The organism is Arthrobacter sp. EpRS71, assembly GCF_001512285.1.
Classification (GTDB): Bacteria; Actinomycetota; Actinomycetes; order Actinomycetales; family Micrococcaceae; genus Arthrobacter.
The window spans coordinates 807,371-917,124 of record NZ_LNUV01000006.1 but is presented as its reverse complement, the minus strand read 5'-3'; the positions used below and the strand labels follow the sequence as shown (position 1 = coordinate 917,124).

115 protein-coding genes, 1 tRNA gene, 3 pseudogenes and 1 riboswitch (2 of these 120 running past the window's edge) are annotated in these 109,754 nt (G+C 63.1%); of the genes and pseudogenes, 52 read left to right on the top strand and 67 right to left on the bottom strand.

What is annotated here, in order from left to right; all coding sequences use genetic code 11:
- Window positions 1–636 carry the 3' portion of an NAD(P)/FAD-dependent oxidoreductase gene (locus AR689_RS14520; protein ID WP_062071259.1) on the top strand. Its footprint begins 57 nt before the window's first position, so the window shows 636 of its 693 coding nt (coding positions 58–693); its start codon lies beyond the left edge, outside the window; the stop codon is at window positions 634–636.
- A 173-nt stretch (window positions 637–809) separates the two neighbouring features.
- Here AR689_RS14520 and AR689_RS14515 read toward each other — a convergent pair whose 3' ends face one another.
- Window positions 810–1,601 (bottom strand): NlpC/P60 family protein, encoded by a 792-nt coding sequence (locus AR689_RS14515; RefSeq protein ID WP_062071257.1) that lies wholly within the window; start codon window positions 1,599–1,601, stop codon window positions 810–812.
- Between the two features lie 3 nt (window positions 1,602–1,604).
- Window positions 1,605–1,772, bottom strand: a riboswitch (cyclic di-AMP (ydaO/yuaA leader).
- A 174-nt stretch (window positions 1,773–1,946) separates the two neighbouring features.
- Window positions 1,947–2,582: a copper resistance CopC family protein gene (locus tag AR689_RS14510; protein WP_062071255.1), complete on the bottom strand. Its 636-nt coding sequence runs from the start codon at window positions 2,580–2,582 to the stop codon at window positions 1,947–1,949.
- Between the two features lie 114 nt (window positions 2,583–2,696).
- Between AR689_RS14510 and AR689_RS14505 the strand changes: the two genes are divergently transcribed.
- From AR689_RS14505 to AR689_RS14485, 5 genes are all read left to right on the top strand, one after another.
- On the top strand, window positions 2,697–4,139 hold the full coding sequence (locus tag AR689_RS14505; protein ID WP_062071253.1) for an NCS2 family permease: 1,443 nt from the start codon (window positions 2,697–2,699) through the stop codon (window positions 4,137–4,139).
- Window positions 4,140–4,213: 74 nt separating this feature from the next.
- Window positions 4,214–5,161, top strand: a complete 948-nt coding sequence (gene hutG / locus AR689_RS14500) for a formimidoylglutamase (RefSeq protein ID WP_062071251.1) — start codon at window positions 4,214–4,216, stop codon at window positions 5,159–5,161.
- 62 nt (window positions 5,162–5,223) lie between these two features.
- Entirely contained in the window at window positions 5,224–5,694 is a 471-nt protein-coding gene (locus tag AR689_RS14495) for a hypothetical protein (RefSeq protein ID WP_062071249.1), read from the top strand.
- Window positions 5,695–5,814: 120 nt separating this feature from the next.
- Window positions 5,815–5,885, top strand: a tRNA-Cys gene (locus AR689_RS14490).
- A 172-nt stretch (window positions 5,886–6,057) separates the two neighbouring features.
- Window positions 6,058–6,279 carry a hypothetical protein gene (locus AR689_RS14485; protein ID WP_017198995.1) on the top strand — a complete coding sequence of 74 codons (222 nt, stop codon included), beginning with the start codon at window positions 6,058–6,060 and terminating at the stop codon, window positions 6,277–6,279.
- A 123-nt stretch (window positions 6,280–6,402) separates the two neighbouring features.
- Here the strand turns inward: AR689_RS14485 and AR689_RS14480 are convergent, their stop codons facing one another.
- The 3 genes from AR689_RS14480 to hutU all read right to left on the bottom strand — a co-directional run bounded on the left by AR689_RS14480 (window position 6,403) and on the right by hutU (window position 10,176).
- On the bottom strand, window positions 6,403–6,651 hold the full coding sequence (locus AR689_RS14480; RefSeq protein WP_062071247.1) for a hypothetical protein: 249 nt from the start codon (window positions 6,649–6,651) through the stop codon (window positions 6,403–6,405).
- A gap of 199 nt (window positions 6,652–6,850) precedes the next feature.
- Window positions 6,851–8,443 (bottom strand): histidine ammonia-lyase, encoded by a 1,593-nt coding sequence (hutH, locus tag AR689_RS14475; protein ID WP_062071245.1) that lies wholly within the window; start codon window positions 8,441–8,443, stop codon window positions 6,851–6,853.
- 5 nt (window positions 8,444–8,448) lie between these two features.
- On the bottom strand, window positions 8,449–10,176 hold the full coding sequence (gene hutU / locus AR689_RS14470; RefSeq protein ID WP_062071244.1) for a urocanate hydratase: 1,728 nt from the start codon (window positions 10,174–10,176) through the stop codon (window positions 8,449–8,451).
- Window positions 10,177–10,338: 162 nt separating this feature from the next.
- Between hutU and AR689_RS14465 the strand changes: the two genes are divergently transcribed.
- Window positions 10,339–10,776 (top strand): SRPBCC family protein, encoded by a 438-nt coding sequence (locus AR689_RS14465; protein WP_062071242.1) that lies wholly within the window; start codon window positions 10,339–10,341, stop codon window positions 10,774–10,776.
- A gap of 8 nt (window positions 10,777–10,784) precedes the next feature.
- Here AR689_RS14465 and AR689_RS14460 read toward each other — a convergent pair whose 3' ends face one another.
- Together AR689_RS14460 and AR689_RS14455 are read right to left on the bottom strand one after the other, a co-directional pair.
- Window positions 10,785–11,591 (bottom strand): IclR family transcriptional regulator, encoded by an 807-nt coding sequence (locus tag AR689_RS14460; protein ID WP_062071240.1) that lies wholly within the window; start codon window positions 11,589–11,591, stop codon window positions 10,785–10,787.
- Between the two features lie 169 nt (window positions 11,592–11,760).
- Window positions 11,761–13,839, bottom strand: coding sequence for an ALF repeat-containing protein (locus AR689_RS14455; RefSeq protein ID WP_062071238.1), 2,079 nt, complete (start codon window positions 13,837–13,839; stop codon window positions 11,761–11,763).
- A 256-nt stretch (window positions 13,840–14,095) separates the two neighbouring features.
- On the opposite strand from AR689_RS14455, the gene AR689_RS14450 reads away from it, so the two are divergent.
- Window positions 14,096–15,556, top strand: a complete 1,461-nt coding sequence (locus AR689_RS14450) for an amino acid permease (protein ID WP_062071236.1) — start codon at window positions 14,096–14,098, stop codon at window positions 15,554–15,556.
- Here the strand turns inward: AR689_RS14450 and AR689_RS14445 are convergent.
- Both AR689_RS14445 and AR689_RS14440 read right to left on the bottom strand, forming a co-directional pair.
- Window positions 15,553–17,052: an HNH endonuclease gene (locus AR689_RS14445; RefSeq protein WP_062071234.1), complete on the bottom strand. Its 1,500-nt coding sequence runs from the start codon at window positions 17,050–17,052 to the stop codon at window positions 15,553–15,555. The two genes, AR689_RS14450 and AR689_RS14445, sit on opposite strands and share 4 nt — an antisense overlap.
- 142 nt (window positions 17,053–17,194) lie before the next feature.
- The gene (locus tag AR689_RS14440; protein ID WP_062071232.1) at window positions 17,195–18,058 is read right to left on the bottom strand and encodes an SDR family oxidoreductase; all 864 of its coding nucleotides are present in this window, start codon (window positions 18,056–18,058) and stop codon (window positions 17,195–17,197) included.
- Window positions 18,059–18,163: 105 nt separating this feature from the next.
- Between AR689_RS14440 and AR689_RS14435 the strand changes: the two genes are divergently transcribed.
- A complete protein-coding gene (locus AR689_RS14435) occupies window positions 18,164–18,541 on the top strand; it encodes a winged helix-turn-helix transcriptional regulator (RefSeq protein ID WP_024819232.1) in 378 nt (125 codons plus the stop codon).
- A 48-nt stretch (window positions 18,542–18,589) separates the two neighbouring features.
- Here the strand turns inward: AR689_RS14435 and AR689_RS14430 are convergent, their stop codons facing one another.
- Window positions 18,590–19,339: a 3-hydroxybutyrate dehydrogenase gene (locus AR689_RS14430; RefSeq protein ID WP_062071230.1), complete on the bottom strand. Its 750-nt coding sequence runs from the start codon at window positions 19,337–19,339 to the stop codon at window positions 18,590–18,592.
- Window positions 19,340–19,343: 4 nt separating this feature from the next.
- Entirely contained in the window at window positions 19,344–20,732 is a 1,389-nt protein-coding gene (locus AR689_RS14425; protein ID WP_062073812.1) for an MFS transporter, read from the bottom strand.
- Window positions 20,733–20,869: 137 nt separating this feature from the next.
- Here AR689_RS14425 and AR689_RS14420 point away from each other — a divergent pair, with 137 nt between their 5' ends.
- Complete coding sequence (locus tag AR689_RS14420; protein ID WP_062073811.1) at window positions 20,870–21,766, top strand: LysR family transcriptional regulator; 897 nt, start codon at window positions 20,870–20,872, stop codon at window positions 21,764–21,766.
- Window positions 21,767–21,772: 6 nt separating this feature from the next.
- Here the strand turns inward: AR689_RS14420 and AR689_RS14415 are convergent, their stop codons facing one another.
- From AR689_RS14415 to AR689_RS14390, 6 genes are all read right to left on the bottom strand, one after another.
- Window positions 21,773–22,636, bottom strand: a complete 864-nt coding sequence (locus tag AR689_RS14415) for an ABC transporter ATP-binding protein (RefSeq protein WP_197412888.1) — start codon at window positions 22,634–22,636, stop codon at window positions 21,773–21,775.
- Complete coding sequence (locus AR689_RS14410) at window positions 22,633–23,736, bottom strand: FecCD family ABC transporter permease (protein ID WP_062071228.1); 1,104 nt, start codon at window positions 23,734–23,736, stop codon at window positions 22,633–22,635. Before AR689_RS14410 ends, AR689_RS14415 begins: the two co-directional genes overlap by 4 nt.
- Window positions 23,736–24,842, bottom strand: a complete 1,107-nt coding sequence (locus AR689_RS14405) for a Fe(3+)-siderophore ABC transporter permease (RefSeq protein ID WP_062071226.1) — start codon at window positions 24,840–24,842, stop codon at window positions 23,736–23,738. Before AR689_RS14405 ends, AR689_RS14410 begins: the two co-directional genes overlap by 1 nt.
- Window positions 24,843–25,724, bottom strand: a complete 882-nt coding sequence (locus AR689_RS14400) for a siderophore-interacting protein (protein WP_062071224.1) — start codon at window positions 25,722–25,724, stop codon at window positions 24,843–24,845.
- Window positions 25,721–26,674 carry an ABC transporter substrate-binding protein gene (locus AR689_RS14395; RefSeq protein WP_231745532.1) on the bottom strand — a complete coding sequence of 318 codons (954 nt, stop codon included), beginning with the start codon at window positions 26,672–26,674 and terminating at the stop codon, window positions 25,721–25,723. Before AR689_RS14395 ends, AR689_RS14400 begins: the two co-directional genes overlap by 4 nt.
- A 135-nt stretch (window positions 26,675–26,809) precedes the next feature.
- Entirely contained in the window at window positions 26,810–27,652 is an 843-nt protein-coding gene (locus tag AR689_RS14390) for a helix-turn-helix domain-containing protein (RefSeq protein WP_231745531.1), read from the bottom strand.
- Window positions 27,653–27,692: 40 nt separating this feature from the next.
- On the opposite strand from AR689_RS14390, the gene AR689_RS14385 reads away from it, so the two are divergent.
- Window positions 27,693–29,516: an ABC transporter transmembrane domain-containing protein gene (locus tag AR689_RS14385; RefSeq protein WP_231745530.1), complete on the top strand. Its 1,824-nt coding sequence runs from the start codon at window positions 27,693–27,695 to the stop codon at window positions 29,514–29,516.
- Window positions 29,517–29,563: 47 nt separating this feature from the next.
- Complete coding sequence (locus AR689_RS14380) at window positions 29,564–31,309, top strand: ABC transporter ATP-binding protein (protein ID WP_197412960.1); 1,746 nt, start codon at window positions 29,564–29,566, stop codon at window positions 31,307–31,309.
- Here the strand turns inward: AR689_RS14380 and AR689_RS14375 are convergent.
- Window positions 31,292–32,158, bottom strand: a complete 867-nt coding sequence (locus tag AR689_RS14375) for a spermidine synthase (protein WP_231745529.1) — start codon at window positions 32,156–32,158, stop codon at window positions 31,292–31,294. The two genes, AR689_RS14380 and AR689_RS14375, sit on opposite strands and share 18 nt — an antisense overlap.
- 181 nt (window positions 32,159–32,339) lie before the next feature.
- Here AR689_RS14375 and AR689_RS23355 point away from each other — a divergent pair, with 181 nt between their 5' ends.
- Window positions 32,340–32,510 carry a hypothetical protein gene (locus tag AR689_RS23355; RefSeq protein WP_197412887.1) on the top strand — a complete coding sequence of 57 codons (171 nt, stop codon included), beginning with the start codon at window positions 32,340–32,342 and terminating at the stop codon, window positions 32,508–32,510.
- Between the two features lie 33 nt (window positions 32,511–32,543).
- Here AR689_RS23355 and AR689_RS14365 read toward each other — a convergent pair whose 3' ends face one another.
- From AR689_RS14365 to AR689_RS14340, 6 genes are all read right to left on the bottom strand, one after another.
- Window positions 32,544–33,404, bottom strand: a complete 861-nt coding sequence (locus AR689_RS14365) for a ferredoxin family protein (RefSeq protein ID WP_062073807.1) — start codon at window positions 33,402–33,404, stop codon at window positions 32,544–32,546.
- Between the two features lie 119 nt (window positions 33,405–33,523).
- Entirely contained in the window at window positions 33,524–34,729 is a 1,206-nt protein-coding gene (locus tag AR689_RS14360; RefSeq protein ID WP_231745528.1) for a cupin domain-containing protein, read from the bottom strand.
- Window positions 34,730–34,743: 14 nt separating this feature from the next.
- Window positions 34,744–34,968 (bottom strand): hypothetical protein, encoded by a 225-nt coding sequence (locus tag AR689_RS14355; RefSeq protein ID WP_062071214.1) that lies wholly within the window; start codon window positions 34,966–34,968, stop codon window positions 34,744–34,746.
- 144 nt (window positions 34,969–35,112) lie between these two features.
- Window positions 35,113–35,616, bottom strand: a complete 504-nt coding sequence (locus AR689_RS14350) for a GNAT family N-acetyltransferase (protein WP_062071212.1) — start codon at window positions 35,614–35,616, stop codon at window positions 35,113–35,115.
- Window positions 35,617–36,288 (bottom strand): O-methyltransferase, encoded by a 672-nt coding sequence (locus AR689_RS14345; protein ID WP_062071210.1) that lies wholly within the window; start codon window positions 36,286–36,288, stop codon window positions 35,617–35,619.
- A gap of 40 nt (window positions 36,289–36,328) precedes the next feature.
- Window positions 36,329–36,661 carry a thiamine-binding protein gene (locus tag AR689_RS14340; protein WP_062071208.1) on the bottom strand — a complete coding sequence of 111 codons (333 nt, stop codon included), beginning with the start codon at window positions 36,659–36,661 and terminating at the stop codon, window positions 36,329–36,331.
- Window positions 36,662–36,753: 92 nt separating this feature from the next.
- Here AR689_RS14340 and AR689_RS14335 point away from each other — a divergent pair, with 92 nt between their 5' ends.
- Complete coding sequence (locus tag AR689_RS14335) at window positions 36,754–37,383, top strand: TetR/AcrR family transcriptional regulator (RefSeq protein WP_062071206.1); 630 nt, start codon at window positions 36,754–36,756, stop codon at window positions 37,381–37,383.
- Between the two features lie 81 nt (window positions 37,384–37,464).
- A complete protein-coding gene (locus tag AR689_RS14330) occupies window positions 37,465–37,995 on the top strand; it encodes a DUF5684 domain-containing protein (protein ID WP_062071204.1) in 531 nt (176 codons plus the stop codon).
- A 14-nt stretch (window positions 37,996–38,009) separates the two neighbouring features.
- Here AR689_RS14330 and AR689_RS14325 read toward each other — a convergent pair whose 3' ends face one another.
- The 4 genes from AR689_RS14325 to AR689_RS14310 form a co-directional block, all read right to left on the bottom strand.
- A complete protein-coding gene (locus AR689_RS14325) occupies window positions 38,010–38,321 on the bottom strand; it encodes an AzlD domain-containing protein (RefSeq protein WP_062071203.1) in 312 nt (103 codons plus the stop codon).
- Window positions 38,318–39,076, bottom strand: coding sequence for an AzlC family ABC transporter permease (locus AR689_RS14320; RefSeq protein WP_062071201.1), 759 nt, complete (start codon window positions 39,074–39,076; stop codon window positions 38,318–38,320). Before AR689_RS14320 ends, AR689_RS14325 begins: the two co-directional genes overlap by 4 nt.
- On the bottom strand, window positions 39,073–39,507 hold the full coding sequence (locus AR689_RS14315; RefSeq protein ID WP_062071199.1) for a DoxX family protein: 435 nt from the start codon (window positions 39,505–39,507) through the stop codon (window positions 39,073–39,075). Before AR689_RS14315 ends, AR689_RS14320 begins: the two co-directional genes overlap by 4 nt.
- 98 nt (window positions 39,508–39,605) lie before the next feature.
- Complete coding sequence (locus AR689_RS14310) at window positions 39,606–40,493, bottom strand: glycerophosphodiester phosphodiesterase (RefSeq protein ID WP_062071197.1); 888 nt, start codon at window positions 40,491–40,493, stop codon at window positions 39,606–39,608.
- A 50-nt stretch (window positions 40,494–40,543) separates the two neighbouring features.
- Here AR689_RS14310 and AR689_RS14305 point away from each other — a divergent pair, with 50 nt between their 5' ends.
- Entirely contained in the window at window positions 40,544–41,890 is a 1,347-nt protein-coding gene (locus AR689_RS14305; RefSeq protein WP_062071195.1) for a DUF445 domain-containing protein, read from the top strand.
- A gap of 40 nt (window positions 41,891–41,930) precedes the next feature.
- Complete coding sequence (locus AR689_RS14300) at window positions 41,931–42,359, top strand: VOC family protein (protein ID WP_062071193.1); 429 nt, start codon at window positions 41,931–41,933, stop codon at window positions 42,357–42,359.
- A gap of 42 nt (window positions 42,360–42,401) precedes the next feature.
- On the opposite strand, the pseudogene AR689_RS14295 reads toward AR689_RS14300, so the two are convergent.
- The 3 genes and pseudogenes from AR689_RS14295 to AR689_RS14285 form a co-directional block, all read right to left on the bottom strand.
- Window positions 42,402–43,131, bottom strand: a pseudogene (locus AR689_RS14295) (5-oxoprolinase subunit C family protein).
- A gap of 110 nt (window positions 43,132–43,241) precedes the next feature.
- Window positions 43,242–43,991, bottom strand: a complete 750-nt coding sequence (locus tag AR689_RS14290; RefSeq protein WP_062071191.1) for a LamB/YcsF family protein — start codon at window positions 43,989–43,991, stop codon at window positions 43,242–43,244.
- Entirely contained in the window at window positions 43,975–44,790 is an 816-nt protein-coding gene (locus tag AR689_RS14285; protein ID WP_062071188.1) for a hypothetical protein, read from the bottom strand. Before AR689_RS14285 ends, AR689_RS14290 begins: the two co-directional genes overlap by 17 nt.
- 199 nt (window positions 44,791–44,989) lie before the next feature.
- Here AR689_RS14285 and AR689_RS23095 point away from each other — a divergent pair, with 199 nt between their 5' ends.
- On the top strand, window positions 44,990–45,154 hold the full coding sequence (locus AR689_RS23095; RefSeq protein WP_231745527.1) for a hypothetical protein: 165 nt from the start codon (window positions 44,990–44,992) through the stop codon (window positions 45,152–45,154).
- Window positions 45,155–45,229: 75 nt separating this feature from the next.
- Window positions 45,230–46,543 carry an MFS transporter gene (locus tag AR689_RS14280; RefSeq protein ID WP_062071186.1) on the top strand — a complete coding sequence of 438 codons (1,314 nt, stop codon included), beginning with the start codon at window positions 45,230–45,232 and terminating at the stop codon, window positions 46,541–46,543.
- 14 nt (window positions 46,544–46,557) lie between these two features.
- Here AR689_RS14280 and glsA read toward each other — a convergent pair whose 3' ends face one another.
- A complete protein-coding gene (gene glsA / locus AR689_RS14275; protein ID WP_062073805.1) occupies window positions 46,558–47,586 on the bottom strand; it encodes a glutaminase A in 1,029 nt (342 codons plus the stop codon).
- Between the two features lie 46 nt (window positions 47,587–47,632).
- Window positions 47,633–48,013 (bottom strand): META domain-containing protein, encoded by a 381-nt coding sequence (locus AR689_RS14270; protein WP_062071184.1) that lies wholly within the window; start codon window positions 48,011–48,013, stop codon window positions 47,633–47,635.
- Window positions 48,014–48,446: 433 nt separating this feature from the next.
- Here AR689_RS14270 and AR689_RS14265 point away from each other — a divergent pair, with 433 nt between their 5' ends.
- Window positions 48,447–48,761, top strand: a complete 315-nt coding sequence (locus AR689_RS14265; RefSeq protein WP_062071182.1) for a hypothetical protein — start codon at window positions 48,447–48,449, stop codon at window positions 48,759–48,761.
- Window positions 48,762–48,781: 20 nt separating this feature from the next.
- Here the strand turns inward: AR689_RS14265 and AR689_RS14260 are convergent, their stop codons facing one another.
- The gene (locus AR689_RS14260) at window positions 48,782–49,519 is read right to left on the bottom strand and encodes a GAF and ANTAR domain-containing protein (protein ID WP_062071180.1); all 738 of its coding nucleotides are present in this window, start codon (window positions 49,517–49,519) and stop codon (window positions 48,782–48,784) included.
- A 135-nt stretch (window positions 49,520–49,654) separates the two neighbouring features.
- On the opposite strand from AR689_RS14260, the gene AR689_RS14255 reads away from it, so the two are divergent.
- On the top strand, window positions 49,655–49,864 hold the full coding sequence (locus tag AR689_RS14255; protein WP_062073804.1) for a hypothetical protein: 210 nt from the start codon (window positions 49,655–49,657) through the stop codon (window positions 49,862–49,864).
- 75 nt (window positions 49,865–49,939) lie between these two features.
- Here AR689_RS14255 and AR689_RS14250 read toward each other — a convergent pair whose 3' ends face one another.
- Window positions 49,940–50,161: a hypothetical protein gene (locus tag AR689_RS14250; RefSeq protein WP_062071178.1), complete on the bottom strand. Its 222-nt coding sequence runs from the start codon at window positions 50,159–50,161 to the stop codon at window positions 49,940–49,942.
- 196 nt (window positions 50,162–50,357) lie between these two features.
- Window positions 50,358–52,220 (bottom strand): dihydroxy-acid dehydratase, encoded by a 1,863-nt coding sequence (ilvD, locus tag AR689_RS14245; protein ID WP_062071176.1) that lies wholly within the window; start codon window positions 52,218–52,220, stop codon window positions 50,358–50,360.
- Window positions 52,221–52,306: 86 nt separating this feature from the next.
- Here ilvD and AR689_RS14240 point away from each other — a divergent pair, with 86 nt between their 5' ends.
- Window positions 52,307–53,146, top strand: a complete 840-nt coding sequence (locus AR689_RS14240) for a helix-turn-helix transcriptional regulator (RefSeq protein WP_062071173.1) — start codon at window positions 52,307–52,309, stop codon at window positions 53,144–53,146.
- 18 nt (window positions 53,147–53,164) lie between these two features.
- On the opposite strand, the gene AR689_RS14235 is transcribed toward AR689_RS14240, so the two are convergent.
- Both AR689_RS14235 and AR689_RS22775 read right to left on the bottom strand, forming a co-directional pair.
- Complete coding sequence (locus AR689_RS14235; protein ID WP_062071171.1) at window positions 53,165–53,527, bottom strand: cupin domain-containing protein; 363 nt, start codon at window positions 53,525–53,527, stop codon at window positions 53,165–53,167.
- Window positions 53,528–53,690: 163 nt separating this feature from the next.
- Window positions 53,691–53,873: pseudogene (locus tag AR689_RS22775) on the bottom strand (class II fructose-bisphosphate aldolase); the annotation flags it as partial.
- A gap of 137 nt (window positions 53,874–54,010) precedes the next feature.
- Between AR689_RS22775 and AR689_RS14225 the strand changes: the two are divergent.
- Window positions 54,011–54,904, top strand: coding sequence for a DUF5134 domain-containing protein (locus AR689_RS14225; protein ID WP_082697984.1), 894 nt, complete (start codon window positions 54,011–54,013; stop codon window positions 54,902–54,904).
- An 85-nt stretch (window positions 54,905–54,989) separates the two neighbouring features.
- On the opposite strand, the gene AR689_RS14220 is transcribed toward AR689_RS14225, so the two are convergent.
- Window positions 54,990–56,009 (bottom strand): HAD-IIA family hydrolase, encoded by a 1,020-nt coding sequence (locus AR689_RS14220; protein WP_062071166.1) that lies wholly within the window; start codon window positions 56,007–56,009, stop codon window positions 54,990–54,992.
- A gap of 181 nt (window positions 56,010–56,190) precedes the next feature.
- Window positions 56,191–56,814: a 3-hexulose-6-phosphate synthase gene (gene hxlA, locus AR689_RS14215; RefSeq protein WP_062073803.1), complete on the bottom strand. Its 624-nt coding sequence runs from the start codon at window positions 56,812–56,814 to the stop codon at window positions 56,191–56,193.
- A 290-nt stretch (window positions 56,815–57,104) separates the two neighbouring features.
- Between hxlA and AR689_RS14210 the strand changes: the two genes are divergently transcribed.
- From AR689_RS14210 to mptB, 4 genes are all read left to right on the top strand, one after another.
- Window positions 57,105–58,592 (top strand): glyceraldehyde-3-phosphate dehydrogenase, encoded by a 1,488-nt coding sequence (locus AR689_RS14210; protein WP_082697982.1) that lies wholly within the window; start codon window positions 57,105–57,107, stop codon window positions 58,590–58,592.
- Window positions 58,593–58,626: 34 nt separating this feature from the next.
- Window positions 58,627–59,652 (top strand): ATP-dependent 6-phosphofructokinase, encoded by a 1,026-nt coding sequence (locus tag AR689_RS14205; protein WP_062071164.1) that lies wholly within the window; start codon window positions 58,627–58,629, stop codon window positions 59,650–59,652.
- A gap of 67 nt (window positions 59,653–59,719) precedes the next feature.
- On the top strand, window positions 59,720–60,607 hold the full coding sequence (locus AR689_RS14200; protein WP_062073801.1) for an SGNH/GDSL hydrolase family protein: 888 nt from the start codon (window positions 59,720–59,722) through the stop codon (window positions 60,605–60,607).
- 186 nt (window positions 60,608–60,793) lie between these two features.
- Window positions 60,794–62,401 carry a polyprenol phosphomannose-dependent alpha 1,6 mannosyltransferase MptB gene (gene mptB / locus AR689_RS14195; RefSeq protein WP_062071162.1) on the top strand — a complete coding sequence of 536 codons (1,608 nt, stop codon included), beginning with the start codon at window positions 60,794–60,796 and terminating at the stop codon, window positions 62,399–62,401.
- Window positions 62,402–62,415: 14 nt separating this feature from the next.
- Here mptB and AR689_RS14190 read toward each other — a convergent pair whose 3' ends face one another.
- From AR689_RS14190 to AR689_RS14180, 3 genes are all read right to left on the bottom strand, one after another.
- The gene (locus AR689_RS14190; RefSeq protein ID WP_231745526.1) at window positions 62,416–63,603 is read right to left on the bottom strand and encodes a glycosyltransferase 87 family protein; all 1,188 of its coding nucleotides are present in this window, start codon (window positions 63,601–63,603) and stop codon (window positions 62,416–62,418) included.
- Window positions 63,604–63,712: 109 nt separating this feature from the next.
- Window positions 63,713–65,017 carry a glycosyltransferase family 87 protein gene (locus AR689_RS14185; RefSeq protein ID WP_062071158.1) on the bottom strand — a complete coding sequence of 435 codons (1,305 nt, stop codon included), beginning with the start codon at window positions 65,015–65,017 and terminating at the stop codon, window positions 63,713–63,715.
- Window positions 65,018–65,132: 115 nt separating this feature from the next.
- A complete protein-coding gene (locus AR689_RS14180) occupies window positions 65,133–66,173 on the bottom strand; it encodes an EAL domain-containing protein (RefSeq protein WP_231745525.1) in 1,041 nt (346 codons plus the stop codon).
- Window positions 66,174–66,405: 232 nt separating this feature from the next.
- Here AR689_RS14180 and AR689_RS14175 point away from each other — a divergent pair, with 232 nt between their 5' ends.
- Window positions 66,406–67,224: a CPBP family intramembrane glutamic endopeptidase gene (locus tag AR689_RS14175; protein WP_082697980.1), complete on the top strand. Its 819-nt coding sequence runs from the start codon at window positions 66,406–66,408 to the stop codon at window positions 67,222–67,224.
- A 43-nt stretch (window positions 67,225–67,267) separates the two neighbouring features.
- On the opposite strand, the gene AR689_RS14170 is transcribed toward AR689_RS14175, so the two are convergent.
- Entirely contained in the window at window positions 67,268–67,855 is a 588-nt protein-coding gene (locus tag AR689_RS14170) for a MarR family winged helix-turn-helix transcriptional regulator (RefSeq protein ID WP_062071152.1), read from the bottom strand.
- A gap of 117 nt (window positions 67,856–67,972) precedes the next feature.
- Between AR689_RS14170 and idi the strand changes: the two genes are divergently transcribed.
- From idi to AR689_RS14140, 6 genes are read left to right on the top strand one after another with little or no spacing between them, the layout of a single operon-like run.
- Window positions 67,973–68,527, top strand: a complete 555-nt coding sequence (gene idi / locus AR689_RS14165; RefSeq protein ID WP_062071151.1) for an isopentenyl-diphosphate Delta-isomerase — start codon at window positions 67,973–67,975, stop codon at window positions 68,525–68,527.
- Window positions 68,524–69,645: a polyprenyl synthetase family protein gene (locus AR689_RS14160; RefSeq protein WP_062071149.1), complete on the top strand. Its 1,122-nt coding sequence runs from the start codon at window positions 68,524–68,526 to the stop codon at window positions 69,643–69,645. Before idi ends, AR689_RS14160 begins: the two co-directional genes overlap by 4 nt.
- Window positions 69,642–70,547, top strand: a complete 906-nt coding sequence (locus AR689_RS14155; protein ID WP_062071147.1) for a phytoene/squalene synthase family protein — start codon at window positions 69,642–69,644, stop codon at window positions 70,545–70,547. Before AR689_RS14160 ends, AR689_RS14155 begins: the two co-directional genes overlap by 4 nt.
- Window positions 70,544–72,196, top strand: a complete 1,653-nt coding sequence (gene crtI / locus AR689_RS14150; protein ID WP_062071145.1) for a phytoene desaturase family protein — start codon at window positions 70,544–70,546, stop codon at window positions 72,194–72,196. Before AR689_RS14155 ends, crtI begins: the two co-directional genes overlap by 4 nt.
- A complete protein-coding gene (locus AR689_RS14145; protein ID WP_062071143.1) occupies window positions 72,196–72,546 on the top strand; it encodes a lycopene cyclase domain-containing protein in 351 nt (116 codons plus the stop codon). The genes crtI and AR689_RS14145 overlap by 1 nt, the downstream gene beginning before the upstream one ends.
- Window positions 72,543–73,754 (top strand): prenyltransferase, encoded by a 1,212-nt coding sequence (locus tag AR689_RS14140; protein ID WP_062071141.1) that lies wholly within the window; start codon window positions 72,543–72,545, stop codon window positions 73,752–73,754. Before AR689_RS14145 ends, AR689_RS14140 begins: the two co-directional genes overlap by 4 nt.
- On the opposite strand, the gene AR689_RS14135 is transcribed toward AR689_RS14140, so the two are convergent.
- The gene (locus tag AR689_RS14135) at window positions 73,749–74,306 is read right to left on the bottom strand and encodes a MarR family winged helix-turn-helix transcriptional regulator (RefSeq protein ID WP_197412885.1); all 558 of its coding nucleotides are present in this window, start codon (window positions 74,304–74,306) and stop codon (window positions 73,749–73,751) included. The genes AR689_RS14140 and AR689_RS14135 overlap by 6 nt on opposite strands.
- A gap of 111 nt (window positions 74,307–74,417) precedes the next feature.
- Between AR689_RS14135 and AR689_RS14130 the strand changes: the two genes are divergently transcribed.
- Together AR689_RS14130 and AR689_RS14125 are read left to right on the top strand one after the other, a co-directional pair.
- Window positions 74,418–75,239 carry a TspO-related membrane protein gene (locus tag AR689_RS14130; protein ID WP_062071138.1) on the top strand — a complete coding sequence of 274 codons (822 nt, stop codon included), beginning with the start codon at window positions 74,418–74,420 and terminating at the stop codon, window positions 75,237–75,239.
- Window positions 75,240–75,439: 200 nt separating this feature from the next.
- Window positions 75,440–76,981, top strand: a complete 1,542-nt coding sequence (locus tag AR689_RS14125) for an HNH endonuclease (RefSeq protein ID WP_082697978.1) — start codon at window positions 75,440–75,442, stop codon at window positions 76,979–76,981.
- 60 nt (window positions 76,982–77,041) lie between these two features.
- Here the strand turns inward: AR689_RS14125 and AR689_RS14120 are convergent, their stop codons facing one another.
- The gene (locus AR689_RS14120) at window positions 77,042–77,377 is read right to left on the bottom strand and encodes a hypothetical protein (RefSeq protein ID WP_062071136.1); all 336 of its coding nucleotides are present in this window, start codon (window positions 77,375–77,377) and stop codon (window positions 77,042–77,044) included.
- A gap of 75 nt (window positions 77,378–77,452) precedes the next feature.
- On the opposite strand from AR689_RS14120, the gene AR689_RS14115 reads away from it, so the two are divergent.
- Complete coding sequence (locus AR689_RS14115) at window positions 77,453–77,860, top strand: hypothetical protein (protein ID WP_062071134.1); 408 nt, start codon at window positions 77,453–77,455, stop codon at window positions 77,858–77,860.
- Window positions 77,861–77,933: 73 nt separating this feature from the next.
- Here the strand turns inward: AR689_RS14115 and srmL are convergent, their stop codons facing one another.
- The 4 genes from srmL to AR689_RS14095 form a co-directional block, all read right to left on the bottom strand.
- The gene (srmL, locus tag AR689_RS14110) at window positions 77,934–79,052 is read right to left on the bottom strand and encodes a PheS-related mystery ligase SrmL (RefSeq protein ID WP_062071132.1); all 1,119 of its coding nucleotides are present in this window, start codon (window positions 79,050–79,052) and stop codon (window positions 77,934–77,936) included.
- Between the two features lie 225 nt (window positions 79,053–79,277).
- Window positions 79,278–79,820, bottom strand: a complete 543-nt coding sequence (locus tag AR689_RS14105; protein ID WP_156424605.1) for a hypothetical protein — start codon at window positions 79,818–79,820, stop codon at window positions 79,278–79,280.
- 33 nt (window positions 79,821–79,853) lie between these two features.
- Entirely contained in the window at window positions 79,854–80,906 is a 1,053-nt protein-coding gene (locus tag AR689_RS14100; RefSeq protein WP_082697976.1) for a LysM peptidoglycan-binding domain-containing protein, read from the bottom strand.
- Between the two features lie 62 nt (window positions 80,907–80,968).
- Window positions 80,969–81,724, bottom strand: a complete 756-nt coding sequence (locus AR689_RS14095) for a class I SAM-dependent DNA methyltransferase (RefSeq protein WP_062071127.1) — start codon at window positions 81,722–81,724, stop codon at window positions 80,969–80,971.
- A 62-nt stretch (window positions 81,725–81,786) separates the two neighbouring features.
- On the opposite strand from AR689_RS14095, the gene AR689_RS14090 reads away from it, so the two are divergent.
- Window positions 81,787–82,257, top strand: coding sequence for a MarR family winged helix-turn-helix transcriptional regulator (locus AR689_RS14090; protein WP_062071125.1), 471 nt, complete (start codon window positions 81,787–81,789; stop codon window positions 82,255–82,257).
- 88 nt (window positions 82,258–82,345) lie between these two features.
- Window positions 82,346–83,821 carry an MFS transporter gene (locus AR689_RS14085; RefSeq protein ID WP_082697974.1) on the top strand — a complete coding sequence of 492 codons (1,476 nt, stop codon included), beginning with the start codon at window positions 82,346–82,348 and terminating at the stop codon, window positions 83,819–83,821.
- Window positions 83,822–83,939: 118 nt separating this feature from the next.
- Here the strand turns inward: AR689_RS14085 and AR689_RS14080 are convergent, their stop codons facing one another.
- The 5 genes from AR689_RS14080 to AR689_RS14060 are packed head-to-tail and all read right to left on the bottom strand — an operon-like array spanning window position 83,940 to window position 88,336.
- On the bottom strand, window positions 83,940–84,335 hold the full coding sequence (locus tag AR689_RS14080; protein WP_062071123.1) for a RidA family protein: 396 nt from the start codon (window positions 84,333–84,335) through the stop codon (window positions 83,940–83,942).
- A 32-nt stretch (window positions 84,336–84,367) separates the two neighbouring features.
- Window positions 84,368–85,132 carry an amino acid ABC transporter ATP-binding protein gene (locus AR689_RS14075; protein ID WP_062071121.1) on the bottom strand — a complete coding sequence of 255 codons (765 nt, stop codon included), beginning with the start codon at window positions 85,130–85,132 and terminating at the stop codon, window positions 84,368–84,370.
- A complete protein-coding gene (locus tag AR689_RS14070) occupies window positions 85,132–86,085 on the bottom strand; it encodes an amino acid ABC transporter permease (RefSeq protein ID WP_231745524.1) in 954 nt (317 codons plus the stop codon). Before AR689_RS14070 ends, AR689_RS14075 begins: the two co-directional genes overlap by 1 nt.
- Window positions 86,086–86,097: 12 nt before the next feature.
- Entirely contained in the window at window positions 86,098–87,039 is a 942-nt protein-coding gene (locus tag AR689_RS14065) for an ABC transporter substrate-binding protein (protein ID WP_062071119.1), read from the bottom strand.
- A gap of 10 nt (window positions 87,040–87,049) precedes the next feature.
- Window positions 87,050–88,336, bottom strand: a complete 1,287-nt coding sequence (locus tag AR689_RS14060) for an alpha-hydroxy acid oxidase (protein WP_197412884.1) — start codon at window positions 88,334–88,336, stop codon at window positions 87,050–87,052.
- Window positions 88,337–88,476: 140 nt separating this feature from the next.
- Between AR689_RS14060 and AR689_RS14055 the strand changes: the two genes are divergently transcribed.
- Complete coding sequence (locus AR689_RS14055) at window positions 88,477–90,144, top strand: PucR family transcriptional regulator (protein ID WP_231745523.1); 1,668 nt, start codon at window positions 88,477–88,479, stop codon at window positions 90,142–90,144.
- Window positions 90,145–90,161: 17 nt separating this feature from the next.
- On the opposite strand, the gene AR689_RS14050 is transcribed toward AR689_RS14055, so the two are convergent.
- The 3 genes from AR689_RS14050 to AR689_RS14040 all read right to left on the bottom strand — a co-directional run bounded on the left by AR689_RS14050 (window position 90,162) and on the right by AR689_RS14040 (window position 94,383).
- Window positions 90,162–92,516, bottom strand: a complete 2,355-nt coding sequence (locus tag AR689_RS14050) for a glycoside hydrolase family 65 protein (protein ID WP_062071118.1) — start codon at window positions 92,514–92,516, stop codon at window positions 90,162–90,164.
- Window positions 92,517–92,546: 30 nt separating this feature from the next.
- Entirely contained in the window at window positions 92,547–93,278 is a 732-nt protein-coding gene (locus tag AR689_RS14045; protein WP_062071116.1) for an HAD family hydrolase, read from the bottom strand.
- Between the two features lie 487 nt (window positions 93,279–93,765).
- The gene (locus tag AR689_RS14040; RefSeq protein WP_062073796.1) at window positions 93,766–94,383 is read right to left on the bottom strand and encodes an alpha/beta hydrolase; all 618 of its coding nucleotides are present in this window, start codon (window positions 94,381–94,383) and stop codon (window positions 93,766–93,768) included.
- Window positions 94,384–94,444: 61 nt separating this feature from the next.
- Between AR689_RS14040 and AR689_RS14035 the strand changes: the two genes are divergently transcribed.
- Window positions 94,445–94,894 (top strand): helix-turn-helix transcriptional regulator, encoded by a 450-nt coding sequence (locus AR689_RS14035; RefSeq protein ID WP_062071114.1) that lies wholly within the window; start codon window positions 94,445–94,447, stop codon window positions 94,892–94,894.
- Window positions 94,895–94,904: 10 nt separating this feature from the next.
- Complete coding sequence (locus tag AR689_RS14030; protein WP_062071112.1) at window positions 94,905–95,306, top strand: VOC family protein; 402 nt, start codon at window positions 94,905–94,907, stop codon at window positions 95,304–95,306.
- A gap of 46 nt (window positions 95,307–95,352) precedes the next feature.
- Here AR689_RS14030 and AR689_RS14025 read toward each other — a convergent pair whose 3' ends face one another.
- The 3 genes from AR689_RS14025 to AR689_RS14015 all read right to left on the bottom strand — a co-directional run bounded on the left by AR689_RS14025 (window position 95,353) and on the right by AR689_RS14015 (window position 97,982).
- Complete coding sequence (locus AR689_RS14025) at window positions 95,353–96,492, bottom strand: glutamate--cysteine ligase 2 (RefSeq protein ID WP_062071110.1); 1,140 nt, start codon at window positions 96,490–96,492, stop codon at window positions 95,353–95,355.
- A 39-nt stretch (window positions 96,493–96,531) separates the two neighbouring features.
- Window positions 96,532–96,990, bottom strand: a complete 459-nt coding sequence (locus AR689_RS14020) for a hypothetical protein (protein ID WP_062071107.1) — start codon at window positions 96,988–96,990, stop codon at window positions 96,532–96,534.
- 218 nt (window positions 96,991–97,208) lie between these two features.
- Window positions 97,209–97,982, bottom strand: a complete 774-nt coding sequence (locus AR689_RS14015) for a GAF and ANTAR domain-containing protein (protein WP_062071105.1) — start codon at window positions 97,980–97,982, stop codon at window positions 97,209–97,211.
- 180 nt (window positions 97,983–98,162) lie between these two features.
- Between AR689_RS14015 and AR689_RS14010 the strand changes: the two genes are divergently transcribed.
- The 5 genes from AR689_RS14010 to AR689_RS13990 all read left to right on the top strand — a co-directional run bounded on the left by AR689_RS14010 (window position 98,163) and on the right by AR689_RS13990 (window position 103,368).
- A complete protein-coding gene (locus AR689_RS14010; RefSeq protein WP_062071103.1) occupies window positions 98,163–98,594 on the top strand; it encodes a hypothetical protein in 432 nt (143 codons plus the stop codon).
- Between the two features lie 655 nt (window positions 98,595–99,249).
- Entirely contained in the window at window positions 99,250–100,041 is a 792-nt protein-coding gene (locus AR689_RS14005; protein WP_062071101.1) for a DeoR/GlpR family DNA-binding transcription regulator, read from the top strand.
- Complete coding sequence (locus AR689_RS14000; protein ID WP_062071099.1) at window positions 100,038–101,030, top strand: 1-phosphofructokinase family hexose kinase; 993 nt, start codon at window positions 100,038–100,040, stop codon at window positions 101,028–101,030. The genes AR689_RS14005 and AR689_RS14000 overlap by 4 nt, the downstream gene beginning before the upstream one ends.
- Window positions 101,027–103,036: a PTS fructose transporter subunit IIABC gene (locus tag AR689_RS13995; protein ID WP_062071096.1), complete on the top strand. Its 2,010-nt coding sequence runs from the start codon at window positions 101,027–101,029 to the stop codon at window positions 103,034–103,036. The genes AR689_RS14000 and AR689_RS13995 overlap by 4 nt, the downstream gene beginning before the upstream one ends.
- A 53-nt stretch (window positions 103,037–103,089) precedes the next feature.
- Window positions 103,090–103,368, top strand: coding sequence for an HPr family phosphocarrier protein (locus tag AR689_RS13990; RefSeq protein ID WP_024819123.1), 279 nt, complete (start codon window positions 103,090–103,092; stop codon window positions 103,366–103,368).
- Between the two features lie 75 nt (window positions 103,369–103,443).
- Here AR689_RS13990 and AR689_RS13985 read toward each other — a convergent pair whose 3' ends face one another.
- The 4 genes from AR689_RS13985 to AR689_RS13970 form a co-directional block, all read right to left on the bottom strand.
- The gene (locus AR689_RS13985; protein ID WP_062071094.1) at window positions 103,444–104,031 is read right to left on the bottom strand and encodes a TetR/AcrR family transcriptional regulator; all 588 of its coding nucleotides are present in this window, start codon (window positions 104,029–104,031) and stop codon (window positions 103,444–103,446) included.
- 4 nt (window positions 104,032–104,035) lie between these two features.
- The gene (locus AR689_RS13980; RefSeq protein WP_062071092.1) at window positions 104,036–104,593 is read right to left on the bottom strand and encodes a hypothetical protein; all 558 of its coding nucleotides are present in this window, start codon (window positions 104,591–104,593) and stop codon (window positions 104,036–104,038) included.
- 96 nt (window positions 104,594–104,689) lie between these two features.
- Window positions 104,690–105,649 (bottom strand): DNA topoisomerase IB, encoded by a 960-nt coding sequence (locus tag AR689_RS13975; RefSeq protein WP_062071091.1) that lies wholly within the window; start codon window positions 105,647–105,649, stop codon window positions 104,690–104,692.
- Window positions 105,650–105,692: 43 nt separating this feature from the next.
- Window positions 105,693–106,172 carry a Dps family protein gene (locus AR689_RS13970; protein WP_024819119.1) on the bottom strand — a complete coding sequence of 160 codons (480 nt, stop codon included), beginning with the start codon at window positions 106,170–106,172 and terminating at the stop codon, window positions 105,693–105,695.
- 311 nt (window positions 106,173–106,483) lie between these two features.
- On the opposite strand from AR689_RS13970, the gene AR689_RS23350 reads away from it, so the two are divergent.
- Window positions 106,484–106,654: a cytochrome c-type biogenesis protein gene (locus AR689_RS23350; protein ID WP_197412883.1), complete on the top strand. Its 171-nt coding sequence runs from the start codon at window positions 106,484–106,486 to the stop codon at window positions 106,652–106,654.
- A gap of 128 nt (window positions 106,655–106,782) precedes the next feature.
- Here AR689_RS23350 and AR689_RS13965 read toward each other — a convergent pair whose 3' ends face one another.
- Window positions 106,783–107,022, bottom strand: coding sequence for a hypothetical protein (locus AR689_RS13965; protein WP_062071089.1), 240 nt, complete (start codon window positions 107,020–107,022; stop codon window positions 106,783–106,785).
- 112 nt (window positions 107,023–107,134) lie between these two features.
- Here AR689_RS13965 and AR689_RS13960 point away from each other — a divergent pair, with 112 nt between their 5' ends.
- From AR689_RS13960 to AR689_RS13950, 3 genes and pseudogenes are all read left to right on the top strand, one after another.
- Entirely contained in the window at window positions 107,135–107,647 is a 513-nt protein-coding gene (locus AR689_RS13960) for a DUF6328 family protein (RefSeq protein ID WP_062071087.1), read from the top strand.
- Window positions 107,648–107,650: 3 nt separating this feature from the next.
- Complete coding sequence (locus AR689_RS13955) at window positions 107,651–108,361, top strand: DUF6766 family protein (protein WP_231745522.1); 711 nt, start codon at window positions 107,651–107,653, stop codon at window positions 108,359–108,361.
- A gap of 41 nt (window positions 108,362–108,402) precedes the next feature.
- A pseudogene (locus tag AR689_RS13950) lies at window positions 108,403–108,669 on the top strand (DUF7218 family protein).
- Window positions 108,670–108,733: 64 nt separating this feature from the next.
- Here AR689_RS13950 and ku read toward each other — a convergent pair.
- The gene (ku, locus tag AR689_RS13945) at window positions 108,734–109,600 is read right to left on the bottom strand and encodes a non-homologous end joining protein Ku (protein ID WP_062071085.1); all 867 of its coding nucleotides are present in this window, start codon (window positions 109,598–109,600) and stop codon (window positions 108,734–108,736) included.
- A gap of 38 nt (window positions 109,601–109,638) precedes the next feature.
- On the opposite strand from ku, the gene AR689_RS13940 reads away from it, so the two are divergent.
- Window positions 109,639–109,754, top strand: the 5' portion of a protein-coding gene (locus AR689_RS13940; RefSeq protein WP_062071083.1) for an ATP-dependent DNA ligase. 2,461 nt of this gene lie beyond the right edge of the window; only the first 116 of its 2,577 coding nucleotides appear in the window; its start codon is at window positions 109,639–109,641; its stop codon lies off the right edge, out of view.

Genomic DNA, 109,754 nt, shown 5'->3' with positions numbered 1-109,754 from the left:
GGCCTGTCCGGCTTGGCAGTTGCCAGCGAACTCAGCCGTTACGGCGTGGGTTCAATCGTTGTGGACGGGTTCGGGGCGTTGTCCGCTCCAGGACCGTCCGTCCACACAGGCATGCTTCAACGCACTGACTCCGCAGATCCCGCAGCAATGCAGGAACGCAATGAAATCCTCCGCCACCTGCGCAACTACGCCACCAACCACCACTTGGACGTTCGCAACACCACCCGTGCCGTCCGCCTTGATTTCCTGGGATCGGATCCTTCCCGGCAGATCGGATATGGCCTGGTGGCCAGTATGACCACGGCGGGCCTGAGGACCGGGCTCCATGCTTCCGGCCCCCTTGAATCAAACCCCCGCCAGTGGGCTGTCCACACAGCCCACGGCGTGCTCCTGGCGGACCACGTAGTAGTCACGCGCTGCGCCCAGAGCCAGTTGCGGCGCATGCTTGCCGAACTTGGCATAGCAGTGGGCCAGAATCTTGCCGCAGCCATGCGGGCCGTGGGCATGCACCTTGTGGGCGTCGGAGACCTCATTACGCCGTCTCCCAAGGAAGTGCTGCGGCAAGCCAAGGCAGTGGGCCAGGCGATCTCTTCAAAGGTTGCCCTGCCGCCGGGCCCCGGCATCGCCATCGCCTAGCAGCACCCCACTAGCCGAGCCGGCCAGGCCCGCAGCAGCCGAGCCAGCCATCCCCGCCGCTTAGGCGCGCCATCCGGCGTCGGACTTAACGCGGTGAACTTTTCCGAACAGAACTTAACGCCAAAGGCCGGTACCTCCGAAGAGGTACCGGCCTTTGAACTAAGCGTGAGGCTTTATGCGCCAGCGCGTACGTAGGTCAGGGGACCCGTTGCGGTCAACCAGCTGATGGGGTGGATGCCCGTCTGGTTGCCGTTGATGCCGCCACTGATGGCCTGTCCGTTGCCGATGTAGATGGCAACGTGGCCGGACTGAACAATCATGTCACCGGGCTGGGGCGCGCTAACGACCTTGCCGTAGTTCATGAATTGCATGGGACCGAGGTCGCCTACCGGGATGCCTGCGGAGCCAAGGGCCTTCTCAACCATGGCGGTGCAGTCCTGGAAGATGCCGATCTGTGCGTAAGCCGAAGCAACCATGGCTGCGTTGACTCCGCCAGCGGCGGGGGCAGCAGCTACGGGAGCAGCGGCGGCCGGTGCGGCAGCCACAGGAGCAGCCGCAGCCTGAGCGGCGACGGGAGCTTTTGCAGCGGCAGTGGCAACGGCGGCCTTCTTGGCCACGGGAGCCTGAACAACAGGAGCCGGCTTTTCGATGACCGGGGCTGCTACGGAAGCAACGGCGGGACGCTCGAAGTTGACGGTAGCCGTCGACAGGGCGGTAACAACCTTGGTGGGTGCCTCGGATACGGTCTCAGCGACCGTAGCGGGGCTGGAATCGCGCTGAACCGGGGTCTCAGCTGCGTGAGCAGCAATGGAGCCGGTCAAAACGAGGCCCGAGGCTGCTGCGATAACAGCTGCCTGACGACCAGCGCCGGAAGCGTTGCTGGCCACTGCCTTCGAAATGGAGATGAACGGATTAGGACGTACGCTGTCCGCCTTACGACGGCCGCGAAGAATGCGTGAAGACATGAAAGAGCCTCTCCCGATGCCTGCGAGGTTAGCTGTCGGATTCGGATGGGAGTCACCCGGCCACTATCCCCCGCTGTTCAGCGGAAGCTTCGTGACTTCACCCCAAGGCACGCTCGAAAGCGACCTAAATTGGGTTCCCCGTCTCTGCCGTAGGTTTGTCTGCGAACGGATTCCGGACTGCGGCAGAGCTAGGCAATCAGGCCGGAAGTGCCCGCTACGTGGAACAGGCACAGGTACTACCGTACGCGATGATTCCCCCGAAGTCACATTTAAGTAACGGGAAGTGGGCGTCCGGCGTGTCGCGGTAACCGATTCGAGATATTCGCAGCTACGTAGAAAACCGCGTTATTCCGCGGGAGTATTGGCGTCAGCGTCGTTTGAAGCCGCCAATTTCTTCCTTGCGGTAACGGCGAGATAAATAACGAGACCCACAGCGACAACAGCCAGCCCAACAATGCTCCACGGGAAGGGCTGGGAGGCGTCGGCTGCCGGCTCATTATTACCGGCCGTGCCGGGCGCGGCGGTGCCAGCGGTGGGAACCGCGGCCGACGACGCTGACGCCGCCGGTGAGGCACCTGCCGTACCACTCGCCGTCGTCGATCCTCCCGCGGCGGCCGTGAACGTGAAGGTGCCCTCAATGGGGTGCGAATCGGAGCTGACAACACGCCATACCACCGTGAACTCGCCTGCGGGGGCGCCCTCGCGAAGCTTCTGAACAGCCTGGTTGTCGATAATCTCGACCGGACCGTCCGCCCAGTTCTCGCCGCCAGCCGTCACGGTTACACCGGAACCGATGGCGAGGGGGCGGTTGTTGAACGTAATGGAAACCGACGCCGGGACTTCCGCCACGCTTGCACCGTTGGCTGGCGTGGTTGATTCAGCGACGTCGTGCGCGGACGCCGGCGCCGCGGAAAACAGCAGGGCGGAAGCAAAAGCAAAAGCGGCGACGACGGCGGCCAGAAGCGGACGGATGGTACGCATGGGGCGGTTTCTCCTAGTGTTGGCTTCCTTACAGACTAGGCGAATCGTTGGGAGGGCCCGCACCGGACAACATAGGATTTGAGAGCAAACTCCCCTCGATCCCCGGAGACCTTCATGCTGAAACAAGGTTCTGCAGTAGACCGCTACTTCAAGATCTCCGAACGCGGATCCACCTATTCGCGGGAAATCCGTGGCGGTTTCGCGACCTTCTTCGCCATGAGCTACATCGTGGTGTTGAACCCCCTGATCCTCTCCGGGCCCGACTCAAGTGGCGCATCGCTGGGCTTCACCGCCGTGGCAGCCACCACGGCGTTCGTGGCCGGCATCCTGACCATCCTCATGGGCGCCTGGGCCAAGCACCCCTTCGCGGTGGCTACGGGCCTGGGCGTCAACGCGTTCGTCGCTGTCACCGTTGCCTCGCACCCCGGCCTGACCTGGCCTGACATGATGGGCCTGGTGGTGCTGTCCGGTGTCACCATGCTCATCCTGGTGCTCACCGGTTTCCGTACTGCCGTGTTCAAGGCGGTCCCGGAAGCCCTCAAGACGGCGATCGTTGTGGGCATTGGCCTCTTCATTGCACTGATCGGCCTGGTCAACGCCGGATTCGTGCGCCGCATCCCCGACGCTGCCGGCACCACCGTCCCACTCGGTTTGGGCGTGGACGGCAAGCTCCTGGGCTGGCCCACCCTGGTGTTCGCAGTGGGCCTGATCCTGACCATCGCCTTGGTGGTCCGGAAGGTTCGTGGCGCCATCCTGATCGGCATCGTAGTTTCCACGGCCCTGGCCGCGATCCTCGAGTTCACGCTCCACATTGGCCCGAGCTTTGATGGCACCAACGTCAATCCCCGCGGCTGGTCCTTGGTGGCGCCCAAGCTCAGCGAATGGGGCGCACCGGACCTGTCCCTGATCGGCAAAGCCAATCCGTTCGGCGCCTTTGAGCACCTCGGTTTCATCGGTGCAGCTTTGTTGGCTTTCGTGATCCTCCTGAGCATTTTCTTCGACGCCATGGGCACCATGGTGGGCCTGGCCAACGAGGCCGGCACCGTGGACAAGGACGGGAACATCCCCAACGTGGACCGGGTCCTCCAAGTGGACGCCCTCGGCGCGATTGTGGGCGGCGGCGCTTCTGTTTCCTCCAACCAGATCTTTGTTGAATCCGGCGCCGGCATTGGCGAAGGCGCACGGACCGGGCTGGCTTCGATTGTCACCGGTGCGCTCTTCCTGGTGGCCATGTTCTTCACGCCGCTGATCAACCTGGTTCCCTTCGAGGCCGTCGCCCCCGCCCTGGTGGTTGTGGGCTTCATGATGGTCTCCCAGGTGGGCAAGATCGACTGGCAGGACTGGGGCGTTGGAATTCCTGCGTTCCTGACCATCGCCCTCATGCCGTTCACCTACTCGATTGCCAACGGCCTCGGCGCAGGCTTCATCTCCTTCGTCCTCATCCGCACTTTCCAGGGCCGCGCCCGCGAAGTCCACCCGCTCATGTGGGCTGTGGCTGCCGCCTTCCTGCTGTTCTTCGGCATCGGAACCGTGGAAGAGCTGCTGGGCGTCAAGTAGGCAAGTCCGGGGTTTCAGACACTCCCGGCGTTGGATCACTGGTTTTCGCCGGCATGTTCGGGTGTGCTTGAAGCATGGAAACCAGTGCCCCCACCGTAGACGTCATTCCCACCCCGTGGACCGGCCGCTTTGATGGGGACGGCGCCGAGCACCGCCGCTGGTGGCAGGCCATCACCCCGCACACGTCCGCAGCCGCCTCAGCAGCCGCGCGTCCCGCCGTCGTGCTGGGTTTCTGCAGCGATGCCGGCGTCCTCCGCAACAAGGGCCGTGTAGGCGCGGCCAAGGCTCCGGCCGCCATCCGATCGGCGCTGGGTCCGTTGGCGTTCCACCTTGACCGTGACGTGTTCGACGCCGGTGATGTGGTGGTGGAGGACGACTCACTCGAGGCGGGCCAAGAGCGCGCCGGACGCGCCATTTCGGGACTGCTCGACGCCGGAAATCTCACCGTGGTGCTGGGTGGAGGCCACGAGACCGCCTTCGCCAGCTACCTCGGTGTGGCCGGCTCAGAAGCGGTGCGCGGCAAGCGGCTGGGTGTGCTGAACCTGGACGCCCACTTTGACCTGCGCGATGAGCCGACGCCGAGCTCGGGTACGCCGTTCCTGCAGATGGCCAACGCGGAGGCTGCCGCCGGGCGCGAACTGCAGTACGCCGTCGTCGGAATTTCTGAGCCGAACAACACCCGAACGCTCTTCGACACCGCCAACCGGCTGGGCGTGAAATACCTGCTCGATGAACTGTGCTCGCCCGAGGCAGCAGAGGTATTCGTCGCTGATTTCCTGGCCGGAGTGGATGTGCTGTACCTGACCATCGACCTTGACGTGATGCCGGCCTCGGTGGCTCCCGGCGTGAGCGCGCCTGCCGCGTATGGCGTGCCTTTGCCGGTGATCAGCGCGATCTGCCGCCAGGTGGCTGCAAGCGGGAAACTCCTCCACGTGGACGTCGCCGAGCTGAACCCGGAGTTCGACGTTGATTCCAGGACCGCGAAGGTTGCGGCCCGCTTGGTCAACACCTTGCTCGCCTAGATTTCGCGACCCCTTTTCCAGCCGCCCTGTTCCGCTTAGCCTGTGGGGAGGGAAGGACGGCAATGAGCGCAACTCCTGTGCAGGACAAGTGGGCTTGGGTAGCCGGGCCGGTGGCTGTGACTCTGGGACTGGCAGCGCACATGCTGGCTGGTGGTAGCGCTCCGGCCGTCCCTGTCCTCGTGGCCTTCGCCGCCATGGGTGCTTTGGCTGCACAAGTCATGTCCCGTTGGATCCACGGGCCACTGCTCTTGCTGCTGGTGTCCGGGGTGGCCCAGCAGATGCTGCACTGGGGATTCGATGCTTTCGGAGGCTACTTCCCGGGAACAGGGTTCTTGGACCACCCGCACGGCGGCCAGGCGCTGACGGACATACCCGTTGGGGCTGCCGCCAGTGGAGGCAACGTTCACCTGCTGCTGTACACGCACATGGCTGCCGCCATCCTGACGCTGCTTCTTGCTGCGGGAGTTTCACAGCTGGCGGCACAGGGACGTGAAGGCTCTCGCCGAGGAGCGGACCACCCTGCTTCGTACTGAGTCGCATGAGGGCGTCTCCGAGGTCACAGGCAGCAACTTGCGGCAACGCTTCGTAGCCCTGCGCAAGCCGGGGAAATGAACGTTGATCGGGCCGCGAAGGGGCGTCTAGTGTCGTTGGCACGTGGTGTGCCCGAGAGGCCAGGGAGCTGCCTGCAAAGCAGCGCACGCGGGTTCGAATCCCGCCACCACGTCTCGGGGACCCGACGGCACACCCCTCGTGCGCTGGCGTTGAGCCTATGGATGGTGCCGCGCTTTCGATGAGACGTGGATCACTCGCCTGCCAGTCATCTTACAAATTTTCGGTTCCTACCGACTATGATTGATGGGTCGCCCTCGCATGCGACACGTAATAGGAGGCCCCCAATGACCCCTGCAATGATTGCAGAACGCGAGATTCGCCTGTCTTTTTCCAAGGCAGACGAAATCCACGACGGACTCGACCGCGCCGTGGACGCCCTGATCGAAAACGCAGCAGCAGACGCTAACTGCGGCATTCTGGTGACCCGGCACGAGCCCGGCACCTACACCGTGGCTCTGGACGAATCCGTTCCCTTCGGTCAGACCCGCGAAGTCCTCGCCGCCTGATACAGCCAACGTACTCTGAGGCAGCGACGCCAAAAACCGGGGCCCGTTCCTTTCCGCTTCTACTACCCGCGGAAGGGAACGAGCCCCGGTTTCTGTTAACACGTACCTCGGCGGTACCGCCGCCTACGCCCGGCGGAGAGTCACGCCGTCGGACTTCATGAACAGTTCTTTGCCCTCTTCGGTGACGCCGGGCCCCGAATGCTCAAGCCACACCACGTTTCCACTGCTGGAAATTTCCTCGACCCGACCAGCGGCGATCACGTGGGCGTACTTCACCACTTCCACCTGCTCCCCGACTTTCAGCATCTTCCAGTCGGTAACCGTAGCCGTGTGAGCGCTTCGCCTGGACAGGACTGCTCCGCGTGCCTTCATTGAACTTCTACCCCTTTGTGGATGTTCTCTGTTGTGTATTGAGTTATCTGAACGGTTGACCGTCAAGCCCACGACATCGTTGGCGTGGACGTGACGTACACCATAAGTTCTACTACATTTGCCACGCCCCGGTGATTGCGTTGCGAACAAAGACCGGGACGTGACAAATATGCCCATCAGATGAGCGCTTTATTCGACGTCAGGCCAAAATCCCGACGGCGGATTCGGCGGCCGCACGGACCGCGCCGGAGCCAACCAAACGGTCAGCCGCTTCCAGTTCCGGTGACAGGAACCTGTCGGTTCCCGGCCCCTGAACTACCTCGCGAAGCACCTCAAGCACGGCTGTGCCAGCGGGACCCGGGGTGAGTTCGCCGTCGGACATGTGCGTGCGCATGTCGATTGCGCGGGCGCTGGTGACGAGCTCGACGGCGAGCACCCGGCGGAGGTTCTCCACGGACTTGCGCAGCTTCCGGGCAGCGTGCCAGCCCATGGATACGTGGTCTTCCTGCATGGCGGAGCTCGGGATGGAGTCCACCGATGCCGGAACAGCCAGGCGCTTGTTGTCCGACACCAAACCGGCCTGCGTGTACTGGGCAATCATCAGGCCGGAATCGACTCCGGGATCGGCAGCGAGGAACGCCGGGAGACCGTGTGAACGGGCCGGGTCCAGCATGCGGTCCGTGCGGCGCTCGGCAATGGAGCTGAGATCCGCGACGGCGATGGCCAGGAAGTCCAGGACGTAAGCCACGGGGGCGCCGTGGAAGTTGCCGTTGGACGTGACGCGGCCATCCGGGAGGACCACCGGGTTGTCGATCGCTGCTGCGAGTTCGCGGGAAGCGACCAGCGCTGCATGGTCCACGGTGTCGCGGACAGCACCGGCAACCTGCGGGGCGCAACGCAGCGAATAGGCGTCCTGCACCTTGGTGTCGTTGATCCGGTGGGACGCCACGATGGGCGAGTTGGACAGCACACGGAGCATGTTGTCCGCGCTGGCTGCCTGGCCGGGGTGGGGCCGCAGTGCTGCGTGAAGCTCCGGCAGGAACACCTGGTCTGTACCCAGCAGGGCCTCAACACTGAGCGCCGCGGTGACGTCCGCCGTCGCAAGCAGCATGCGGATGTCAGCGATGGCCATGAGCAGCATGCCGAGCATGCCCTCGGTGCCGTTGACGAGGGCCAGGCCCTCCTTCTCGGCGAGGGTGACCGGCTCGATCCCATGCTGGGCGAGCAGCTCAGCAACCGGCGGCTTGCCAGCGGTTCCGTACAGTTCGCCGTCGGGACCTGTTGCTTCGCCTTCGCCCATGAGGACCAGGGCGCAGTGGGACAACGGCGCGAGGTCGCCGGAGCAGCCGAGCGAACCGAACTCGCGGACCAGCGGGGTGATGCCGGCGTTGAGGACGTCCACCATGGTCTGCAGGACCACGGGGCGGACACCTGTGCGGCCGGAGGCCAAGGTCTTGGCGCGGAGGAACATGATGCCGCGGACCACTTCGCGTTCAACAGCCGGGCCCATGCCTGCGGCGTGGCTGCGGATCAGCGACTTCTGCAGCTGCGTGCGGAGGTCGTTGGGGATGTGGCGGTTGGCCAGCGCGCCGAAGCCAGTGGAAATGCCGTAGGCGGGGACATCGCTGGTAGCCAGATCGTCAATGTGGGCGCGGACCTTGGCAACGTTGTCCAGGGCTTCCTGGGAGATGGTCACCTTGGCGTCGTGGCGTGCGACGGCGACGACGTCTTCCGGGGTCACCCCGCTGGAGCCGAGGGTGACGGTGAGCTGTTCGTTGGAGGTAATAGTCATTGTTCTTACTTCTCATTCATGGGGATGCGGACGCCGCGTTCGTTGGCGACCTCGACGGCGCGGTCGTAACCGGCGTCGACGTGGCGGATGACGCCCATGCCGGGGTCGTTGGTCAGGAGTCGTTCGAGTTTTTCCGCGGCGAGGTCGGTGCCGTCGGCGACGGAAACCTGTCCGGCGTGCAGCGACCGGCCAATGCCGACGCCGCCGCCGTGGTGGATGGACACCCAGGTGGCACCGGAGGACGTGTTGATCAGGGCGTTGAGCAACGGCCAGTCAGCAATCGCATCGGAACCGTCAGCCATGGACTCGGTTTCCCGGTACGGGGAGGCCACGGAACCGGAGTCCAGGTGGTCACGGCCGATCACGATCGGGGCCTTGACCTTGCCCTCCTTCACGAGCTGGTTGAACAGCAGGCCGGCCTTGGCGCGTTCGCCATATCCGAGCCAGCAAATACGTGCCGGCAGGCCCTCGAATTCCACACGGTCCGCAGCAGCGTCGAGCCACTTGTGGAGGTGCTTGTTCTCCGGGAAGAGCTCCTTGATGGCCTTGTCCGTGACGGCGATGTCCTCGGGGTCACCTGAGAGGGCAACCCAGCGGAACGGGCCAAGGCCCTCGCAGAACAGCGGACGGATGTACGCCGGGACGAAGCCGGGGAACTCGAACGCACGCTCGTAGCCGCCCTTGCGGGCCTCGTCACGGATGGAGTTGCCGTAATCGAAAACTTCGGCACCGGCGTCCTGGAATTCCACCATGGCCTGCACGTGCCGGGCCATGGAAGCCTGTGCCTTCTTGGTGAACCCTTCAGGATCGGCTTCGGCTTCGGTGTGCCACTCGTCCACCGAGATGCCCTCGGGCAGGTAGGAAAGGGGGTCATGAGCGGAGGTCTGGTCCGTCACCACATCGAAGGTGATCTCCCCGGCCTTGTGGCGGCGGAGGAGTTCCGGGAACACCTCTGCAGCGTTGCCGACGTAGCCAACAGACCAGCCCCGGCGCTCATCCTTGGCCTTCTGGACCTTGGCGATCGCGGTATCCAAGTCCGTTTCAACCTCGTCCAAGTAGCGCTTGCCGGCGCGGCGACGCAGGCGGGTTTCGTCTACGTCCACAATCAGGCAGGCACCGTCGTTCAGCGTGACGGCCAGCGGCTGCGCGCCGCCCATGCCGCCACAGCCACCGGTCAGGGTCAGTGTCCCCGCCAGCGGACCTTCATGTGAGCCTTCAGCGGCAGGCGCCGGGTGACGACCCTCGGCTGCGAGCTTGTTCCCGACGGCGGCAAAGGTTTCGTAGGTGCCCTGCAGGATGCCCTGGGTACCGATGTAGATCCAGGAACCAGCCGTCATCTGGCCGTACATCATCAGGCCCTCCGCTTCGAGGCGGCGGAACTCGGGCCACGTTGCCCAGTCCCCCACCAGGTTGGAGTTGGCCAGCAGCACCCGCGGAGCCCATTCGTGGGTGCGGAAAACACCCACCGGCTTGCCCGACTGCACCAGGAGGGTCTCGTCCTTCTCCATGGTCTCCAGCGTCCGGGTGATCGCATCGAAGGCGGCCCAGGACCGGACTGCGCGGCCGGTTCCGCCGTAAACCACCAGATCGTCCGGACGCTCTGCGACCTCGGGGTCCAGGTTGTTCATCAGCATTCGCAACGGGGCTTCGGTCTGCCACGACTTGGCAGTAAGTTCAGTACCCCGGGCGGCCTTGACCGGACGGGCACCAGTGGTGAAATCGGCGGGTGCCATGGTGACTCCTTCGTCTGTGGGAAGTAGTGGGTGGAAAGATCTTCTGCTTCTACTAAAGCCCCTTTATCGAGCGGTCGGAACGGCTTTTGGAAGGGTGCTGTCCGGTATTACAGACACGCTCCACCTCTCGCATTTTCTCGACAATGAGCGCATGCTGGACCTATGGCAACGTACCGGGTGTCAACACTCGTCGCGGCGCCGCCCCAGCGCGTCTTCGCGGTGTGGACGGACCTGGATCGGTTCTCCGAATGGATCGGAGGAGTCACCCGCGTCACCGATCGCGTCGGTCCGCCCAACCAGGCCGGCAGCCGCTACACAGTGTGGTTCGGGCGCATGGCAAGCCCCACCGAAATCCTCGCCGCAGATCCGCCACGTCACATCCGCACCCGTTTCGGCAATGCGATCCTGAAGGGCGACTCAGATGTGAGATTTACGGCAGAGGGCCAGGGCACACGCATCGACCAAGAGTTCGTCACCCGCGGATTCATCGCCGGGATTTTCGGCAGGCTTTTCTCCCTGGGTTCCTACAAAGGCAGCTTCCGAGGCGAGCTGGAGACCTTCAGGAAACTGGTCGAGAAGGAAGCCAGCGAGCGGGACTAAATGCCATATCAGGCCCCGGGCCGCCCGTGGATTCGCACCGACAGTTCGTCGGCCGCTTTGCGGATGCGCGCAGCCAGAACCGGCCATTGCTCAGCCGGCACTTTGTCCTCCAAGAACGTCACGGCCACTGCCGCCGTCGGCCATCCAACATGGTCCGTCACAGCGGCCGCGATAGAACAGAATCCCGGCGTGATTTCGCCGTTTTCCGTGGCGTAGCCACGCTGCCGTACTTGGTCCAAGTGCGACGACAACGCCGAATACTTCATGATGGGGAACTCCACCTCGTGCCGCGAGGTGAAGGCGGCAGCATTCGGATAGAGCGCGCGGACCTGCGACTTTGGCAGGGCGGCCAAGATCGCTCGGCCCGACGCCGTGAGGTGGCTGGGCAGGCGGACCCCGACGTCGGTCACCAGGCTGGGGCGGTTCTTGGCGCGTTCCTCCACGATGTAAAGAACATCCCGGCCATGGAGCACCGCCAAGTGGGCGCTCTCACCGATCACGTCCACGAGGGAAGCGAGCATGGGACGTCCCAGCCGGGACAGGGGTTCCTGACGCGAGTACGCCGAGCTGAGTTCGAACGCGCTGATGCCCAGGCCGTAGCGCTGCTCCTCGTGCAAATGCAGGACAAACCCGTTCGCCTCCATGACGCCAAGCAGGTGATACACACTGGATCGCGGCAGGCCCAGCGCGGTGGCGATGTTCGACGCCGCCATGGGACCGCGGCGCGAAGCCAACAGTTTCAAGATGCGCAGCGTGTTTTCCGCGGCCGGAACTTTGGACGTGGCTTTGCCTGATGCGGTTGGCGTCGTTGTCATGGTTCCTCGCTGCTCGGCTGCTTGCGGGATACCGGAGCTGTCCGGTATCCCGTACTCAAGCGTGCACCCTCGGCAGGCCAATCACCAGCGCGGAATCATTGATCGGTGTCTGGGATGCCGGACCCGTGGCTTGCGGGAGCCGCGCTACGTCGGGCCCCGGCAGCAACCCTTACGCGGAAGCTGCACCCTTACGCCGAAGCAGGAACGTGATGGCTCCGGCGGCAGCCAAGACCAGCGCCACAATCAGCCCGATAGTCCAGCCGCTCATGCCTGCAGACGAAACGGCCAACGGGGTGGCCGCCTCCTGCGATTGCGAATCAACGGACGCGGCATCCTTGTCAGCTGACGCGGCCGGCGGCACCGAGATACTGGGCATGGCCGACGGAGTGGCGGCAGATGTTGCGGCCGTTTCGGCTGGCGTACCCGTTTCGGCGAGCCCGACGGCGGGAGCATAGTCGCGCGGCCAAGGAACCACGATCGGGGCCACCCCGGCTCCGGAGTGTTGCGAAACGTCGACCTGGCCGGCTGCAGCCTGCCCGGCCTGCCCACCAGCAGTGGCCGCGGCAGCTTCGGCCTGGCGTGCAGCTTCGGCTTGGCGCGCTGCTTCTGCCTGGCGCGCCGCTTCCGCGGCCTTGGCAGCGTCAGCCGCTTGACCGGCGTCGACGGCTGCTTTATCCGCCAACCCCGCGAGCTCGGTGAGCATGGCATCAACCGAGGCGATATGTTCGGTGGTTGCGTTGTCCCGCTCCAGTGCGGCGAACTGGCCTGCCGTGGCGAATACCTGGGCGTCGGCGCGACTGCCATCCAGCGCAACGTTCGCTGCGGCGCGAAGCTCCAAACCGGCGTCGTCCATGGTTTGGTAGGCCAGAATCCGGTTGTCCAATTCCTGGGCGTCAGCGTAGCCGTACTCCAGGAAGTAGCGGACATCTGCGTGGCTGGTGGACCTTAAGGCCTCGGTGGCAGCCTTCTTTTCATACTCGCCACCCGTGGCTTGGTACTGGAAAGCACGCTGCCGATCCGCGACCATTGCGGCTTCATCCAGCTCAATCGCAGCATCGTGCCCTGCGGTGATGAAGTCCTTGATCGCGGCGTCGCCACCCAGCAGAGCCGCCTCCGCGGCCTTCTTGACCGCAGGAGTTCCCACCAATGCCAGATCCACGGTGGCTTGGCGGGCTTCGTTGATCAGCGCGTCAAGATCCGCCCCCGGATGGGACACGGAAGCAAGCAGCCCGGGCACTTCTTTGGCAGCCTTGGAGAATGCTTCCTTGAGCGGCTTCTCGTCGGCCAAGGCGTTGTTGTCTGCTGCCTGGCGCGGGACAGCCTGCGATGTCAGAAACTTCCAGTCGGCCAGCAGGCGCTTCTCGTCGGCCTCCCTGGCGCTAACAGCTGCGCCCCGGGCAGTAACGACGGCGGCTTGCGCGCGGTCTGCGACTCCGGCCGAACCCAAGGGGTTGGCTGTGATGTCGGCTTTGACCTGCTGCAGGAGGCCAGAGACCGTGGAGAATTCTGTGTAATGACCGGCTGCGACGAACTGGCCGTAGCGGAGGTAATCGGCAACCTTCGCAGCATCGGGGTCGGGCTCGGTGGTGGCAAGAGCAGCTTTCGCGCCGGCTGATACCGCGGGGTTGGACGAGGCGATCAGCGCGTACGTGGCCTGACGGTCCGACACCCTGGCCTCGGCTATCCATCCATTCAGGACGAAGTCCTCGACTGCTTGCCGGCCTGCGTCAAGGCTCTTCTGAGCCTCGCGCTGGACGAGGACGTTTTTGTACTCAGTGAAATACGTGGCAACCGTGCGAAGGTCAACGTTCCAAGTGCTCTCCCAACCGGAGGCGAGGAACCCGTCAATTAGCGCGGCATCATTCGCGGCCAGGATCCCTTTGGCCTTCGAGCGAACATGCGCACTCCCCCGCGTCGTCAGCTCGGTCACCAACTGCTTGCGGTCCGCCGCAAGCGGAGCGTCTTGTCCGGCGTCGAGAAATGCCTGAATGGTGTCCGCGCCGCCCGCCAGCGCAGCAGCAGCGGCGGCACGGGTTGCAGGGCCCCCTGTCGTCCACAGCTCAACAACGCCGGCAGTATCAGTGGCCCGCTCCACGAACGGGACCGGAGCCTGAGCGGCGTGCGGCACCTCAAAATCAGGAATGTCGTAGGCCTGGGCGGGAGCAGCGAAGAGCAGAGAAGCCCCAGCTACAACGGCAATCAGGGCAGCGATACCACGGAGCCGGGTGGCGCGGAATGCAGAAAACAAGGGTCCCCCAAATAACGGATGCGACGGCAGCACGGAGTTCAATGGGGGCGACGCAGATGCGAGGGATGCCTGACCGGTGACGAGCTGTCCGCGGTCATCCTATCCGACTCAGGACTATGACTTTGACCACGGCGAAAATCATCGCAACCGGACTGTCTGCGATCAAAGACACCAAACCGCCGTGAGTCCCATCACAAGGGCTTCAAAAGTGATCTGCTGGATAGCGATCCCCTCCCAAAGACGAGAAGGTTTTACTATGCAACAAACCAAGCTGGCTACGGAGAGCTCTGTCCTCCAAGCCGCGGGTACGGCGCTCAGCCGAGGCCTCAACGTCCGTCATATCCGTTTCATGGCGCTCGGATCCGCGATCGGCACCGGCCTTTTCTACGGCTCCGCCTCCGCCATCCAGAAAGCCGGCCCTGCCGTCCTGCTGGCCTACATCATTGGCGGCGCTGCCGTGTTCATGGTGATGCGTGCGCTCGGTGAGATGGCCGTCCGACACCCTGTGTCCGGGTCCTTCGGCCAGTACGCCTCCAAGTACCTGGGACCGTTCGCGGGCTTTGTGACTGGATGGACGTACGTGTTCGAGATGGCGATCGTGGCCATCGCGGACGTCACGGCCTTCAGTATCTATATGGGTTTCTGGTTCCCGCAGGTGGACCGGTGGATTTGGGTGCTTGCGATCATCCTGTTCCTTGGCGCCATGAATTTGCTGAGCGTGAGGGTGTTCGGGGAGCTCGAGTTTTGGTTCTCGCTCATCAAGGTGGTGGCGATTATCGCCATGATCGTCGGCGGAGCAGCGATCATCGTGTTCGGCTTCCAAACCGGCGACGGCGGTGGCGTGGCACCGGGGCTGGGGAACCTGGTGAATCACGGCGGCTTGTTCCCGAACGGTTTCGAAGGGCTTTTGGCCGCGTTCGCCGTCGTCATGTTTGCCTTCGGCGGCATCGAGACGATCGGCATCACGGCAGGCGAGGCCACGAACCCCAAGAAGGTCATCCCGCAGGCCGTTAATACTGTGCCGGTCCGCGTCTTGTTGTTTTACGTGCTCACCCTGGGCGTGCTGATGAGCATCTTCCCTTGGAACGAGATCGGCAGCAGCGGAAGTCCGTTTGTGCAGATTTTCGATGGTCTGGGGATTCCTGCCGCACCGCACATCCTCAACGCCGTGGTCATCACGGCTGCTCTTTCTGCGATCAACAGCGACATCTTTGGCGCTGGCCGCATCCTTTTCGGGCTGGCTCAGCAGGGACACGCTCCCAAGAGCTTCAGCAAAATCTCCCGCCACGGCGTTCCGTGGATGACCGTGGTGATGATGGGCGGCATTCTGCTGGTGGGCGTGGTCCTGAACGCGGTCATTCCGGAGGACGTGTTCGTGCTCATCGCATCCATCGCAACCTTTGCCACCGTGTGGGTTTGGGTGATGATCCTTGCTTCGCACGTTGCGATGAAGCGGGAGATCAAGCGCAAGGGTCTGCCAGCGTCGGAATTCGGTTCGCCGTTGTGGCCTTTTGCATCCATCCTCACTATGGCGTTCATGGCCATGGTGATCGTGATCCTGGGCGTCTTCGAGGACACCCGCATTGCTTTGTACGTTGGTGGCACCTGGCTGGTGCTGCTGTTCGTGGCGTACAAGCTGTGGGTCCGCGGCGGCGGATTGCGACGGGCCGAACTGGTGGACGAGACCGCGCAAATGCCAATGGTGAAGGCACGTTAGTTTGTGAGGCGTGTGGGCTTGCGCCCCGGCAACGGTGGCGCTTTGGATTTGTAGCTGTGCCCGGTGGGAGTGCTGACGCGGATCGTGTGCACATCACCGGGCATGCTCTTTGCGGTCCAGCCCGGAGTCTCCTTGGTGTGGTTGCAGGCTTCGCACAGCCCGGCCCCATTTTTGAGATGTGTGCTGCCTCCTGAATGCCAGGGAATGACATGGTCGATGTGCCGGATGGGCGCATCGCAGTAAGGGGTACGGCATGTGTTGTCCCGGATGTGGATGAAGCTCCGCAACCGCTGCGGGAAGAATCGTGCTTTTGAGTCCATGGCCAGGAGCTCGCCACTGCCGGGAGCGGTGTAGAGGCGGCGGATCAGCACTGCAAATTCGCTGCGTTCCGTGCGCTCTCTGCGTTCCCTGCCCGCTCTGCTTTCCCTGCCCTCTCTGCGTTCCCCGCCCTCGCGGCCCCGATGAACCTGATCCTCAAACCCGGATTGTTCATCAACCAGAAGTGCCCTTGCCCATTCCGCGGGGACGATTCCGTAGCCTTCGAGCCGCGCGGGCTCGGGGTCCCCCTGAAAGAGCGTGCGATCGGTCATGACGAGGTTGAGGTTGACACCTGCGACACCACCCGGGGTGCCGGTAACACGTTCGGTCAGGGTGTCTGCCATGACTTGGGCGCGGGTCCGCTCATCCCCACTGGAGCGGACAGAATCAGCCGTCCGGGTCAGCGCGGCATAAACGGCCACCCCTTGGGCGACCGGGAGCAGTGCGGTGAGGTACGTCATGGTGTCCGGAGCAGGACGCAGACTGACTGTCCGTTCCGTGGCGGCATGGCTTGCTCGTTGCGCCACTGACCTCGGGTCACGGCGATACGCGGCGGCTTTTGCAGCGGCGATGATGGCCTTGTCTCCGGCCCCGTCGAATGTTCCGGCGTCCGGGGCCAGTTCCTCGTCCACCGCGGCCCGGTCTTCAACGGACAGGCAGGCTGTTTCCTTCACGAGCAACGTAGCCCGCCACTCGTTCAACTGGCCCGACTCCAGCTCTGCCAGGGTTCGCGGCATCTCCTTGACCAGCGCTTTGGCAAGCCCCAAGAGTCTCGATCCCTTGTGAGGCGACTCGCGTCGCGCCATGGCCACCTGAGCAGCAACACCCGTCCCTCGCTCAGCCGCGGGAACCCCTGCACGGGCCTGCTCGCCCCGCTGCGCCAGGTCAAACGCCACTGCAACCCGGGCTTGCCGGGCTGAAATGGCAGACGTCAGGTCTTCAAGATCGCGTAACTCATCGATCAGCGCCGAGCTATCGGCGGTGATCGGACGTGACCCCAGCTCAAAGATGAGCTCCCGGACGCCCCGTCCGCTAACTGGCACTCCAGACGCAACCGTCCCGGTGGGTGTAGAAGCCAGGTCACGGGCAGGAACATGCGGCGGCGAAGCCACTGTTGCCCGCTGCGATCGCCGAATTCCGTCCATAAAGGTACTCTTCCAGCGACCTTGTCCGAACATCAGGCCCAAAGTTATCTATGTGGAAAACCCCATGGATACCTGTACGACAGGCCCGGCAAGCGACAGTTAACGCCAGTGTTCGCGCCGACCAGTGGCATTAGCCGAACATCGGCATTAACTGTCAGCTCGCCAGGGGGTCGGCTCAGATGGAAGAAGCGGCGGAGCGCACTGCCTCGGACAGCGGAGTCGACGGGCGACCGATCAGCTTCTGGAGATCACCGCTGGTGACCAACAGATCGCCGCGTGCGATTCCCAGATCAGAGTCGGCAAGGATTTCGGCGAAGGCTTCAGGCACGCCTGCGCCCACCAGGATCTGCTGGTATTCGTTGGCGGGAAGATCGTTGTAGGCAATCTCGCGGCCGGCGGCGGAGGAAATCTCCGAGGCCAGCTGGTCCAGGCTGAAGGCGTGGTCTCCGCCCAATTCGTAGACCTTTCCGGCCTGATCATCCGCCACCAGGACCGCAGCCGCAGCGTGCGCGTAGTCAGCACGTGTAGCAGCGCTGACCTTCCCCTCTCCGGCACTTCCAGCGATTGCGCCCTGGGCCAGGGTTCCCGGCAGCTGCTCGGTGTAGTTCTCCAGGTACCAGCTGTTGCGCAGCAGTGCGAACGGGATGCCGGATTCCTTGAGGAGCTCCTCCGTTGCCTGGTGCTCGGCGGCCAGCTTCATGCCCGTGGTGTCCGCGTTGGCGATGCTGGTGTAGGCCAGCAGTTCCACACCTTCCGCCTTGGCAGCCTCGATGACCGTGCGGTGCTGCTCCACGCGCTGGCCCACTGCGTTGCTGGAGATCAGCAGTACTTTGGTGGCGCCCTTCAGGGCCGCAGTGACTGATGCCGGGTTTTCGTAGTCCATCTCCTGGACCGTAACCCCACGTTCGGCGAAGTCAGCCAGCTTCTCCACCGAACGTCCGGTGGCCACAATGTCCGCCGCGGGAACGTTGCGCTCCAGGAGTGCCTCTACAACGTGGCGGCCAAGCTGTCCGGTTGCTCCAGTGATAACGATGCTCATGGGTGGTTCCTTTCAACGGAAGTTTTGCTCTGTCATGGTGGACAACGAGCCCTCCTTCCAGAAACTTCCCAAAAGTTAGTACGCACTTTGAGGTAAGGTACTGACATGAAAGTAAGTGACCTCCCGGCGCCTCTCCCCGCAACCATTGCCGACGGCGTGTTCCCGGCTGGTTGCCCCAGCCGGACGGTGTTGGACCACATCACCAGCAAATGGGGTGTGCTGATCCTGCTGTCACTCTCCGAAGGCGATCAGCGCTGGAGCGAATTGCGCCGCCGGGCCGAGGGCATCAGCGAGAAAATGCTCGCCCAAACCCTCAAGACGCTCGAGCGGGACGGACTGGTCCGCCGTGATGCACAACCAGTCATCCCGCCCCGCGTGGATTACAGCCTCACAGAACGCGGCCGCGAGCTCAGCACGCTGCTCATTCCCTTGGTGACCTGGGCCTTCGACAATGCCGACGCCATCATCGGCGGCCAGAACTAACCCGGCGGCCAGAACCAACCCGGCGGCCAGAACTAACCCAGCGGCACCTTACCTGGCCGACCACCCGCCGTCCATGGTGTAGCTCGCGCCGGTGACCATACCGGCGTCGTCGGAGGCCATCCAGGCGGCCAATGACGCCACTTCCGCTGGTTCCACAAGCCGCTTCACGGCGGATTCCGTGAGCATCACTTTGGCCAAAACCTCGGCTTCGGGGATGCCATGAAGCCGGGCCTGATCGGCGATCTGCTTCTCCACCAACGGGGTCCGGACATAGCCCGGGTTGATGCAGTTGGAGGTGACGCCGTGTTCGCCACCCTCCAAGGCCGTCACCTTGCTGAGCCCCTCCAGCCCGTGTTTGGCGGAGACATACGCGCTCTTGTAGGCGGACGCCCGGAGGCCGTGGACGGAAGAGATGTTAATGATCCGGCCAAACCCGTTGGCGTACATGTGCGGGAGTGCAGCCCTGATGAGGAGGAACGGCGCCTCCAGCATCAGGGACAGGATCCGCCGGAACTCCGCGGGGTCAAACTCCTCAATGGGGGCAACTTTCTGGATGCCCGCGTTGTTGACCAGGATGTCGCAGTCGAGGCTGAGTGCGGCCAAGGCGTCGACGTCCAGCAGATCCACCGTCCAGGCTGTGCCGCCCAACTCATCGGCGAGGGCCGCAGCTCCGGAGGCGTCGACGTCGGCCACTACTACTTTCGCCCCGCGGGCGGCGAGCGCCCGGGCGCAGGCGGCCCCGATACCGCTCGCGCCGCCGGTCACCAGTGCTTTGCGCCCGTTCAAGGAGTTGTCCATGGAGCTAGCCTTTCGAAGTAGAAGGAGTGGCGAGTCCGTGCCTGATGGCGTCGGCTTCGTCCACCTCTTGCAGCGCGATGCCCTTGGTTTCCTTCAGCGAAACGACGGCGACGACGGTAATGGCGCAGGCGACCACGAGGTAGATCGCGGTGGGGAGCCAGGATCCGGTGTCTTTGAGCCACTGGGTTGCCAGCAGCGGTGCGAGTGAGCCGGCGAAGATGGACGTGACCTGCGAGCCGAGCGAGACACCGGAGTAGCGCATGCGGGTGGGGAAGAGCTCGGACATGATGGCCGGCTGCCCTGCGTACATGAAGGCGTGGAGGCAGAGTCCGATGGTCACGGCCAGGACGATGATCACGGCGTTCTTGGTGTCGAACATGGGGAAGGCGAAGAACGGCCAGGTTGCGCCGGTGATGGCACCCACCAGGTACACGGGCTTGCGTCCCCACGAGTCCACCAGACGTCCCACCTGCGGGATGACCAGGAAGTGGATGACGTGGGCGATCAGGAGTGCCAGCAGGAGCGAGGACGTGTCGTATTTGTGGACGCTCTTGAGGTAGACGATCGCGAAGCTCACCACGAGGTAGTACATGATGTTCTCCGCGAAGCGCAGACCCATGGCCTGGAGGATGCCCTTGGGGTACTTGCGGATGACCTCGCCAACTCCGTAGCTGATGGCTTTGGACTCCTCCACCTGCGCCTTGGCTTCGAGGAAGATGGGCGCCTCGGTGACGTGGGTGCGGATGTAGTAGCCGACAAACACGATCACTGCGGAGAGCCAGAACGCGACGCGCCAGCCCCAGCCGAGGAAGGCTTCGCTGCTGAGGGTGGTGGACATGACAAACAGGACCAGCGTGGCCAGGAGATTACCCACCGGCACGGCTGCCTGCGGCCAGGAGGACCAGAAACCGCGGGACTTGTTGGGGCTGTGTTCCGCCACGAGGAGGACAGCACCGCCCCATTCACCGCCGAGTGCGAAGCCCTGGATGAAACGGAGGGCCACCAGCATGGCCGGTGCCCAGTAGCCGATGTCCATGAAGCCGGGGAGGCAGCCCATCAGGAAGGTGGAGACGCCCACGATCACGATGGTCAGCTGCAGCGTGGGCTTGCGGCCCAGTTTGTCGCCGATCTGGCCGAAGACAATTCCGCCCAGCGGCCGGGCAACGAAACCTACCGCGTAGGTGATGAAGGCCTGGATGATGCCGTCCAGTTCGTTGCCGGTGCTCGGGAAGAAGTACTTGCCGAAAACCAAGGTTGCGGCGGTGGCGTAGAGGAAGAACTCGTACCACTCCACCACCGTGCCCACCATGGAGGCCGCGACGATCTTCTTCAGGCCGGAGCCCTTGCCGGCGTCTTTACCGGCTCTTGATGCGGAGCGCTGCTCTACGCTCATATCCATCTCCTCAGTGTCCTCTTTGACCCTTGTGAACGTGATGTGATCCACAACACGACATGCTCCACTGAGTATTGCCGCAGATTCTCCGCGCCTCAATGACCAAAGCGGCACTGAGTATGTGCAAAATTGCAGATATGAAACCGAATCCGGACGACCTCCTCATCCTGCTCGCCGTCTCACGTTCAGGAAAATTCACGACGGCGGCACAAGCCTTGGGACTGAACCACACCACCGTTTCGCGCAGGATAGCGGCGCTGGAGAAATCCTTGGGCGGCCGCGTCCTCGCACGTGCGGCCGGTGGCTGGGAAGTCACGGAGTTGGGCGCGGAAGCCGTTCAGGTTGCAGAGCGGATCGAAGCTGCGGTGGGTGCGCTGGGTCCCAGCGACCGCGCGCCAGACCCGATTACCGGCGTCGTACGCATGACCGCAACTGATGGGTTCAGCGCCTATATCGCGGCACCGGCGGTGGCCCGGCTTCGACGGCAGCACCCCGGTCTCAGCGTGGAGATCGTGACGGTGACCAGGCGGGCCTTGCAACAGCGCTCCGGCTTGGACATCGAAGTGGTGGTGGGGGCGCCGCAAGTGCACCGCGCAGAAGCGATCCGCCTGGGCGAGTACCGGCTGGGAATGTACGCCTCGCGCGCCTACCTGGCGGACAACGGCACCCCTTCAAGCATTGAGGAGCTCACGCAACACCAACTGGTCTACTTTGTGGACTCCATGCTGCAAGTGGACGACCTGGACGCGCCCCGCAGGCTGGTCCCCACCATGCGCGACGGCCTCAGTTCAACCAACGTGTTTGTCCATGTTGAAGCCACCCGGGCCGGGGCCGGCATCGGTTTTCTCCCGTGCTTCATGGCCGACCGGCACACGGATTTGGTGCGCCTCCTCCCAGCCGACTTCGCGGAACTTCTCCCCTACTGGATGGTCCTCCGCCCGGACTCCATGCGCCGCCCCGCGGTAGCCGCCGTCGTGCAGGGCCTGCGGGAGGAGACGGAGCGGAGGCGGGAGGAGTTGTTGGGGGCGAAGTAGCGCGGTTCAGAGCGGGATCACCAGCGGCGTGTGGCTCACGGGGTCGTCGATCACGATGCACGGCAGGCCGAACACGTGCTCCACCAGCTCGGCCGTGACCACATCGGCAGGCCGGCCCTCCGCAACTACTGCCCCGTCCTTCATGGCAATCAGGTGTGTGGCGTAGCGGCAGGCATGGTTGAGATCGTGGAGCACGGCCACCAGGGTGTTGCCATCCCGATTGAGCCGCCGGAACAGTTCCAGGAGCTCGATCTGGTGCGCGATATCCAGGAACGTGGTGGGCTCGTCCAGGAGCAATAAAGGGGTTTGCTGTGCCAGCACCATGGCCACCCACACGCGTTGCCGCTGCCCACCGGAGAGTTCGTCCACCAAACGGCCGGACAACCCGTCAACATTCGTGGCTTCCAACGCCTTAACTACGGCGGCTTCGTCGGCCTCGGACCATTGACGCAACAGCTTCTGGTGCGGGTAGCGCCCCCGGGCCACGAGGTCCGCCACGGTAATTCCATCGGGCGCTATGGAGGTTTGCGGCAGCAAGCCAAGAGTGCGGGCGACCTCCTTGGCCCCGTAGGACGAGATGCTCTTGCCGTCCAAAAGCACAGACCCCGAGGTTGGCTCCAGCAGCCGGGACAGCGCCCGCAGCAGTGTCGACTTACCGCAGGCATTTGGCCCCACGATCACCGTGAACTCACCATCGGGAATGCGCACGTCGAGGGCCTGGGACACCGTGCGGCCCGCGTAGCCGAGGCTCACTTTCTCGGCGCGGAGGCGGGCGGAACCCGCGGGGCGTGCCGAACCCGGCACCGAGCCAACAGAAACAGGAACATCCACCACATCAGTCACAGCAATCTCCTTCAATTCTTCACTCATTGCCGCTTCACCTCACGGGCCAGGAGCCACACGAGATAACAGCCGCCGATGCTCACTGTCACTACGCCCACGGGCAGTTGGATGGGGGCGAAAAGGTTCTGCGCCACGATGTCGCTGGCCACCAGCAGGAACGCGCCCATGGCAGCGGACGGAACCATTCCCACCGACGCGGACCGGGTCAGTCGCCGCGCCAGTTGAGGGGCGGCCAAGGAAACGAACGCGATGGGGCCAGCCGCGGCGGTGACCATCGCGGTCAAAGCCACGCCCACCACTGCGAGGACCAGCCGCGAGCCTTCCAGCCGAACGCCCAAGGCCCGGGCGGCGTCGTCGCCCATTTCCAAAAGGCCCAATCGTCGGCCGTAAAAGGCCAGCACCACCAGCAGCACCACAAAGACGATCAGCACCGGCAGCACCTGCTCCCAGCCGATCTTGTTCAAGGATCCAGCACCCCAGACGGCAGCAGACATTGCCTGCTCCAAGGACGCCTTGAGGATCATGAAGGTATTCACCGACGCCAGCATGGCACTCACGGCGATGCCGGCGATGATGAGCCGGAAACCCTGGATGCCCTTCTTGTAGGCAAACAGGTAAACCAGAGCGGCCGTCACCAGCCCACCCACCATCGCACCGGCAGACACCGCAAAGTAGCCGCCGCCCATCAGGAGGATCACCACCAGCGCGCCCGTGTAGGCACCCGTGTTGAAGCCGATCACGTCCGGGCTTCCCAGCGCGTTGCGGGTCAGCGATTGGAAGATTGCCCCGCTGATCCCCATGGCCGCCCCCAATAACAGGGCCAGGAGGACGCGGGGCAATCTCCACTCCACCACCACCATGTGCACGGCGCCGCTGGAGTTTCCCAGCAGCGCAGAGACAACGTCCGGTACCGCAACGCTGAACTCGCCCAGGCCAAGGGCGACGACGGCGAGCGCCAGGGCGGCGGTGACGAGGACAGCGGTGACAATCAGGGTGCGGACGTCGAGGCGAAGGGAGATGCGTCCGCCATAGCGGCGGACGGCGAGGGTTCGCCGGCCGAAGTCGATGGGTGGGGCCTGTTTGATGGGCCGGGCCTGTTTTTGGAATGTCGCGGGATCGGTGCGCATCACAGCGTGCTCACTTTCCGGCGTCGAATGAGCCAGATGAGGACGGGCGCGCCAACGAATGCGGTGATGATTCCTACCTGCATTTCGCCGGGGCGGAGAACAATGCGCCCCACGATGTCGGACACCAGAAGCAGTACTGGCGAGAGCACCAGAGTGTAGGCCAGAATCCAGCGCTGGTCCGGGCCAACAATCCACCGGGCTACGTGCGGGACCATGAGGCCCACGAATCCGATGGGCCCAGCGGCTGCGGTCGCGGCACCGCAGAGCAGGGTCACTGACACGATGGTCCAGATGCGGGTGCGAACGATGTTGGCACCAAGGGACTTGGCGGTGTCGTCGCCCATGGCCACGGCGTTCAGGGGCCTGGCCATGGCCAAAGCGATGACCGTTCCAACAAGGATGAACGGCGCCACGGTGGTGAATATCTCCCACGTGCGGTTGCTGAGTGTTCCGGCGCTCCAACTGCGCATGCTGTCGAAAACAGCCGGGCGCAGGAGCGTGATGCCGGACGAAATACCTCCGAGGACTGCTCCGAGGGCAACCCCGGCGAGGGTGAGGCGGAGCGGGGTGGCCCCGCCCCTCCCCCGTGAGCCGATGAAGTACACAGCCACGGTGGCCACGACCGCTCCAAAGAAGGAAAACCAGATGTACTCCTGGATGCTGGTGACTCCGAAAATCGCAACGCCGAGGACCACGAAGAACCCGGCACCTGCGTTGACGCCCAGGATGCCAGGGTCCGCCAACGGGTTGCGTGTCAACGCTTGGATCAGCGCCCCGGACAGTCCCAGGGCAACGCCTACCACCACGCCGGTGACGGTTCGGGGCAGGCGGAGATCGTGGATGATCACGTGATCCGGCGAGGCATCGTACGCCGTGATGGCGGGCCAGAGAGCGGCCAGGTCAATGTCCTTTGAGCCAACCACCAGGCTCAACCAGAGAACCATGGCCAAAGTTCCACTTGCTGCGAGCAATCCCAGAAGGCGGTAGCGGTTCACTGAGGCGAGGCCCGCAGGGCGCGCGCCGGCAGGTGAAGCCGGCGCCGCGTCCTGCGCTTCAGCCGCTGAGGCTTCGGCTATGGAACGCGGCGCCATGGTTCCCGATGCCATTTAGAGGCCCAGCAATTCGAACTTGGCGTCCTGCAGGTCCACGATTTCCTCGCGATCGCGCTTCTCGTTGGACCAGAGGTCGTCGAACCAGCGGCGGGTTTCGGCGTCGAGGTTTTCCCAGCGCTCTTCCCAGGCCTCGCTCTTGTCCGTCCAGTAGCCGATCAGCTTGTAGGACTCGGGCGTGAGCTTCTTCTCATGCCGGAGGTACTTGCGGATTCCGCGCAGCACCTTGGTTTCGCCGGCCACCCAGATGTAGCCAACCCCGCCGGGGAACTCCATGGAGCGCAGGACCTCATCCAGTCGGGACTGGCTGTGGCCGTTCCCGCCGTAAATCCAGGCGACTTCGGTTCCGGCTCCGAGGGCGAGTTCCTGTTGGTGCGATGGATCCTCAACCTCGATCAGGACACGGGTGCGAACACCGGGCGGCGTTTGCTCCACGAGGCGCGCGACTGCCGGGAGGCCGGTGGCGTCGGCCAACAGGATCTGCCACTGCAGCCCGGTCGGCGGTTCATACAGTCCAGTGGGCGAGTTGAGCCCGACGGCGTCACCCACCTGGGCGCGCTGCGCCCAGGAAGCTGCCAGTCCGCCGTCGTGCACGACGAAGTCAATGTCCACGGTCCCGGCCGTGGCGTCCACACCGCGGACCGTGTACGTCCGCATGGCGGACGGCTCGACGCCTTCGGACCAGTCCCAGGAGTCGCCGGTGGAGATGGGGAGGCGGGCTTCATGCGTGCCCGGATCGGGCAGGAAGACGCGGAGGTATTCGTCGCCAACACCCGTGGTGTCAAAGCCGGCCAAGCCGGGTCCGCCGAACGTAATCCGGACCATTCCGGGGGTGAGCAGGCGGGTGGAAATGACCTCGGCCCGGTAGATGCTCATCATGACAAGAGCGCCTTTTCGAACTTCTCCAGGAGGGCGTACTGGCCGCTGGGCGAGCCGTAGATCATTTCGAGGTCATAGGTGTGGATCTGCTTGTTGGCCACGAAGGGCAGCGAGGTCCACAGCTTGTTGTTGGCCAGCGGAGCGAAGGCGTCCGGGTTGGCGCCGTCCTTCTCGGGGACCTCGGTGGTGATGATGGCATCGATGCCGTTGAGCTGTTCGAGCTGCTCGGCGCTGAGTTTAACGCCCTCGCCGTCGGCCAGTGGGGAAACCTTCAAGCCGAGGTCCTTGATGACCAGGCACGGCGTTCCGTAGCAGCTGACCGATACTTGGTCCTCGTAGTAGTCCACGGGGCCGATCACCAGGTTGCTTTTGCCTGCCTCGGCCAGACGCTTCTTCACGTCATCAACCTTGGCCTGGTACTTGTCCATCCAGGCCTGGTACTGCTCGGTCTTGCCGAAAGCCTCGGCTACCGTCTTGAACTTGGTGCGCCAGTCGCTGCCGTCGAAGCCGTTGAACGTGTAGGTGGGGGCGATGTCGGAGAGCTTGCCATCAAGCTCCTTCTCGTAGCCCAGGCCGTTCAGGATGACGTCCGGCTGTGCTTTGAGGATGGCCTCGAAGTTGAATTCCGGGTAGTTGGTGAACGGCGTGATGCCCTTGAGGGCGTCCTGGTCGAAGAAGTACGGGAAGCCCGAGTAGCCGCTGTCACGGATGGGCTGCTGGCTGGCGAGCGGGATGCCGAGCGTGATGAGCATGTCCAGGTCCGTGGTGTACATGCCCAGGGCTTTCTTCGGTTCCGCGGGGATGTTCACCTCTTTGACCTCGCTGGTTACCGTGCGGGTCTCCGATTTTGCGCTTGCACTGGCATCGGTGGTGGCGCAGCCGCTCAAAAGCAAAGCTGCGGATGCCAAGGCCGCAACGGCGGCAGACATGGTTCTAGTGCGTGAAATCAATGCGGTCCTCTTGATTCTCAGGGGAGACGGAGAGCTCCCGTTGGTAGCCGCGGCCCGATGTCGGGCTCATTCAGCGACTACCGAAGTTAGGTATACCTACCCTAACAACGCTGAGGGATTGAAAACCGATGGATTCTATTCGGAACCGGCCAAAGAGTGATGGTTTCCGGCCTTAAGCGAGGATACGTACCACCCCGGCGTGTGCCCCATGACCTTTCGGAACACTTGGACGAAGGCACTGGGATTGTTGTAGCCCACCCTCCTGCTGACCGAGGAAACCGGGTAACCGGCGGCCAGCAATCCCAAGGCAACGCGCACCCTGGCGTGGATGCGCCACTGGGCAAACGTCATGCCCGTTTCCTTATGGAACAGGCGGGACAAGTTACGGACACTAATGGACACTTCAACGCTCCAATCCTCCAACGAACGGTCCAAGGCCGGGTCATCCAGGAGGGCGCGGGCGATGAGTTCCAGCCGCGGATCGGTGGGCATGGGCAACAGCATCGGCCGGGCATCCACAACATCGAGCAGCCCCAACACCACCTGCTCAGAACCCTTCCTCAGGGAGTCATCCATGTCGAAAGTGCTCATATGGCGCAACAGTTCCTGCGCGGCAGTGGGCACAGTGACAGCCACGGTGCGGCTCGCCAAGTGCGGCGCCACCTGCGCATCAATGTGGGAGCAATAGAACCCCGTACCCTGCGTTGACTTCACGGCGTGAACCACGCCCGCAGGAATCCAGAGCCCCAACGTTGCCGGGACGGCAAAGAAACCACCATCGGCCTCCACCGTCAGCACACCCCGCGCACCCCACAGCAGCTCATGGGTTTCGTGGACGTGCTCAGTCCAGGTAGCTGGCGTGGCGCACTCGAAATATCCGGTGTACACGCCGTAGACCTGCGGCGACGTCTCCTCCTCGGGGAGGGCATCCGGAGGGAGGGCTGCCTGTCCGGATTGCGATACAGCTTGGCGGGTCATCTGGCCTTCTTGAAGTTAGGTGAGCCTTACTATGGTAAGCATGCCCTCCAGTTCTTCCCTTCCGTCCTGCCCACCGGGGCGTAACACGTCAACTCCCTGGACGGCTTCCCGTCTCTTCACCTTCACCCTTTTGGCCAACGGCCGCTGGAAGTTGCTACTGGTGGGCTGCGCGGGCTTCATTTTGCATCAGGTCAGCGAGGCACTGGTCCCGGCCACCATCGGCGCTGCCGTTGACAAAGCGATTTCACCGCACGACGCCGGCGCCCTCCTCTGGTGGCTTGGCGCCCTGGCTGTGGTCTTCGTGGTGCTCGCCCTTTCCTGGCGTATCGGCACCCTCGCCACCAACCGTTCCTTCCTGTACGGTTCGCACGATCTTCGGCAGTTGTCAGTGGAACGCACTCTGCACCCGCGAGGCATGGCGGCCAGGCGTGCCCCCGGCGAAATCGTTGCAATCGCCTCCTCCGACGCTGACAGGGTTGCCGGCTTGTCCTGGCTCATCGGCGGTGGCCTTGCAGCCGCAGCCGGCGTCGTCACCTCAGCCGTGACTCTGCTGCTGATTTCGGTCCCTCTGGGCATCGCAGTCCTGGTGGCCACGCCCGTCATGCTGGTGGTGATGCAGCGCCTCACCAAACCGTTGGAGGACCGCAGCGATGTTGAACAGTCCTCTGCGGCCCGCGCCGGCGCACTGGCTACGGACTTCGTCACAGGGTCACGTCCCCTCAAGGGCCTCGGTGCCGAGGAGGCAGCCGTGACCCGCTATACGGCCGCCAGCCGGACGTCCCTTCTGGCCGGCCTGCGGGCGGTCCGCTCCAGATCCGCCTACAACGGCGCGAGCACCGCCCTTTCCGCGGCGTTCCTGGCAGGTATTGCCTTCTTCGCAGCCTGGTTCGCCGTTCAAGGCAGCATTACGGTAGGGCAACTGGTGGCGGTTGTTGGCGTGGCCCAATTCGTCCAAGGGCCCATGGCCGCCCTTGGCTTCCTCAGCGTGGAACTCGCACGCAAACGCGCCTCGGCCGTACGCACAGCGGTGTTGCTCACGGAACCGGACGCGGTGCCGGCACCGGAGCCGGAAGAACGCACGACGACGACGGCCGGCTCGGCTTCCAGCGTCGCCGCATCTCGTGAACCCGCCCCACTGCCTGAAGCTGCCCCGTTGCGTGAACCCGCCCCACTGCCTGAGCCAGCCCCGCTGCTCGAGCTCCGCCCGGGCTCCGGCGGCGCTGCATTCCCGCCCTTCACGGCCGCTGCCGGGGAAATCGTGGGCGTGGTTCTTCCCGACGGAACACAAGCGAGGCTCTTGGTGGACACGCTCGGCTTCCGCACACCCGCACCCCGTGGCCTGGTGTCCATCGACGGCCAGGACGCGGCAGACCTGGATCCTGTCCATGTCCGTTCGAGGGTATTCGCCGACAGTCACGACGGCGTGCTGTTCCGCGGCAGTGTCCGCGACAACGTGGCAGTAGCCAATGCCCCGCTGGACGAGCGGGCCATGGCTGCGGCCGCCGTCGGGGACTTTGTCTCGCAACTGCCGGAAGGCACCGAAACTGTACTCACTGGAGGCGGCCAAAGCCTGTCAGGCGGCCAACGGCAGCGGCTGGTTCTAGGCCGTTCGCTGCACCAAAAACAACCGGTACTGGTCCTGCATGACCCCACTACCGCCGTCGACACCGCAACCGAAGCCGTGATCGCTGATGGCTTGCGGAACTTCCCTGACAAAGCCCTGGTACTGGTGACTACCAGTCCCACACTGCTGGCTGTCTGCCATCGGGTGGTGATGGGTGGGGGCGGCGCAGCACCTGAAAGCGGCACCCACCGTGAACTCCTGGCCACGTCCACCGGCTACCGCGAGGTGGTGGGCTCGTGAGCACCGACATCCTCCCCATTGCCACGCCCCGCGAGACCAGGAGGGCCATGTGGCGCCTCCTGGCTCAGCGCCCTGGCAGGCTCACCTTGACGGTGTTCGTCCTGCTGACGGCGGCCTGTTGCGGGCTGGCCGCACCGGCCATCCTGGGCATCATGGTCAACATCGCAGCCAGCGGCGGCGACGTCATGTCCCTCCTGTGGCTGGCCATCGCCTTGCTGGTTGCCGGTGGACTCGGCGCCCTGCTGGGCATCCTGGGACAGAACCTGCTGGCCAGGATCTGCGAGGAAGCCCTGGCCGGGCTGCGCGAGGAAGTCTTCGCCGCGGCCGTCCGAAAGCCGCTGAATCACCTGGAAAAAGCGGGCATCGGCGATGTGGTGGCCCGCGTGTCCGGTGACGTGGAGGCCGTCAGCGAAGCCATTTCCGGCGTGCTGCCTGCGTTCACCAGCGCAGCCTTCACCATTGCCGTGACGTTGCTGGGCCTGGGTGTCATCGACTGGCGCTTCGCCGTGGCTGTCCTGATCGCCGCACCCTTGCAGGTGTTCACCCTTCGCTGGTTCCTCAAACGAACCGCTCCCATCTACCGGACGGTCCGGATCACCGAAGCAAACCGGACCGAACAGATCATTGAGACCGTTCACGGCTCACCTTCCGTGCTGGCCCTGGGCCTCGGCTCCCGTCACGCTGACTTGGTGGCGGCCGCCTCCCGGGAGAACATCGGACATGCGCTCAAGGGCGTCAACTACCTGACCCGCTTCTACAACCGCCTCAACCTGGCCGAACTCATCGGCCTGTCCGCGGTGCTGGTGGTGGGGTTCTGGCTGCATGCCGAGGGAACCGTGACCATCGGCGCGGCCACTGCTGCCGCATTATACTTCTACCGGCTGTTCGATCCCATCGGCTTGGTCTTGGGACAGTTCGATGAACTGCAGAAAGCCGCAGCAGGATTGGGACGCATGTTCGGACTGACCATGTCCGCGAAGCCGGAGACTGTCGCGGCGTCAGCCCCGGCCGGCACTACCGGGGCCGGTACTTTCCGGGGAACCGACGCTGGAATCGACGCTGGAATCGTCCTGGAGGATGTCACCTTCGCCTACCCTGGCCAGCGCCCCGCGCTGAACGCCGTCTCCCTGACCGTCAAGCCGGGTGAGCGCGTAGCTATCGTGGGTACCTCCGGCGCCGGTAAGACCACTCTGGCCAAGGTCATCATGGGCTTGGAACACCCCCACAGCGGCACCGCCTGGGTGGGTGGACTGGACTCTGCCGCTGCCGCTCCCGCTGAGCTTCATGAACGGATTTCGATGGTCAGCCAGGAGGTACATGTCTTCTCCGGAACGCTCGCCGAGGACCTCCTGCTCGCCAAACCCGGTGCTTCCGCGGAGGAACTTTCGTGCGTCCTGAAGGCGGTTGGGGCTACGTGGGTTGTAGCGCTCGACGACGGACTGGAGACTTCCGTAGGGGCCGGCGGCCATCAACTCACACCGGAGCAGGCCCAACAACTTGCCTTGGCACGGCTCATGCTCAAGGACCCGCCCATTGCAGTCCTCGACGAAGCCACCGCAGAGGCGGGAACCGGTTCTGCCACCATGCTGGATCAAGCGGCGGAGGCTGCGTTGACGGGACGAACCTCAGTAGTGATCGCGCACCGGCTGTCTCAGGCAGCTTCGGCGGACACGGTGGTGGTCATGGAGCAGGGGCGGATTGTGGAATCGGGTTCGCATCAGGAACTGCTGGCAGCCGAGGGCCGCTACGCCCACTTGTGGGAAGCCTGGAACAGCTCACTCAGCCGAAGCTGAAGGGCCCTCCCCCAGCGTCTCCACCGGAGGGTCGTGCCGTACCGGGATTCCTTGGGCGAAGGCTCGTACTTTGGCGTCATCCCAGATGTGCGCAGGGACGCCTCCGCCCAGGAGCCTGCGGGCGAGGGTGGGGTCGTCACCGAACGGTGCGTGGCTGCCGGCCATGATCATGTTGCCGTACCGCCGGCCCTTGAGCATGGCGGGATCGGCAATGATCATGGTGTGCTCGAACGTGTCCGCGATGGTGGCGGCGTCGGCCCGAGCATTCTTGAGATCCGGCGCGTCCCCGGAGTTGACCACGTACAGGCCATCGGGGGCGAGGACCGAGTCCGCATGGGCCGTGAACTCGCGCGTGGTCAAGGCACGGGGCGTGAAGGCTCCGGCGAAAACATCCCGAATGATGAGGTCCCGGCTGTCCGGGGTGAGGGACTCCGTGACCTGCCGGGCTTCACCCACGCGGATCCGTAACAGGGGCGCTTTGGGAAGATCGAACCAGCCACGGACGTAGTCGGCCAGCTTGCCATCAAGCTCCACCACCACCTGCCGCGCTTCGGGGTAAGCGGCGTGGAAGTACCGTGCCATGGAGCAGGCCCCTCCGCCCAGGTGCAGGGCACGCAGTTTGGGCTTCTGTTCCCGGGGCCACCGGGATTCCACCAGTGCCGCGATCCAGCGCATGTATTCAAAGTCGAGGAACAGCGGATCGGCGAGGTCTATGTGTGAGCTCATGACGCCGTTGATCTTGAGCAGCCAGCCGTTGGAGTTGTCCTGGTCCTGGAGCAACTCGCAGTCGCCGGTATCGATGTAGTAGACGCCGGCCACCGGTCCGTCAATGCGGGTGCCGGCAGGCACCTCGACGACTCCCGGCGTCGATCTCTGGGACCTTGCCTTGCTGGATTTACGGGGTTTCGCCACTACTTCGGCCCTGCCTGAGTCATGCTTCAACCCTAGTGGAGCACTGCCTGACCTCGACTCACACCGCAAAGGTAAGGCTACTTACCGTTTAGTCGTCAAGAGCCATATGATTTCCTACATGGAACTGGGAGCATCCGTATGGATGGAGGTGTTGACGGTGGCAGTCGCCTGGCTGACCGTCGTCTGCCTCCTGCTGGCCCGAGTGCCCAAGCCGCCGAGCCTGCTTGACACGCCGCTGGACGGTTCGCCCCTGGATCCGGATCGACCCGAGGGCCCGGAATTGCGCTGACGCTTTGTAGCCCGTGTCCGCCGCCCGTTGGTTTCAGACACTCCGAATGGACATCGGCTGGTAGACCATCACCGAGCCCGCGGACGGCGCCAGGCACGTGAGCTGATACGCAGGTGAGCGGCGGACCTGCACTTCCACCTCGATATGCGCCGGATGGGGCGGCCTGCCGGTGACGTGAATGCGCCACCGCTCGCCCTCGCCCGTGTTTTCCCCGATCTGATGCCGGGTTTCAGTGACTTGGTAGTCGTGGCGGCCGGCAGGGCCAAAACGTCCGAGCACAGCGGCGATGGCGGCTTGTTGAGGTGGGGAGAGATCCGTGTATCCCCGCAAATACCCCGCGTCAATGCGCCCGGCAAGATGGCTCTTGATCGTGGCGACGGATGACTCGGCGTCGAGACCTCCGTAGTACACCCCGTCCGGAACCACCACTGCGTTGGCCGCGAACCTGTCCCCGCCAACATGGGAACACTCCCACACCAGCTCCGGCCACAGCTCGCTGAGCGCACGGCCCACGGGCCGGCCACGCACTGCGCAACAGGGGTCATGCCGGCCATGCACGCAAATCAGGATGACCGGCGGAAGACCGGGGTTTCCAGGGGACGCCAGTGCTGCAACAATCCCCGCAAGATCCCCGTCCTGCTCCCACGATCCCCACAGCTGCTGGTAGTCCCCGGAGCTGTGATATCGCAGTACCGCCCACCTCTGAAGACCATGCCTCGGGCGGGGACCCGGTTTCCGCACCAAGAGAACCCGCGCACCCGCCATCCGCGCCGCAGAGGATACGAGGGCTTTGGTCCCGGCTTCAAGATCAAGGCCCTCAAAACCGTTGGGAGGCCAGCCGCCCCGGTGCTCTATGAGGACCCAAACGAGGCCGGGCGATGCCGTGCCTGCCATCGAGTCGCCGCGCACGCGGGCGCTGTTGGCGCAGAAAAAACCTTGAGTTGCGGCCACCGGGGAGGTCACTGTTTTGTCAATCACTCCTCGACTCCGTCAATCACTGCTGGGTCTGCCAATCACTGCTGGGCGGGGACAAGAACTCCTGCGCGCAACAGCCTTTCCACCAGTTCAACCCCCAGATCTATTGCGAGGTGATCCCCTCCACCCAACAGGCGTTCCACGGCCGGTAAGTCTGCCTCAGAGAAGTCGAGCCAACCCACGCGGGTAGTCAAGCGTGATCCCTCGATCCGCGTTTCCAATGCGTCCCGGAGCCGCACCAATGTCTCAGGGCCGAGGCTCTGAACGGCCGCGAGTTGGGCCACCGGACCAAGCGGAGCCGGGCGTCCTTGTCCCCTCCGTGCGCGTTGGAAGAGGGAAGAGACATCAGCCTCAAGGACGGCCGACGCAAGGCGTTCACGGACTGCGGCGATTTCGCCCTCGGGTCCATCCACGCCCAACGGCAGGGACCCGCGCATCTCCGGATCGTCGCACAGCGCTGCAAGTGCCGCCTGTGCGAGGTGCTCAGCCAACGTGTGCCGAGTCCAGCTGTGGACTCCCAGGGTGAGATGGATCGAAACTTCGCCTTGCGCCTGGGCAGCATGCAGCCAACCACGGGGAAGGTAGAGGACATCGCCGGGTTCGAGGACGGTGTCGATGTAGGCGGGGCTTTGAGCAGCCTCGGCCACGGCGGAGCGGTGATCGGTCCACGGCTGGCTGCGCAACGGGTCCACGTGGACCGGCTCGTGGATGATCCAGCGCTTGGTTCCTTCGATCTGCAGAACGAAGACGTCGTGGACATCGTAGTGATCGTCAAAACCACGGTTCTGAGGAGGGGTGATGTACGCATTAGCCTGCACGGGATGCCCGAGCTCGGTGCTCAACTGACTGCTGAAGCTCAACACGGGGTCCCAGGTGCGATGCAGCGCCTGCAGGACGAGGGTTGCTCCGTCAGCGAATTTGCGCCACAGCGCGGTGTCGTCGAGCTGATCCGAGATGGTAGCGCCTACGCCTGCCGGGGAAGTGAACGAAGATTCCGGAAGGGTGGAACCGCCCTTCGCGACGCGAAGGAACGGTGTCCTCAGTCCGCGGCGCGATATCAGTTCGTCCACTGCATCGGCAGAAAACACATCGGAGAAATCGCTGACGCCACGGCTAAGCAGGGCGGTGCGCCCCCACACCTCGCTGGCGAACCTCTCAAGGCCCATGTCAATCAGGCGCGTTTCCAGGACCCCGGCGCCCTTCACTGCGCCCGGGTCCTGGAGGTCAGTGCTGGTAGTGCTCAAAGCTGGCCGCCCTGTTATCCAGCACCACCGTCGGCACCACCGTCAGCACCGCCGTCGGCACCACCGTCAGCACCGCCGTCATGAGTGCCAGGAACGCCGGCCGCGCCGCCGTCCGCGGGGCCCTCGGCCCCACCATCAGCGCCACCGTCGGCACCGCCGTCGTGAGTGCCGGGAACGCCGGACGCGCCGCCGTCCGCGGGGCCCTCCTGCTGGGTTGGATCCTGCTCTGGATCAGACATGCTTCCTCCCGAGAATCGAATGGCGTACTCGGGCTCCGATTTCGGCGCCCGATGTCAACCCGGGCGATCTTCAGCCGCACCGCCCGTGATCACCATATCCATACGGGTCAGCGGTGGGAACAGCTTGCGCGCATTTTGCGCCTGCTAAGGCCCGACGCCGGGACGCACCATGCGATGTTCCGGCAGCGAGTACCAGGATGGGTCGCAGTGCTGGCGTTTCCCGTCCGGCACAAATCCGTTGCGCCGGTAAAAGGCTTGAGCGCGCGGGTTGTCATCCAGCACCCATAAGTACGCCGGACCGTCGCCGATCAGCGTGTCCACCAATTTCTGCCCCACACCCCGGCCATGAACGCGTTCCAAGGTGTACAGCATGAAAAGTTCCCGTTCGCAGGGGCCGTCTTCATCTTGCCCGGGACCTGCCGCGCCAAGGCCCACCAAGTGTCCCTCGGGGTCATGGGCCAGCATCCGGGTGTGGCCCGCAGCGATGAACGCGCGGTACCGTTCGATGCGGTTGGGCAGCGCCGCTTCCTGTTTCTCGAAGAACTCAGGGGGCAGCAGGCGTCCGTAGCTCTCTTTCCAGGACTGGACGTGCATGAGTGCCATGGCCTCGGCGTCGTCAACCGTCGCCGGACGAATCGTGAAATCCACTTAGCGGACCAGCGCTATCGCGAAGCCGTCCCAGCCCTTGCTTCCAACGGTCTGGATGGCGGTGGCATCGAGGCGCGGATCCTGGCCCATCATTTCCAGTGCGGCCACAATGCCGGGCGCGTTCACTCGGTCCCGTCCAGGTTCCAGGATGGCACCGTCCCAGATGACGTTGTCCAGCACGATCACGGTTCCCGGACGCCCGAGCCTGATGGCCCAGTCGAGGTAGTTGGAGTCATTTTCCTTATCAGCGTCGATGAACACGAAGTCAAACGGTTCCTGCCCCGCCAGCGTGGGGAGGGTGTCCAGCGCAGCACCTACCCTGATATCCACTTTGTGGCCGACGCCGGCGGCATCCACGTTGGCCCGCGCAACGTCCGCGTGCTTCTGGAGGAATTCGCACGTAACTATCCGGCCGTCGTCGGGCAGTCCCTGCGCCATCCAGATGCTGCTGAACCCGGCCAGGGTTCCTATCTCAAGCGCCCGCCTGGCCCCGGACATCTGCACCAGCATCCGCAACAGCTTGCCCGCGTTGGGTGCCACTTCAATCGCCGGCATGCCGGCCTCGACGGCGGACGTCAGGGCGCGCTTATGGGCGGGGTCCGGAAGGACGACGACGTCAGTGAGGTAACGCTCAACGTCCACCCAACCAGGCTCGGTAACGTGTTCAATCATGGCCCCCAGTCTGGCACTCACCGTACCTTGGGGGAAGGATCTAGTCCGTTGCGGAAATGGCGTCTTCGAGCCGTTCAACCTTGCCGGTCAACTCGCCGCTGTACCCGGGGCGGATGTCCGCCTTGATCACCAGGGAGACGCGGCTTCCATAGCGGCCGACTGCCTCGGTGGCGCGCTTGACGACGTCGAACACCTCGTCCCATTCGCCCTCAATGGTGGTGAACATGGAGTCCGTGTGGTTGGGCAATCCGGACTCGCGGACGATCTTGACCGCGGCAGCCACGGCATCATGCACGGAGGCGTCGGGGGTGGGTCCGCCGTTGGCGGCGGAAGCGGGCTGGCCCGAAGGCGCGACTGAGAATGCAAGCAACATGAAATCCAGTGTTTCACGTGCCGGTTTGTCATATAACAACGTACTCCCGCGTAACAACGGACGCGCGGCGCTCCGTTGCTACCCTGACAAGCATGGAACAGCCCTCTGAACGCAAGCCCCTCAGGGCCGACGCCGCACGCAATGTGGACAAAATCATCACCGCCGCCCGGCAGTGCTTCCGCGAGCACGGCCCCGAAGTACCCCTTCAGACCATCGCCGCCACCGCTGGAGTTGGCCCCGCAACACTGTTCCGCAACTTCTCGGACAAAGAGCAATTGGTCCTCGCGGCACTCTCACGTCAACTCCGATTGCACGTGGACCCGGTAGCCCAGTCTGCCCTCGAGGGCATGGACGCTGCGGAGGGCCTGATTAACGTCATCGACGCCGTCATGAAGGTTGCCAGCGATGACGCCAACCTCCTGGACGCCGTCGCCGGCCGACGCGGGCTCCTCGTAGGCATCACCGGTGGACTGATCGGCTCCATGGCCGTCCTTCTTGAGCGAGGCCAAGGGCAGGGTTCCCTGCGACGCGATATCACCATCGAGGACATGGTCCGCTTGGTGGCCATGCTGATCGGTGCAGTGGACACCATGGAACCGGGGTCTGAAGCCTGGAAGCGTCCTGTGGCGCTGATCGAGGACGCCATCCGCACGGAGCGCCCGTCACGGCCGCTTCCGGAACAGTCGGGTATCCCTGGGATGACCTTTTCTGAGGCAGTCTAGGCACCAACGCCCTGCCCGATAGCTGCCGATGGTGACTCCTGCCCATGGCGGGACCGCCAAGGGGACCGTAGGGTCAGTTGCATGAATATTCCCCTGAGCTCATACTCTTCCAGCGGAGCCGATTCCGCACTAGCGGTCGGCCTTGGCCTGCTGTTCATGGTGATCTACTTTGCGGTGATTTTCGCAATCGTCGGCGTGCTCTACATGGGAATCTTCACCAAGTCCGGCCGGCCCGCGTGGGGTGCCTTTGTGCCGGTCTACAACGGAATAAAGCTCTTGGAAATCGCGGGCCGCCCCTGGTACTGGTACCTGCTCTTCTTCATCCCGTTCGCAGGCATCTACTTCAGCATCGTGTCCATGAACGACCTCGCAAAATCATTTGGAAAGGACGCAGGCTACACAGTTGGCCTGGTCCTGTTGCCGGTGGTTTTCGTGCCTATGCTTTCATACGGCTCCGCACGCTACCTCGGACCTGCTGCCGGGCAGCAATTCGTGGCTTACCCGCAGGGTTATGCCCACCCGTACCCGCAAGGCTACGCCCAGGCGCCGATGCAGCAGCCGCCTGTACAGCAACCGCCGGTGCAACAACCCAGTGGTCAGCAGTACCGCTAGCCCCAACCAGGTAACTAGCCCCAACCCAGCAGCCGCAGCAATGCTGCGGCTGCTGCGCCTGAAATCACGACGACGAGGAACGGCGCACGGAGCCAAAGGGCGACGCCGGCGGCCACCAAGGCACCTATGCGGGCATCAAGGACCAGGCCTTGTCCTGACGCCACGGCGTTCACCACGGTGAGGGATGCCAGCAGGCCAATGGTCATGGTGCCGGCAACGTGCATGATCCGCGGGCTTTCCAGCAGCTTGGCCGGGACGAAGTAGCCCACCAGCTTGGTCAGGTATGCCAGGGCGCAGGCAATGAGTATCCACAGCCAGAGGTTCATTTCCTGCCCCCGTGTTCGCGCCGGTGCTTCTCCGCGTACGGATCTACGTCCGGTTCCAGGCCTTCATCCATGCGTGCGTGGCTGAACCAGCCGATCACGCCGGCCACTACTGCCGCCACAAGGATGGGAACACCCGACGGAACGAATGGCACGGCCACGATGGTGGCAAGGGCACAGGCGGCGGCAATCGCCCAGGGTTCGCGACCCCTTAGTCGTGGCCACAGCAGGGCCAGGAACGCCGCAACCGCAGCACCATCCAAGCCCCATTGTTTGGGATCGCCCATGGCGTCACCGGCCAGCGCACCAATAGCCGTAAAGATATTCCACAAAATGAATATGCCGATTCCGGCTGTCCAGAACCCGCGTCGTTGCTCGTCGGGATCAGACTGGCCTGACGCCGTCGCCGTCGATTCATCGATGGTTACATGCGCGGAAACATAACGTTTCCACCCGCCGGGGCGGAGCATGGCGTTGATCTGCATTCCGTAGATGCCGTTGCGAAGCCCCAGCAGCGCACTGGCCGTCATGGCCGCCACCCCGGATCCACCGCCGGCAACGACGCCGATGAAGGCGAACTGCGAACCTCCGCTGAACAGCAGGAGGCTCAGCACCATCGTCTGCCAGAAGTCGAACCCCGATGCCACGGCCAAGGCTCCAAATGACACGCCGTATAGACCGGTTGCGATACTGAGGGACAGTGCCACCTTGAACGCCGGGGACTCCCGCAGTTTCAAGGGAGCCGGACCTCCGCTCATTTCCGCAGGCTCCACGACCACAGGATGAGTGGAATCTGCAAAGGCAAACGAACGGTGTGGATACGCCGCTCGGCAGCTGTCCCCTTCGGACCGTAGGCGCGCCGAAGTGCATCTATATGCCCGGCAAGGAATGCGGTGAACATCGCAGTGGTGGCGTCTGCGGCCACCCGGCGCGTGGCAGGGATCAAAAGTCCGACGGCGGCAGTCACCTCAAGCAGGCCCGAGGATGCGACCCATTCCTCGCGGGACATAACTGCCAAGGGACCGTTGGGACGGCTCCCCGGCTCATCCTTGCGGCACAGATAATCCGGCACCACCGGGTAATAGAACTTGGGCGTGCGGAAGTGCTTCGCGGCGCTGGCCAGGAGCAGTGCGCTTAGAGCTACTGCTGAGGTGGTTCGGGTTGCTTGGGCTGACCAGCGAAAAGACATGAGACCACTCAATCACAAGCAGGGTGGCGCCCAAAGCCGGACCCAAGTAAGTAGCAGATCAGGCCGTTCTGAGGCTCCAGAACGACCTGATCTGCGACCTAGTTGGACACCATCAGCTGTGCGAGCACCTGCGCCGGCTTGTTGGTGGTGATTTCATGGATGCCAAGGCCCTGGCACAGGGCCACGTCCTTCTCCGAGTCAACGGTCCACACCCGGAAGACCCGCCCCGCCTCCAACCAGCGCTGAACGTTGCGCGCGTGCTCCCGGATGTAGTCAATACCCGGACCGGCAAGATGAACTTCACCTGCATCCAGGACCCGTTCGGCCTCGAGCTGGGTTGCCCGCATGACGTTTGCCACCGCCCCGCCCGTCAGGAACCCGAGACCGAGCTCCTGCCGGATCTCTTTCACGGTGAAGTCATCCACCAACTGGCAGATGTATTCCTTGGGAACGCTCTGCAACAGGCGCTGAACGGAGTCAGTATCAAAGCTCATGAAGGAGATCCGGATGTTCTCCAGCCGGGACTCCCCAGGCGTCCAGCCTTCCTCCTCCAGCAGGGCAAGAACACGGTCCTCCAGTTTCAGCCCGTACGGGCTGGGGTGCTTGAGTTCAATAGCCAAACCAATGTCGCGCCCTGCAGCGCGGAGGATGTCCAGCAGCTCCGGCAACGTCAGGAATTGATCGGACACTCCCCCATACGCGTCCGGAATCCGCGCACCCTTCCACGACGAGAAATCCAACGCCCGGAGCTGCTCCAGGGTGTGTTCACCCACCGGGCCCGTGCCAGTGGAAGTCCGGTCCAGGTTCGCGTCGTGCAGCAGCACAACATGTTGGTCCCGGGTCAGGTGGACGTCGCACTCCACACCGTCGGCACCGTCGGCAATGGCCTTCAGATAGGCGGCCCTGGTGTGCTCGGCAAAGGCTGCACTGGCACCGCGGTGGGCGTAGACCTTGGGCCGGCTTGGGGCGAAGTCGTCGCTAGTCATGCAGACACGTTAGCCCACCCCGCTGCACTCCCGGGGGCTACGCTGGGCTAATGCAGGTGAACTCTGAACAAATCCCGGCCGAAGACCTCACCACCCCCACTCCTCTCGCTGGTGCCGTGCCCAAGCGAGGTGCCTCCACCGTCGTCGAACCTTCCGCTGGCGACATGGAAAAAGCGGCTGCGTTGCTCCGCATGAAACGGCTGGCCTTGGCTCTGCTGATCGCCATGGCGGTGATCTTCACGGTGGCGTTCGCGTTCCAGAAGCAGTACCCGTGGCTTGAATACGTCCGTGCGGCGGCCGAAGGCGGCATGGTGGGTGCACTGGCCGACTGGTTCGCCGTCACGGCACTGTTCAAGTACCCCATGGGCCTGAAAATCCCGCACACCGCCATCATTCCGCGTCGAAAGGACCAGATCGGCGAATCGCTCAGCGACTTCGTCGAGAGCAACTTCCTGTCCCAAGAGGTTGTGCAGGAAAAGTTGGCCAGCATCGACATTGCCCGCAAGGCAGGCACCTGGTTGTCAGCACCTGGCGGGGCAGAGCGCGTAGCCAAAGAAGGCGGCGCGGTGATACGGGGTGCGTTCACAGTTCTGAACGACGACGACGTCCAGTCGGTGATCGAAGGCATGGTCCGCAAGCACCTGCTCACCCCGCCCTGGGGACCGCCCGTGGGCCGGATGGCCGAGCGCATCTTCGCTGACGGCCACCACCACACCTTGGTTGACCTCCTGGTTGACCGCGCGGCCGACTGGGTGGACGCCAACCATGCAACGGTTAACAGGCTCGTCTCGGATCGCTCGCCCCTCTGGGTGCCCACGTTCGTTGACGGTTTGGTGGGTGACCGCGTGTACGTGGAACTGTCCAAATTCGTTCGTGCAGTGCAGGCAGACCAGAACCACCAGGTACGGCAGTCGATCGACGCCTACCTCGCAGATCTTGCCCAGGACCTGCAACACGATCCCGCCATGATCGAGCGCGCCGAATCCATCAAGGCCCAGATCCTCGGCGACCCCGAGGTCCGTGAACTGGCGTCCCGCACGTGGGGAACGGTGAAGACTGCGCTGCTCAACGCCGTCGACGATCCCGACAGCGAACTGAGCCAGCGCTTCAAGAGCGCCGTCCGCGACTTTGGCCACCGACTGGTCAACGACGACGAACTGGCCGGCAAGGTCAACACCTGGATTGGCGACGCTGCCGGGTACCTGGTGAACACGTACCGTTCGGACATCGCCGGCGTCATTTCCGATACCGTGGCCCGCTGGGATGCCGAGGAAACATCGCAAAAAATCGAACTTCAGGTGGGCAAGGACCTCCAGTACATCCGCATCAACGGAACCGTGGTGGGCGCCTTGGCCGGCTTGGCGATCTTCACGGTGGCGCACCTCCTGTTTGGGTAAGTCTCTGGAGCTATGAAGTCTGCCTTGGTAGCTTCAACTCATGCCTATCAAACTGGAGAACGTCGGTATTGCCGTTCGGGATCTTGAAGAAACCATCGCCTTCTTCACGGATCTGGGGCTCACAGTGTTGGGCCGGGACACGGTCAGCGGTGAGTGGGCGGACACCGCCGTGGGGTTGGACGGCAACCACGCAAAAATTGCGGTGCTCCAAACCCCGGACGGCCAAGGCCAACTTGAGCTCTTCGAATACCTCCACCCTGACGCGATAGAAACGGATCCCACCCTTCCCAACGAGATCGGCATGCATCGCGTGGCTTTCTCGGTTGACGACATCGACCACGCCCTTGAGATAGCCGCCAAGCACGGATGCCACCCGCTGCGCGGTGTCGCGAACTACCAGGACGTCTATAAGCTCACGTATCTTCGCGGCCCCAGCGGGATCCTGGTGATGCTGGCACAGAAACTCTAGAGGGAGCTGGCCAGGAGAGTGCAACGCTGACTTTCGCCCTTCTCAGCCCAACAGATGCACCATTTGCCCCGGCCTGGCTTGGCCGATCAGGTCCACGTCCTCGTCCCGGACTACTGCGATCACCGGCGACTCGGCAGTATCCGGGTGGCCGGCCAGGGCAACAACGGGAAGGCCCGACGGCGGCAGCAGGACAGAGCCCGATACCAGCGGTTGGCGCTGGCGTTCTTCAGCACCGGCATGCAGGGAAGCAGCGGCAACGTCAAGTGGACGACCCGTCAGCCGCGCACCCACCCGATCCGATTTCGGCGAGAGAATCCAAGGTTCACTGGTCAATCGAAGCCACGTGCCGGCGTCGAAATTCGATGCCTGAGGCCCGCGAGAAACCCGGACCACCACCGGGCGTTCCGGATCCACAGCACGCCGGGCGGGGTGGTTCACGTCGGGGAAACCATGGCCAAGCGGCCGCCCGAATGTCAGAGCCGCACCAGCGCGTAGGACCTTTTCTTGTGCCGCCTTGCGCCAAAATTCCGCCTTGGACCCCCAGGTAGTACCGGAGACCAAACAGGGCGGGGCCGAACTCAAGCACCGCTCCAGGAGAGACCCGAACCGCTATGTTCAGTGGAAGTTCCTTGCCGTTGAGGGTCACCATGCCCTCGGCGCCGGTGACCGCCACGGCCGAGCCCGTCACGAACCTCAGCTTCAGCCCGCCCAGCAACACCTCAAGTCCGGCGGCGGAGTCCGGGTTACCCAAGAGGGCATTGGCCAAGTGCATGGACGCGCGGTCCAATACGTGCTCCTGACCGAGGATCAGCGTGTTTGACCCCGGCTCCACCACTACGGCACCCATCGGACCTCCCCAGTCACTGGTTTACGGAGACGGATTTATGCGAACGCTTCAATCTCAACGCCGGCCTTCTCCAAGCCCTCCCGAACCGCAGCAGCCATGTTCACCGCACCGGGCGTATCGCCGTGAATGCACAGCGAATCGGCCTGCACTGGAACCAGGGTTCCGTCTACGGCCAGCACTTCCTTGCGCGTTGCGAGCCGCACGGCCTGGGCCACGACGGCGTCTGGGTCATGCAGCACGGCACCTTCCTGGGTGCGCGGTACCAGCGTCCCGTCCGGGAGATAGGCCCGGTCCACGAATGCTTCGCGGAACACCGGGTGCCCGGATTCCTCAGCGAGCGTCAGCCACGCTGACCCTGGCAAACCCAGGACCGGCAGCCCGGGATCGTAGGCGTGGACGGCCGCCACTACGGCTTCGGCCTGCTCAGCGTCACGGACGATCCTGTTGTAGAGCGCGCCGTGGGGCTTCACGTAATCCACTGAAGCTCCCACCGCGTGGGCCATGCCGTCCAAGGCGCCCAGCTGGTAGAGCACATCTCCGAACAACTCATCGAAGGTCATGTCCAGGGAACGCCGTCCGAAGCCAGCCAGGTCCCGGTACCCCACGTGGGCGCCGACGCGGACATCCAGTTCGAACGCCGCACGGCAGCTGTCCAGCATGGTGAGGGGATCCCCGGCGTGGAAGCCGCAGGCCACGTTTGCGCTGCTCACGATGCGGAACATCGAGGCGTCGTCTCCCATGGTCCAGGAGCCAAAAGACTCCCCCAGGTCAGCGTTCAGATCCACCGTTACCGCCTTCCAGCGTTGTGTTCAGGGCATTCTTTGGCGCGTTCGGGAGCAGCTCGCCGGGTACGGTATCCGGGAGCGGACCGAACGCTTCCTTGGCTGTGGACACCACGGCCCGGCCCATCATCAGGTTGCCTGCACCACCTACCACGGCGCCCACGCCGAACGGCAGGGCGCGTCCGAGGAACGCGGTACCTTGCCGTTTCAGGAGGTTTTTCAGGAACGCACGCTGGATGGAGTCGCGGATGACGCCAAATCCACTTCCAGGAATCTTCTTGGTGAGCGTCCGGCCCCACGCGTTGGTCACTCCTTTGCCACGACCCAGCGACTGGCCGCTCAGGGCACCCAGCATGGACGTGCCTTCTTCTCCCAGCATGATGGCCATGACCATGGTTTGAGCTCGAACGGGATCAGTCAGCCGGATACCGTGCAACTCCGCCAAGGATGACGCATAGAGCGCGGTGGTCTCCAGGAAGCCCACGGTTGCGAGCGCGGATAGTCCCAGCGACGCCGCGGTTCCAATGCCAGGCACGACGGCGGTAGCGCCTACCGCTGCGCCCCCGCCGGAGATGGCCAGCAGGTAGTGGCGTTCCAGTTTGGCTGCAAGCTGGGCCGGTGAATCGTTGGGGTGCCGGCGTTGGAGCCTGCGAAGGTTTGCCAGGACCAGGGGCCGCTGGACTTCCACAGCCTTCAGTAACGCACTGTGCACTCCGGGCTTGGCGTTGCCTTGCTGGTCAAACACAGCGTTATGGGCTGTTTCCTGGGCGATCTTCACCGCCGGGTTGGGGCGCTTGGGCATCTTCACCTCTCCTTGGCAGCTAGTCGTTTTACGGGGAACTGCTGGCTTCAGCCTATGCCACGGCCTCACCCTGCGAGTGCCGTTGAAGGCCGTATGTGGACAGTATTCCGCGGAGAGCGGACCCCGCTTCGGCCATCCTCCGGCGTAAACTGGGAGGCACTCACGGAAGCAGTCCATGCAAGGACAGGAAGTATCCGTTATGAATGGCTCGGACAAGAACGAACATGCCGACCGGCACCACGCCGACGCCCCGGCGGAGGGTGAAACTGAAGGCTGGGTTCCGCACGATACCGGTTTGCACAGCCAAGACCCCGCAGAAGGTGCGGACATCGACGACGACGCGCCGCCGTCGGGCGCTTCATAACCTGGTTCCTCCCGGACTTCGTTCCGGAGACCGGGTGCCAACCACCGCGCCAAGGCACAGGTTTAGGCTGAGGGAATGGCCTCGCTGAGAGCGTTGCGTCCCTTCGCGCACCGGGAATTCCGGGTGTTGATTTCTGCGCTGTCCATATCCATCTTCGGATCCGGGATGTGGGCGGTGGCGATGGTTTATGAGGTCATCCACCTTGGTGGCGGCCCGCTGGAACTGTCCTTGGTTGCCACCGCAGCCAGCATAGGTTTGGTGGGCTTTGTCCTGGCGGGCGGTATCGCGGCCGACCGGTTCCCGCAGCGGCTCCTCATCATTGCGGTGGAAGGCGCCAACCTGGCCGTCATTGCCACCATCACAGCACTTGCCATGTTCAATGTGATTCAGCTGTGGCACCTGGCCGTGGGGGCCTTCGTCCTGGGTGTGGGCCAGACGTTCTTCTTCCCCGCGTATTCGGCCATGCTTCCGCGCATCCTGCCGGCCGACGACCTTCTGGCTGCCAATGGACTGGAAGGAACAGTGCGGCCGGTTTTGCAGCAGGCAGCGGGCCCGGCCATCGCGGGGATCCTGGTGGCGGTGCTGTCCCCGGCCCATGCCGTGGCCGGTGTGGCAGTGTGCCACTTGCTGGCGTTTGGGATCGTGAACCTCCTGAGCCGTCAGGCTTCTGGCCCGGGTGAAACCGTTCCGGACACTACAGCCCCGGGAACCGGCAGATCCTCGCTGATCAAGGACCTCCGAGAGGGATTCAGCTACACCATCCGCACACCGTGGCTTCTGTGGACCCTGATCTGGGCCTGTTTGTCCGTGCTTTTCCTGATCGGTCCCATCGAGGTCCTGCTTCCGTTCGTGGTCCGCGATCAATTGGGCGGCGACTCAAGGACGTTCGGTTTCCTGCTGGCAGTCATGGGAGTTGGCAGCGCCGCCGCCGCGCTGGCCACGGCAACGTTCCGCCTTCCCCGGCGCTACCTCACCGTGATGGTGGTGACCTGGGGACTGGGAAGCCTGCCGGTTGCTGCGATCGGGTTCATGGACAATTTCTGGGTGCTCGGCGCCGCGATGCTCATCTTTGGTGCCACCGAGGGAGTTGGCATGGTCATCTGGGGGACGCTGCTGCAACGGCGAGTGCCCCGGCATTTGTTGGGTCGGATTTCCAGCCTGGACTTCTTCGTTTCACTGGCGTTGATGCCGGTTTCCATGGCCCTTGCCGGACCTCTGGCCGAGGTGGTTCCTCTCTGGCTCATCTTCTTCATCGCCGGCCTGGTGTGCCCCATCATGGCCTTCGTGGCACTCTTCGCAGCACGCATGATGACGGATGAGATTGAGAATCCCTTGGCCGCAAACGCCGCTGATCCGGAAGGTGCAGACACCCAGCCCGACTCTGTGTAGCGCGTACGCTCGCCTCAGTGCGAGCTGGCCTCCGCGGACCCTTCCGCCGGGGCATGCGCTTGGGATGCGAAGATGTTCAAACCCAGCACCCGGGAGAGATACGCGGTGGCCTGTTGCCCGCGGACGCTGTTCCCGGCGGAGTCCAGACGCGGCGAGAAGGTCCCGATTCCTGCCTTGCCGGGTGACACCGTGAGCAGTCCGCCGGAGACCCCGGATTTGCCCGGGAGCCCGATCTCGAAGAGCCATTCCCCCGATCTTTCGTAGAGCCCGTTGGCCGCAAGGATGGCTAGGGTATCCCGGCAAACTTCAGCGGAAACCACCCGCTTGCCACTCACGGGATTGACCCCGCCATCGGCCAGTGTGGCGCCCATGATGGCGAGGTCCCGGGCGCTGATGCGCAGCGAGCATTGCTTGGTGTAGACATCCACGACTTCCAACGGATCGCGGACCATCCTGCCGTAGCTTTCCAAGAGCCGGGCAATGGCGCGGTTCCGGGTATTGGTCGCGGATTCAGAACGGTAGACCTCTTCATCCAGCACCAACGTACGGCCTGCGAAAGCCGACAGTCCGCTGTGAATGCTGTCCCACTGATCGTCCGCCGTTGTGCCTGGTACCAGGGCGGTGGTGGCCAGCGCACCGGCGTTGACCATGGGATTCATGGGGTGTCCGTCATTGAGTTCTATTGCCATCACGGAGTTGAAGGCCAAGCCGGTGTTGTTCACGCCCACCAAGTCAGCCACGGCACTATGCCCGAGGTCCTCACACACCAGGGCGTAGACGAAGGCTTTGGAGATGGACTGGATGGAAAACTCCACCTCGGCATCGCCGGCCACATGCACTCCGCCATCCACCTCCACCACGCAGACGCCAAAGAGATCAGGGTCAGCGTGCGCAAGAACGGGGATGTAGTCTGCCGCCGAGCCATCACTGCACGCACGGTTCCGCTCGTATGATGCCGCTACCAGCGAATCGACCTGATCCCAGCCGGGCAATGTTCCGGTTGAGACTGCCTGTTCCACACCCTCACCACGTGAATCCTCCACGGTGTCCCCCACGATTCGTTGAAACTGATGCCTGGACGGGACCCGGTTACTTGCCGGGTACAAGCGTCCCGATCTGATCCCCGCCTTGGCCGAACACCGCCAGCTTCCCGTCTTCCTGGATTTTGGCCGTCGACGCATTTGAAAGCCAGGTATCCACGCCTTCGCAGGCCATCCGGGTGGAGGCGAAACCCCCGAACGAGATGGTCTTGCCGTCCTCTTTCCACGATCCCATGAGCCTGTTGCAACCGTCAGTTCCTGCGGCGTTGCCATCTGATGTGAGGTCCAGGGAAGGTTGCCTGGCGTCACTTGGATCACCCCACATGCCGACGAAAGGGCTGGTGCCGCTTCCCGCGCAGCCTGTCAGGACGACGGCTGCCATGAAGGCCAGGGAAACAGCGCGAATGATGCGGGGCTTGGTCTGCGCCATGCGGTCAGTCTAGGTTTACGCACTTCGGCCGTCTACCGGGTCGTGCGGTCGGTCGCGACTCAGACGACCGACCGCACTAGCCCGGTTTACTCAGTGATGGCGCCCCGGGCGGGCCCCAGAACCCGCCACACCCATCACTGCCAACTCCGTCGGTGAACCGCAACGCGGCCGAAAAGGGCGACGGCACGGACGCGGTTCAACGACTTGGGCACTGGATATGTGCTTTGACCTGCGGAAACGTGACGCGGACTTAAAAACAATTTCTTCCTGTTGTCTTTTGCCAAAGTAATGGGGTGGACTCCGGGTTCATGCTCCGCGCCCTCGAGCCAGCGAAGTTCCTCGAAAAATCACCCCGAATCGCCAACACTTTTCGACCTGTCAGAACACTCATAAGCAGTAGGAAAGAGCAACTGACGCCCCGCAGGAGCAGAATATGAAGTTATCCCAAGGCCCGGCCTTCGCAACCACTGTGTCGTTGACGAGCGCTCCGGACATCCACCTTCTCTACATGGTGGGCCTGGTTTTCGTTGCAGGCATGGCATGGTTGGGCACGGTTGGCCTTCTGCTCTTGCTCGGACCATTGGCCATGCTCTTCTTGGGACGCACCAAGCTCCGCAGGGTCGTGGCCACCGGCGTCACTGGCCCGGTCAGCGAGCCCGACGGCGGTGCGTCGCCCCCGCCCCCGCCGTCGCCACTGAGCGGCGGCGACCAAGCAGGGCAGTTGTATCAAACAGCCCGCTTGTACTAAGAGCGGTTCGTCAAAACTGGCTAGTCCTCAAAGCGCAGTTGGTTGTCACTACTGCCACTGAGGGTGGCGATGATTTCCGACGCAACGGCATGCAGTTTTTGGTTTCGGTGGCTTGATGCCTTGGTCAGCACGCTGAATGCTTCGTCTTGGCTGCAACGATTCTGAGCCATGATGACGCCGCAGGCGAGGTCAATGACCGTTCTGGAGGACATCGCCGTCTTCAGGTCTGCGTTGAGTTGCTCCACGGTTTCCACCCTGATGGCCAGGCGCAAGGTACTACCGGCAACGTCTGCGAAGGCGGCAGCTTCAGCAATGACAGCATCCGTGAAGGTCCCGGCTGTGGGTGCGAAGAAGTTGATGACCGCCTGCGAGGTCTCGCCCAAGTCCATAGGAACGCCCAGTGCACTGTGGACGCCCTCAGCTGCCAGGGCCTTGCTGTAGAGCGGCCAGTTGGTGTCGGTGCTGACGTCGGCCAAGAGCATCGGACGCCCGGCGTCCAACGCTGCCAGACAGGGGCCCTGCCGAAGTTCCTGTTCAATCTTGTCCAGATACACGGCCCTTTCGCTGCTGCCTGCAACAGTGGATGTCCGTTTGCGCCGGCGCAGCGTCAGGGCGCAGTCGATGTTTTCGCCGGCCACCTTGCTCATGGCATCACAGGCGAAGCCGGTCACCCCATTGAGGATTCCGTGGATGTCTGAACTGCCGACCACCAATTCGTGCAGGCTTCTGATGTGTTCGGCACTTCCGGTAGGTTCCATGAGCCTAATCGTAGGAACACTTAGGCCTCCCGTCACCCATTGTCCGCGAAACCCAGGAGAGGTACAGTCTTTATGGTAAGGTACCTGATCAAATCACTCCGAGAGCGACCCGCCGCTTGCAACGGGATACCTGCCATGGAAGATCCACGTAGAACAGCGCGAAACCTCATACGCAACCGGACGATCGATATTGACGACCTGTGGCTCAGGTATTGGGCCCAGGGAGGGAATGCTCCCGTCCTCGAGCTTGACGCCTACGTCTTTGAGATCCAGGAGCGGCACCCTTTCGAGCTGCGGATCCTGTCGTGGGCGCTCGAAGACCTCGGCATCGACGCGCCGCTTTGAACGGAAGCACCGTAACAGTCAGCGCACGACGGCGGGAACCTCCCGCCGTCGTACGCTTTCGCGATGCGAGGTGAATTATCCGGCTTTTCCGGCCAGCGCGACCAGCACGCCTGCGGCAGCGAAGTACTTGTTACTCCCCAGATCCCGGACGGTTTTGATACCCAGGTCAGCGAGCAGTTCGGCGTGTTTGTCGGTCAGTCCGGCAAGCGCCGACGGCGGGGCCGCCAGGATTTCATCGAGGGTGGAGTTTTCGTAGGCTTTATCGAGTGCTTTGCCCAATTCAACAGAAACAGCCAAGGCATTTCCTTTCATCGATACGGAACAATTGCAAACGTGCTGTAGACCATTAGCCCTGTCCGGGCCGCATAACGATCAAGATAGCCCACAATGGCGCACATTTGGCACCCCGCACCCCGACGAATTGAATAATCCACGGAATCATCCCTGACGTGGCGTGCTGCCAAAGTATGACCGCAGATTCCGGGTTTCACCGCTAGAGGTTTTCCACCAGTGAGACGTCCCGGACGGCACCCTTGTCTGCGGACAGCGCCATGGCGGCGTAGGCGCGCAGTGCGGGAGACACGTGGCGTTCGCGGTCCTTGGGCTTGTAGCCGCCGTTGACCAGGAGCTTTTCGCGGCGCTCGGCCAGGATCTCATCGGAGACCTGCAACTGGAGGGAGCGCTGGGTGATGTCGATGCTGATGATGTCGCCGTTCTCCACCAGGGCGATGGTGCCGCCGGAGGCAGCTTCCGGGGAGATGTGCCCGATCGACAGGCCGGAGGTGCCGCCGGAGAAGCGGCCGTCCGTGATGAGGGCGCACTTCTTGCCCAGGCCGCGGCCCTTGAGGAACGAGGTGGGGTAGAGCATCTCCTGCATACCCGGTCCACCTCGAGGGCCTTCGTAGCGGATCACCACTACGTCGCCTTCCTTGATGGTCTTGTTCAGGATCTTCTCCACGGCTTCGTCCTGTGACTCGCACACAACTGCGGGGCCTTCGAAGGTCCAGATGGACTCGTCCACGCCTGCGGTCTTCACCACGGCGCCGTCCACTGCCACGTTGCCGCGCAGCACAGCCAAGCCACCGTCCTTGGAGAACGCGTGTTCCACCGACCGGATGCAGCCATCTTCAGCGTCCGTGTCCAAGGAGGTCCAGACGTTTGACTGCGAGAAAGCTGTGGAGGAACGGACACCACCGGGAGCGGCGTGCCACAGCGCTTTGGCTTCTTCTGTTGCCTTGCCGCCGCGGACATCCCAATCATCCAGCCATCCGTCAAGGTCGGTGGAGTGCACCGAGTGGACGTTCTTGTGCAGGAGGCCACCACGATTCAGCTCACCCAGCAGCGCCGGGATGCCTCCGGCACGGTGCACGTCTTCCATGTAATAGGTCTTGTTGCCGGCAACGTTCGGAGCCACCTTGGCCAGGCAAGGAACCTGGCGGGACTTGGCGTCCATTTCGGCCAGGCCGTAGTCCACGCCTGCTTCCTGGGCCGCAGCCAGCAAGTGCAGGATGGTGTTGGTGGAGCCACCCATGGAAATGTCCAGGGCCATGGCGTTGTCGAACGCTTCAGCGGTGGCGATGTTGCGCGGCAGGACGGACTCGTCGTCGCCGTCGTAATAGCGCTTCACCAGCTCAACAATCGTGGAACCGGCCTTCTCGTACAGCGCCTTGCGGGCGGTGTGGGTGGCCAGCACGGAACCGTTGCCCGGCAGGGCCAGCCCGATCGCTTCGGCCAGGCAGTTCATGGAGTTGGCGGTAAACATGCCTGAGCAGGAGCCACAGGTGGGGCAGGCGTTCTCTTCGATGAGGTTGATGTCTTCATCTGAGATGGATTCGTCCACAGCGTCGGCAATCGCGTTCACCAGGTCAAGGGAGCGCACGGATCCGTCGGTCAGGGTCACGCGGCCGGCCTCCATGGGACCGCCGGAAACGAACACCACGGGGATGTTCAGGCGCAGGGCGGCCATGAGCATGCCCGGGGTGATCTTGTCGCAGTTGGAGATGCAGACCAGGGCATCAGCGCAGTGTGCGTTGACCATGTACTCAACGGAGTCGGCAATCAGATCACGGGATGGCAGCGAGTAGAGCATGCCGGAGTGGCCCATGGCGATGCCATCGTCCACGGCGATGGTGTTGAACTCGCGCGGCACAGCGCCTGCGGCGAGGATCGCGTCGGAGACGATCCGGCCCACGGGCGCCAGGTGGGTATGGCCGGGGACAAACTCGGTGAAGGAGTTGGCGACGGCGATGATCGGCTTGCCGATGTCCGTGTTGGCAACGCCGGAGGCACGCAACAGCGCGCGGGCTCCGGCCATGTTGCGGCCGTGGGTGACAGTTCTTGAGCGTAGTGCAGGCATGAATACCATCCTGCTGTCGTTCGTCACATGGCGGAAGACGGTGCTGCTACTAGTACTGAAAGTACCAGAGTAATAGTGTTGAGCTCGTGAAAGATGAGAGGCGCAAAGAACTGGGACTGTTCCTCAGGACGCGCCGGACCCAGGCCCTGCGTTCCGATTACGGGCTCCCCCCGGTGGGCAGGTCCCGGGAACGCGGCCTGCGCCGGGAAGAGATCGCCTTCCTGTCCGGCGTGAGTGTCACCTGGTACACCTGGTTGGAGCAAGGCCGGGATATCAGTCCCTCACGGCAGGTCCTTGAATCCATTGCGCGTGCCCTGCATCTTTCGGACACCGGGCTGAGCTACGTGCTGTCCTTGGGCGGCTATTCAGCAGCTCCGCCCAAGGGTCCCGTGGCGGCCGACGCTCCTGCACATGTGCAGCGACTCCTGGACGCTCTGGACCCCAATCCCTCCTACGCCTTGTCCCCGGATTGGGGCATCGCCGGCTGGAATCGGTCCTACGAGGCGCTGTACCCCAACATTGGAACGTTCGACGCCGCCGACCGGAACCTGCTGTGGCTGGTGTTCACCGACCCCTTCATCCGCAACCTTCTCCCGGATTGGGACGTCACCAGCAAGCGATTCCTGGCTGAATTCCGGGCTGAAACCGGGCAGCGCTTGGGCGACCCCGATGTTGAGTATCAGGTGGAGCGACTCAAGGATGCCAGCCCCGAATTCCAGGAAAGCTGGGACCGGTACGACATCCTGGGCTTCGAATCCCGCGAACGACAGTTTCACCACCCCGCAGTTGGCGTGCTGCACATGGAACATCACCAGGTCTCACCTTCGGACAGGCCGGACCTGCACATCGTGGTCTACACCCCGGCGCCGGGGAGCGACGCCGGGGAGCAGATGCAGCGCTTGATGGGCCTGGTTGAACGCGGTTAATAGGTCCGGGTAAATAGCTCAGGCGTTGAAGATCACGAAGAACTTGCGGATGCGCTCCTGGATTTCCCAGGTTCCTTGCCAGCCAATGGGAAAAATTGCAGCGTTTCCGGCCTCTACCGTGACGGGTTCGCCGCCATCCCGGGTGACAACCATGCGGCCCTCGAGGACGTGGATCGCTTCACCGCGTTCCAGGAATTCCCAACGCGACAGTCCCGGCTCGGCCTCCCAGACGCCCGAGAGGATGCGTTGATCGTCGCTGATAAAGGGAACAGCCATCCGCACGCGAATCTCGTCCCCGAGCACGTCGGCAAAGGGCTGGCCCAGGAGGGACTTGTCCAGGTCACGCTCGAAGAGTTCTTGGGGCTGGAAAGTCAAAGTCATGTGGAGCACCTTTCTGATGTTGCCGCCGGTAGAAGTCCCGGGGCGGCCCGGTAAGCGGAGGACCCGCGGCTTGTATCCATCGTCCTGTCATTCCCGCGAAGCCAATACCCCCAGTTTGGAGTGTTTTAAGCTATCTTTTTGGGTGGGAACGTCTGGGCGCCAGTTACGCCGATTTGCCGACCGATCCGAGCTGCTGGGCGGCCTCGACGATGCGCGCAGCCATGCCGGCTTCGGCCGAAGCACCCCACACGCGGGGATCGTAGGTCTTCTTGTTGCCCATTTCGCCGTCGATCTTCAGCACGCCGTCGTAGTTGGCGAGCATGTGCCCGGCCACCGGGCGGGTGACCAAAACATCGGCTTCATCCTCGAACCCCACGGCTTCTTCAACCAAAACCCCACCCTCAACCTCCCCACCGGAACCACACCAACCACCACCAACGACACCTGCTGCCACACCACCAACCCATAAGCACGAACAACTTCATGACAGAGCCGGGCCTATTAAGACCAGCCCGGCAACAGGTTCCCGGTGCGGCCTCCAGCGGCACCGGGAACCTGACCAGACTTCGGTCCCTGGTGCTGCTCAAAGCCGTACCGGGGACCGAATCCATCTGCCCCCAAACCGTGCACCCGGAGCACCCGTCCCGAGTATCCGGGCGCCTGGCCATCCATGCACCGTCTATCCTCACCAGTGAGAGCGTGATCCACGTGTTCAATACCCCAGCACTAACCTGGACCCTGACCTTGGTTCTCGTGGCCGGGGGTATCCATTACGCCCTGCAGGCCATCCGGTCCCGACGCATCACCGGGCGCATCAATAACAGTCTCCATGCCCTGATGCATACCCTCATGGCGGCCATGCTCTGGGATGCCGCCGTCTCATCCACCCTGCTTCAGATCGCCATCCTCGCGTCCGCCGCCCTCTGGTTCATCATTCAGGCCGTGGCCCGCCCCCAGTTCAGAACCTTCTGTGCTGGTACCGGGGAGCGTATTAAATGCCTCTATCACGGCCTCACCATGGCCGCGGCAGCTCTCATGATCGCTATGATGGCCATCCCCGCCGTAGCCCCTCTGGCACCATCCGACTCCGCCAAGGCAGGGTCTGGAATGAGCAGCCACGGGCACCACGCCAGCAGTGCAGCACTCGGCCCTGCCACAGCTTCCCAGCACACGATTGCCTTGGCCGTTGCCCTCACCGTGGCATTCGGAACCGCCGCAGTCATCTTCCTGGCCCTGCTCCTGCGTCGCCGCCAGCGGCCCGCCCATCAGGCCACAGAGCGCCTTCAAATCACAGGGCACAGTGCCCGCGTTAATCATGTGCTCGAAGCCGCAGGGGCCACCGTCATGGCCCTCATGTTCGCCACCTTCGTCGCTTAGACAGAGCAGGTCGAAACCTGCCCTTCCTCCGGGGAGGTGCTGTGATTTAGCGGGCCATGGTCCAGCGAGCCGCAGTGAGGGACGTCTACTCATCCACTGTGAAGGAAAGAGCCACGGTGAAGCTGACTTCGGGGGCGGCCGAGGGTGTGACCTTGGGGTGCATTGCCCACCAGGCGGCACACGCGGCCCGCCAGCTATCGAGATGGTCCTCACGTCCGCTGACCGTCACCATGGTGGCGGTGGCGGTGGCAACGGCCTCACCGCACGAGTAGGAGACGCCGTCGGGTTTTATCGTGGGGTACTCCTCGTACAGTTCCGCGAGGGAGCCAATCAAAAAGTCCGGCCTCTGATCGACGTGCGCCGCCAGGGCAGAATGCACCGAGTCCACGCCTGTCAGGACGAGTACTGTATCCATTTCTGCCCGGTTTCCGCCGAGAATGTCCGTGTCCAGCCGGTCACCCACCACAAGGGGCCGGGCAAGAGCCGAATGACGGGCCGCAGTTTCAAAAAGGGCGGCCCCGGGCTTGCCTGCAACTAAGGGCGTCTTCGAAGTCGCTGCCGCCACCGCGGCCACGAAAGTTCCGTTCCCGGGCGCGAAACCGCGCTCTTGGGGAAGTGACATGTCGGTGTTCGTGGCTACCCATACTGCGCCCGCGCCCACGGCGTAGGCGGCTTCTGCCAGATCTTTCCACCCCAGTTCGGGTGAGAACCCTTGGATGACGGCGTCTATGACGGCATCCGGTGGGTGGGCAGCAGAGTGGACCGCTACGAGCCCCTGTGCCCTCACGGCATTCGCGAGGGCCTCGCTCCCCACCACCAGTACTGTTGAGCCTTCCGCAACCTGCCCGGCCAGGAGTTCTGCACCAGCCAGCGCTGACCCGAACACCTGTTCCGCTATGGCTGGAGCGCCCAACTCACGAAGGTGGGCAGCAACCTGCTCGGATGAACGGGATGCATTGTTGGTCACGTACGCCAGGCGCTTGCCTTCCTTGGCCAGCCTCTCGAGAGCTTCGGTGGCCCCGTCGATAGCCCGTGGTCCGGTGTAAACCACACCGTCAAGGTCCGCGAGGACTCCGTCGTATCCGTCAATCAGCCGCTTAGTCATGCTCGGCGCCCCTCTTCGTTGTGGTCATAATTCGTCCTCCCGCAAAGTTCGTGGAGGGAGCCGCGGGTCTGCCCCGGACACAATGAACGGCTGCGGGCCCTGAGATTCCAGGGCCCGCAGCCGTAAGTGTGACGTCCCGCAACCCCTGTAGATGGCGGGACGCCACGGTCTGTGGAAAGAACTAGACGATGGCGTTGCGGAGGGCCTTGGCGGCCAGCGCAGGATCCTCGGCACCATAAATAGCGCCACCAGCAACAGCCACATCAGCACCAGCATTCTGAACATCACCAATCGTGGCAAGCTTCACGCCACCGGCAACCGAGAACGGAACACGGGCCTCAGCACCGGCACGAAGCAAACCATTAAGATCAAAGCCCGGCTTGGCCTGCTCATCCAAACCAGCATGCATCTCCACGAACTTCGCACCCAGAGCACGAACCTCCTTGGCCCGGGAAACCTTATCCGCAACACCAATCAGATCAACCACAACACCCTTGTTGTGAGCCTTCGCAGCCTTCACAGCACCAGCAATAGTGGAATCATCAGCAGCACCGAGCACCGTCACCAGATCAGCACCGGCCTTGAACGCAATATCAGCCTCAAGCTCACCAGCATCCATGGTCTTCAAATCAGCAAAAACAATCTTGTCCGGATGAGCATTCTTCACCGCCGTAATCACCGAAAGACCCTCAGCCTTGATCAACGGGGTACCGAGCTCAATGATGTCAACGTACTCCGCAACCTGACCAGCCAACTCAAGAGCAGCCTCGGTAGTGAGCAAATCAATAGCAACCTGAAGTTTCATGATGGTGTGGCCTTTCAGTAAGAAGTGAGGTTCCTCATCCATCGTCCCTAAGAGGAAGGGCAGGGGTAACGCTGTTTTTGGATGGTTGGAACTACCCTTTCGGACTGGGAAGCGCGCGGACGTGAAGGCCAGTTCCCTGGATGTCATCCCGCCCACCCGAAAGGGTGGTGATAACCATCCTGAATTAGCGTTTCGCATCCTTGGCCACGGAACGACGATGGATGGGTAGCCTCTGGATCGTCCCGGAAGGCCGCTGAACTGACCCGCCCCTCCACTGGAAAGGTAGCTCCATGCAAACCTCAGATCCGTATCTTGCTGAGTGGATGGGCCGGGAGGCCCTGGCAGAAGCCATGATTCCGGTGATCGGCCGGCTCTACCGCGAAAACAACGTGGTGACCACCATCCATGGACGCAGCCTGGTCAACAAGTCCACCATGAGCATCCTCAAGGCCCACCGCTTCGCCCGCCGGATCAGCAAGGAAGAGCTGCTCTTGGACGAGACGGCGCCGCTGCTGGAGACCTTGACAAAGCTCCAGCTCGGTTCGGCCACGATAGACATCGCCCGCCTGAACCAGAAGTACAAGGAAGAGGGCAACGGAACCGACCTTGAGGACTTCCTTCGTTCTGAACTGGCCGAAGTGGTGGGCAAGGGCATGAGCGGTTACGGCGGCAGCACCGACGTCGTGCTTTATGGTTTTGGCCGGATCGGCCGCCTGCTGACCCGTCTTCTCGTGGAACAAGCAGGTGGGGGCCACGGGCTGCGGCTTCGTGCGATCGTGGTCCGCAAGGGTGCGGACCACGATCTCACCAAGCGCGCCAGCCTGCTGCGGCGCGACTCAGTACACGGGCCCTTTGAAGGGTCCATCAAGGTGGACGACGCAACCAACACGATCACTGCGAATGGTGTACGGATCCAGGTCATCTATTCGGACAACCCCGCCACGATCGACTACACCGCATTCGGAATCAAGGATGCCCTGATTGTTGACAACACCGGCCGCTGGCGGGACGCCGAAGGCCTTTCTCAGCATCTCCTGAGCAAGGGTGCGGCCCGTGTTTTGCTGACTGCCCCCGGCAAGGGTGACTTGAAGAACATTGTTCATGGCATTAACCACAACAGCATCAGCGAGGCAGACAAGATAGTGACCGCGGCTTCCTGTACAACGAATGCGATCTCACCCGTCCTGCAAGCCATCAACGACAAGTTCGGCATTATTCACGGCCACGTGGAAACGGTGCACTCGTTCACTAACGACCAGAACCTGATCGACAACTTCCACAAGGGTGACCGCCGGGGCAGGTCCGCTGCCCTGAACATGGTGATCACGGAGACCGGCGCCGCCAAGGCTGTGGCCAAGGCACTGCCTGAGTTGGAGGGAAAGCTCACCGGCAGCTCCATCCGTGTGCCCACCCCGGATGTCTCGATGGCCATCTTGAACCTGAACTTGAAGAACGGCACCACCAAGGATGAGGTCAATACTTATCTGCGGGAGACGGCGCTGCACTCGGTGCTGCGGCAGCAGATCGATTACATGGATTCGCCGGAGGTGGTTTCCACCGATTTTGTGGGCTCCCGGCACACCGGAATCGTTGACGGCCTCGCCACCATTTCCAACGGCAAAAACCTCGTCCTGTACGTCTGGTACGACAACGAGTTTGGCTATAGCTGCCAGGTGGTCCGTGTGATGGAGGAGATGGCCGGTGTGAACCGTCCGTCGTTCCCGGCAGCAAATGTGGTTGAGGAAGCCATGTCGGTGCTTGCTGCCGTGGGTTCCTGACCTTCATTTCCAGGCCTAACAAAGCGAGCTGAGCATGAAAATTGGAATCCTTACCAGTGGCGGAGATTGCCCCGGCCTCAACGCCGTCATCCGCGGCGCGGTTCTGAAGGGCATCGCCATCAAAGGCCATGAATTCGTCGGATTCCGCGATGGTTGGCGCGGGGTTGTCCAAGGCGATGTCATGGATATACCGCGCACCATGGTGCGCGGTATTGCCAAGCAGGGCGGCACCATTCTGGGTACCTCGCGCACCAACCCTTTTGAGAATGGTGGCGGCCCGGACGTCATCAAGGACAACCTGGATCGTCTGGGGATTGATGCGATCATCGCCATCGGCGGCGAAGGCACCCTTGCGGCCGCTAAGCGCCTCACTGATGCCGGGCTCAAAATTGTGGGCGTGCCCAAGACAGTGGACAACGACCTCGACGCTACGGACTACAGTTTCGGCTTCGACACGGCCGTCCACATCGCGACCGAGGCGATCGACCGCCTCAGGACCACCGGCGAATCCCACCACCGCTGCATGATTGCAGAGGTGATGGGACGCCACGTCGGATGGATCGCCTTGCATGCCGGAATGGCAGCCGGTGCCCACGCCATCCTGATTCCCGAGCAGAAGGTCAGTATTGAGCAGGTCGCCCAATGGGTGAAGGAGGCTCACGCCCGCGGGCGCGCACCGCTTGTTGTTGTGGCTGAGGGCTTCGTTCCGGAGCACATGGACTCCCCGCACTCCGAGCGCGGTCTTGACACCTTCGGCCGACCCAGAATGGGTGGCATAGCAGACCAGTTGGCACCAGAGCTGGAGGCCCGGACCGGCATCGAAACCCGGACCACCATCCTTGGCCATGTGCAGCGCGGAGGTGTGCCCACTGCCTACGACCGGGTTCTTGCGACCCGTCTGGGCATGGCCGCTGTCCACTCGGTGGCGGAGGGCCGTTGGGGCACCATGGTGGGGCTGAAGGGAACGGATATTGAGCAGGTGGACTTCCAGGAGGCCCTCGGGAAACTCAAAGTGGTCCCCCAGCGCCGGTATGACGAAGCCGCCGTCCTGTTCGGCTGAGCTTGTCAGACGCGGATTCAGGGGGCCACCCATGGCGCAGAAGGTTCCCTCAGCGCACTATGGGGAGATGAACGCCTACTCTGCGGATGGCTCAGCGAGGGACGGTTCCGGTCGCTTCGGAGCCGGCCTGCACCCGTGGAGCCGTTATGTGGCTTTGGGCGATTCGTTCACGGAAGGTTTGGGGGATCCTGAACCGCGGAGCCCGGGAGGTCTCCGCGGTTGGGCGGACCGGGTAGCTGAAGAATTGAGCACTGCTCACGAAGATTTCGCGTACGCCAACCTGGCCATCAGTGGACGGCTGCTCCACCAAATACTCGACGAACAGGTGGGCCCGGCAATCGAACTGCGCCCTGATCTGATCACTCTTAACGCCGGCGGAAACGACATCCTCTTCCACAGGAGTGATCCGGACAAACTTGCCCTCGAACTGGACGCGGGTGTGGAACGGTTGGCCGCTACCGGTGCGACCGTCCTGCTCTTTGCAGGGCCGGACTTTGGCGCTACCCCGGTGCTGGGGCTGGCCCGCGGCAAGGTGGCCATCTTCAACGAAAACATGCGCGTCATTGCGGCCCGGCATGATGCCCTGATCGCCGATCTCTGGGCGTTGCGCCAACTCACGGACCACCGAATGTGGAGCGCGGACCGGCTTCATTTTTCCCCGCTTGGCCAGCACACCATTGCCATCATGGTGCTCGATGCACTCAACGTCCCACACTCGCTGGAACCGTTGACCCCGAAGGCCCTGCCCGAGCGGAACTGGCGGGAGGCACGTGCGGGCGACATGATCTGGGCCCGGGAACATCTTTTTCCGTGGGTGGTGCGCCGCTTGACGCAGCGAAACGCCGACGACGGACGGCACGCCAAGCGGCCGGAGCCCGGCCCCGTGTTCGGCGCTAGTATGCCCCCAGGGGCATATGTTGGCCGGGACCCTGGGGGCATCCCGAATCCGTCATGAACTGCGGGGAATATCCCGCGGCATAACGATGGATGGCTATGGAGTCCGTCACCCTTTGCCGCGCCTGTGGTGGTGTTGGCTGGATCGACGCTAAAATTTCACTTGCCGCAAGTACAAGCTCTTCGGCTTCAATCCGCGTTTCATTTCTTGGAAGCGCCATACCGTGAGTGGGGGAACCGACCAGTCATGACGGCAGGCAGTACCCCCAGTCCACTTCCAGAGACCTCAGCAGCAGCAAGCCCGTCTTCCTCCACTGCTACCAAGTCCCCGAAACCAACAACACCGGCAACAAAGCCCGTTGCCTATCCCGCTATTTTGCAGGGGTTCCTTGGCTCCTTGTTCATGTTTGCCGGGTCTATTGGCATCGGCTGGATCGCCAACGGATCCCCCATGATCCGCCATCCCATAGTCATTGCCCTGCGCACCGAGGGCTGGGGCGTCACGGTCTCCGCTGTCCTCTTGACCGTGGGTGCCATGTTGCTGGTGCGTTCCTGGCTGCGTTTGGGCCAACGGATGGGCAGCTGGGAGGGGAACTCCCTCAAACCGATTGTCGCTGCGATCGGAGCCTGGTCTCTTCCCCTGCTGTTCGCTGTGCCCGTCTATTCGCGTGACGTCTACGCCTATATAGGCCAGGGCCGGCTGATGATGGAAGGCCAGGACCCTTACGACGTCGGCATCTCGGCTTTGAACAACTGGTTCGCCTTGGGTGCAGACCCGGCGTGGGCGGAAGCCCGTACTCCGTACGGGCCCTACTTCTTGTGGATGGCCCACGCCGTGGTTGCCATCACGGGCGCCCAGCCGGACGTATCAGTCCTGCTGTTCCGGCTACTGGCCGCGGGCGGGGTGCTGTTGTGCGTTATTTACGTACCCAAGCTCGCGGAGCTGCACGGCATCAACGGTGCCCGCGCGCTCTGGATCGCGGTGGCCAATCCGCTCTTCCTCATCAGCTTCGTGGCCAGCGCCCACAACGACGCCATCATGGTGGGCTTCGCCGTAGCGGGAACCTACTTCGCGGCCACCAAGCGGCCGCTCCTGGGCATCCTGCTGGTGACACTGTCCATCGGGATCAAACCGGCCACCGTTTTGTTGCTGCCCTTCATTGGTCTGATGTGGGCAGGCGCCGGGGCCTCCTGGCCGCGTAAGTTCGGAATCTGGGCAGCAACGGCAAGCATCAGCTTCGCCATCCTGGTGGTCAGCGGTATCCCTTACGGTCTGGGACTGGGCTGGGCGTGGGCCATCACGGATCCCACCCCCGGTTTCACGGGCTACTCCCCGTCGGGCTTCATTGGCCAGCAGATTGAGTTCCTGGGCAACGCCTTGGGGCTGCCCGGCAATGCCATGGCGGACATCCTGCGGGCCGCCATGAAGTGGGGCGCCGTGGCCTTGGTCCTGGTGCTGATGTTCCGCGGAGACCACTCGCGGGTGGTGCGGCGAATGGCCCTTGCCTTCGCGGCGATCGTGCTGCTCTCCCCCATCATTCAGCCCTGGTACATCCTGTGGTTCGTCCCGTTCCTGGCCGTCACGGGGATCAGGGACGACTGGCAGATGCGGTGCCTCTACGTGGGCGTGACGTTCTTTGTGGTCTTCGGCGCGCAGGACCAACTATCAGTGTGGTCCTTCGTGGAGGTCTCTGTGGACCTGTCCTCGTTGGCTTTCGCCATTGCGCTGCTGTTCGCGTTCTACCTGGTGTTCCTGGACATTCATACCCGCAGGCTGCTGGTCCAGGGCAAGTTATCGCGCTGGGTGGGGCAGACTGACCGCCGCCTGCTCCACCGCCCTCCGACTATCCGTTAGAGCGACCTGGCCCGCTAGAGCGCTTTCGGAACCACCGGGGCATCGTCGGGGTTGACCCGGCGCCCCAGTTCGACGGTCCGCTGCACCGACCACCACAGCAGTACCACCAGCAGGACATTCCGGGTGGTCAGCACCGCAGCCATGACCGGGTGGGCGTGAATGAGCGGGGTGTAGAACAGCGGATAGATCACGAACGTGGTCATGGCAATGGCCATCAGCAAGGCGGCGGGCACCTTCCAACGGTTCCAATCGTGTGTCAGTCCGGCAATGATCACAGGGGCCAGCCAGATGATGAATTGCGGCGAGCCCACCTTGTTGAACACGATGAACGCGGTAGTCATCATCAGGGCGCCCTCGAGGAACAGTTCCTCGCGCTCCGCTCCGCGCCGCAGTGCACGGATCAGGAGGATGGCGGCCGCGATCGCGGCAACTATCAGCAATGGCTGCATCAGGAACGCGGCAACTTCGGCACCGGGCCCGTAGACCTCCGTGGAGTTGATGGCCGTATTGTCCGCCATTTTGGATCCGGCAATGTTGAAGACACTGAGCCACACCCAGGGCGTGGAGAAAGTGGCTTCCAGTTGCATGCCCCGCTCACCCTGGTTGATCAGGAAGTCCAGGATGTGGCTGAAGCCACCGGCGAGGTACGTTCCGAGGCCTACGACGGCGGTGACGCCCACCCCGGCAGCGAGCATCTGGAGCCGGTTCTTCGACGCGATGATCATGGGTGCCAGCACTGCGGCCGGCCACACTTTGATCCACGTGGCGATGCTCAGCAGAACGGAGGCAACAACAGGCCTTTGGGCTGCGCAGATCAACGCGATCAGCACGATGGGGGCCGTGATGCCCTCAACGCGGGCAAAGCTGAGATACCCCATGAACACGGTGAAGAACAGCCACCACCAAGCAGGTGCGATCCCGGTGACGCGCCGGGGCCCGCGCGTCAGGTACCAAAGACCCAACGCGTTGAGGGCGGTGATCCCCAAATACCACATCAACAAGTAAAGACCCGGACCGGCAATGCCTGCCAGGAAGATGGGAATCTGGGCCAGCACGGGGTAGACCCACGGACTGATTTTCCCGCTGAGGTTCTCCGGGTTGTAGCCATCCATCGCCCACTGGCGGTACTGCTCAGTGTCACTGAAGGTGTTGCCGTTGAGGAAGAAGGACGCCATCCAGCACAGGAAGTAAAAGTGGACCACGGCGAATCCCCACCACACGCTGGAGGGGCGGGCGAACCACGCCACGACGGCAGGGGGCAGGACCCGGCTGCGGATGTGGACCAGCCGGTCGAAGAACGTCGCTGAAATCTTAGTGCTCCTTGCCTGCAGGTGCCGTGACCACGGATGGCTTACGGCCCAGTGAATACAAGCGACGCGCTGACCAGAAGAAGAGGACCACCAGCAGGACGTTACGGATAGTGAGGACCAGTGCCATCCAAGGGTTGTTGTGGCTCAGCGCATCGTAGAAGAGCGGGTAGATAAAGTAGGTGGCAATCGCGATCACTATGAGCATGGTGGCCGGCACACGCCACTCTTTCCAGTTGTGCGCAAGCCCAACAGCCACGGCCGGAGCCAGCCACACCATGAACTGCGGTGAACCCACCTTGTTGAAAACGATGAAGGCGGTCACCAGGGTGAGGGCTCCTGCGAGGAGGAGTTCCGTGCGGTCCACGCCTCCACGGAGTTTTCCTTTGTGCAATGCCCAGAAGGTCAAACCGGCGACGGCGGCCGCGGCCAAGAGCAGCAGCGGCTGCATCAGCACAGACATGAAGGCCGTACCTGGTCCGTCAACCTGCATGGAGTTGATGTCGGTGTTCATGTACATGCGGGAATCCCCGACGCCAAGGACAGACAACCACAACCATGGCGTGGTGAAGGTCGCTTCGAGCTGCATGCCACGGTCTCCCTGTTGTGTCAGGAAGTTCAGCAACTTGGGCACGGCGCCAACTGCCGCGGCCAGCCCAACCACCACCGCCGTCGTCGCAATTCCTGCCGCCACAACGTGCAGGCGTTTCCTGACAACTGCGAACAGGGCCAGCATGACTGCTGCGGGCCAGACCTTCACCCAGGTGGCGACGCTCAGCAGGATCGACGCGACGAAGGGCCGTGTGGCGCCGTAAACAAGGGCCACCAGGACAATGGGGGCCGTCAACCCGTCAACGCGGGCGAACCCCAACCAGCCCATGAGGAAGACGAAGACCAGCCACCACCAGGCAGCGGGAATCGCTTCCTGCCGACGCCCGCGGTCGGTGAGTTTGAGGACTGCCCACCCGTTCAGCAGCGTGGTGAGCAGGACCCACAGGAAGAAGAAAGGGCCTGGGCCGGCAACTGCTGCCAAACCCATGGGAATCAGCGCAAGGATGGGGTACACCCAAGGGCTGGGTCCGCCGGTCAGGTTGGCATCGTTGAATCCCGCGAGCGCCCAGTCACGGTAGATAAAGGTGTCGCTGAAGGCCTCCCCGCGCAACGACAGCACGGCGGCGAAGACCAGGAACACCAGGTGAATCACCACGAAACCCCACAAAAGGCCCCGCGGAGAGTTCATGCGTGCCGCCAACCTCGCTGGGATTGTTTTATCGCGAAGATCCGCGAGCATACTGAAAAAACTGTCCATCAACGAAGAACTTCCTGGCTAGGTGGGTCCCTGCCTCAGCAGTCCCCGATTTTCTTGGGACCGAAAAACCCCCGCATGCCACTTTACGCGAGTCACCCAAAAGCCGGGCGGTTGGTTATCCTGCGGGCTGCGCTTCCGTCTGAGCACGGATGCTCCAGGCGGACCAATCCAGGGGGTGAACGGAGGGGCGGCCGAAGAGGTACCCCTGCGCTGCCGTGACCTTCAGCGCAGTGACTTCGTCGAGTTCGGCAGCTGTTTCGATGCCTTCGGCGATGATGTCCGCACCGATCTCCCGCGCGAGCTCCACGATGGCCCTGGCCCGGGTTTTCTGGCCGTCGCTGCTTTCAATACCTTCAATCAAGTGCCGATCCAGTTTGATGATGTCCGGGCGCAGTTGTTCAATCCGCTCCATGGACACCAAGGCGGCTCCGGATGCGCTGATGGCCAGGCGCAAACCCAAGGCGCGCAGAGGGCCCAGGCCGTCGGTGCCGGTTTGCGCTCCCACCGCATCCAAACTGCCCGTCAGCTCAACAATGATCCGGTCCGGGGCGAGAGCCGCAGCGGCCAACAGGTTCCGCACGCGGGGGTCGCTGGACGTCGCGGGGGTAAGGTTCAGCGCCACGGACATGTTTTCCGGGACATCGTGCGCAGCCGTCAGGGCGCAATGCAAGGCAGCAATTTCGAGTTCCGTGCCCAGCCCCGCTGCCGCGGCCTCGTTGAACCACACATCGGCTCCGGCCCCATCCTCACCGACGAATCTGGTCAGGGCCTCCACGCCCACCACGTCGCCGCCGGGCAGCGCATGGACCGGTTGGAAGGCTGTCAGCAAGAGCTTGTCCGCAAGGATCGCTTGGATGCTTTCGCGGACTTCGTGGCTGACGGGGACGGACACGGTGCGGGCTGCGTCCGATGACTCCAGGTGCAGGCTGGCCGCTTCACGCTGTACGGGGACCTTGGGTGCTGAGCCCGGCTCTTGGCGGGTCTCCAGCAGGTGTTCCAACAAAACCCGTTCGGGGTCATCGGGACGTGCATCAAGCCGTGCGCGAAGATTATTCCTGACGCCTTCGCTTCGGACATCGCTATCGGCAAGGATGGATTCGATGATGTCCAGCACTTGTTCGCGCATGGTCATTTCCTCGCCGGGTGGCGATGCCACAGCATCATCCTCCGGAGAGTTTCCGCTTTCCGGTATTGAAGAGCCCGCGTCTTGAGCCATAAATTATTCCTTTGTGTGTCCCCCCACTGGCAAAGCCAGCCATGACCTGCCCACGAAATCGTGTGGGCCCTGTCACGAATCTTACAGACGAATCTGCGCACCTGAGACACCGGGATGACTCCTGACAAGGGAAAACGTGTCGCAGGACGTGAAGCCCTGACATGCTGGAGGGGTGACATCCACGTCAATGGAATCAACCCGGACCGCACTGAGTTGGAAACTGCTGCCGGCGGCACTGCTTTCCTTCTCCGGCGTGCCCCTCTTTGCGTTCGGAAACGGGCTGCTGGGCTATGGCCTGCTGGTAGCAAGCGTGGTGACGGCAGCCTTCATCGACCACCAGTTGATGCGACACCTTGCGTTGATCGCAGCAGGCATGACCATCTTCAGCCTGGTGCCCCTCAATGCTGACCTCAGCACCGAGCACATGGCGCTCATGGGCGGCGCCTTGGCCTTGGCCGTGCTGGTGCCTTGGCTGGTGTCGCGGTTCCTCTACCGGGAAGACATCATCAGATTCCCGGTGAATACCGGCCGTAAGTGGCCGCTGGCCGCGAAGCTGTACCTCATAGGCGTGGTTGCCCTCGGATACTTCATCCTGCCGGTGTACCTGATCAGGACGGGCGTCTACCACAACTGGCCGGACGCTTCCGACCCCCAGATCTTCTGGCGGCTCTTCCTGGGCGTTAACGCTGTGGGGATCTGGGATGAACTGTTCTTCATCTGCACCACGTTCACCCTGCTGCGCCAACATTTTCCGGACTGGCTGGCCAACCTCCTGCAAGCCGTGGTGTTCTCGTCATTCCTGTGGGAGATCGGCTACCAGTCGTGGGGTCCGCTGCTGACGTTCCCGTTCGCACTCCTGCAGGGCTACACGTTCAAGCTGACCAAATCTTTCACGTACGTGGTGTCCGTGCACCTGCTCTTCGACCTGGTGCTGTTCCTCGCTCTGGTTCATGCGCACAACAGGGACTGGCTGCCGATCTTCCTGTACTAGGCCGTCTTGGTATAGGCCGCCTTCCTGTACCAGTGCCCAGTGGCTAAGCTCCGGAGCCCGCCCAGGCCTCACCGGAAACTTCGATCTCCCGCGCCATGTCGTCCAAAAAGCGCTTCACCGTTTCCCGTTCAGCGGGAGAGAGACGTGCTGCGGCCAGGAACCGTTTTGACTGCTGCCTGCCAACGGTCTCCATGGCGGCTTCGTGCGTTTCGGGGGTGATGGCGATTGCGAGCGCACGGCGGTCGGATGGGTGGGCATGTCGCGTGACGTGCCCCGCGCGTTCCAGCCGGTCCAGCAGCTTGGTGGTGGACGCCGTCGAGATGTGCAGCCGTGACGCTATGGCGCCGGGTGTGGCAATGACACCGTGGTTGGCGCAGACAATGAGATAGTGCAGTGCGCGCATGTCGGATTGGTTGAGCTTCATGTATCTGAGGGAAGCGTCCGAGAGGCGTTCTTCTGCCTCGCGCAGTCTTCCCAGCGCTGCCATGATGTCGCTTATTTGCTCGATGTCCGTTCCGGAAAGGCCAGAGCGATCCACCAGTTGCTGATGGGGATCGTTGGCGTCCAGATGGTAGATGCCGGCGGAAACCGGGGTGCCGGCTTCTTCGGGTATCTCTTCTAATCTGGACATAATGGGTATGTTACACCCAACTTCCTACATGGTAGCCTTTCTTCTAGCTTGTCTAGCAATATGGTGGTTCGGCCAGAAGCGGTTCAACCCCAAACAAGGTGTGGAGGAAGGCGCAACATGAACGCGACAGAGATGGTGGTCCTCCTTGACGACGCCGGAGCGCCCATAGGGCAGGCACCCAAAGCAGGAGTGCACACGCTGGACACTCCCCTCCATCTCGCCTTCTCCTGCTACCTGCTCAACGACGCCGGGGAAGTCCTCCTCACCCGCCGTTCACCCGAGAAGAAAACGTGGCCCGGCGTATGGACCAACAGCTTCTGCGGGCACCCGGGCCCCGGCGAAGAATTCGAGGACGCCGTCCAACGGCGGGCACAGTTCGAACTCGGCGTCGACGCCATCAGGATAGAACTGGCCCTCCCCCACTTCCGCTACAGGGCGGTGGACCCCACCGGGATCGTCGAAAATGAAGTCTGCCCGGTCTACGTAGCCCGCATCACCGGCGTCTTGAACCCCAATCCCGCTGAAGTTGCGGACTGGGCCTGGATCTCGCCGGCGCTGCTCGCTGACGCCCTGGACCACACGCCGTCCGCCTTCAGCCCCTGGCTCGGGCTGCAATTCCCACAGCTACTTGAGACCGGCGCTTTGCCGCTCCAAGCCGGTGCTGAAGCATGACCATCACCTCAAGCACCGTCCGGAGCCGGACCGATCTCTGCACCGCGATCGAAAACGAACTCAGCGGGCTGATCGGCAAGCGGGCCAGCGCAGCGACGGCCTACGGCCCGGACTTCGCCAGACTCTGGGCGCTCGCCGGCCAGAACGTCCTGGGCGGCAAATTCGTTCGTCCGCTCCTGCTCATGGAGACCTATGACGCCCTGCATCAGGGTCAGGAATCCCGCCACCGCGAAACCGCCATCAGCATCGCCGCTGCCATCGAACTCCTGCACTACGCCTTCCTCCTGCATGATGACGTGATCGATGGCGACCTCGTCCGCCGCGGGCATGCCAACCTGATCGGTTCCCTCCTGGCGGAAGCCGGCACTACCGCCGGCGAAACCGTCCGTAGTGAAACAGCCGGCGCTGACGGCACCCGCGCCGGGAGCGCCCTCCATTGGGCCCAGACCGGCGGAATCCTGATGGGCGACATGCTCCTCGCAGCCACGCACCAGTCCTTCGCCCGGGCAGATCTCCCCCACGAGCTTCGCCTGCGGCTCCTGGACCTCCTGGAACACACCATTAACGAGACCGTGGCGGGCGAGCAACTGGATGTGGGGCTTGGCGACGGCGTCATCGCCCCGGACCTCCAGACCATCCTGGTGATGTGCGGATACAAAACGGCGACGTACACCTTCGAACTCCCCCTGCGTGCCGCCGCTACGCTGGCAGGTGCCGACTTCGCCGTCGAGAATGCGCTCGCAACAGCCGGCCGGCACCTTGGACTCGCCTTCCAACTCCAGGACGATCTCCTGTCCACCTTCGGGGATCCTCGCCGCCACGGCAAGGATCCCTTTTCCGATCTCCGTGAGGGGAAGGAGACGGCCATCATCGCCCATGCCCGAACCACCACGGCCTGGCCGGACATTGAGGCCTTTTTTGGCAGGCCCGAGCTCAGCGTCGGAGACGGCGAGCATGTCCGCCGGCATCTCAGCCGCTGCGGGGCCGAGGCTTTTGTCCAGGGCCTCATCGAAGAACAAATGCAGGCATTCACCAATCAACTGACCAGCACCATCCCGGCAAGCGTGCGCACCGTGTTGCTCGACCTCGCAGGGCAGCTGGAGGGACGGCAATCATGAGCGTCGCAACGGATACCTCGTTCACCCATTTCACGCGAACGGCCGAGCGTGCCGCCAACCAAGTCATCTCCGCGTACTCCACCTCGTTCGGTTTGGCCTGCAGGTTGCTGGGATCCAGGCACCGCCAGCACGTCCGCAACATCTACGCCCTGGTGCGGGTGGCCGACGAACTCGTTGACGGCGTGACGGCCGAAGCGGGCCTGAGCTACCAGGAGCAGTGCGACGCCCTGACCCACTTCATTGACGAGACGCACAGGGCTGTCCAGCTCGGCTACAGCAGCGACCTCATCATCCACGCGTTCGCCCAGACAGCCCGCACCGCAAGGATTGATCACTCGCTCATTGATCCGTTCTTTGACTCCATGCGCATGGACCTTGGCGAGCAGAGCGCCGCGACGTCACCGCCGCTGCGTTTCGACGCCGACGCCCACGACGGTTACGTCCACGGTTCCGCCGAGGTGGTGGGGCTGATGTGCCTGCGGGTCTTCATGCGGGACGAGAAAATCGACGACGCCGACGCCGCGGCGTTGGAGTACGGCGCCAGCAGGTTGGGCGCTGCTTTCCAGAACATCAACTTCCTCAGGGACCTGGCCGACGACACCACGCGCCTGGGCCGCAGCTACCTCGGCACCTCGGACCATCTCGAGGACCACCAGCGCATGGAGTGGGTCAGCACCGTCCGGGCGCAGCTGGCCGATGCCAACGCCGTCATTCCCATGCTGCCCCGCGATGCCCGGGCTGCTGTTCGCAGTGCATCTGCCTTGTTCCAGGCGCTGACGGACAGAATTGAACAGACCACCGTGGACGAGCTCTACCGCTCCCGGGTCCGTGTACCGGATGCAGTGAAGGCCGGACTCGCCGCCCGCGCCGTTGCCTCAACGTGGATGGAGATGCACCGATGACCCGGACAGTAGTGATCGGCGGTGGCATCGCTGGCCTTGCCACCGCAGCGCTCCTCGCCCACGAAGGACATGAGGTCCAGCTCCTTGAGCAACGCGACCGGGTGGGCGGCCGTGCAGGCAGCCTCGAGAGGGAGGGCTTCCGCTGGGACACCGGCCCCTCCTGGTACCTCATGCCGGGCGTTTTTGATCATTTCTTCAACTTGCTCGGCACCAGCACCGCCGAACAGCTGGATCTGCGCACCCTCAGTCCTGCTTACCGCATCTTCAGCGAACCACACCACGACGGCGGGCGGCCGGACCCGCTGACAATCCCCCTCGGCAGCGAGCAGGTGTTGGACACCTTCGAAAGCGTTGAGCCCGGCAGCGCCAAAGTACTCCGGTCCTACCTCGCTTCGGCGCAGCACACCACGGAGATGGCCGAACGGTTCTTCCTCTACAACCCGTTCACCAAACTGCAGGCGCTGCTTCATCCGGAGGTTGTGAGAAGCCTGCCCAAGCTCGCCCAGCTACTCCTGACACCGCTGGACAAGTACGTTTCCCAGCGGTTCCAGCATCCGGTGCTCCGCCAAGTGCTGGGATATCCGGCGGTTTTTCTGGGTACCAGTCCTTCCGCCGCCCCGGCCATGTACCACCTGATGAGCGCCTTGGACCTGGGCGATGGCGTGCAGTACCCGATGGGCGGTTTCTGGGCCTTGGTTGAACGCTTGGAGGCCTTGGCCCTGGACGCCGGGGTCAGGATCCACACGGGAGCCGAAGCCCTCAAGATCACCACCCGCGAAGCGGCCCACCCCAAGAAACTGGGGCGCTTTGACGGCCTGGACCTTCCGGCATGGTTTACCGGCAAGGACAGCCGGGAAGTCACCGGCGTCAAGTGGCGCGACAACGCCGGGGTTGAGCATTACAGCGTTGCCGATCAAGTGGTCTCCGGGGCTGACCTGCATCACACCGAAACCCAGCTGCTCGGCGTCCGCGACAGGAGCTACAACAAGAAGTACTGGCAGAGCCGCACCAGCGGACCCGGCGCAGTGCTGGTGATGTTGGGCGTGAAGGGTCCCTTGCCGGACCTTCCCCACCACTCCTTGTTCTTCACCCGCGATTGGGAGGCCAACTTCGCCTCAATCTACGGTGACCATCCACGCATTCCGGACCCCGCCTCCATCTATGTCTGCAAACCCAGCGCCACTGACCCCGGCGTCGCACCGCAGGATCACGAGAATCTGTTTGTCCTGGTTCCCATCCCTGCCGATCCCTCCCTCGGAGCAGGTGGACCTGACGGCAGCGGGGATGAGCTGATCGAACGCACAGCCGACGCCGCCCTTGACCAGATCGCCCAGTGGGCCAACATCCCTGACCTCCGCGAGCGCGTGGTGGTCCGGCACACCATAGGACCGGCCGACTTCGCACGCGACTACAACTCGTGGCGCGGCGGCATGCTGGGACCGGCACACACCCTGCGGCAAAGCGCCATGTTCCGGGCCCAGAACGCCTCCAAACGTGTTCGCGGCCTGTACTACGCAGGGGCCACCACCGCACCGGGCGTTGGCGTGCCCATGTGCCTCATCAGCGCCGAACTTGTTCTGAAGCGGATCCGCGGCGATCACAGCACCGGCCCTACCACTGTGAGGCCTGTAGCTAGCAGGATTGGCTAATGGGAGTTCTCTACTTGGCCTCGTTGCTGCTGGGCATCACCTGCATGCTCCTGCTCGACCACCGTTTTCGCCTGTTCTTCTGGTGGGACGCAAAAGCGGCGGCAATCGTCACCGCCGTCGGGGTCTTGTTCCTCCTCGGCTGGGACCTGGCCGGAATCGGCCTGGGGATCTTCCTTCGTGGCGAAGGAACCATCGCCACGGGATTGCTGCTGGCACCGGAACTGCCCATCGAGGAACCCGTGTTCCTGCTTTTCCTGGTGCTCTGCACCATGGTCCTGTACACGGGCGCGCGTCGGCTGCTTGACCTGATCCCTGCTAAACGCCATGAGAAAGAGCGGGAGCACGTATGACCTACTTGTGGCTCGCGCTCGTCTTCATCGCAGCAGCAGTCGTGGCGGGCGTGATCTTTGCCCGCCAGGGTACGCGGTCAGGTGAAGCCCGCAAACACTGGAAAGCGGTTGGCCTCGCGTTCGCCGCCCTTGCTGTGCTCACGGCAGTGTTCGACTCCATCATGATCGGCATGGAACTCTTCCACTACGACGCCTCACACATTCTCGGCCTCACAATAGGCTTGGCACCCATCGAGGACTTTGCCTACCCATTGGCCGGTGCCGTGGCGCTGCCGGGCCTGTGGATGTGGCTGACGCGCAAACGCAACGGTTCCACTTCCCCCGGCGGCGAATCGAACCTCAAGGGCCTCGTCCCCCAGGCCCTCCTCGCATCACGCCCGGTCAGCTGGATCAACACCGCCTACCCCTTTGCCGCGGCCATGCTCCTCACCACCCGCGAAATCGACTGGGTGCTGATCGTGGGCACCTTCTACTTCCTGGTCCCCTACAACCTGGCCATGTACGGCATCAACGACGTCTTTGACTACGAGTCGGACCTCAAAAATCCGCGCAAGGGCGGCATCGAAGGTGCGCTCCTCCAGCCGCACCTTCACCGGCCCATGCTCTGGCTCGCGGCGATCACCAACATCCCGTTCCTGCTGGTGTTGGCATTGGCGGGCGGACCTGCGGCATGGATCAGCCTGGCCGTCAGCGCATTCGCCGTGGTGGCCTACTCCGTCGCGGGACTCCGCTTCAAAGAACGCCCTGTCTTGGACTCACTGACGTCCAGTACGCACTTCGTCAGTCCCGCCGTCGTGGGTTTGGCGCTGGCCGACGCCGATGTGACGTCCGGACTGCTGATCCTCCTTGCCGCGTTCTTCCTCTGGGGCATGGCCGCCCATGCTTTCGGCGCCGTCCAGGACATTCAACCCGACCGTCAGGCCGGCATCGGCTCCATAGCAACAGTCATCGGTGCCCGCCGGACGGTGCGGCTCGCCGTCGGACTCTGGCTTGTTGCGGGCCTGGCGATGCTGGCCACGCCGTGGCCCGGGCCGCTCGCGGCGATCATCGCCGTCCCGTACATCGTCAACTGCGCGCCGTATTGGAACGTGACGGATACGACGGCGGCGCGCACCAACGTGGCATGGCGGCGGTTCATCTGGCTCAACTACGGTTCGGGATTCCTGGTCACGCTCATTTTCATCCTGCAGTGGAGCCTGACGTCATGAGGCCGCGGGTTTCCCGGGGTTTTCAGGGTTCTCAGGTTTCTCAGGGTCCGCTGGCTCTTCGTCGATGGTGTCCAGGGCTTCGCTCATGTGCTGCAGGAAGTTCACCACGATCTGCGACTCATCCGGGTTCAAGGCACACGCCGCGTCCAGCATCCGGCGGTGCATTCCACCCAAGGTGTGACGCACTTCCTGGTCCGAACCCGGGGTTGCCTTCAGGATCAGCGCGCGACGATCGGTGGGATGCGGTTCGCGGCGGATGTGGCCGGACTCCACCAAACGGTCGATCAGCGTGGTCATGGACGCCGACGTTATCCCGAGCTTGTCGCCCAGATCCTTCGGCTTCATCACCCTTCCGTCGGCCTCTGCCTCGAACAGGTAGCGGAGGGCCAACAGGTCCTTCTCACCCATCCCCATGGACGACCGCGTCCGGCGCCGCATCGCTTGCTCGGAGGCACGGTAATCCCGCAAGGCGTTCAGCACGTCAATGGCTACGGCCCTCTGACCTGGGTCTTTCCCGTACCAATAGCCCTTTGCGTGGCCGTGCGTGTCCATCCGTTGTTCCTTCGATAAGCGTAAAGCTCGTTCCGCTAGCAATTTGATAGTAAGTCACGTACCCCCTGAATGCATGACCCCGCACATCCCATCAGGAAAGAGGCTCAGCACATGAAAACTCAAAGTCCGGATCTTATGCGGCAGATCGCAGTCACCGTGAGCCTGGTGGTCTGCATTGTTGGTTCCATGATCGGCGTCGGAGTCTTCGGCGGGACACCCATTGCGCAAGCAGCCGGCGGCGCCCTGGCCGCCGACTCAACACTGCTTGCCCCCGCCACGCCAGCCTTCTCCATATGGTCGGTGGTCTACGCCGGACTGGTGGCTTACACGGTATGGCAGTGGTTGCCTTCTCAGCGGACAAACCCCAGGCAACGCTCGCTCGGATGGATCGTTGCCGTGTCCATGATCCTCAACTCGGCGTGGATCCTGTCCGTCCAGGCAGGCTTGCTTCTTGTCAGCGTGCTGGTGATTCTGGCGTTGCTTGTGACCCTGGTTTTGGCCTTCCTCCGCTACAGCCAGAGCCGCGCCGGTTCCTGGGTTGAAGCCGTAGTTGTTGATGGGACATTGGGGTTGTACCTGGGCTGGACCAGCGTGGCCGTGTGCGCCAACATTGCAGCCGCGTTGAAGGCTGCCGGTTTTGGGGGCTTTGGGTTGAGGCCCGAAATCTGGTCCGTGGCTGTGCTGGTAGTGGTGGCCGTCGTCGGAATCGCCTTGGCCATCAAGGGTCACGGCCGGCTCGCCTTGGCGGCAGCTATCGCGTGGGGCCTCGTGTGGATCACCGTCGGCCGCAGCGCCGACGCACCTGAGTCATTCCCGACGGCGGTGGCCGCCGCAGTTGCTGCTGCCCTGGTTCTCGGTGCGGCCATCACTGTTCGAGCCCGGAGCATGATGGCGGGGGCTGGAGTTGGTGCAGGGGTTTCCGCTGGGCGGTGACGCGCTGAGGTTATGCCGCGGTTTCCGCCCCACCGGTGACGAGCCCGGGTTGACCGGCACACACACACCGCGGAAGGGCAGGAACTCCTCGCTAGGACGCGCTGCTTTGGGCGCTGCTTTAGGCGCCGGAACTGGGGCGCTTTTCCACATAGGCCAGTTGGGGCCTTACAGGCTCAACTGCCTGCTGGAAGAGTTAAGGCATGGAGAAGATTCGGGCCACGCAGACGCCGTCAGGCGATGTGCCCGATCGAGCCGCGAAACCTCTGCCGGGCGACTCCACTCCCCCAGCCTCAGTGCCTCTGACTGGTTATTCAGCGCCCCGGGTTTCTGACCTGATCGCACTCCTTGGGTCGGTCCATCTTGGTAGCTCCAGCGGCGAGCTGATCGAACAGATCCGCGGGCTGGAGAACATGAAGTCGGCCATCAGCGGGCTGCAGGCGCGAATAGCTGTGGCCTTTGATCTTGCCCAACGACAGGAACAGGCCGCTGCTGGCGTTCCGGCATCGGAGCAAGGTCAGGGTGTGGGTGCTCAGGTGGCGTTGGCGCGGCGGGAGTCCCCAAACCGGGGATCCCGGTTGTTGGGCTTCGCGAAGGCTGTGGTGACCGAGATGCCCCGAACACTGGCCGCCTTGGAATCAGGTCAGCTCAATGAATGGCGGGCCACGCTGCTGGTGAAGGAAACAGCATGTCTGTCGGTTGAGGACCGGTGTGCGGTGGATGAGGAACTCGCCCCCGATGCGGGGGCCTTCGAAGGGAAGGGCGACCGGGCAATCATCGCTGCTGCGAAGGCTGCCGCGTACCGTCGTGATCCCCGCTCGGTGGCTCGTCGTGCCAGTCACGCAGCCACCGAACGAACAGTGAGCCTGCGACCCGCTCCGGACACCATGACCTACCTCACGGCATTGCTTCCGGTGGCTCAGGGTGTGGCTGCGTACGCGGCGTTGACTCGAGCCGCGGACTCAGCCCGTTCCAACGGCGATTCCCGTTCCCGCGGCCAGGTCATGGCCGACACCTTGGTGGAGCGGCTCACCGGAACCCCGGACGGGTTCTCCGGGATCAATCTGGACCTGGTGATGACGGACCGCACCCTGTTCCAAGGCGACAGCGAGCCAGCCCGGCTCAAGGGGTACGGAATCGTCCCGGCGCAGTGGGCCAAAACCTTGCTCGAGGAACGTCCGGCCCGCGAGGAGGGGGAACAGGCGACCACGCAGGACGTCGCACCAGAGCCGAACAATGAGCTCACTGTTTGGCTGCGGCGGCTCTACACGGCACCCGGAACGGGGGAGCTCCTCAGCATGGACTCCACAGCAAGGATTTTCCCGCCACGACTACGGCGCTTCATTGAAGCCCGGGACCACACCTGCCGCACCCCGTACTGCGACGCGCCCATCCGGCACATCGACCATGTGGTTCCGTGGCGCTCCGGGGGCACCACCACGTCGCACAACGGCGCAGGACTCTGCGAAGCCTGCAACCACACCAAAGAAAACCCCGGCTGGACCACCAAGCCGCTCTCAGGAGAGATTCACACCATGGAGCTCAGCACACCAACCGGGCATACGTACCAATCCACTGCGCCACCTTTGCCGGGGTATGAGCGTGCCATAGGAGGCGAAAGTGACACCACATCACCGGGTGACCGATCATCATCGGACGAAGAAGCATCATCGGGTACCGAGAGGCCAACGCCTGCACCACAGGAACCGCCTCATGGTGCCCGCCGACAACTCGTCCGCACCTAGATGCGGATCTATGGGATGCCGGGCGCCTCGGGCAGCAGCCACCAATTCAGCCAGCAGCCGCTACGGTGCGCAGGCGTCCTTCAGTGCCTGGACTGACTCAGCCGGCACTTCGTCTCCTGCTTCCGCGATCTGGTTCAACGGCGTCGTAATCTCTGCGGGAACGCCGGCAGCGCCGGCGGCTGAGACCAAACCGGCGAGTACCTGCTTGTCCTGGACGCTGACCAAGCCGTCCTGGACTACGGCGCACACCTGCTTGGTCACTTCATCGGCGGCAGCCGTAGCCACCTTGGAGGCCGCCTCGCTGGCTGCGTTGCCAGCTGCTTCCTCCACGGCTCCGCAGCCTACGAGAAGCAGCAAAAGGGGGACGGCGGACAATGCTGCAAGTCGACGGGTCATGACTCCAGACTAGCAATCGCCAGCTGGCGGAATGGCACCCTGGCTGAGGGGTGACTGTGTTGATACGCTCACCGCATGCGGATCCGCCCGATCGACATCGTGGATATCTTCGTCTACCTCGTTGTGCTGGGGGTGTTCATTCAACTCTTCCCGGCGGTCATCTCCGAATCATTCCTGCTGGCGTTGCTCACAGCGATCCTGCTCAAGATCGTCCTTGAGGTTGTGCTGTGGTTCAAGAAGAAGATCGTGAGTCGTATTCGGGGCGGAAAGACGCCGGCGGTTCGTGTCATCAGTGTGGTCGCGTTGCTCTTGGTCATGCCGGGAAGCAAATTTGTGGTCCTTGAGCTGGTGGCTTTCGTCTTCGGTGACGCCGTCCAGCTCGGCGGATTTTTCGCAGTAACCGGCCTTATCATCGTGCTGATGCTGGCTCGTGGCGGCATGAGGCGCCTCTTCGTGAACACGGAAAGCCGGGCCGCCGGGTAGTCGCAAACCCTTGCTGCGAAGCACAGCTGTGCCGGCAGCGCATGGGGCAACCACCGGCACAGCAAGGGAGGATCTAGCCGGCAATGAGCTCCTTGACCGGGCCTTCGTGCAGAGCCAGGTAGACATGATCCCGGATCTGGTTGGCCTGCTGATCCGTCATGGTCCGCATGAGGGGACGCATCACCACCCGGAGCAGGGCATTGGACTGCCCTTCGCGGATGAGGAGCCGTTCCTGTGCTGCCGGGGGAAGCGACCCACAGGGAGTCAGGGCCAGCAGTTCCACGCTTTCAAGATCCTCGGCCAGGTCTCCCAGGGCAGTGCGCACCCTGTCACCAAGCACTTCGGCATCCAGGTCTTCCCCCACCACAATTGATAGATCCCGGCTGATCGAGGGCATGTGGGAGACGGGCTTCCAAGGTTCCAGGTCCATCATCTGCTGTTGAATTCGTGGCTCCGCGGACCTCAGCAACCTGATGTCAGGGATGCCCTTGCGGAGCATCAACGCGCGGTCCAGCCCCATCCCGAGTGCCAGCCCTGACCACTTTCCGGGATCCAAACCAGCGTCCAGGAAAAGTTGTGGCGACATCAGCCCACACTCCGCGAGTTCCAACCATTCGCCATCCATACGGACATCGATCTGCAGCCCGTGGAGCGTGTAGGGATGGACGGCCGGAACTGCCCTCCATTCCGCGCCCGGAAGTACAGCCGCCACAAGGGATTCGACCATGCCCTGCAAGTGGCGCGGGCTCAGCGCCGTGCGGGAGCTGACCCTCCACAGGTCCACTTGATGGGGCGTCCCCACGTGGGTGCGGTCAATGGAATCACGCCTGTAGACCAACCCCGGGATGGCCCAGAGCTCGTCGATGGAGTCGTCGGGATCCAGACCACGCAAGAGGGACGGGATGGATGCAGAGGTGTGGCTGCGCAGCATGACGGTGGGGCTGATGTACCGGGAGTACCTTTGATCGCGTGTAACGTCTGCCGGGCTGAACCCCAGACGATCGTAGTTGTCCGCAACGCTGACCAAGGGACTGTGGCGGATGGTCCGTTGCGTCACATCCCACTTGTCGCGCAGGGCACGCAATACGTCCCGCAACAGTATCTGCATGGCGTGTGGGTGGTGGTCAGGATGGGAGAGGTCCCTGACTTTCAGGGCGTTGTGAAGCTCGTCCGGGCTTAAATACGTAGGCATGGCTGGTCCTTACTGTGTGGAATGAGTGGGTTTCCTCCCCCGACTCACTCCGCGCCAGGACCTAGGCGCGCGCCAATAAGCCCTCGCGACCGGAGACCGGTCGGGGGCAAGTAAATCGGCGCATGGAGAGCATGGGCCGACTATACCCCTCTGCGGGGCTCCGGCACAGGGACCGGTACAGGCACGTGCGAACTTCGCGTTGCCTGCTAACTACGGGATACTTGGTCACGACGGATTGCTCGGAAGCCGGACAGTGTCCGCCCCGCATCGTAAAGCCAGGCCTGAAGAGTCGGAGGAGAGGGCACAGTCTCCCTCAATCGCCGCACCCAGGTCAGTGATCTCCGGTTGGCGTTGCCTCTCGTAAAAGGGGCCCTGATACGGCGTGAAGATGTCCGAACCATAGGTCTGGGTAGCCACCAGCACATGTTGTCCATCTGGAGCTGTGTATGCGGAATAAGTCCAGACCGAGGCTAAGAGAGACAACAAGAAAATGCCGACTAACCAGCACATGGTCGCACCGGCCAGCAACAGGCCGAGCAGTATTTTCAGGCCCCGCCTCACCCAAATCACCGCGATTTTGTTCACTGGTGGCGGCACCAAGCAAACGCCAGCAACAAACACCAAGAGACCACCGAGCCCGAACAGGAAGAGCGACCACCAGTCCTCGTCAACAAGCACGTAGAACAGGAGCGGCTCTCCCTGCGGCCCCTTGAAGGGGTGGGCCGCCAGCACGGCGTACGCAGCCAAACAAAGAACCGCAAGGATCAAGGCGGCCAGACCCCACTTCTTCCTCAACCCGGACTACCTGTTGATCGGCTTGTTCAGGGCGAGGCTGATGGTCTGGCCAGCCGCCAGCTCCCCGGTGGAAATGTCAGAGAATTCGTACCACGTCGCGCCAGTCCCGGTGAGCGGCCGGTTCGCCGAACGAATGTCAACAACGCTGAAACGGAAGGAGACCTGCCCCTCCGTGTCTCCCGCCGCCGTCGTGTAGGTCATGGGGATGCCATCAGCGTCGGAGGTGAAGGTGCCCCGGGCGCCGTCGATGGGGAGGTCCCCTGGAATCAGCCGCACGTTGGTGCCTGCAGGGATGGGCTTGTCGGCCAGCAGAGTGGGGTTGTACAACAGCAGCTGCTCAGTGGTGGACCTGAAGGTGTAGCCGAGGCTGTCGAAGGAATCACCGTCAACACTGGTGTAGAAGATGGTCTGGCCGAAGGAGTTGTTGATCGTCTCACCGGTACCGGACCTGCTGTCCACGGGCCTTTTCTGCAACTGGATGAGGTGCCCTTCACGGATGAAGTACGTGTTGCCCTGCTCATGCACGTACGGGACCTTGTTCGCTTCGGCCAGCTGCTTGCTGCTGATCCCGAACCGGTAAACGATCCCATCCAGCGTGTCGCCGGCTTCGATCATGTAGGTCAGCGGGATGCCCTGTGCGTCCTCAGTTGCCGCTCCCTTCGCGCCCGTGATGGGACCCGGCGCAGGAATCAGCCGCAGTTTGGTGCCCGGCGCCAGAGTCGCCCCGGCCGGCATGCCGTTGAATTGCGCGAGCTTCGCTGCGGAGAGCTTGAAGGAGTCAGCCACGCTCGCAAGGGTGTCGCCGTCGACCGTTGTGTAGAAGTCCACGTTTCCGAACGAATCGGTGACCGTGGCCCCTTTGAGGGAAGCATCGTCGACGGCGGCAGTTGCGGCCGTCGAGCTGCTCGCCGGCGGTGCAGAGTGGGGTGGTGCAGGGTCGGGTGATGATGCAGAGTCGGTTGATGATGCAGAGTCGGGTGATACGTCTGCGCAGGTACAGGCGGCCAGCCCTGAGGTCAGCGCTATCGCGAGCAGGACAGATCGAACCGCAAACTTCATATTTCCCCCAAAGCACCCGGCGTTACCGCGGGCAAACACCCCAATAAACAGTCATTAAGACCCTAGCGTTCAATGAGCCTATAGACGGACACGTGGCTCCGGGACTCCGCCGTAAATTCGCTGCGATCCCAGTCCGCCCACCTGGACTCCAGCTCGAACCCGGCTATCCGCGCCATGAGATCGAGTTCGCTGGGCCAGATGTAGCGGTGCGGTGTCCGCCCGATCCGCGCGTCGCGCCCGTCCGCAAGGTCCGGGCCGAACCGAAAGTGATGTGAGACGACATGTTGGCGCAGCACATCGTAGGTGTCCACCAGCAGATAGCCGGGCTGACTCACCTCCACCGTTCCGCCGTGGCCAGGCGGCAGCGAGCGCAATTGTGGCACCCAGAGCTCAATGACGAACCGGCCGCCGGGCGCAAGGTGACGGGCAGCATTCTCGAAGCACCGGATTTGCTCGTCCTGAGTCAAGAGATTGGCGATGGTGTTGAACACCAGGAAAGCCAGTGAGAACGTTCCAGTGACCCGCGCTTGGGTCATGTCACCTTGAACCACGGGGATGCGGTCCTCACCCACTTTTTCGCGGAGCCTTGCGATCATCGCGTGTGACAGTTCGATGCCGCTGACAGGGACACCGGCCTCCGAGAGGGGAATGGCCACCCGACCAGTGCCGATGGCAAATTCGACGGCGGGACCGTTGCCGGCGAGTTCGGACAAGACTTCCACCGTGGGGCCGAGGACCTCGGGAGAGAACATCCCCTCACCGGGAGTGTCGTACTGACCGGCGGTTTCCTCGTCCCAGAGCTGTTGCTGGTTGATCATCCGTCCACTATTGCAGCTGGGCGCCGGCGGCTTGGCGAGGCGCCCCCACCTATGCTTGACGGATGGGAGAAAAGCCAGTGGACCATGTGGCGTTGGCCGTCTGCATGATCGATATCTCGTCCGATATTCGGCGTAAGTCGCTCAACGAGACGGGCCTCCGCCCCATTTCGAACGGCGTCCTGGAGATTCTCCGTGTGGTTGAAAGCCATCCAGGGGTGACGGTCGCGGAGGTTGCGTCCCGTCTGGGCCGGCAACTCAGCAATGTGAGCGTCCAGTTACGGGAGCTGGTGGCGGCGGGCCTGGTAACCAGGATCAAGGACGCCTCGGACAAGCGCTTCGTCTCCCTCCACCCCACGGACGAGTCCAAGCGCATCAAGTCGCTTCTCGAAGGCGCATGGGCCGAGGCGCTCACGAAAGCGAGCGAACGGTTGCTCCCTGAGGAGCGGGACCAGATAGCGGCGAGTCTTCCCGCGCTGGAGCGGCTGGCCTCGTTCCTTGCGGAGCCTGAAAAGGCCCCGGAACTGCATCACTAGGACGTAAGTCACTGCCTCTCGGCTTACCAGAGTCACCAAAAGTACTTATACTTTCATAAGTATTACTACTTACAAGAATGGGTGACGCGTGGCATCACAACTACTCGAATCGGCGGGCGTCCAAGCCCAACCGGGCAAGAACAACAAGAAGAGCATCGGCTGGCGGGCCCTGCCCTTCCTGGCGCTCGCCCAGTTCATGGTGGTCCTGGACGGCACCATCGTGAACCTGGCCCTCCCGCGCCTCCAACTGGAGATGGGCATCAGCGATTCCACCCGCTCGTGGGTAGTCACCGCCTACGCCCTCGTCTTTGGCGCCTTCCTGCTGCTGGGCGGCCGCATTGCGGACTTCTGGGGCAGGAAGCGAACCTTCCTCACCGCCTCGGCCGGCTTCGCCATCGCCTCCCTCATCGGCGGTCTCGCGCAACAGCCATGGGAACTCATTGGGGCACGTGCACTACAGGGCGTGTTTGCAGCACTTCTTGCCCCGGCCGCCTTGGCCCTCCTGACGGTCGCCTTCCCCGGCGGCAAGGATCGCGGCACCGCGTTCGCCATCTTTGGCTCCATCAGCGGTGTGGGCGCGGCGGTGGGCGTGCTGCTGGGCGGCTTCCTCACCCAGTACGTTTCATGGCGCTGGTGCTTCTTCGTCAACGTCCCCATCGCAATCATCGCGCTCATCGGCGTGTGGATGCTGGTGAGCGAAAGCAAAGCCGGCGGCTCCACCAAATACGACTGGCCCGGCGTCGTGCTGGCCGCCCTGGGACTCGGCTCCCTGGTTTACGGCTTCGCGAACGCTGAACATGGCTGGGGTGCCATCGAATCCTGGGGCTTCATAGCCGCTGGTGTGGTGCTGCTGGTCCTGTTCGTCGCCGTCGAGCGTAAGGTCAAAAACCCGCTGCTGCCGCTTCGAGTGGCAACGGAACGCAACAGGGGCGCGGCGTTCCTGGCATCATTCCTGGCCGGGGCCGTGCTGATAGGCGGCATCCTCTTCATCAACTTCTACCTCCAAATAGTCCTGGGCTTCGCCCCATTCGCGGCCGGCATCGCATCCTTGCCCATGACCGTGGTGCTGATCGTGACCGCGGCCCTGGTTGCGAAGAACCTGTCCAGACTGGGAGCACGAATCCCCAGCGCAATCGGCCCCGTCTTCATGGCGGCCGCGATGCTGTGGCTCACCCAGGTCACCCCCGAGGGCACGTACGCGGTCAACATGCTGCCAGCCTTGGTACTGATGGGCATGGGACTCGGCATGGTTTTCGTCCCCATGCAAAACCTGGCCCTCTTCGGTGTGGATAAGGACGACGCCGGCGTGGCAAGCGCCCTGGTCAACGCGTCCCAGCAGATCGGCGGCTCACTGGGCATCGCACTCTTCAGCGCTCTGGCCACGGCAGCCACCGCCGCCGCAGGCGGCTCCTCACTGGCCGCCCTGACGTCGGGGTATTCGCTGGTGTTCCTGTGGGCCGCAGGAGTGGCGCTGCTGATTGTCCCCGTGGCACTGCTCCTCATCAGGATCGACCGCAGGACGTTCAGCGGAACGGACGACACCCCGCACATCCATTTGGGGTAGTACCCACAAAAGGCGCCGCCACCCCAACCGGGGTGACGGCGCCTTTGCGCTGCTGTCTCAGGGAGCTGGACCGGCGTAGTGCCTTAGCCCGGACCCAGCAGGAAACCGCAAGCAGCAACTAGCCGGCTGCGGGCGCGGGGATAGCAGCAACCACGTCGATCTCCACCAGGAAGTCGCCCAGGAACGAACCCACGGTGGTGCGTGCCGGATACGGAGCCTCAACGTACTTTTCGTAGATGGCGTTGAACCCGTCGAAGTCGCGGCCAGGGTGGTGCAGGTGCACCGTGGCCTTGACCACGTGGGAGAAGTCCAAACCGTGGGCACCCAGGACCTCACCAAGGTTCTTCATGGTCTGGATGGTCTGTTCCTCAATGGTGATCCCCACCCGCTCGTCGCTGATGGGATCATGGGGCGTCTGGCCCGCAGTGAACAGGAAACCGTTGGCCACAATGGCTTGGGAGTAGGGGCCGGCCGGGCTGGGAGCGAGGCTGGTGACGACTTGCTGGCGGGACATGGATTGCCTTTCGTTGCTATGGAAAAGAGTTGCTAAAGGACCTTCGAGAGGAACGCCTTGGTGCGTTCCTGCTGCGGGTTGTCCAGGACTTCCTCGGGCGGGCCGCTTTCCACCACCACGCCGCCGTCCATGAAGACCACCTGGTCGGCCACCTGCCGGGCGAAGCCAAGCTCGTGGGTCACCACCACCATGGTCATTCCGGCCTCAGCCAAGGACTTCATCACGTCCAGGACTTCACCCACCAGCTCGGGATCGAGCGCGGAGGTGGGCTCATCAAAGAGCATCAGTTTCGGCTTCATGGCCAGCGCCCTGGCGATCGCGATGCGTTGCTGCTGCCCGCCGGAGAGTTCCTGCGGGTAGGAGTGGCCACGGTTGCCCAGGCCCACACGGTCAAGCAGGGCCTGCGCTTCCACCACTACCTCGCGCCGCGGCCGGCCAAGCACATGCACCGGCGCTTCGATGATGTTCTCCATCACGGTCATGTGCGGGAACAGGTTGAAGCGCTGGAACACCATCCCGGCGTTGAGCCGCGAGCGGGCGGTCTGGCGCTCCTTCATCTCGTAGAGCTTCCCGTTGCGCTCCGCGTAGCCCACCAGGTGCTCATCAACGTAGAGGCGGCCCGCGTCCACCTTCTCCAGGTGGTTGATGCAGCGCAGGAACGTGGTCTTGCCGGAACCGGACGGCCCGATCAGGCAGGTCACCGATCCCTTTTCAACCCTGAGGTCTATGCCTTTCAGGATTTCGATAACGCCGAAGTTCTTCCGGACTCCCCGGGCTTCCACCATGGCGGTAGTCATCATGCTGTCCTTGTCTTTGGCTTGCGGATCCGTCGCGGCGCTGAGTCGAAACCGCGGCCGTACCGGCGTTCAAGTTTGTTTTGGAAGAAGCTCAGGATGGTGGTCATGAGCAGGTACCAGAGACTGGCCACGATCAGCAGCGGAATGGTCTGGTAGTTGTTCGCGTAGATGATCTGGGCTGAGTAGAGCAGGTCCGAGATCGCCAGGACGCTCACCAGCGAGGTGCCCTTCAGCATGGAGATGACCTGGTTGCCTGTGGGCGGCAGCACCACTCGCATGGCTTGGGGCAGGATCACCCTGTTCATGAGCTTGCCTCCGCTCATCCCCAAGGCCCGGGCGGCGTCGTACTGTCCCTTGTCCACCGATCCGATGCCACCGCGGATGATCTCGGCCATGTACGCGGCCTCGTTCAGGGACAAACCCAGGAGCGCGGCACCCAGAGGGGAAATCAGCACGTTGGCGGAGCCCAGGACAACCGACGGCCCACCGAATGGAAGCCCGAACGCGATCACCGGATAAAGCGCTGCAATGTTGTACCAAAAGATCAGCTGAACCAAGAGCGGTGTTCCGCGGAAGAACCAGATATAGCCGCGGCTGATGGTGCTGAGGATGGGATTGTCGGAGAGCCGCATGATCGCCAGCAGCGTTCCCAGCGCGATGCCCACGGTCATGGACACTACGGTCAGCACGATGGTCAGCCCTGCACCGGCAAGGATCTGTGGGGCGAACAGGTAGGACACCACAACGTCCCAGCGGTACCGTTCGTTCACGGCCACATCCCATGCTGCGCCGAGCGCCACCAGGATGAGGACAATGGCGAGGGCCAAACGGACCGGGTGCTTCAACGGCACGACGGAAATCGAATCCCCGGAAGCGGTTGTGGCCGGCTCCTTGGTGTCAGGGACTGGGGGTTGCTGATGCATAACCGTCACCTCTTTGTTGGGGGAATTCATGAGTGTGATCTCCTACTGGGCGAAGTTGACGCGGGCGTCGGTGATGGCGCTGGTTTCGAGCCCGTACTTCCCAAGGACCTTGGTGTAGGACTCGCTCTTGATCACGGCGTCCAATGCTGCGGAGACGGACTTCACCAACCCGGATTCCTTCGGCATGCCCACGCCTACTGGCGCGAACTCGTACGTCCGGGCAACCTCGATCTGCGGATTCTGCGTGGCGGCGAAGTTCAGGATGGGCGAGTCAGCCAGCACGGTGTCCAGGCGTCCGCTGGTAAGCGCGGAAATGGCCTGCCGCGTGTCCTGGAACTCGCTCTTCTGGATGGCGTCGTGGCCGGCAGCAGCACAGGCTTCATCGTAGGAAGGAACATTCACGGTCAGCTGGTACGAGCCCGTGAGGAGCCCTACTTTCTTGCCGCAGAGTGCGTTCTCATCCTTGATGCCACCGGGATTGCCTTTGGGAACGGCAATGGCGTTGCCGATCTGCATATAGTCCACGAAGTCCAGGACTTCCATGCGCTTCTCCGTGGGGGTCATGGACGAGACGGTCATGTCGTAGCGATTGGCCGCCAGGCCCGGAACAATGGAATCGAAGTTGGCCACCTGGATGTCTACTTTGACACCCAGTGCCTCGCCGATGAGACGGGCCACGTCCGGATTGGTTCCGGTCATTTCCTGGGTACCTTCACGGTAAAACTGCGTTGGCGGCTCGTTGGTGGGGATGGCCACGCGCAGCACCTTGGAAGCCTTGACGGACTCGGGCAGAAGGTCGACGGCGGCCTGGTTGACTTCCAGCGCGGGAACGCCGGTGCCCGCTCCGGCGGCGTCGCCGGACGGGTTCGACGCCGATGCGTTGCCGGCGGGGCTGCATGCCGTCACTGCCAGCAGGAGCGCTGCCGTAACGGCTGCAATGGGTAAGCCGGACGTGGTTCGTGGGGTGGATGACAACGGTTTCATTGGGGAGTCCTCATTTTTGCAAGGCCATGGTGGCCTCAGGGATACGGGTGGGTTGGGTGCGGGCGAAGGCTTCGTTGCGGTGCCGGATCAATTCCCGGCCTTCCGTCCGCAGTTCCTCGATGGTGGACACTCCGAGGAGCATCATGGTGCGGGTCATTTCGGCCCTGAACATTTTTAGGACGTGTTCCACGCCGGCCTGGCTGGCGGCGGCCAAGCCGTACAGGTACGGGCGCCCGATGGAGCAGGCGTCCGCGCCGAGAGCCAAGGCCTTGACCACGTCCGATCCCCGGCGGATGCCGCCGTCGACAATGATTTCCATCCGTCCGGCAGTTTTCTCCACAATGTCCGGAAGGACATCCAGCGGAGCCGCCATGTGGTCCAGCTGCCGTCCGCCATGGTTGCTGACCTGGATGGCGTCGATTCCCAAGGAAGCTGCCAGCGCGGCGTCGTTCGCGTTCACGACGCCCTTCAGGACGATGGGACCGTTCCAGCGTTCCCGCAGGTCCCGGATGTCGTCCCAATCGGTGGGCTCGTAGGAACCGGCAAGGAGCGTGCGCCACATGTCCGGCGAGCTGGCCAGTGGGCCCTCGGGGACTTCGGCGTCCAGGTTGGGGAAGGCGATGGCGTCGTTAGCCAGGAATCCCAGCGCCCACGCGGGGTGCAACATTCCCTCCACAACCGTCTTCGGCTTGATGGACGGCGGGGCGGTAAAGCCGTTGCGGTAATCGCGTTCGCGATGCCCGATGGCCCGGCAATCGACGTTGACCAGCAGGGCCTCGTAACCGGCGTTGGACACCCGATCCAGGACGGCCTGCAGGAGACCCTTGTCCGAGGTGGGTTCCAGGTTGAACCAGCGGCGAAGTCCCGGCGCTGCGGCACTGACGTCTTCCATGGTGGTGGTGCTCAGGTGCGCCAAGCCGTAAGGGATGCCGGCGGCGAGCGCTGCGCGGGCGACGGCGGACTCTCCCTCTGGGTGGAAGAGCCGGGTGCCGCCTGTGGGCGAGAGGGTCACCGGCATGGAGACGGGCCCGCCGAGGAGGGTTGAGCTGAGATCCAGGTTGTCCACCGATCCCCATTTGGGGAGGAAGGACCAATCGTCGAACGAGGACCGGTTGCGGCGGAGCGAGACCTCGTCCTCCCCGCCGCCTTCGATGTATTCGAAGATGCTCTTGGGCAGGCGCTTGGACGCCATTTTCCGCATGTCCTCCACGCTGTAGCACTTGCGTGACAGGCGCTCCGAGACGGATCGGGCCGGTCCCTGCACCGAGGCGAGCGCCTTGATGTCCTTGATTTTCATGGTGTGTCCTCTGCGTTCCTGCTGGGGTTACCCGCCCAGCTTCTTTCCCAATAGTGACGCAGATCTCTCCCGCTCTATATGTGAATACCTCCACAAGATAGAGTGAACGCTTGTGATAACGTCCAGCTATGGACACAGCAATGGCGCTTCCAGAGCCCCAACCCGCCGAGCTCTTCCAATCCGAGCGCTACCAGTCCGGAATGCAGCAATCCACGGTCCGGCTCTCAGATTGCATCCAGCTCATGCAGGCGGATCTGGTGCACGCCAACCCCACGCCGGAGAACCTTGGGCATCCCGTATCGGACGTGCTCATGTATGACCCCCTGGACCACTGGTCAAGCGTGGACGATCGCATCATCCTGGCCGTGGGGTGCACTTACGGTTCCCCTGATTTCGATCAACTCCTCCACAGGGCCGCGAACAGCAATGCGGCCGCAGTGGTGGTCAAAGCTCACGGCGCCCGGATGGAGGAGTTGCGCGCAGCAGCCGTCCGGCACAGCCTCTCTGTGCTGGTAGCGCCGGACCATGCCGACTGGACGCGATTAGTGGCACTGGCCCGGGCATCAGTGATGGGCGCCGCCGCAGACTCGGTGTCCGGGGTGCGGCTGGGAGACCTATATGCTTTCGCCAATGCCGCTGCATCCATCACCAACGGCGCGGCGAGCATCGTGGATCCGCTGGGCCGGATTCTGGGCTATTCCACCCTGCCCGGGCAGCCCATCGACGAGCTCCGCCGCATCACCACCCTCACCTTGCAGGAAACCACCCAGCCCGCCTTCGACCAGGACTTCAAGATTGTCTACGCCGCACCGGGAGCGGTGCTGGTGCCGGCACCCGACGACGGCATGGCCCGCCTGGCGCTGGCCGTGCGGGCCGGCGGTGAACTGCTGGGGTCCATCTGGATCATCGACCCCGGGGAAGAGAAGCGCGCCACGGCATTGAACGCGCTGGATCGGATGGCGCCCTTGGCCGGGCTGCACATGCTGCACGCCCGATCGGCCTCGGACTTCGGCGAACGGCGCAACGCCGACCTCATCCGGACGCTCATGGACGACACTCCCCACGCCTCGTTCGCCGCAGCGCAACTGGGGCTCGATACCGCCAACGGGCTGGCCGTCGCAGCCTTTTCGATCGTCCGGCCGGAGACCGGAAGTTTGGAGTCCGTCCGGGAAATCCACCGGTTGCTGCACTTGGTGACCACGGTATGCAACGTGCAGTTCGGCACCAGCCACAGTGCCTTGATCGGTTCCGTGGTCTATGCGCTGCTGCCGTGTAACGGAGCCTCCCCGCGGGGCCTGCACGGCAGGATCATCCAGGAAATCGAAGCGTATTCGCACACCATCAGCTCGTTCCCCGTCATCGCCACTGTGGGCGGCATCGCCGTCAGCGTGGAGGAGCTGCCCCGGTCCAGGGGCGAGGCACTGCAGACCCTGCACTACCTGCTGAATCAGCAGGCCCGTGAAGATGGGGCTCCCAGCGTTGCACTCTTCGAAGACTTCCAGATTCCGCTGAACCTGCTCAAAATCGGGGCGTTCATTGAGGACAACGGGCTGGCTGGCGCGGATGAGATCGCCAGGATCCAAGCCCACGACGCCGCGCAGCAAACAGATTACCTGGACACGCTCCGCGCCTATTTGGCCTTCAACGGAAACATCTCCGCCATGGCCGCCGAACTCCACGTGCACAACAACACCGTCCGGTACCGCGTGGCACGCTTGGCCGAGGACTTCACCCTGGACCTGGCGGACCCGCAGAAACGTTTATGGCTGTGGTTGCGCGTGACCACCATGGACCTCGCCGCGAAGTAGCCCCGCGAAAGCCGGAACTACCGGATGATGGGGAGTCCCGCCGTCGGGAAGACGCTGGGGAAGATCGACGGCGGCGGGACGGGTACGGTTTCCAGCGGCACCGTCACGGTGTCGGTACCCACCGTGACGTGGTGGTCCCGAACGTCCAGTCGCAGCGGTTCCTCGCTGTAGTCCTGACCGGATACGAGCGTCAGTGCGATGGAACCTTGCGAGAGGTCAACGGCCAGCAAACGCCCATGAACCTTGAGCCTGAAGGACAGTCCCTCCCACTCCCCCGGCAGGCGCGGATCGAAGCGCAGTACCTCGCCCTGGTCCCGCATGCCCGCGAAACCACAGACCAAGGAACTCCAGATACCGCCGGTTGAGGCGATGTGGACGCCGTCAATCGTGTTGCCGTGGGAGTTATCGAGGTCGATGAACAGCGCCTCGGTAAAGTGCTGCAGCGCGACGTCCCCATAGCCGACTTCGGCGGCCATGATGCCCTGCACGCAGGCGGACAGGGTGGAGTCGCCGGTGGTGATGGGATCGTAGAAATCGAAGGCGCGCTGCTTCTCCTCCGCAGTGAAGTCCTGCCACTGGAGGAACATCGCCAGCACAGTATCGGCCTGCTTGAGGACCTGGTGCCGGTAGATCACCAAGGGGTGGAAGTTCAGCAGGAGCGGGTACTTGGACTTGGGCGTGTTCCAGTCCCAGGGCTCCAGGGTCATGAAGTCGTTGTCCTGGCTGAACACCTGCAGGTGCGGATCGTACGGAAGGGACATCCGCTCGGCCGCCTGGCGCCACACCATGCGCTCGGTAGCGGCGATGCCATCGTGCTCCAACGCAGCGGCGGCACGCAGGTTAAAGCGCGCCATGACGTTGGTGTAGAGGTTGTCATTGACCACGGCCGTGTACTCATCCGGGCCGGTCACGCCATGGATGTGAAACAAGCCGTCCTTGCCGAAGAACCCCAGCGAAGCCCACATGCGTGCGGTCTCAATGAGCAGATCGGCGCCCAGCTCACCCCGGAAGGTGGAGTCGCCGCTGGCCCATTCGTAGCGGTTGGCCGCAAAAGCGATGGCCGCGGCGATGTGGAACTGGGCAGTTCCTGCCGCGTAGTAGGCGCTGGCTTCCAAGCCGTTGATGGTCCGCCACGGGAACAGCGCACCATCAACACTGAGCTCCTTGGCACGCACCCGGGCGTCCGGGAGCATGGCGTGCCGTGATTCCAGCACCTTCCGGGCGCCGCACGGGTTGGTGTAGGTCAGGTACGGCAGGAGGTAGACCTCCTGGTCCCAGAAATAGTGGCCCTCGTAACCGGACCCGCTCACACCCTTGGCCGGAATGCCCGCCACGCCCGCGCGGGCAGTGGCCTGAGCCAGTTGGAACAAACCCCACCGCACGGCCTGCTGCATTTCGGGCTGCCCGCCGATGGAGATGTCCGCAGTGGTCCAGTACTCGGCGTAGTGCGCCTTGCTCTGGTCCAGAATTTCAGCAAAGGACACCAGATTGGCTTCGGCGTCCGTCGCGAGGCTTTCGCCACGGTCTTCTGCGTCACTGGAACCGGCCACCACATAACTGACGGTCTTCTCCACACGGAACGTGTCGCCGTCGTGAATGGCCAAAACGTAACGGACGGACGAGTCGTCCTCGGCCACCAGCGTCTCAAACGGCTGGCCCTCGGCGGAGATCCAGTGATCCACGGCCATGGCCACGCGCTGGCGCGATTCGGAGGTCTCCCACGCGAGCCGGAGGGAGCCGTCAGCACCCTGGAGGTGCAGCGGCAGCAGGACACGGCCGGCGTGCCGGCCCGAGCGGCGCGGGTCATGGACCGAGTGGTCCTCCACAGGCTGGTCCTGGCGGTTCACGACGCCGGAGGTGATGTCCGCGGACACGTCCCGGTCAGCTGTCAGCGACAGTTCCAGGCCAAGGCACCCGCGGGAATCGAACCCCACCGCGCGTCGCTCAACCGTGGTGACAGTAGCGCCCGAGCGACAGGCCCAGGTGATGCTTTCCTCGTAGATGCCTGTGGAGAAGTCCACGCTGCGGTGGTAGTCCAGGACGGTGGATTCGGCCAGGCTCAGAGCTTCACCGTCAATGGAGACGGTGAAGTTATTGGCGTCCGGCACGTAGACGATCCTCTGGCCGGTCCGGGCAAAACCGTAGGCATTCTCGGCGTGCTTGATGTCCCAGATCTCATGGAAACCATTGATGAACGTGCCGGGAAGCTCGCCGTCGCCCGCCGTGGAATGCGAGCCACGGATGCCGAGGTGTCCGTTGCCAAGCGCGAACAACGTTTCCAGCGTTCCCTCGTCACCAGGGACGTGGATGTTTTCCACGAGCTTCCAGGGCTCGCAGGGGAAGCGCAGCCGATCGGAGCTGATGAGTGCCATGGGCTGATGAAATCCTTTGAAAAAGTAGGGTTAGAGAAGATCGTTGAGGTCGTCCACCACCAGCGTGGCGCCGGCGTCCAGCAGGGTTTGGCGGCCTGCTCCGCGGTCCACGCCAATCACGGCGTAAAAGTTGGCACCCGCCCCGGCCTGCACACCGGACACCGCATCTTCAACCACGATGCATTCCTCCACAGGCACCTCCAACAGTCCCGCAGCGTAGACGTACGTGGCCGGGTCCGGCTTACCGGGAAGCCCGACGCCGGCAGCCACCTGGCCGTCGACCACCACCTCGAAGTGGTGGTCAAGTCCGGCGGCCTTCAGTACCGCGGGGGCGTTGCGGGATGAGGACACCACGGCCACTTTCAATCCCAGCTCCACGGCCGCATTGATGAACTTGACCGAGCCCTCGTACGGCTCAACACCACGGGAGTTCACAATCTCATTGAAGATGGCGTTTTTCCGGTTGCCCAACCCCTGCACGGTCTGGTTGTCCGGGTGGTCATGGACCGGGCCCTCGGGCAGGGTGATGCCGCGCGACGCCAGGAAATCCCGGACGCCATCGAAGCGCGGCTTCCCATCAATGTGATCGAAGTAGTCGCTCTCCTGGTAGCCCCGGGGGTGGCCGGCCTCGGACAAGTAGCCATCGAACAATTCCTGCCACGCACGCTCATGCACCACGGCAGTGGGCGTCAGCACGCCGTCGAGGTCGAACAGCAGCGCCGAAGCGCCAGTCCAGGCAGTACGAAGATCAGTCATGTGCATAGTTCCGTTCAGCGCTTACGGCGCGTGGTTTTGCGTTCGATGAGCTTGGTATGGAGCAGGTGGTTGGACGTCGATGCCGATCACGGAGCCGGTGCCTCGCCACGGACAAGCCGTGTTCGCGGACCGCCGCCGAGGCCCCGAAAATGGTTTCTTCGCCATGCGCGAAAACTGCGGTGTTCAGTGCTCGAGAGAACGGCCAAGTCCCTATGGCCCAGCCCCGGCAGGTGTTGGGTTGCCTGCCAGACCGCGTGCTCGTCATCGATACCTACATTCTCCCACGGAACACTTTCCCTACCTGCGCTGGCTGCTTCGGCCACCCTTCCCTCCTGGCCTTTCGCCTTGGCGTGGGACCCGGACCGGCCCACAAGCCAAAAGTGTAAGCGCTTACAATTTCGTCATTCAATAGAGTGTCGTCGAATGCGATTTTGTGACGCGAATCTCACCAAGGGATTGCTTCGGGAGCGCTAATGCCGTCTCATCCCGGGTGTCATCCCAGCACGTAGTACTTCAGGAAGGCGCTCACATCCACCAACTCGGGCGGCTCGATCCTGTGCCCCATTCCCGGATAGGTGCGCGCCGTCAGGGCTACATTGGCATTCAACCACTCCTCCGTGTGGTCTATGGCGTCCTCGTTGATCACGGGGTCAGCTTTGTCCCGCCCCCAGAAGAAAGGTGGCGGGGTATCGAAGGATTCACTGAGCGCCAGGAGATCGTTGTCCAGGACGAACCCGGACAAGCCAACAGTGGCTTTGAAAGCATCCGGTCTCAGGCGGAGGAGTGTGCTCGCCATGGCCATGCCCTGCGAATAGCCCAGCAGACTAACGCTGCTGTGGTTGTCCTTGACGGAATTGATCCAGTCGAACACCGCATTGGTGGACGCTATGACGTCCGAGAAGTCGTTGGTGAGGAAGTAGTCCAACAGAAACCAGCCGTAATCGTCGCCAATCACTTTGGGGCCTCGCAGCGCCGCGCAGCTGAACTCACCGGGAAGGTGCGGGAAGAGATTCACCATGCGCTGCTCGCTGGTGCCATAACCGTGCAGCATCACCAGCAACGGCGTACCCTTGCGCTGGCTTTCGGGTTTCGACCACACCACTGATTCCATGGGCACGAGCCTAGTGGACTGTTCCCGGCCAAGAATGCGCCCGCCAAAGTAGACTGTGCCCATGACTCCGCAGGAACTGGCCAACCTGGCCCATCTGCGGCGCGCACGCGACTTCATCGATCGTGAATATGCGCGTCCCTTGGACGTGCCCACCATGGCCGCCGGCGCCCTGATGTCCCCGGCCCATTTCTCCCGGCAGTTTAAGGCAGCCTACGGCGAGTCGCCGTACAACTACCTCATGACCAGACGGATCGAACGGGCCATGGCCCTCCTCCGGGCGGGAACGTCCGTTACCGATGCCTGCATGGATGTCGGCTGTACATCATTGGGTTCGTTCAGCTCACGCTTCACCGAAATCGTCGGCATCAATCCCAGCGAATACCGCGCCCGGGAGCACCACGCCGTCAAGGCCATGCCCAGCTGCATTGCCAAGCAGCACACCCGGCCGGAAAGAAACGGCAACAACAACCTGAGCAGGATTGAAGAAGCGCCCACCGCACAGCTGCAATAGCGTGTGATTCATGAACATTTCACTGAAGTACGCACACGTCACTGTCAACGATCTCGACGAGTCACTGGCCTTCTACCGGGACGCCCTGGGGTTTGAGGTCCGGAACGACGTCGGCTCCGACGGCCAGCGCTGGGTCACCATCGGAAGCGGCGCTCAGCCCGACCTTGAACTGGTCCTGTCCCCTCCGCACGCCGGCCGCTCGCAGGCCGACGGCGACGCCATCCAGGAGCTCCTCACCAAGGGCGTCATGCCGATGCTCGTGTTCACCACCGATGACCTCGACGCCACCTTCGAGAAGCTCCGGGCATCCGGCGCCGAAGTGCTTCAGGAACCGATCGACCAACCGTGGGGACCGCGCGACTGCGCCTTCCGCGACCCCAGCGGCAACATGATCCGCATTAATCAAGGCTGAGGCCACCGCCGTCGTGCACTTCTGCTGTCAGCGATGCAACCGCGTCTCAGCGGCTCAAGAGACCGGCGTCTGACCTCTCGCCGAAATCATGGGTGGAAGCAATGGCCGTGGAGACGACGTCGGACAACCGGAGCCTTCGCCCATACGCTTGCCGCTGCAGCCGTTCGCCTGTGCCCCGCCGCAGGATGTTGGCCACGCCGGTCCGCGCGAGCGCAAGATCCCCGGCGTCCGTCAGGGCCCGGCTGACGTGCTGGAGCAGGGCAGCCGCCACGGCCGACGCCGAAGAGGGCCTCTGCTCCAGCGGGTGCAGCAGCTGGTGGTTGACTCCAAAGCGGCTGGCCTTCCAGTTGGCCATGCGGATCATCGGGGTCAAAGTGCTCGACGGCGGTTCCCCCTTGCGCCATTCGCGCGCCGACGTTTCCACCAGCGCCCGGGCGATGACCGCGATGGTGAGGGCGTCCTCTGCGTAAAGGCAGACGTCGGCAATACGCAGTTCCACTGTGGGGTGGCCCCTGGAGAGCCGCGCATCGAAGTAGATCATGCCCTCATCCAAGGGCACGCCCGTCCCCAGAAGCGTGGACAGCACCGCACGGTAGCCGTCCTCCGAGCCGAAGACGTCCATGGGACCCGCCGTGGGCCATCTGTTCCAGATCTGGGTCCGGTAACTGGCGAACCCGGTATCGGCGCCCATCCAGAACGGAGAGTTGGCACTCAACGCCAGGAGGACCGGGAGCCAGTGGCGCATCCGGTCCAGGACTGCAACGCCCTCGTCCGGGGACTCAATGGACACATGGACGTGGAAGCCGCAGGTGAGTTGCTCACGCGCAATCAGTCCAAACTCGTTGCCCATGGTGGCGTAGCGCTGGTTGCCCGCGGTGGGCGTTGCGTGAAAAACAGGTGGTGTGGCCAAAGCCGCGACGCGCGCACCGACCGCACGGGCCGCCCAGTCCGCCAACTCCCGTCCAGCGCGGATTTCGGCTCGCAGTTCCGTGGCGGTCCGGCACGGGCGCGAGTTGACCTCGATCTGTTCCTGCTTAAACTCCGATTTCAGCGACGGCCCGCTCTCGCCGCCGGGGTCCGCATCCGAGGGGTCGGCTGCATCCAAAAGTCCTGAGGCCAGAGCCAAGGGCAACCCGTCCCCGGGATCGGCGATCAGCAGTTCCTCTTCGACGCCAAACGTACGCATTGCCACCCCTCCCCGCGTTGAGTTGTTGCGAGACGGCCCCTATCCAACGTGGCGCGGAACCTCCATTTGAAAACCGCAGCGGCAATGCAGCACTTGCGTCTGCAGGTACACCTCAAAGAGGCTCGGACCATCCGGATCATCAGTGGTCCGGGGAGCCTCGATGACACGTTCCGTGGGGCGTCCCAGGGTCATGGGATCGCCACAGTGGGTGCAGCTGAACCAAAGTCCGGCTGCGGAAGTGGACAGGAATTCGCTCTGGATGGCCGGTGCCAAGGCCTCCAAGCGGACGGCATGGGCGTAAAACGTATCGCATTCGCTGCATGTGTAGCTGACGTCAACGATCTCCACTTGATTCGGCGCTGCCTCCACAACCGTCTCAATAAAAATGTAGGAATCAGTAGTGCAAACGGTGCACCACGGGCGTGCTCCGGTATCCGCAGGTGCAGCTGCCCCCAGGCTTGCAGGCTTTGGGGCGGGAATCGGGGAACCAAGCGTCATTGCCATTCTCCTTTTGCTCCTTCAAGGAGCCTGCATGGAGGCACGCCGAAAGCCGGCCGAAAAGGGCCGCGGCTATAGAGGTGCAGTTTTTGGACCATCTCGGATGGCTCCAACTCATGAGGCTCCGAGGGCTATCTGCTTAACCCAAGTATGAATGTAGTTCACCAGTGGCGGCCGTCACAAGTGATGGGGTGGCTGCCACTCCTCAGGAGTGTGCCTTAGGCGTCGAAGTGGGCCACGGGAGCTTGCTTCGCCACGCTCTTGACCAAGGACTCCGCGACGTCCCGCAACTTCTGGTTCCGGGTGCTCGATGCCTTCTTGAGGATCTGGAAGGCCTCCTCCTGCGTGCAGCGATTTTGACCCATGATGATTCCGCTGGCCAAGTCGATCACAGTGCGTGTCTGCATGGCTTCCTGGAGATCCTCTGCATGCTGCTGCTTCACTCCTATTCGGACAGCCAAACGCAGCGAGCGCTCGGCCTGGCTGGCGTAGAGCTCGCAATTCCGAATGGTTGCTTCGTCAAAAGCGTGGGCTTGCGGAGCGAAGAAGTTCAGGGCTGCCGTGGCTCCTTCATCCAATTCCAAGGGAACACAAAGCGCCGAAAGGTGCCCCCGCTCGGCAATCACAGTGCAGTATTCGGACCAACGGTCTTCGGCTGACGTGTCAGGAACATGCTGAGTCCCATGGCTGCGCATGGCTTCCAAACACGGACCATCTCCGTACGCCTGCTGAACCTCATCGATCAGCCTGGCCTCGTGAGTGCTTCCCGCCACGGTGGCGGTGCGCCGGCGACGGCTAAGAGTAATGCCGCACAGCACATTCATGCCAACGGCCTGCGACACCGCGGAAGCCGAAAAAACAGCAAGCTCGTGCAGGAACCCGCCCACATCCTCGCTGTCAATCACCAAGTCCTGCAACTGCTCAGGCACCGAAACATCGTCGGGCGCAGAGACAGCCTGAGGCGCCGCAAAATCAACGTTCATTTCGTCCATGCCTCATTTTACGGTCGCCTGGCCCCAACTCGTCACCTCGTCGGCAACGGGAAACAGAATCCTTGCATCTGGCGTGCACCTATGTGCACAATCGACGTGTAGTCCACATCACAGGACCCATGCTTTCCAGCTCATGCAGACGGGCGTCCCGCATTTTTGTTGATGCAGAGGTACAGACCCATGCCGGCTCAGCCAGCGTCCAGAGTCCCGGACGAAGCACACCAACCCCCGGATGAACCGTTGTGGTGCTCGCGCTGCAATACGGACCAGAACCTTGTGGTGAACTCGATTCAATCCCACTACCCGCCCGCACCCAACATGGTGGAAGTGGCTTACGAATGCCATACCTGCAAGTACACCTATGAACACCTTGCCTCCGTTCGACGCGTGGCAGCGGTCCTGAACCGCCCAGGCGTTCCTCAGGGCGTACTGCAGTTCGGCGGACAGTACTTGCATTGCGGTGAACCGATGAAGACCAGAAGCTGCGAATTGCGCAGGATCCAGGCCCCCCTGGTGCTGGATCCGGGGTCCCGGCCGCAGATGTACGAGGTACTGATCAACACGCGCATCCTCGGTTGTCATTGTGGTTTCCGCATGGAAATTCCCGATTGAGGGAGCGCCGTCATCAGGAACCGAGCCACCAGCAGTCTTGGAGCTACCGGAAGGGAAAGCATGCACGCAGAATCACTAAGAACAGAGCCTTCGACCACGGGCGGAAAGCCGGGGCAAGCGGGCAAGCGCCTGCTCCCTGACCCCCCGGACCCAGATAATCTACCCATCGACTACCCGGGCCCGGGGCGGGATTCCAGCAGGTTCTCCGCCGCCGATCCCGGAAGTCCCCGGCCGCAACACCCGGCTCAGCGGCGGGGCGCGTGATCATGAGCGAATTCCCACCAGACCGCTCACATCCTGACCCCACCCGCGAACCGGGTCCCACACCTGAGCCAGTTCCCTTGCCTGAGCCAGGTCCTCCGCCCATACCGGAGCCGACCCCAACCCGGCCGACACCAGGGCCTGGACCGGGAGAACCGCCAGTACCCCTGACGTAGTCGCCAGGGATTCGAACGAGGGCGTGCCGCGCTACAGGGAGCGCGGCACGCCCTTTCTCGTGCACTCGGGACCGCGCCTCCACCTTTTAATCTGTGTTTATGTTGTTTTCTCTTGACTAGCCAACACAAACACAGATAGAGTCAAGCAATTCCACATCGTTGTGACAGCAGTCACTGATGTGGCTGCACCGCTAAGCAGCTTGACCAATGGAGGGTAAGTGTTCGCCGAAGAGCGCCAGCAACTGATCTCCGCACTCGTCGCAGAGCGCGGACGGGTGAGCGTCACTGACCTCGCCGACCGTTTCAGCATCACCACTGAAACAATCCGCCGCGACCTCGCGGCCCTTGAAGGCTCCGGCAACCTGAGGCGTGTACATGGCGGCGCCGTTCCCTCGGACCGCTTCAGCACCCGCGAAGAGAGCATCCTCGAACGCGCAGTCCAGCGTCAGCTGGAAAAGCACCGCATCGCCCAGGCAGCACTCACCCTGATCCCGCAACTCACCACCGGGAGCATTCTCCTGGACGCTGGTTCCACCACGGAAACACTCGCAGACCTGCTGGCCCAGCAGACACCCTCGGCCACTGGAAACGATGAACTCGTGGTCATCACGCACGCCATTCCCATCGCAGGCAAGCTGTCCTCCACGCAAGGGATAGCACTCCAAATCCTCGGCGGCCGCGTCCGCGGACTGACGCAGGCCGCCGTCGGGCAGTCCACCGTGGAAGCAGCGCACAAACTTCGCCCGGACATCGCCTTTGTCGGAGCCAACGGCATCCACGCAACGTTCGGGCTCAGCACCCCTGATCCAGAGGAAGCCGCGGTCAAAGCCGCCTTCGTCACCTCAGCCCGCCGCGTAGTGGCCCTTGCCGACTCTTCCAAGCTGGATGCCGAAACCCTGGTCCAGTTCGCCAACCTGAAGGATGTTGACACCTTGATTACAGACGGCGAACCGTCCGCCGAACTCGCAGCAGCCTTGGCCGATGCCGGTGTTGACGTGGTGATCGCATGATCGTCACGTTGACCGCCAACCCCAGCTTGGACCGCACCGTTGAGCTTCCCGCTGCCTTGGCCCGCGGTGAAGTGCAGCGAGCCGTGGCTGTCCACCAGGAATCCGGTGGAAAGGGCGTCAATGTATCGCGGGCGCTCGTGGCCTCCGGCCTCGACACCCTGGCCGTCCTTCCCGGCGCCGACTCGGACCCTGTCCTTTCAGGACTGCACGACGGCGGTGTCCCGTTCGCCGCGCTGCCTATCGGTCAGGCGCTGCGCAGCAACGTCACGCTCACCGAACCCGATGGCGTCACCACCAAGATCAACGAACCCGGCCCGGAACTGAGCGGTGACCAGCAGGAAGCCCTGATCGGGCTGCTGCTGGAACGCTCCCGTGGCGCCAGCTGGGTGGTTCTCGCAGGATCGCTCCCACCAGGAGTGCCCGCGGATTTCTACGCCACCATCGCTCGTCGACTCCGGTCGAGTGCGGACGGAACGGCAGCCCCCAACATCGCCATTGACTCCTCCGGGGCGCCGCTCGCGGCCGCTTTGGTGGGCGATGCCGCAGGGAAGCCGGACCTCCTCAAGCCGAACGCGGAAGAACTCGCAGAACTTGCTGCCGCCGCCGGTTTCACCAACGTCTCCACTGCTGAGGAACTGGAAGCGGATCCGGCCAAAGCCGCTGAAGCCGCAGCCGCCGTCGTCGCCAGCGGTGTAGGCGCCGTTCTAGCAACACTCGGGTCCAAAGGAGCAGTCCTGGTGACGGCGGACGGAGCATGGCTTGCCACGCATCCGCCCATCAAAGCCGTCAGCACGGTGGGCGCCGGGGACTCTTCACTGGCCGGTTACTTGCTGGCCGCAACCCAAGGCGGCTCTGCGCAGGACTGCCTTCGTCAAGCCGTGGCACATGGTGCCGCTGCTGCTTCGCTGCCGGGCTCCACTGTCCCGGCAGTCCACCAGACAACCCCCGATGCCGTAATCATCACGGCCCTCCAGAAGGACTCACAGTGACCCAGCTGATCACAACCCAATTGGTCACCCTCGACCAAAACCTGGGCGACTCCCCTGCCGACGTCATCCGCGTCCTGGCCGGCAAAGTTGCCGCCTCCGGCCGTGCTTCCGAGGTGGAAGGGCTCTTTGCCGACGCGTTCGCCCGTGAGCAGAAGACCGCAACCGGCGTCCCCGGTGGCATCGCCATCCCGCACTGCCGCTCCGCTGCAGTCCAGGAACCTGCCCTTGCCATGGCCCGCCTGTCCCACAAGGTGGACTTCGGAGCCAAGGATGGTCCCGCTGACCTCATCTTCTTCATCGCAGCCCCGGACGGAGCGGACCAGGAACACCTGAAGCTGCTCTCCAAGCTGGCCCGTTCGCTGATCAAAAAGGACTTCACGGCAGCACTGCGTGCGGCTTCCTCCGCAGAAGAAATAGTGGAGCTGGTGGACGGCGCGCTGGCTGATAAACCGGCCGCTGCACCTGCCGCTGCTGCGGCCCCCTCAGCAGGCACGACGACGACTGCCGCACCAAAGCGCATCGTCGCCGTCACCGCTTGCCCAACCGGCATTGCGCACACGTACATGGCTGCCGACTCGCTGGTGGCCGCTGCTAAGGAAATGGGTGTTGACCTCCAGGTGGAGACCCAAGGTTCCTCCGGCGCCAAGCCTCTGGACCCCGCGGTGATCGCTGCCGCGGACGCCGTGATCTTCGCAGTCGACGTCGATGTCCGCGGCAAGGAGCGTTTCGCCGGTAAGCCGGTCATCAACGCACCGGTCAAGCGTGGCATCGACGAGCCGGAGAAAATGGTCCGCGAAGCTCTTGCGGCTGCCGAAGACCCGCACGCACGCCGTGTGCCGCACTCCGGCGCTGAAGAGCAGGCCGAGCGTGCCGAGGAGGAAAAGGGCGAGCACATCGGCCAGAAGCTGAAGCGTGCCCTCCTCACCGGCGTCTCCTACATGATCCCGTTCGTGGCTGGCGGCGGTCTGCTGATTGCCCTTGGATTCCTGCTGGGCGGCTACGAAATCACTGAGGTTGCGGACAAGGTGGTGTTGGAGAACAACTTCGGCAACCTGCCTGAAGGCGGGCTCGCCATTTACCTCGGTGCGGTCCTGTTCAAGATCGGTGCCCTGTCCATGGGCTTCCTCGTTCCGGCTCTTGCCGGCTACATCGCCTACGCCATCGCCGACCGGCCGGGCATTGCCCCCGGCTTCGTTGCCGGTGCAGTATCAGGCTTCATGGGTGCCGGGTTCCTCGGCGGCATTGTGGGCGGTCTTCTGGCCGGCTACATCGCGCATCTGATCGGGACGTGGCAGGTACCCCGCTGGCTCCGCGGCTTGATGCCGGTTGTGATCATCCCGCTGCTGGCCTCCATCGTCGCTTCGGGCCTGATGTTCCTGGTCCTGGGCGGTCCCATCGCCGGCCTCACCGTGGCTCTCAACAACTGGCTCACGGGCATGAGCGGCGCCTCCGCCGTAGTCCTCGGCATCATTCTTGGCCTCATGATGTGCTTCGACCTCGGCGGCCCGGTCAACAAGGTTGCCTACGCCTTCGCAGTGGCTGGCCTGAGCGCCGGCAGCGCTGACAACCAGGCACCGTGGCTCATCATGGGCACCGTCATGGCCGCGGGCATGGTTCCGCCGCTGGCCATGGCCCTCGCGACAGTCCTGAACAAGAAGCTCTTCAGCCTCGCAGAACGCGAAAACGGCAAGGCCGCCTGGCTGCTGGGTGCATCGTTCATCTCCGAAGGTGCCATTCCGTTCGCTGCGGCGGACCCGCTGCGCGTCATCCCGGCCAGCATGGTGGGAGGCGCACTCACAGGCGCCCTCTGCATGGCTACCGGGGTCACCTCACAGGCTCCCCACGGCGGTCTCTTCGTCTTCTTCGCCATTGGCAACCTGCCGATGTTCATCATCGCCATCGTCGCCGGAATGGTGGTCAGCGCGCTGGCCGTCATCGCCCTGAAGCGCTTTGCAGTCAAGAAGCCGGTCGAAGCCGAAGCCACCCCGGCCACCGTCAGCGTCTAGACTTCCCCCAAAGCCACCTCCTCAACCGCCACCCTTCATAAAAAGGAGCACCAATGCCAGAACGTACAGCAACCATCGCAAGCCGTGTGGGCCTCCACGCCCGCCCGGCAGCCATCTTCGCGGAGGCAGCCGGAGACCTGGACATCGACGTCACCATCGCACGTCAGGGCGAGCCCGCCGATGACGCCATGGACGCCGCCAGCATCCTGTCCCTCATGAGCCTGGGCGCCTCCCACGGCGACGTCGTAGTGCTCCGCGCCGAAGGTGAAGGCGCAGACGCCGCGCTGGACAGCTTGGTCAAGATCCTCGAAACGGACCACGACGCCGAGTAGGCAACCACTCAGCGGGCACGGAAAGAGCCTGGCGACACCCGCATGTGGGTGTCGCCAGGCTCTTTGCGTTTTCCCTTAGGGTTCGGCGAGCTCGTCGAGGTGGCGTGCGAGCATGCTGAGCATGGGACCAGCCGCCTTCAGTTCTCCACTCCATAACCCGTTCATCGCGATCCCATCCAGGAGCGCGCGTAGCCGCTGTGCTTCATACTCGGGGTCGCGGCCCCGGTGGAACTGACCCGCTTCAGTCAGGATCCGGACGGCGGCGTGGCATGCGCGCCCGACGCCGTCGCTCAGCCGGACCGCAGCAGGACGCAGCTCGCTGTCGGTGAGGGAAAGCACGCCGAGCTGGACTTGCGCCACGAGTTCCAGGCGCCGTTCTTTGTCGAGAGGTAGCAACTGCAACAGCAGCTCATCAACCAGAGCCCGCCCGGTGACCTCGAGTGCCATCATCCTGGCGATGACGCGATTCTCAATGAGCTGCAGGCAGTACTCCCGAAGGGCATGCTGCGTGGCGAACGCACGCCGCAGCGAGGCCGCGGCGATGCCGGCTTCCGCTGCGACCCCCCGCACGGACAGGCCAGACAATCCATCACGTTCGAGGACACGTAGGGAAGCTTCAGCAATTGCTGCGGTACGTGCCTCTGCGTCGATTCTGCGTGGCATGGTCTCAGCGTGAAGGAGTAGCGGCCGGCAGTGCCCGGGCGGGCTTCTTCGGCCAGATCGTGTAGCTCACAGCCCACAGGAAATCGATGGCGAAGATGAGGCCCAGAATACGAAAGAACTCGGACAGGGCAGCGGTTCGTTCTGCGTCGTCCACGAGAAGGATGATCGCTCCCAGCGTCGCCGCCGCGATCACCACCGCCAGCGTGGTGAGAAGTACATCCCGCCAGCACTTCACCGTGTAACGGGTTCCTGTGAGTCGTTCAGGCGCGGGTCCGCCGGCGAACCGGTGCTGGAAATGCGCGTCCGCCCAGGACACCATGCGTTTTCCGTAAGCGATTGAGACGCCAATGTAGATCGCTGCCAATCCGTGGTGCCACGAGGCTGTCCCCCCGCCCAGCAGATCCACAGCGACCAAGGCAAGCAGAACAGCATCGATCACCGGAGCAAGGAGCAGGAGAGCTCCGCCAAGGCGGGGGCGCCGCAGCACATACCGAGCTGTTAGGCCAGCGAGAATCGCTACCCAGAACGCAACTTCGCACACCACGATTGCGAACAGAATCATCGAAAGCTCCTCAAGCCGTGTGCCGACAAGGCGATGGCCGCCGTTTTGTTAGTACGAGTGTACTCAAAAAACGACAGGATCAGCCCAGGGGTGGGCCTAAATCTTCGGCTCGCCGTTCAAGTAAGCCGCGATCGACGCCTCGGTAGGCTTCACGTCCTTGAGCTCTTCGGACAGGTAGCCCTCAATGATCCTGGGGTCCACGTAAGAGGAGCGGGCCACCGACGGGGTGTTACCCAGAAGCTCCGAAGTCTCCTTGATGGCCCGCACAATCGCTTGGCGGGGCGTTCCTTTGTGGCCGGATTTGATCAAGCTGAGAGCCGCCGCGGCCGTACCCTTCCACGTCCGGAAATCCTTGGACGTGTACGCCTCCCCGGCGATTCCTCGCAGGTATTCGTTGATCATGGACGCGTCGACGGATACCCATGTTCCGTTGGCCTGGTAGGCCAGCAGGCGCTCCTTGCCCGGACGCTCCGCCAGCGGTTCCAGGAACGCTGCCAGCGCGGGATCATGGATGGACATATCCCAGAGCTGGCCGCTCTTGCCGGGGAACTTGAGGAAGACGTCCGGCCCGTCCACCCTCGCGTGGCGGCAGCGGAGCGTGGTGAGCCCGTAGGAGCCGTTCTGCTTCATGTAAATCTCCGAGCCAACGCGCAGGGCACCCAGGTCCATGAACCGCACTGCAGCAGCAAGGGTCTGTTGCCGGGGGTCGGCGCCGTCTTGAAGATGGACCGTCACGTTGCGGCGAACCGCAGGCAGGACAGATCCCAATTTGGCAGCGCGGATGAACTTCTCGGTGTCCTTCCGCTCCCGCCAGCCCGGGTGGTAGATGTATTGGCTCCGTCCAGCAGCATCCACACCCGTGGCGAGAATGTGCCCATGCTCGAAGGGGCTGATCCACACATCGGTCCACGCAGGCGGGATCGCCAGCGCATTAATGCGCTGGCGATCCTCTTTGCTGACCAAGCTTCCGTCCGGGTGGCGGTAGCTGAATCCCTTCCCTACCTTGCGCCGGATAATGCCTGGCTTGGAGAGGTCACTCCGTTTCAACCTGGGCACGGTCTATCCGCCCTGTTCGCAAGCAGCCGGGTCCGGGTGCCGTTTAGGCTTCGTCCGGGTCCGTCACGGCAGCGCCGGCGTTCATGATTTCCGCGTTGATCATCCACACCAGCTGCTCCAAACGGGAGATGAAGGCATGCAGGAGGTCCGCCGTCGTGGGGTCTTCCTCGTCCACTTCGTCATGGACGTCGCGCATGGTCTGGACGGCGCGTTCCACGCGGTCGGTGACCAGTTTTACCGCGTTCTTGGTGTTCACCAGGCCGGCGGGGAATTCCTCAAGGCGCGTGCCCTTGGCGATGGTCGCACTGCGGCCGTCAGGAAGGGCGTGGAGCGCCCGCATACGCTCTGCGGTATCGTCCGCAAATTCGCGGGTGGCCACCACGAGCTCGTCCAACTGCAGGTGAAGGTCCCGGAAGTTCGGTCCCACGATGTTCCAATGGGCCTGCTTTCCCTGGAGCTGTAGCTCGATAAGGTCTGTCAGGACGATCTGAAGGTTGTCTGCAAGTTGCTGTGACGCTTTCATGTGTTCCTCTCTTGGACATTCATCTGAGCGAAAATCCGTGCCGGCCAAAAACTCCGGCACCGCCCCATCATCAAATGACGACTTCCATAAGCCTTTCATAAGGGTGCTTAGTAGTACAATGAGGAGTGTTGCTGTTCACGACGGGCGAACTCCAGCCATCCGGGCGAAGGCCGTACTTTGCAGCGACAAAGGCACCTGGGGCCTCAAAACTCCCCAAGTACCGGCATAACTAAATCGAAGTAAGTAGGAATGCATAGTTGGGAATCCTCGACAATCGTCAAAAGGTGCCCCCGGAAAGGAATGTGCTGACCATGAATACGCTTCTGATCATTGCTGGTGTAGTAGCAATTGTTCTCCTTATTGTGGGTGGCTTCACCCAGGCCCTGAACTGGTTGCTGTGGGTAGGGGTCATCCTGCTCGTTGTCGCAGCCATCGGCTGGTTGCTGAACTTCATGTCGGGTCGCAGAGGCCACACGGTATAAAGCAGCCGGATCTGGTCCGCCCAGAGCTATGGGGGTAGCCAACAGGCACTTGCAGGCAATCAGCATCTACAGACCGCGAGGGCTGTTCCCGCTACTGAACGTGCGGCGTGAACAGCCCTCTCACATCACTAGTTGCCGTCCGTGCCTTCTCCTGTGGCCGAGGGTGGTGGGGCCGCATCCGGATTCCGGGGCGTGGGGAACTCGTCAGACGGGGCTTCAGGTACTCCCTGGGAGTCAGGTATATCCGCGGCGGGCCGTTCCGGCGTCTCGCGTTCATCACCCTGACCGGGCATTTCCTGTTCGGGCGTGGGCGTTCCGTAACCTCCGGGCTCGTGGTCCGGGTCCACCCGGTGCTCGTCCTGGCTCATTTCTTCCTCCTTGGAAATCCGTTGAGGCCCCGGTCAAACGCCGGGGAATGCTGACAGTCCGACCGTAGTCCGGCGCAACGCCGGCGTCCACCAAATCCGCAGAGGTGTATGAATGGTAGAGCCGGAGCAGGCCCCCAGATTCGGCAGGAACGAGTCCACCGAGGAGCGCATGGACCGTAACTGGATGGAACTGATCCAGGAATTGCGGGTGCTCCAGACCGGCGTCCAGATTCTGGGCGGCTTCCTGCTGACGCTACCCTTCCATGATCGCTTCGGAGAGTTGGACGACTGGCAACGGAGCCTCTACCTCTTCAACGTGATGGTGGCAGCCCTGACCACTGTCCTGATTGTGCTCCCTGTCAGCGTGCACCGCAGACTCTTCAGACGAGGACTTAAAAATGTGCTCGTCTCCAGCGCAGACACCATCACCAAGTGGGCGTTGGCCGGAGTGACCATCCTCATTGCCGGTTCGGCATCGCTGGTCTTCGATGTCACTGCAGGCAGGACCGCAGGATTGGTGGCAGGCGGTTTCATCATCCTGGTGCTGCTGGTTTTGGTGGTCGGAATGCCGCTGTGGCTGCAGCGGCAAGGAATGCGCAGCAACGGCGATACCCGGGAAGAATGAGCGATGCTGCTCCCCAGCAAAGCCCACGAGGACTCTGTGAAACGAGGACCGATGGCGCAGTGGATAAAGAACCACGGGCTGTTGCTGGTGAATGTGGGTTTGTTCGTCATGTTTTTCGGCGGAATGATCATCTCCGGGGCAGCAAGTTACAGCGAGGAGCAGCAAAGCCACGGCGGACCACCCATCGGCATCCCGGAGTACCTCGCCACAGGACATTTTGTGGAAGCCATCTTCGAGAATTGGGAGTCGGAGTTCCTGCAAATGGCCATGTACGTGGTCCTCACGGTTTTCCTGTTCCAAAAGGGTTCATCCGAGTCCAAGCCCATGGATAAGGTCTCTCCGCAAGATGAAGATCCGCGCGACGCCAAGAAGACCAGCAAGACCCCGTGGCCGGTCAGGCGCGGCGGGTGGGTCCTGAAGGTTTACGAGCACTCACTCTCTGGACTGTTGGGCCTGTTGTTCCTGGCGTCCTTCACCCTGCACGCCATTGGTGGAACGGCCGCCTACAACGAAGAGCAGCTGAGCCATGGCCTGTCCAAAGTTTCCACGTGGGAATACATGGCTTCCAGTCAGTTTTGGTTTGAGTCCTTCCAGAACTGGCAAAGTGAGTTCCTTGCCGTAGCCGTCCTGGTAGGAGCTTCCGTGTACCTCCGTGAGCGGGGTTCACCCGAGTCCAAACCTGTGGCGGAACCGCACTACGAAACCGGGGCCTAGTAGAGGTAGAGACCAGCCGAAAGAGGGAAAGGAAACACATCATGCCGGGAAAGAAGACTTCCAGTTTGAAGGACCCACAGCTCTATGAAGAGCTTCGCGACGATGGCGCTTCGAAGGAGAAGGCCGCACGTATCTCCAACGCCGCCGCAGCCAAGGGCCGCAAAGAAGTAGGCAGCAAAGGAGGGAAGTCAGGAGATTACGACGATTAGACCGTGGACAAATTGAAGGCCCGCGCCAAGGAACTAGGGCTCAAAGGCTACTCAGATAAGAAGAAATCCGAACTGATCTCCATGTTGCGAAATCACTAAAACCAAACAAAAGCGGCGGCCGCCCACATGACGGCCGCCGCTTTTATGGAATGACGACGCCGGTTCACGCCTTTTTCTTGGCCCGCGCCTTCGGTTTGCTGGCCGTTTTGGTGGCGGCAGCGCCGTCGTCGTCCGCTTTTTCCTTGCCGCGCTTCTTATCCAGGCTGCGCTTCAGCGCTTCCATGAGGTCGATGACGTCGCCGCCTTCGCCCTCCCCTTCCACCACGCCAAAGGTGGCCTCGGTGTCCAGGGCTTCACCCTTCTCCAGCTTGGCCTCGATCAAGGTCTTCAGCTGGGCTTGGTAATCATCGGTGTAAGAATCGGGGTCAAAGTCGTGCGCCATCGACTCCACCAGGGCGGATGACATTTCCAGTTCTTTATCCGAGATTTTGATATCCGTCTCCAGGGACGGGAACTTGGCCTCACGGACCTCATCCCCCCACAGGAGCGCCTGGAGCAACAACACGTCCTCACGAACACGGAGCGCCCCCAGCCGGGTCTTCTGCCGCAGTGCGTACTGCACGATCGCGATCCTGTCCGTGTCCTCCAGCGTCTGCCGGAGCAACATATAGGCCTTGGGCGACTTGGAATCCGGCTCCAGGAAATAGCTGCGCTCGTACATGATGGGGTCCAACTGCTCGGCGGGGATAAACTCCACCACCTCAATTTCGCGGCTGTTCTCCTCAGGCAATGACTTCAATTCAGCCGAGGTAAGGACCACGGTGCGGCCCTCTTCCTCGTAGGCCTTATCAATATCCTCATAAGCCACCACTTCGCTGCAAATTTCGCATTTCCGCTGGTACCGGATTCGGCCGCCGTCCTTATTGTGGACTTGATGCAGGCCAATATCGTGATCCTCTGTGGCGCTATAGAGCTTCACTGGTACGTTGACCAGACCGAACGCGATGGATCCCTTCCAAATGGCCCTCATGCACCCAGTCAACAGCACAACACAGCAGAGGAGAAGAGGTGGCAGGCAAGCAACAAGAGCGCGTGAACGTGCAAGGCCACGAGCTCACCCTCACCAACCTGGGCAAAATCATCTACCCGGAAACCGGCACCACCAAGGCCGAAGTGCTGGAATA

What these genes read in the sequence shown, in the direction of transcription:
- AR689_RS14050 (WP_062071118.1), bottom strand. Translation starts at nt 92,516, where the DNA reads ATGGCACTCATCAGCTCCGATCGGCTGCGCTTCCCCTGCGAGCCCTGG.
- AR689_RS14075 (WP_062071121.1), bottom strand. Translation starts at nt 85,132, where the DNA reads ATGACTACCGCCATGGTGGAAGCCCGGGGAGTCCGGAAGAACTTCGGC.
- AR689_RS14280 (WP_062071186.1), top strand. Translation starts at nt 45,230, where the DNA reads ATGGCCTCGCTGAGAGCGTTGCGTCCCTTCGCGCACCGGGAATTCCGG.
- AR689_RS14220 (WP_062071166.1), bottom strand. Translation starts at nt 56,009, where the DNA reads ATGACTAAGCGGCTGATTGACGGATACGACGGAGTCCTCGCGGACCTT.
- AR689_RS14235 (WP_062071171.1), bottom strand. Translation starts at nt 53,527, where the DNA reads ATGACTTTGACTTTCCAGCCCCAAGAACTCTTCGAGCGTGACCTGGAC.
- AR689_RS14100 (WP_082697976.1), bottom strand. Translation starts at nt 80,906, where the DNA reads ATGAAGTTTGCGGTTCGATCTGTCCTGCTCGCGATAGCGCTGACCTCA.
- AR689_RS14415 (WP_197412888.1), bottom strand. Translation starts at nt 22,636, where the DNA reads ATGAGTGAAGAATTGAAGGAGATTGCTGTGACTGATGTGGTGGATGTT.
- AR689_RS14345 (WP_062071210.1), bottom strand. Translation starts at nt 36,288, where the DNA reads ATGATTGAACACGTTACCGAGCCTGGTTGGGTGGACGTTGAGCGTTAC.
- AR689_RS13960 (WP_062071087.1), top strand. Translation starts at nt 107,135, where the DNA reads ATGGTAGAGCCGGAGCAGGCCCCCAGATTCGGCAGGAACGAGTCCACC.
- AR689_RS14135 (WP_197412885.1), bottom strand. Translation starts at nt 74,306, where the DNA reads ATGGACACGCACGGCCACGCAAAGGGCTATTGGTACGGGAAAGACCCA.
- AR689_RS14045 (WP_062071116.1), bottom strand. Translation starts at nt 93,278, where the DNA reads ATGCACATGACTGATCTTCGTACTGCCTGGACTGGCGCTTCGGCGCTG.
- AR689_RS13985 (WP_062071094.1), bottom strand. Translation starts at nt 104,031, where the DNA reads ATGCCACGCAGAATCGACGCAGAGGCACGTACCGCAGCAATTGCTGAA.
- AR689_RS14035 (WP_062071114.1), top strand. Translation starts at nt 94,445, where the DNA reads ATGACTCCGCAGGAACTGGCCAACCTGGCCCATCTGCGGCGCGCACGC.
- AR689_RS14055 (WP_231745523.1), top strand. Translation starts at nt 88,477, where the DNA reads ATGGCGCTTCCAGAGCCCCAACCCGCCGAGCTCTTCCAATCCGAGCGC.
- AR689_RS14480 (WP_062071247.1), bottom strand. Translation starts at nt 6,651, where the DNA reads ATGAAGGCACGCGGAGCAGTCCTGTCCAGGCGAAGCGCTCACACGGCT.
- AR689_RS23355 (WP_197412887.1), top strand. Translation starts at nt 32,340, where the DNA reads ATGGAACTGGGAGCATCCGTATGGATGGAGGTGTTGACGGTGGCAGTC.
- AR689_RS14515 (WP_062071257.1), bottom strand. Translation starts at nt 1,601, where the DNA reads ATGTCTTCACGCATTCTTCGCGGCCGTCGTAAGGCGGACAGCGTACGT.
- hutG (WP_062071251.1), top strand. Translation starts at nt 4,214, where the DNA reads ATGGAAACCAGTGCCCCCACCGTAGACGTCATTCCCACCCCGTGGACC.
- AR689_RS14485 (WP_017198995.1), top strand. Translation starts at nt 6,058, where the DNA reads ATGACCCCTGCAATGATTGCAGAACGCGAGATTCGCCTGTCTTTTTCC.
- AR689_RS14270 (WP_062071184.1), bottom strand. Translation starts at nt 48,013, where the DNA reads ATGGCGCAGACCAAGCCCCGCATCATTCGCGCTGTTTCCCTGGCCTTC.
- AR689_RS14365 (WP_062073807.1), bottom strand. Translation starts at nt 33,404, where the DNA reads ATGGCAGGCACGGCATCGCCCGGCCTCGTTTGGGTCCTCATAGAGCAC.
- AR689_RS14115 (WP_062071134.1), top strand. Translation starts at nt 77,453, where the DNA reads ATGCGGATCCGCCCGATCGACATCGTGGATATCTTCGTCTACCTCGTT.
- AR689_RS14170 (WP_062071152.1), bottom strand. Translation starts at nt 67,855, where the DNA reads ATGTCCAGATTAGAAGAGATACCCGAAGAAGCCGGCACCCCGGTTTCC.
- AR689_RS13980 (WP_062071092.1), bottom strand. Translation starts at nt 104,593, where the DNA reads ATGATTCTGTTCGCAATCGTGGTGTGCGAAGTTGCGTTCTGGGTAGCG.
- AR689_RS14020 (WP_062071107.1), bottom strand. Translation starts at nt 96,990, where the DNA reads ATGACGCTTGGTTCCCCGATTCCCGCCCCAAAGCCTGCAAGCCTGGGG.
- ilvD (WP_062071176.1), bottom strand. Translation starts at nt 52,220, where the DNA reads ATGCCTGCACTACGCTCAAGAACTGTCACCCACGGCCGCAACATGGCC.
- AR689_RS14200 (WP_062073801.1), top strand. Translation starts at nt 59,720, where the DNA reads ATGAACGCCTACTCTGCGGATGGCTCAGCGAGGGACGGTTCCGGTCGC.
- AR689_RS14285 (WP_062071188.1), bottom strand. Translation starts at nt 44,790, where the DNA reads ATGCCCAAGCGCCCCAACCCGGCGGTGAAGATCGCCCAGGAAACAGCC.
- AR689_RS14445 (WP_062071234.1), bottom strand. Translation starts at nt 17,052, where the DNA reads ATGTTCGGACAAGGTCGCTGGAAGAGTACCTTTATGGACGGAATTCGG.
- AR689_RS14430 (WP_062071230.1), bottom strand. Translation starts at nt 19,339, where the DNA reads ATGGACAACTCCTTGAACGGGCGCAAAGCACTGGTGACCGGCGGCGCG.
- AR689_RS14420 (WP_062073811.1), top strand. Translation starts at nt 20,870, where the DNA reads ATGAAACCGAATCCGGACGACCTCCTCATCCTGCTCGCCGTCTCACGT.
- AR689_RS13990 (WP_024819123.1), top strand. Translation starts at nt 103,090, where the DNA reads ATGCCAGAACGTACAGCAACCATCGCAAGCCGTGTGGGCCTCCACGCC.
- AR689_RS14120 (WP_062071136.1), bottom strand. Translation starts at nt 77,377, where the DNA reads ATGACCCGTCGACTTGCAGCATTGTCCGCCGTCCCCCTTTTGCTGCTT.
- AR689_RS14335 (WP_062071206.1), top strand. Translation starts at nt 36,754, where the DNA reads ATGGAACAGCCCTCTGAACGCAAGCCCCTCAGGGCCGACGCCGCACGC.
- srmL (WP_062071132.1), bottom strand. Translation starts at nt 79,052, where the DNA reads ATGCCTACGTATTTAAGCCCGGACGAGCTTCACAACGCCCTGAAAGTC.
- AR689_RS14315 (WP_062071199.1), bottom strand. Translation starts at nt 39,507, where the DNA reads ATGTCTTTTCGCTGGTCAGCCCAAGCAACCCGAACCACCTCAGCAGTA.
- AR689_RS14260 (WP_062071180.1), bottom strand. Translation starts at nt 49,519, where the DNA reads ATGGAACCTACCGGAAGTGCCGAACACATCAGAAGCCTGCACGAATTG.
- AR689_RS14460 (WP_062071240.1), bottom strand. Translation starts at nt 11,591, where the DNA reads ATGACAACGACGCCAACCGCATCAGGCAAAGCCACGTCCAAAGTTCCG.
- AR689_RS14090 (WP_062071125.1), top strand. Translation starts at nt 81,787, where the DNA reads ATGGGAGAAAAGCCAGTGGACCATGTGGCGTTGGCCGTCTGCATGATC.
- AR689_RS14305 (WP_062071195.1), top strand. Translation starts at nt 40,544, where the DNA reads ATGCAGGTGAACTCTGAACAAATCCCGGCCGAAGACCTCACCACCCCC.
- AR689_RS14065 (WP_062071119.1), bottom strand. Translation starts at nt 87,039, where the DNA reads ATGAAACCGTTGTCATCCACCCCACGAACCACGTCCGGCTTACCCATT.
- AR689_RS14210 (WP_082697982.1), top strand. Translation starts at nt 57,105, where the DNA reads ATGCAAACCTCAGATCCGTATCTTGCTGAGTGGATGGGCCGGGAGGCC.
- hxlA (WP_062073803.1), bottom strand. Translation starts at nt 56,814, where the DNA reads ATGAAACTTCAGGTTGCTATTGATTTGCTCACTACCGAGGCTGCTCTT.
- AR689_RS14435 (WP_024819232.1), top strand. Translation starts at nt 18,164, where the DNA reads ATGAAAGTAAGTGACCTCCCGGCGCCTCTCCCCGCAACCATTGCCGAC.
- AR689_RS14070 (WP_231745524.1), bottom strand. Translation starts at nt 86,085, where the DNA reads ATGAATTCCCCCAACAAAGAGGTGACGGTTATGCATCAGCAACCCCCA.
- AR689_RS13955 (WP_231745522.1), top strand. Translation starts at nt 107,651, where the DNA reads ATGCTGCTCCCCAGCAAAGCCCACGAGGACTCTGTGAAACGAGGACCG.
- AR689_RS14145 (WP_062071143.1), top strand. Translation starts at nt 72,196, where the DNA reads ATGGGAGTTCTCTACTTGGCCTCGTTGCTGCTGGGCATCACCTGCATG.
- idi (WP_062071151.1), top strand. Translation starts at nt 67,973, where the DNA reads ATGAACGCGACAGAGATGGTGGTCCTCCTTGACGACGCCGGAGCGCCC.
- AR689_RS13965 (WP_062071089.1), bottom strand. Translation starts at nt 107,022, where the DNA reads ATGAGCCAGGACGAGCACCGGGTGGACCCGGACCACGAGCCCGGAGGT.
- AR689_RS13970 (WP_024819119.1), bottom strand. Translation starts at nt 106,172, where the DNA reads ATGAAAGCGTCACAGCAACTTGCAGACAACCTTCAGATCGTCCTGACA.
- AR689_RS14000 (WP_062071099.1), top strand. Translation starts at nt 100,038, where the DNA reads ATGATCGTCACGTTGACCGCCAACCCCAGCTTGGACCGCACCGTTGAG.
- AR689_RS14310 (WP_062071197.1), bottom strand. Translation starts at nt 40,493, where the DNA reads ATGACTAGCGACGACTTCGCCCCAAGCCGGCCCAAGGTCTACGCCCAC.
- crtI (WP_062071145.1), top strand. Translation starts at nt 70,544, where the DNA reads ATGACCCGGACAGTAGTGATCGGCGGTGGCATCGCTGGCCTTGCCACC.
- AR689_RS14405 (WP_062071226.1), bottom strand. Translation starts at nt 24,842, where the DNA reads ATGGCATCGGGAACCATGGCGCCGCGTTCCATAGCCGAAGCCTCAGCG.
- AR689_RS14320 (WP_062071201.1), bottom strand. Translation starts at nt 39,076, where the DNA reads ATGAGCGGAGGTCCGGCTCCCTTGAAACTGCGGGAGTCCCCGGCGTTC.
- AR689_RS14015 (WP_062071105.1), bottom strand. Translation starts at nt 97,982, where the DNA reads ATGGACGAAATGAACGTTGATTTTGCGGCGCCTCAGGCTGTCTCTGCG.
- AR689_RS14010 (WP_062071103.1), top strand. Translation starts at nt 98,163, where the DNA reads ATGCCGGCTCAGCCAGCGTCCAGAGTCCCGGACGAAGCACACCAACCC.
- hutH (WP_062071245.1), bottom strand. Translation starts at nt 8,443, where the DNA reads ATGACTATTACCTCCAACGAACAGCTCACCGTCACCCTCGGCTCCAGC.
- AR689_RS14030 (WP_062071112.1), top strand. Translation starts at nt 94,905, where the DNA reads ATGAACATTTCACTGAAGTACGCACACGTCACTGTCAACGATCTCGAC.
- ku (WP_062071085.1), bottom strand. Translation starts at nt 109,600, where the DNA reads ATGAGGGCCATTTGGAAGGGATCCATCGCGTTCGGTCTGGTCAACGTA.
- AR689_RS23095 (WP_231745527.1), top strand. Translation starts at nt 44,990, where the DNA reads ATGAATGGCTCGGACAAGAACGAACATGCCGACCGGCACCACGCCGAC.
- AR689_RS14185 (WP_062071158.1), bottom strand. Translation starts at nt 65,017, where the DNA reads ATGGACAGTTTTTTCAGTATGCTCGCGGATCTTCGCGATAAAACAATC.
- AR689_RS14095 (WP_062071127.1), bottom strand. Translation starts at nt 81,724, where the DNA reads ATGATCAACCAGCAACAGCTCTGGGACGAGGAAACCGCCGGTCAGTAC.
- AR689_RS14125 (WP_082697978.1), top strand. Translation starts at nt 75,440, where the DNA reads ATGGAGAAGATTCGGGCCACGCAGACGCCGTCAGGCGATGTGCCCGAT.
- AR689_RS14060 (WP_197412884.1), bottom strand. Translation starts at nt 88,336, where the DNA reads ATGAAAATCAAGGACATCAAGGCGCTCGCCTCGGTGCAGGGACCGGCC.
- AR689_RS14140 (WP_062071141.1), top strand. Translation starts at nt 72,543, where the DNA reads ATGACCTACTTGTGGCTCGCGCTCGTCTTCATCGCAGCAGCAGTCGTG.
- AR689_RS14300 (WP_062071193.1), top strand. Translation starts at nt 41,931, where the DNA reads ATGCCTATCAAACTGGAGAACGTCGGTATTGCCGTTCGGGATCTTGAA.
- AR689_RS14450 (WP_062071236.1), top strand. Translation starts at nt 14,096, where the DNA reads ATGCAACAAACCAAGCTGGCTACGGAGAGCTCTGTCCTCCAAGCCGCG.
- AR689_RS14385 (WP_231745530.1), top strand. Translation starts at nt 27,693, where the DNA reads ATGCCCTCCAGTTCTTCCCTTCCGTCCTGCCCACCGGGGCGTAACACG.
- AR689_RS14510 (WP_062071255.1), bottom strand. Translation starts at nt 2,582, where the DNA reads ATGCGTACCATCCGTCCGCTTCTGGCCGCCGTCGTCGCCGCTTTTGCT.
- AR689_RS14340 (WP_062071208.1), bottom strand. Translation starts at nt 36,661, where the DNA reads ATGTTGCTTGCATTCTCAGTCGCGCCTTCGGGCCAGCCCGCTTCCGCC.
- AR689_RS14495 (WP_062071249.1), top strand. Translation starts at nt 5,224, where the DNA reads ATGAGCGCAACTCCTGTGCAGGACAAGTGGGCTTGGGTAGCCGGGCCG.
- AR689_RS14130 (WP_062071138.1), top strand. Translation starts at nt 74,418, where the DNA reads ATGAAAACTCAAAGTCCGGATCTTATGCGGCAGATCGCAGTCACCGTG.
- AR689_RS14025 (WP_062071110.1), bottom strand. Translation starts at nt 96,492, where the DNA reads ATGCGTACGTTTGGCGTCGAAGAGGAACTGCTGATCGCCGATCCCGGG.
- AR689_RS14425 (WP_062073812.1), bottom strand. Translation starts at nt 20,732, where the DNA reads ATGAGCGTAGAGCAGCGCTCCGCATCAAGAGCCGGTAAAGACGCCGGC.
- AR689_RS14355 (WP_062071214.1), bottom strand. Translation starts at nt 34,968, where the DNA reads ATGTCTGATCCAGAGCAGGATCCAACCCAGCAGGAGGGCCCCGCGGAC.
- AR689_RS14330 (WP_062071204.1), top strand. Translation starts at nt 37,465, where the DNA reads ATGAATATTCCCCTGAGCTCATACTCTTCCAGCGGAGCCGATTCCGCA.
- mptB (WP_062071162.1), top strand. Translation starts at nt 60,794, where the DNA reads ATGACGGCAGGCAGTACCCCCAGTCCACTTCCAGAGACCTCAGCAGCA.
- AR689_RS14160 (WP_062071149.1), top strand. Translation starts at nt 68,524, where the DNA reads ATGACCATCACCTCAAGCACCGTCCGGAGCCGGACCGATCTCTGCACC.
- AR689_RS14255 (WP_062073804.1), top strand. Translation starts at nt 49,655, where the DNA reads ATGGAAGATCCACGTAGAACAGCGCGAAACCTCATACGCAACCGGACG.
- AR689_RS14225 (WP_082697984.1), top strand. Translation starts at nt 54,011, where the DNA reads ATGACAGAGCCGGGCCTATTAAGACCAGCCCGGCAACAGGTTCCCGGT.
- AR689_RS14505 (WP_062071253.1), top strand. Translation starts at nt 2,697, where the DNA reads ATGCTGAAACAAGGTTCTGCAGTAGACCGCTACTTCAAGATCTCCGAA.
- AR689_RS14040 (WP_062073796.1), bottom strand. Translation starts at nt 94,383, where the DNA reads ATGGAATCAGTGGTGTGGTCGAAACCCGAAAGCCAGCGCAAGGGTACG.
- AR689_RS14410 (WP_062071228.1), bottom strand. Translation starts at nt 23,736, where the DNA reads ATGCGCACCGATCCCGCGACATTCCAAAAACAGGCCCGGCCCATCAAA.
- AR689_RS14155 (WP_062071147.1), top strand. Translation starts at nt 69,642, where the DNA reads ATGAGCGTCGCAACGGATACCTCGTTCACCCATTTCACGCGAACGGCC.
- AR689_RS14325 (WP_062071203.1), bottom strand. Translation starts at nt 38,321, where the DNA reads ATGAACCTCTGGCTGTGGATACTCATTGCCTGCGCCCTGGCATACCTG.
- AR689_RS14390 (WP_231745531.1), bottom strand. Translation starts at nt 27,652, where the DNA reads ATGACCCGCCAAGCTGTATCGCAATCCGGACAGGCAGCCCTCCCTCCG.
- AR689_RS14465 (WP_062071242.1), top strand. Translation starts at nt 10,339, where the DNA reads ATGGCAACGTACCGGGTGTCAACACTCGTCGCGGCGCCGCCCCAGCGC.
- AR689_RS23350 (WP_197412883.1), top strand. Translation starts at nt 106,484, where the DNA reads ATGAATACGCTTCTGATCATTGCTGGTGTAGTAGCAATTGTTCTCCTT.
- AR689_RS14080 (WP_062071123.1), bottom strand. Translation starts at nt 84,335, where the DNA reads ATGTCCCGCCAGCAAGTCGTCACCAGCCTCGCTCCCAGCCCGGCCGGC.
- AR689_RS14265 (WP_062071182.1), top strand. Translation starts at nt 48,447, where the DNA reads ATGAAGTTATCCCAAGGCCCGGCCTTCGCAACCACTGTGTCGTTGACG.
- hutU (WP_062071244.1), bottom strand. Translation starts at nt 10,176, where the DNA reads ATGGCACCCGCCGATTTCACCACTGGTGCCCGTCCGGTCAAGGCCGCC.
- AR689_RS14440 (WP_062071232.1), bottom strand. Translation starts at nt 18,058, where the DNA reads ATGAGCATCGTTATCACTGGAGCAACCGGACAGCTTGGCCGCCACGTT.
- AR689_RS14380 (WP_197412960.1), top strand. Translation starts at nt 29,564, where the DNA reads ATGTGGCGCCTCCTGGCTCAGCGCCCTGGCAGGCTCACCTTGACGGTG.
- AR689_RS14205 (WP_062071164.1), top strand. Translation starts at nt 58,627, where the DNA reads ATGAAAATTGGAATCCTTACCAGTGGCGGAGATTGCCCCGGCCTCAAC.
- AR689_RS14400 (WP_062071224.1), bottom strand. Translation starts at nt 25,724, where the DNA reads ATGATGAGCATCTACCGGGCCGAGGTCATTTCCACCCGCCTGCTCACC.